Here is a 115,343-nt window from a genome sequence, read left to right as displayed (position 1 = left end):
AAATCACCGTTTACGAAACCCTGCTGACGCCTCAGAAAATAAACGCCAAAGCCGACGGCATACTGTTTTTCAGCCCGTCAGCGGTAGAAAGTTTCCTAAAAGAGAATACCATCAAAAACGAGATCTGCTTCTGCATTGGCAACACCACCGCCGAAGCTTTGGAAACCAATAAAATCAAAAACATAGTAATTGCAAATCAGCCCACGGTTGAAAACACAATTATCCAATGCCTGAACGAATTCAAATAACAACTTTGCAGTTATACTAAAACAAATGATCAAAAACGACCTTTTCTTACGTGCCTTAAATAACGAAACAGTAACCCGGCCACCAGTCTGGATGATGCGCCAGGCGGGACGATACCTACCTGAATTTATCGCTTTACGTGATAAATACGATTTTTTCACCCGTTGCCAGACCCCGGAATTAGCAGCTGAAATTACAGTACAGCCCATCCGCAGGATCGCTCCGGATGCCGCCATCCTGTTCTCGGATATTTTAGTGGTACCGCAAGCGATGGGAATCGAGGTTTTGATGAAAGAAAACATCGGGCCTTTCCTTCCCAACCCTATCAGGACAACACAAGATGTGGAAAAAGTCATTGTACCGGATATCCAGGAAACGTTGGGATATGTTATGGATGCCATCAAATTGACCAAAGAAATGCTCAATGACGAAGTGCCCCTGATTGGTTTTGCAGGTTCTCCCTGGACGATTTTCTGTTATGCTGTGGAAGGAAGAGGTTCAAAAAGTTTCGATACTGCCAAAGGATTCTGTTTTTCCAATCCTGTGGCCGCCCATACCCTATTGCAGAAAATTACCGATACGACGATTTTATACCTGAAAGAAAAAGTGAAAGCCGGTGTCAATGCCGTTCAGATCTTCGATTCATGGGGCGGTATGCTTTCCCCGGTTGATTATCAGGAATTTTCATGGAAATATATCAACCAGATCGTTGAGGCATTGGCCGATGAAACGAAAGTCATTGTTTTTGGAAAAGGATGCTGGTTCGCCCTGGGTGAAATGTCTAAAAGCAAAGCTTCTGCCCTTGGCGTGGATTGGACTTGTTCAGCCAGGAATGCCCGTTACCTGTCCGGTGGGAAAATAACCCTGCAAGGGAATTTTGATCCGTCTAGGTTATTGTCTCCAATCCCGACCATCAAAAAAATGGTCCATGAAATGATTGACGAATTCGGGAAAGACAGTTACATCGTAAACCTGGGCCACGGAATTTTACCGAATATCCCGGTAGATCATGCCAAAGCATTTATCGATGCGGTAAAAGAATACCAACAATAAGAAAACAGTCATGCTCAATAAAGGATTAAAAGACAAGGAAAGCACCCGGATTGACAATGTTTTGAAAACGTTGCTTCCCCTTGTTTTTGTTCCTGAACCCCTGACGGGAAAAAGCCAGTCCGATATCGAAGGCCAATTGGGGCTTTTGGGGCTGACCACCAAGGATATTGCCAATTTCAGTCCTGAAGCGCTGACAGCTCATCTTATCGCATGCCACCTGGATTGGGGCCATTTGGAAAAATTTGCCGATTTCCTGCTCCAGTTTTCCCATAAAACTGCTTTTAACGTATCGGAAAAAGGAATTTACCTTTACCATTACATCCAACGGGAAAGCAAGAGTTTTTCGTTTGAAATTCATCATAAATTAACTGCAGCTACAAAATAAAGACCGCAATGGATTCCATAAATTGGGAAATAAATACGATTGAAAGCATTCTCCCGGAAGAGTTTTACAACCTGGTACAAACCAATAAAAACCATATTGAAAAAACGTTCCCGGTAACCCTTTCAAACTGCCTCGACCTGGAAAAAACAATTGCCTTTATTGAAACGAATATTGAAAAAGAAAAAAACAAGGCCGGCTATTATTTCTATCTCCGGAATTCGGAAACACAACAACTGATGGGATATGTTTGCATCAAGAATATCGATTATGGTATTTCCAAATGCGAACTGGCCTATTTCATCGATAAGCATTTTGAAGGCAAAGGCATTATTTCCAAGGTTGTCGCCCAGACTATCGCTTTCTGTTTTAATGATTTGAAAATGAACAAAGTTTTTATCTGCACTTCCAAAATCAATCAAGCCAGCCAGCAGGTTGCTTTGAAAAACGGTTTCCGGCAAGAAGGTATTTTACGGGAAGAATTCAAAAACGGAGCTGGGATCCTGGAAGACGTTGTTTATTTTGGCCTGCTCAAATCAGATTATGACCGCAATGAAAAATAAATTCTACACATACATACAAAACTTACAAGACACGATAACCTCAGGGCTGGAAGCTGCTGACGGCACCGCCAAATTTAAGGAAGACCTTTGGGAACGTCCGGAAGGCGGCGGCGGAAGGACACGTGTTATGGAAAACGGAGCCGTTTTTGAAAAAGGCGGCGTCAATATTTCAGCCGTACACGGGAAACTGCCCGAAGCGATGCAAGCTTATTTTAATGTAGGCGATGTCGATTTTTTTGCCTGCGGGCTAAGTTTGGTCATCCATCCCAAAAACCCTATGGTGCCTACCGTCCATGCAAACTGGCGTTATTTCGAAATGTATGATGCAGCCGGAAACACCATCAATTCCTGGTTTGGTGGCGGACAGGACCTAACGCCTTATTATCTGTTTGAAGAAGATGCAGTCCATTTCCATCAAACCTGTAAAAAAGCCTGCGACAAGCACGATCCCGAATTCTATCCAAAATTTAAAAAACAATGCGATGCGTATTTCTGGAATGCCCACCGCAATGAAGCAAGAGGTATCGGCGGTTTGTTTTTCGATCATTGCAAAGCAACGGATAGCCACTCTATGGAAAACTGGTTTGGTTTCGTTTCCGAAGTGGGCAATAGTTTCCTGGAAGCGTATGTGCCTATTGTGGAAAAAAGGAAAAACCTTCCTTACACTGCTCAAAACAGGAATTGGCAGGAAATCCGCCGTGGCCGTTATGTAGAATTCAACCTGGTTCATGACAAAGGCACATTATTCGGATTGAAAACCAATGGCCGGATCGAAAGCATATTGATGAGTCTGCCGCCGCATGTGCAATGGATATACGACCATCATCCTGAAAAAGGCAGCGAAGAAGAAAAATTAATTAACGTCCTGGCAAATCCCAAAAACTGGATTTAGGCCGGACAATACTAAAAGATATAGTTATGTTTCCACTACAACGAGGCAGAAGATTAAGAACAAACGAATCAATTAGGAGTTTAGTTCGCGAAACCACATTAAGTCCGAGTGATTTTATGTTCCCGATGTTTATTGCCGAAGGCGAAAATTATAAATCTGAAATCCCTTCAATGCCGGGAATTTTCCGCCGCTCATTAGATTTGACGGTCGAAGAGGTGAAAGAAATTTTTGCTTTGGGAATCCGTGCCGTAAACATTTATGTAAAAGTCGATGAATCCCTAAAGGACAATACCGGGAAAGAAGCCTGGAACCCTAACGGATTGATGCAACAGGCCATCAGGGCCATCAAAGCGGCTTGCCCGGAAATGATCGTCATGCCCGATGTAGCATTGGATCCTTACTCTATTTATGGCCATGACGGTATTATTGAAAATGGGGACATTGCCAATGATGCCACGAATGAAGCTTTGGTAAAAATGGCCGTTTCCCATGCCCAGGCCGGTGCCGATTTTGTAGCGCCAAGCGATATGATGGACGGACGCGTACTGCGTTTGCGCCAGGGGTTGGATGCTGCCGGTTTCCACCAGGTAGGGATTATGAGTTATTCGGCTAAATATGCCTCTGCCTTTTACGGCCCTTTCCGCGATGCTTTGGATAGTGCACCAAGAGAAGCGGATGTTGTGGTGCCAAAAGATAAGAAAACCTATCAGATGGATTATGCCAACCGCATTGAAGCCATCAAAGAAGCCCTTATGGATGTCGAAGAAGGTGCCGACATGGTCATGGTAAAGCCCGGGATTGCTTACCTGGATATTGTCCGGGAAGTGAAAAATGCCGTACCTGTGCCTGTGACGGTTTTCCATGTTTCAGGGGAATATGCCATGATTAAGGCTGCTGCCCAAAGAGGCTGGCTGGACCATGACAAAATCATGATGGAACAGCTGATGTGCATCAAACGTGCCGGTGCCAGCCTTATTTCAACCTATTTCGCTAAAGAAGCGGCTATTTTAATGTCCAAATAAAATGAAAAACACCGTACGCTTTTTCTCTTTGTTGGCTGTTGTTTGTTGTACTTTTTCAGGTCTTGTGTCGTGCAAAAGCGAAGAACAAAAAACCGAGCCTTTGTATCCGGATACCGAAACCGCCCAGACACCTCAACAGCTCGGTCAGGAAATTTTCGATGGGAAAGGTGTTTGCTATTCCTGCCACAAACCTGAAACCAAAACCATCGGCCCAAGCCTGAAAGATATTGCCAAAATTTACAAAGCAAAAGGCGGTAATATCGTCGAATTCCTCAAAGGGAATGCTGAACCTCTGGTAGATCCCAGCCAGTATGAAGTGATGAAAACCAATTTTGCGATTACCAAAAACTTATCCGCAGAAGAACAAAAAGCCTTGGAGGCTTATATCTTCAGCCATTTATAAAAACTACAATTAAGCCTTCCTGAGAAGGCTTTTTTTAGGTAAAATAATTACTTTTATCCTATGGAAACTGTTTTTATAAATTCTCCGTTGGGTATTACCAAAATTGAAGGCGATGAGCATGGCATTGCTGTCATTTCTGTCTTGTCGGAAGGAAAGGTTTCTGCTAAAATCCCGAAGCCTTTACAAGAGGCCGTGTCCCAACTTACCGAATATTTTGAAGGGAAAAGAACCGGTTTCAGCTTCAAACTCAATCCCAAAGGAACCGATTTCCAGCAAAAAGTATGGCAGGAATTACTTAACATCCCTTTCGGGAAAACCATGTCCTACCTGGATTTGTCCAAAAAATTAGGCGATGTGAAAGCCATTAGGGCCGTCGCTTCCGCAAACGGGAAAAATCCTTTGTGGATTGTTGTGCCCTGCCATAGGGTCATTGGTACCGATGGATCGCTTACGGGTTATGCCGGTGGTTTGTGGCGTAAAAAATGGCTATTGGAACACGAAAACCCAAACAAACAGCAAAGTTTGTTTTAAAAATAGTGGCACTTTATGGCTCATACTTTCAATTCAATTTTTTACATTCGTAGCGTAACCGCCAAAATGATAAGAAAATGATAGAGAAAATACCCCTGGAAAATATCTTGTTCCTCGATATAGAAACCGTTCCGGAACACGAAAACTACAACCATCTGGACCAGGACCTGCAATATTTGTGGGAACAAAAAACCCAATACCAGCGCAAAGACGACTATACTCCCGAAGCATTTTATGACCGTGCCGGGATTTGGGCGGAATTTGGCAAAATCATCTGCATCTCAGCCGGGTATTTTACGATAAAAGGGGACATCCGGAATTTCAGGGTCACTTCCTTTTTTGGTACCGAAGAAAAAATACTTAAGGATTTCAGCAATCTGATCAACAATCATTTTAGCCATCCGCAACATATTTTATGCGGGCATAATGCCAAGGAATTTGATTTTCCGTTTATGGCCCGCCGTATGATCATCAACGGAATCCACATTCCTCAAAAATTGAATTTGTTTGGAAAGAAACCATGGGAAGTCCCGCATCTGGATACTATGGAATTATGGAAATTCGGGGATTACAAAACCTTTACTTCCTTAAAATTATTAACCAAGGTACTGGGCATTCCTTCTCCCAAAGACGATATAGACGGCAGCCAGGTCTCCCATACTTTTTATGTGGAAAAAGACATTGACCGGATCATAACATACTGCGAAAAAGATGTCATTGCCGTTGCGCAGGTTTTATTGCGTTTCCGCAGGGAAGACCTCCTGGTCGAAGAGGAAATCATTCATATATAAGCAAATAAAAAGGGCCCTGGTTAGGGCCCTTTTTCAATATTTGTTCAAAAATTATCGGTTTAGGACAATCTTCTTGGTCGCTTTTTTGTTTCCATTTTCAACAGTAAGCATATAAACACCGTTTTGCAGATAATCGATATTTACTTCTCCTGTGGTAGCATTGATTTTTTTGGTAAAAATCTGTCTTCCCTGAATATCATGGAACGATAATGTGGTTACGCTTTCTTCAAGAGTATCCCCCAAATCAATGTTTAGGATTCCTTTGGTAGGGTTAGGATATATTTTAAGCCCTGCAATTTCATTTTCGCCTACACCCAATGATGCAGTCACTTTACAGATGCTCAATCCAAAACCGTTCACAACTCCTCCATCACCGTTATAAGGATCTTCCACATGCAATGTCCAGATTCCGTCAGCTACTAAACCATTAAGGCTGCTCAAAGGCTGGGATGGTGTAACATTACCGGAGATTGCCGGATTGCCGGAACATGCCGGAGCCGATCCTTCATCATCCACAACACAGTTGATATTGTCATTGTCCCCGCAAGCTTCTTCAAAAAGATACACAATCGGGCTGCCAATTGCTGCAGGACCCTGAAGGTAAATTGTCATATCCTGGATATACGTATGCGTAATATTCACGTTCACGTTTATATCCCCGATAGTTAATCCGCCGGTAACCGTAACCGGAACAGTTGCCTCAGCATTAGCCGTAGTGGCAATGGTAGCGTTGCTAAAGTTAGTCGCCGTAAAATTAAACCCGCACGTTAATACTCCAGTCTGGAAATTACGTACCGTTGCTGAAGCTGCAACTCCGTTACCACATCTGTTCGATGGAGTCACTCTCCAGTAATAACGCGTTGACTGAGTCAATCCTGTCAACTGGAATGTATTTTCAGGTTGCGTTGCATTGGCAATGATATTGGTGAAATTTGAATCTGTAGCCACTTGTACATTATAGGATTCTGCATTGGCATCTGCATTCCATTTCAGGATAACGGATGTTGAAACCCCTGTTTGTCCGTTAGCCGGTGTATTTAAAGCAGTAGGCTGGAAAGTCCCGTTGTATACTCTTAAAACTCTGTATCTTGTTTCTGTTTCTGTCCCGTTGTTCCCTAAAATCCCAACATTGTATTCTCCTGGTGCAATACCTGAAAGACCTGAAATAGTCATGGTAACATTCCCATTAGTATTTAAAGACGTTGGGCTGAATACCGCTGTTGCACCTGCAGGCAATCCGGCAGCGCTAAAGTTTGTCGTTCCAACTCCTGTTTGCTTGTAGGCAAATGTATACACCGCATTTTGATTGGCGCACAATGTCAAATCGGAAGAAGTGGAGTTGATGGCAAAATTGGAAGTTATCCCTGTAACTACCAATGCATAATTCTGTTTGGTTCCGCCTTGTAACGTTCCTTTGTGGGTAATGGTGATGGTATAATCTCCTGCAACCGGTGCATCGATTTTAACCTGCTCCACATTATCTACATTATTGTCTCCGGTTCTGATAGCTTCTGCCGTAACATCTGTATCTAATTTCCATGGGAAATAAGTGGTAGCGTTTCTTGTTACCCTGATATCCAAATCATTTACCAAAGCCGGTGTCGCATCATTTATCGGTCTTTCCCCGGCATTGATAGTCCCCGGTACATCCGTCCAGGTAATAGATGCCATTAAAGGATTTACCCCGTCTGATTTAACGGTCATAGTATACGTTTGCCCTTGGTTCAGGACTTCTTCTGAAACCCAGCTTGTCAATCCGTTGTTGGTTAATGTCTGAGCTGCCTTTTTAGCATTTAACAAGCCCCATCCATAAATGGCATCAGGACCGATATTCCCTGCTTCGTCCGCAGTATGGCAAGCCAATCCTTTTAGGGTAGCCGCTCTCATAAAGTTGTTTGTCAGGTTTTTGTAGTGCTGCTGCAATAACATTAAGGTTCCAGCCACATTCGGGCTTGCCATGGAAGTACCTGTCATGGAAATAGTTGCAGTGTTGGTTGTACTGTTACAAGAAATAACATCAGTACCGTTTCCTGTAATGTCCGGTTTGATCCTTCTGTCATCGGCCGGGCCCTGGCTGCTGGAAAGGTTAATTTCCACTGGAGCCGTTAAATTCCCGTTAACATCTACTGAAGCATCTAAAGCGTTCGCCACAACAAGGTTGTTTTTAGAAACTTTATTTCCTGTTAATTTATCATATCCAAAAGCTGCCGGATCTGTATTGTCATCCATACCATTATTCCCTGCAGAAGCAACCATCAGGTAATAAGGAGCCGAATAAGCAACCTGGTCCCATTCGTAGGATTCCGCAGAATAGGTCCCGATGTACCATGGTGAAAGAGGGACATTCGTTGCACTGATAATCGGCACACCATAAGAGTGATTCGAAATCAGCATTCCGCCCTGTACTTCATCCAGGGCCTCAGCACTGTCGTTTGTCCAGTTAAAGGTTCTCGCTTCTGCCTGCCATGCCATCCCTTTTGTTACAGGAGAAGCATTTGAAGCGATCATTGTCCCGGTAACGTGTGTAGAATGCGCTACATAAATTGTTCCTGTAGCATCATCAACAGTAGTGACACGCCCGGTTAGCAAATTATGAGTACGCCTAACTGTTCCCCCGTCCCATACACGGGCAACTAATCCTTGTCCGTTTAGGGTTAAACCTAGTGATCCGCCAGTATTTAAATGATTAGCCCTGGTTGATTTTGCCGCATTGGCATTTTCAGTAGAGTAATACAAAGGGAAACCGTCTGGGGTTAGTTTCATCAATTCCATAAAGTTGCCGTTTTCTCCCTTAAGGGTTATCGGCCAGTTATTGATTTTTGCCTTTTCAATCGCATTCTTTTTGTCCAGTTCTCCCTTTTTGAGGTAAAACTCTTTTAGCGCTTTTATTTTTTTCAGGTCATAATTCTCTGTTATTTTTTTCGCATCTTCCTTGGTTTGAGCGAAAACAGATAATGATGATGCCAGAAAAACAACACTTAAAAAATAATTTTTTTTCATTCTATAAGTCATTATTGTTAGTTAAGTGCGCCAAATATACATTTTTATGACTTCACTAACTGTTAAGACACAAATTAATTTTCAATATGTGTCTGTTTTTTAACGGTTTAAATTCACATTTTACAACAATAATGTTTTTTTTGTTCTGTAATGTAGTAATATTCTGTTTTTTAGGAGGTCCGGGGCTTTTTTTGTTAAATTTTCCTCGGTGGTAATTTGGGAGAAGAAGCATTGGGCTGCAGCCAAAAATTATTTCTTTGCCAATACTATAAAATAGTACATTTACGAAAAAAACAGATTTATGGTACTAAGCAGATTTTGGCTGGCTATTTTTATCTCTTCGATTGTATTTGTGGTTTGCAGCCTTTTTACGGGAAATACGTATACGATTGATTTTATATTAAATGGAAAAAAGGACGACCCGGTTCTCATAGCTGAAAAATACGTACATCAACTCCCTGTTTTCATTAAGGACAGTATTGAAAAAGCTCCCGAGAAAACCATGGTCATCAATACCGAAGTTTCCAATCCTGATACGACCTATGTTTTCAGTAACAAAACCGTAAAAATTTACAGCGGTGTCCAAAAATCGGACGGCCTCTTGCCTACCTGCAAAAACAGCCTCCTGGACCTGATCATCCCATTAATTGCCTACCTGGCTTTTTTCTGCGGGATCATGCAATTATTGATAGATTCCGGGGCATCCGAAAAATTAGCGGAAAAGCTGAGTCCTATGTTTTTGAAAATTTTCCCAACCGTACCCAAAAACCACGAATCCATTTCGTATATGACCCTTAATTTTGCGGCTAATTTTTTAGGTTTGGATTCTGCCGCGACGCCATTCGGGCTCAAGGCGATGCAAAGCCTTCAGGAATTAAACCCGGATAAGGACAGGGCCAGCGATGCCCAGATCATGTTTATGTGTTTGCATGCTGCCGGTTTGACACTGATTCCTACTTCGATCATCGGATACCGTGCCGCTGAAAATGCCAGCAATCCTGCCGATGTGATGCTGCCTTGTATCATCACTTCTTTTGTGGGCACCATTGCCGCTTTCCTGATTGTGGGGATCCGCCAGAAAATCAATTTCAAAAGTGCTTCCCTGGTTGTCGCACTCATCACATTGATTGCCGCAATTGTAGGTTTGCTTTTTTATGTGAATCATTTGGATTTGATTGGCAAGAACTTTTTCACTTCCAACCTTTCCGGTTTGATGCTGGTGGCCATCATTGCTTTTACGTTGGTTTTTTCCTTCTTCCGCGAGAAAAAATTCACAGAAAAGAATACGACTATTTTTGATGCTTTTGTAACAGGCGCCAACAACGGGCTAAAAACCGGTGTGACCATTTTCCCTTATGTTATGGGGATGCTCGTAGCTATTTCCTTTTTCCGTAACAGCGGTTTGTTTGAAATCATCAGCAACGGGATTTCGTTCCTTTTTTCGAATATCGGCGTAAGCAAGGAGATCACTGATTCTTTGCCGGTGGCCATGCTAAGGCCTTTCAGTTCGGGAGGTTCCAGAGGTTTTATGATTGATTCGATGCGCAACTTCGGACCGGATTCCTTTACCGGAAGATTGAGCTGCATTTTCCAGTGCAGCGCCGAAACCACTTTTTATGTGATTGCCGTGTACTTCGGGTCTATCAATGTCAAAAATACCCGTTACACGCTTGCCACTATGCTTTTGGTGGATCTGATCTGTGTGGTTGCAGCCATTTTTGTAGCCAGCTGGTTTTTTTAATTAACGAAATCGTAAACCCTTATTGCAATAGTTTTTTAATTATAATTTCTTTATTTGCGAAAGATTATTATTTTTATCGCCCCAAATAATTACCTATGATTAGCCTACAGAAATTTCTTGTATTGGTGCTTGTAAACTGTGCTTTCCTATCGATGAATGCACAAGAAGCCGAAAGCCGTTCGATGAGCGACATTATGAATTCCCCAAATCCTGAAAAGTACAAGGAACTCAACCTGAACAACAGGAGCCTTACCAAATTACCGGTGGAAATCGGCCGTTTTGTAAATCTTGAAAAGCTTTGGTTAAACTATAACGACCTTCAGTCCTTGCCTATCGAGATCAGCAAACTGACCAAGCTAAAGGAATTGTACCTCAACAATAACCAATTCATCCGTTTCCCGCTGGAGATTACAAAAATCACCAGCCTGGAAAAAATCGAAATACAGAAAAACAAAATTGAAAGCGTAACGATTTCTTTAGGGAAATTAACCAAGCTGAGAAAACTGAATTTAAGCTACAACAAGATCGATATCCTTCCGATGGAAATCGGGAACCTGGTCAGCCTGACCGACCTGGTTTTATTCGACAATAAAATAAAAGAAATCCCGGCCGAAATAGGACAGCTTACCAAAATAAAAGTCCTCAACCTGGAGAAGAATGCTATTGGAGCCTTGCCGATGCAGGTAGGCAACCTGACCAACCTGACGGACCTCAACCTGAAAAACAACCAGCTTCAGGCGATCCCGTCGGAAGTCATGACGCTCACCAACCTGAACAGCCTGGTGTTGGATAAAAACCAGTTGCGGAAACTATCGGCAGATATCGGCAACCTGACCAAACTGACTGTATTGGACCTGGATGAAAACCAGTTCCGGACATTGCCTCAGGAAATTGTCAACCTGGTCAATCTTAAAGAATTATACCTGGGCGCCAACCCATGGACCGGTTTTCCGGAAACCACCCTTCCTTTTATTGAAAAGCTGGAGTTCGGCCAATCTGAAGTAGTTAAGAAACTGATCAAGAAATAAGGTATCTCGTTTGTTTTCAAAACGATAAAAAAGGCAACAAAAGGGCTTTTTCTTATTATTTATTATCTTTGCCAACCAAAATTATTACATCTGATGGATTTTATATACCAAGACCCGTATCCTATTGAAAAAGACGATACACAATACAGGAAAATTTCTTCCGATTTCATAAAAACCCAGCAGCTGGGAGACCGTGAAATCCTGATAGTTGACCCAAAAGCATTGGAACTGCTCTCCCAGGAAGCCATGAAAGACGTTTCCTTTATGCTTCGTACTTCGCACCTGAAAAAACTCAAGGCCATTTTGGACGACCCGGAAGCTACCGATAATGATCGTTTTGTCGCTTACAACCTATTGCAAAACGCTGTTGTAGCTGTAGAAGGCGAATTGCCTTCCTGCCAGGATACCGGAACGGCAATCGTGATGGCGAAAAAAGGAGAAGGGATCTATACCGGAGCCAATGATGCCGAATGGTTGTCCAAAGGAATTTTCAATACGTACCAGGAACGCAATTTACGGTATTCGCAAATTGTCCCGATTTCGATGTTTGAAGAAAAAAACTCCGGGTCTAACCTTCCGGCGCAAATAGATATTTATGCCAAAAAAGGGGACTCTTACGAATTTTTGTTTTTGGCCAAAGGAGGTGGTTCGGCCAACAAAACCTTTTTGTACCAAAAGACAAAATCGCTCCTGAACGAAAAATCCATGGATGAATTTGTCCGTGAAAAAATAAAAGATTTGGGTACTTCGGCTTGTCCGCCGTACCATTTGGCATTAGTCATCGGAGGCACTTCTGCGGAAGCGAACCTGGCAGCCGTAAAAAAAGCTTCAGCCGGGTATTTCGACAACCTGCCAACATCCGGAAACATGGGAGGCCAGGCTTTCCGTGATTTGGAATGGGAAAAACGTGTGCAGGAAATTTGCCAGGAAAGTGCCATCGGAGCGCAATTTGGGGGAAAATATTTCACGCATGATGTCCGTGTCATCCGTTTGCCACGCCATGCTGCTTCCTGCCCGGTCGGATTAGGTGTTTCGTGTTCGGCAGACAGGAATATCAAAGGGAAAATCACCAAGGAAGGGATTTTCGTTGAGCAATTGGAAGAAAACCCGAAACAGTTTTTACCCGAAACCGCTCCGCACCTGGAAGCACCTGTTGAAATTGACCTGAACAGGCCGATGCCGGAAATATTGGCGGAACTATCAAAATACCCAATCAAAACCCGATTGAAATTAAACGGTACACTAATCGTAGCCCGGGATATTGCGCATGCCAAAATAAAAGAATTGCTGGATGCCGGAAAACCGATGCCGGAATACTTTAAGAACCATCCGGTGTATTATGCCGGTCCTGCAAAAACCCCTGAAGGGATGCCTTCCGGAAGTTTCGGGCCAACCACAGCAGGACGTATGGATGTATATGTAAACGAATTCCAGGCAGCTGGCGGAAGTATGGTAATGCTTGCCAAAGGAAACCGTACAGCCGATGTAAAAAATGCCTGTAACAAATACGGCGGCTTTTACCTGGGATCCATCGGCGGGCCTGCGGCGATCTTGGCCAAGGAAAATATCCTTTCGGTGGAAGTAGTCGATTTTGAAGAATTGGGCATGGAAGCCGTCCGTAAGATTACCATCAAGGATTTCCCTGCTTTTATCATTACCGACGATAAAGGAAATGATTTTTTTGAGAATTTATAATTCATCACATTACTGTATAAAAAAGCGCTCATTATGAAGCGCTTTTTTTGTATCCTCCTTTTTGATTTCTATTTTCTTAGCATCCTTGTAAACAACGTTTTCTTGTGATAATTTTTCCATCATTATTTTTTTTACCACAAAATTGTGATAAAATTTTTCTATAAAATTAAATTATCACAAAACTGTGATGGTTTTTACTAAATAATTTTTTTTATCACAGAAGCCTATTTCCCTATAATTGAAAATGCCCTGCTGTAGTAAGCAAGGCATTTCTTTTGTATCAAACCGATACTTATTTTTTGATAAATTTCTTGGCCGCTGTTTTTTGACCGTCCTTCAATTCGAAAATGTAAATCCCTGGCTGAAGGTCAGAAATATTAATTCCGTTTTGGCTTGTCTTTCCGGATTTTACCAGATTGCCTATTAGGTTATAAATCCTGAATGTAGCATTGTTGTTATCGGTCATTGCGACATTTAAGGTTTCTCCGGCAGGATTAGGATATAAAACAAACATTTCTTTTTCATCTTGGGTAAATGACGGAGTGGCCAATGGAGGAGTATCGCCTATCAAACGTAAAAAGTAATTGGATACTGTTGTTTTGTATTGATTAAAAAGTCCTCCTGCCAAAATTTTTCCGTCCTCTTGGACCGCTAATGCAAGGACCGTATTGTCAAATCCTGTAGTGGTACTAAATGTGGCGTCGATAGATCCGCTTGCGCTGATTCTTGCCAATTTTGCTGCAGTGGTGCCATTATAAGTGGTGAAATTTCCACCGGCGATGATTTTTCCGGATTCAATTTCAATAGTATTCACAAAATTATCAAATCCGCTTCCGGAACTAAACAGGATGTCTTTCCCTCCTGAAATGTTCAGCCTCACAATCCTGTTAGCCGTTGCCCCGTTGTATGACGTGAAATTTCCGCCAACCATTATTTTTCCATCCGGTTGCAGGACAATAACCCTGACAATGTTATTGAAGCCGGATCCTATTGTAAAAGAAGTATCCCGGCTACCATCGTCATTTAACCTTACAATCCTGTTAACAGCCGTACCATTATAATTGGTAAAGCTGCCGCCTATGAGCATTTTCCCGTCCGATTGGAGGGCAATAGCATATATGGTATTGTTGAAACCAAGCCCTGCTGCAAACACACTATCGATGCTTCCGTCCGGATTTAAACGGATAATCCTGTTGGCCGCAACTCCGTTGTAAGACGTAAAATCGCCAGCTATTATAATTTTCCCATTATTTTGCAAGGCAATTGCAAGTACTCTGTTGTCAAATCCTGTCCCGGTATTGAAAGAAGTGTCTGCAGTACCGTCCCCAAGCAATCGTATGATCCTGTTGGCTGTGGTTCCGTTGTAAGAGATAAAATCCCCACCTACTAAAATTTTATTGTCGGCCTGTACTTTTATCTTATTAACCCCTGCATCAAAACCTGAACCTGAACTAAATGAGTTATCAAGATTCCCATCGGTATGTATCCTGGCAATCCTCTTTGTGGTAGCACCATTGTAGGCTGTAAATGTTCCTCCTGCCAGGATTTTATGATCTGCCTGCAAGGCTATGGTATTTACAGTATTGTCAAATCCTGCTGTGTTGAACGATAGATCGCGGGTCCCGTCTGTGTTTAATTTTAAAATCCTGTTGACCGCTTTGCCGCTAAAAGTCTTAAAATCCCCGGCCATAATTATTTTACCGTCAGATAACACTCTTACCGATGTGGCTAGATTGTCTTCGATTTTAGCCCCAGTACTAGCACTAAACGTGTTATCATAACTGCCATCTGCATTCATACGGACAGTACCGTAACAACTTACCCCACTGTAATTATACAAATCCCCTACTACAATTATTTTCCCATCCAACTGTGAGGCAATACCTTTTATACCACTAATATGCAAAGACGTATCGAATGTTCCGGTGGAAAAAGTGCTGTCATAGCTACCGTTCGCATTTAATCGTACTATCATATCAGCATTGGAACCATTGTAAGAATTGAAAAACCCTATGCAGAGGACTTTACCGTCCGGCTGTACTAACATTTGATGGACGAACTCCCTTGTTGAAGTAACTGAAGAATTAGCAAAACCCGTACCTGTGTTAAACGATACATCTTTTGTCCCGTCATTGTTTAATCTTATGATTCCTTTTGAAGGACTACCGTTATAAGTGGTAAACAAACCTCCAATCAGGATTTTCCCATCTGGCTGGATTTTTATTGCATAAGTTGTTTTGTTAAACCCTGTTCCCACATTGAATGTTGGATCAATACTACCATCACTATTCAGCCTTACAATGTGGTTGAGTGTTGTCCCATTATAAGAAAGTAAAGCCCCTGCAACAATTATTTTACCATCTGTTTGCACAGCAATATCATTCAAAAACGAAGCTGTGGCAAAACCTGTTCCTACATTGAAAGAAGCATCTACCAATCCGTCCGGATTCAGTCTTATTATCCGATTGCTGTTGGTGGTATTGTATTTTGTAAAAGCACCGCACACTAAAATCTTCCCGTCGGTTTGTGTTATAACCTTAAAAACCCAATCATTAAAACCTATTCCTGAACTGAATGTAGTATCGAGGCTTCCGTTGGCATTCAATCTTGCTACTGTCTTAGCAGTTGTTTTGTTATAACTTCCAAAACTACCGCATACCAAAAGCTTGCCGTCAGGCTGTTCAAAAGTATCTTCTACACTCCCGTCAAATCCGGCTGAAGCGCCAAAAGTTGGATCTACAAACCCGTCAGGATTTATTCTTGCTATATGTTTGTGGGGATAAGAATCGAAGCTAACAAAGTCTCCTCCAATAATTATCTTTCCGTCAGATTGTAATGCCGGTATTTTTTTATCTGCATTCCCTCTATAACTATACGTTAGATCGAAAGAAGGATCTATAGTTCCGTCAGGATTAATCCGAATCATATTCTTTTCGGTAGCAAAATCATTGTAGGAATTAAAATACCCCCCACAAACCACAATTTTACCATTATCTTGTATGATGATCTCATTTACCTTTGGGATTTGGAGAGGGACAGCAGTAAATCCTGTACCACTATTAAACCCCGGATCAAGCGAACCGTCTGCATTCAACCTCGCAATATTATTAACTGCTGTATTGTTGAATGTTGAAAAAGTGCCAACCACCACTATTTTATTGTCTGGTTGTATGGCCAAATTACACACAACGGAGTTGACTATGGCTGTGGGAGTGGAATAAAGAAATCCTGTTCCTATACTAAAAGTTGTATCTCTGGCTCCATTAGCCTCTAACCGGACCAGCTTTACTGCTGAAACCCCGTCATACATGGTAAAAGGACCACAAAGCAACAACTTCCCGTCTGATTGTAAATGTATTTTTTCGACTGTTTGATCAAACCCAGTCCCAACCGTAAAAGAAGTATCGATGCTACCGTCAGCATTTAACCGTATGATTCTATTGGCCGCAACACCATTGTAACTTGTAAAATCCCCACCAACAATTACCTTGCCATCCGCTTGTACTACTATTGTTTTCACAATATCATTGAACCCCATTCCTATTGTAAAAGAATTATCTAAGGATCCGTCAGCATTCAATCTGGCTATCCTGCTTCGGGCGATGGTGGAACTGTAATTTAAAAATCCGCCCCCCACGATGATTTTACCATCATTTTGAACCCCTATAGCATATACAGTACGTAAATAATCATACGGTGTATTGAAAGTGGTGTCCTTACTGCCGTCAGGATTTAACCTGAGTATCCCTGCTGTATTTGTAAGAATTGAATTGTATCTTGAAAAGTTACCTCCAACCAGGATTTTATCGTCTGACAGGACAGATACTGCGAAAACTTCTGAGAAGATACCAATCTCTCTTGAGACACCGAAGACAGGTACGGCTGCCATTGTAGCATTGAAGTTGGGGTCTATCGTACCTGGAACTTGAGCAAGGCCAATGATGGAATAAAATAACACGAAGACAGTAAGTAATCTTTTTTTCATATTTTGCTGTTAATCTTGTAATTGGGTGTAAAAATGCTATGGCGGCAAAGCTATTGATTTTATTATGATTTATATAAAAAAAAAGCGGCTTAAAAAAATAAGCCGCTTTTGGTTTGGTAAACGTTGTTTTGATTATTTTTTGATAAATTTCCTTGTAATCAATTTTTGACCGTCATTCAGTTCAAAAATGTACATACCTGATTTCAATTCAGCAACATTGATTTCATTTGGTGTTGAAACCCCTGATTTTACTTTCTGTCCTACAATATTGAAGATCTGGAATGAGGTTTGCCTTCCGTCGGCCACCGTAATGTTTAGCGTATTTTCAGCAGGGTTTGGATAGAGGCCAAGATCGAATACATTCGTTTCGTTTTCGATGGTATTGGCAGCTGCAATTCCGGCTACTGCCGCACCACCGATATTTACCGTATAATCCTCTACTTCCCCGTAAGAGAATGTTTCGCAGGCGGTTGGCGCTGCATTGTATTTCATGGAAACCCTCATTCTGGTCGTTCCGGCCAAAGCGGTTGTCGGTACTGTAAATGTTCCTGTTAAATTACCGCTGCTGGAAGACGATCCGGCTACTACCTGCTCCGTTGTTTCAAAAGTGCCGTTTTTATTGTAGTCAATCCAGATGCTCCAGAATTCAGTATAAGCTGATCCTGAAAATCCGGTACTAAATGTAATAGTGTTCGACCCGTAAGGTACATTCCCAACCAAATTGGTAAAATTCCCATAACCGGCATTTGGCCCCGTGGTATTGGCAATTCCGCCTAAAGCCACATAATCAATATATTCGTCAGCTACACTATTCCCTTTAGTAGCACAATACGTAACACTAGTAGACGAAGTGGTCACATTTACCGTATTACTTGCCACAGAAACATTGCCGTTGCCGTCTTTCGCCCTCACAGAAAAAGTGTATGCTGTAGCCGCCGTTAAGCCAGTTACGGTATAAGTTGTCCCGGTTACCGAAGCTTTCAATGCTGCTCCCTGGTAAACATCGTAACCTGTTACGGCCACATCATCCGTAGCGGCAGTCCAGGATAAATTTGTAGAAGTGGAAGTTGTTCCCGAAGCTGTTAAATTGGAAGGAGCTGAAGGAGCTGTCGTATCAGGTGTACCGGCTACTAAATTGACAGTATAATCTTCAACTTGCCCGTACTGGAATGCTTCGCAAACGGTTGGGATTCCGTTGTATTTCATAGAAACCCTCATTCTTGTAGCGCCTGCAGCCGCCGTGGCCGCTACTGTAAAACTTCCTGTGGCCGGAGTGGTTGTAGAAGCTGCTTTGCTCCATACCAATTCCCCTGCATCCGCAAAATCCTTGTCGTTATTGTAGTCGATCCATACTGCATAGCCTTCCGCATACGCAGAACCTGTCCATGTCGGGGTTATTGTCACTGTTGTGGAAGCTCCTAAAGTAAGGTTGGTGGAAATAGCAGTAAAATCAGTATATCCTGTTCCTCCGGTTGAAGGATTATTGATCGTACCGATTTGTACTCTTCCTATTAATTCATCGGCTACACTGCCTCCTTGCGAAGCACAATACGAAGCGGTTGCGGCCAGTGTTGTCACATTTACCGCATTACTGCTTGCCGAAAGGTTGCCTGCCGCATCTTTGGCTTTGACCGTAAAAGTATAGGCTGTAGAAGCTGTCAATCCTGAAGCGGTATAAGTGGTCCCGGTAGCAGTCCCTAATAAAGTTGTTCCACTGTACACATTGTATCCGGTAACCGCCACATTATCGGTAGAAGCTGTCCAGGATAAGTTAGTAGAAGAAGAAGTGGTCCCTGAAGCGGTTAAACTTCCCGGAACGGATGGAGCCACAGTATCAGTCGAACCGGAATACGCTGCTCCTACACCTACTGCGTAAAAGGCATTAGTGGTCGCGATAACTTCTGCAGAACCCGCTCCATATAAGTCAGTGGCTGCCTGGATGCCATATGTCCTGGCGTTAGCATATGTAGAATTGGAAGACAAATACACACTTTCCAGGCGATAGGCAATTTTAGCTGCTTTATCGATGGTGATACCTGTTACGTTAAAAACACTTCCGATATCATTCGTCCCGGATTTTCCAACGGACAAAATGTAAAACCAATGGTTCAATACCCCGGAATTATAATGGACACCACAATAATCATTACTGTTTGATGGTGTACAATTTACGTTTTTCCAATAGGTCCCGCCATAAGTATCAGGCTGTCCTTCGGCATTAGGGTTGCTCATCGAACGAAGGCCTGCATGTCCTGATCTTCTTTCGATATCTTCCCCGATCACCCAAGTTGATTTAGTCGGAGCTGCCCTGTATTCGATACAAGCGCCCCAAATGTCGGAGAAAGCTTCATTTAAGGCTCCGGATTCTTTTTGGTAAGCTAAGTTTGCCGTATAGGTACAAACCGCATGGCCTATTTCGTGTCCCGCCACATCCATGGCCGTCAGCACATCGAAAACAGTACCGCTACCGTCGCCGTAGGTCATGACACTTCCATTCCAGAAAGCATTGTTGTTATCCGGATAACCGGCTGCCACAAGGTTATAATGCACATAACTTTTTATTTTGGCCCCTGCATTGTCATAACTGTTCCGGCCATGAACTGAAGACCAGTAATCATAAGTCATTTCGGCGCCCCAGTGTGCATCTAATGCACCATTGTCTTTGTTGGTGTTGTTGAATTCCGCTGCAGTCCAGTTGTTGTCCGCGTCGGTAAAATTAGTGGTCGGGTACGATGCTGTCCTGGCAGAATTGTACGTTTGTACACCATTCCCCCGGCTTGTATCCGATAAGATATAGGAGGAACCGCTTAACGTGGTTTCAATAGTCTGCGTTCCGCTGTAACGGGTAGCCGCATTAGCAGAGACCAATGTTGCGGCCATATCCTGATGGCCAGCGCCTGAATTTTTTTCTGCGGAAGCGCCTGCCGTGCCATGGCTGTGCTCGCCTAAATGTTTGATGGTAGCATTGTAAAATAACGCTTCTCCTGTATTGGCATCGATATATAGGTCACCGCGGCTTAAAGGCTGGGTCGCATAGATATCGAATTTGTACGCCAAACGTACATTGTCAACAGTTCTTTTTTCGCCTTGGTCCTGCATGGAAGGCAGTAATACCAATTCGCCCTGCGGTTTGGTATAATCCATGGCAGCAGCATCGGCCGGGTTTTCCCATAGATAGTGTTTGGCGCCAATCTGGGCCAGTGCCCTGTTAAATGCTTCCTGGCTGGAAATGGCAGGCGATGTGTTTACATTGTTCAAATTGTAGAACTCACCACTCATGGAAGACAGTTTCCCATTTTTAGAGTGCATGGTATAGGTAGCGAATTCTACCTTAATCCCGTTGTGGTATAATTGGAATTTTTCGTGGGTGAAGCCCTGAGGATCGGATTCTGTCTTGATCCTGGAGAAGTTTTGGTTTTGTTTCAATCCTAGCTGGTCCTGAAATACTTTTTGGAAATCGGAACTCTTGTAAGTGGATTCCGCTTTGAATGTAATCAAGCTTGGCGTGCCATTTTCGCCTCTGCTTTTTTGGCTTACATTCTTATCTGTTTCCTGGGCGAAAGCAGACAACGCAAATAAGGACAGCGTAAATGCCGAGGCAAAGCTGCTTAATTTTGTTTTCATAGTAATTGGTTTTTGATTAGTTAATTAATTGTTGCTTAATTGTTAAAAACAAATCTAATTAATTGTAAACTAATATCTTACAAAAACGAAATCCTTAAGTTAACCATAAAATCCCAACCGTTAAAAACCCCATTAAACACTGATTGGAACAAAAAAAAGCATCTTATGCAAGATGCTTTTTTAGCTATACTATTTTATTTTTTAGCGGATGTCCATTTCAGGAATATCTCCTTCGATGATCAGGTCGGCTTCTGTGGCTTTGATGATTTCTTCCACGGAAACCCCTGGTGCCCTTTCCAGAAGTTTGAACCCTTTTGGGGTAATTTCCAGTACGGCCAGTTCGGTTACAACTTTTTTAACACAGCCGACACCGGTTAACGGCAGTGTGCATTTTTTTAGTATTTTCGATTCTCCGGCCTTGTTTACGTGCATCATGGCTACGATGATGTTTTCTGCCGAAGCCACAAGGTCCATGGCGCCTCCCATTCCTTTTACCATTTTACCGGGAATTTTCCAGTTGGCGATATCCCCGTTTTCCGAGACTTCCATAGCACCCAAGATTGTCAGGTCGACATGCTGGCTGCGGATCATCCCGAAACTGAAAGCTGAATCGAAAAAACTGGCTCCGGGCAAGGTTGTAATGGTTTGTTTCCCTGCGTTGATAATATCGGCATCTTCCTCTCCTTCAAAAGGGAAAGGCCCCATGCCCAACACACCGTTTTCACTTTGGAACTCCACCGAAATATCATGACGGACATAATTGGCCACCAATGTCGGGATTCCGATCCCAAGGTTTACATAATAGCGGTCTTTGACCTCTTTTGCTATCCTTCTTGCTATATCTTCTTTACCTAGTGCCATGATTAACTTCTTTGTCTTACTGTACGTTGCTCGATTCTTTTTTCAAATTTTTCTCCCTGGAAAATGCGGTTGACCAAAATCCCCGGAATGTGGATGGCATTAGGATCAAGGGATCCAACCGGAAGCAGTTCCTCAACCTCAGCAATAGTAATTTTCCCGGCACCGGCCATGCAAGCGTTGAAATTACGGGCCGTTCCTTTGAAAATAAGATTTCCGGCTTCGTCCCCTTTCCAGGCTTTGACAATGGCAAAATCAGCTTTGTAAGCCAATTCCATAATGTGCATTTTTCCGTTGAATTCACGGGATTCCTTACCTTCAGCCACTTCCGTGCCGTAACCGGCCGGTGTGAAGAACGCAGGGATACCGGCTTGTGCGGCGCGGCATTTTTCGGCCAAAGTTCCTTGCGGAGTCAATTCTACTTCCAGTTCCCCGGAAAGCATCTGACGTTCGAACTCGGCATTTTCCCCAACATAGGAAGAAATCATTTTTGTAATCTGGCGTTTTTGCAACAGCAATCCCAATCCGAAATCATCCACGCCGGCATTATTGGAAATGCAGGTTAGGTTTTTGACGTCTTTTTTTACCAGTTCGGCAATGCTGTTTTCAGGGATTCCGCAAAGGCCGAAACCACCCAGCATAATGGTTTGCCCGTCTTTAATGTCCTGCAATGCTTCCTGGACATTAGTTACTTTTTTATTGATCATGTTGTATGTGTTTCGTTAGCCCCGGTAGCAGCGGTATCCTTTTTCCCGTTTCTTTAACGGGGAAAAGATAAAGCGGATGACGGGAATAGCTTCTAAAAATTATTATATTCCAAATTCATCTGTGTTTTGTTCCTCTTCGGGTTTGATTGCTGTGGAATCCTTGGCCATGGTATCCCGGATGACCCTTCTTTCGGTGGCGCAGTCTACCTTGATGGAGAGGTTTTCCGGCCTGTCGAATTTTTCCTTGGAAACGTGGAGTTCCTGATCTGCATAGCATTTTTTCATGAACAATCCCCAAATTGGCAATGCCATGGTGGCTCCCTGCCCGTTGGTGATGGTCCTGAAGTGGGCCGAACGGTCTTCGTTTCCTACCCAAACCCCTGTAACAAGGTTCGGTACCATACCGACAAACCAACCATCCGATTGATTTTGTGTGGTCCCGGTCTTACCGGCAATTGGGTTGTCGAACATGTACGGATAACCTGTCCAGCGTTTGTCCCCGGCTCCTCCGCCCTGGGTTCTTAACCTTGATCCGGAACCTGATTCGGTTACGCCTTCCAGCAATTTGATCACTGCGTAGGCAATATCCTTGCTTAATACGTCGCGGGATTCCATTTTAGGTTCGTAGATCACGTTCCCGTTTTTATCTTCAATCCTGGTGATAACTTGTGGTTTTAGGTAAATCCCCTGGTTGGCAAAAGTGCTATACGCCGCGACCATGTCTTTTACCGTAATATCAACGGCTCCCAAAGCAATGGAAGGCTGTGACGGGATTTCGGTATCCACGCCCAATTTCCGTACCAGGGAAATAACGGCGTCCGGACCGGTTTTGTCTATTAATTTGGCCGAAACCGTATTGATGGAGTTGGCCAGCGCTTTCTTGAGCGTTACCATTCCTCTGTATTTTCCGTCCGAATTCCGGGGTTCCCAGTCTTCGGTAACATTATGCCTTCCTTTGTGGATCATAAAAGGACCGTCAATGATCGTATCGCAAGGAGACATCCCCAATTGCTCAATAGCTGTCGCATACACAAACGGCTTGAACGTGGATCCTACCTGACGGGCACCCAAACCTACGTGGTCGTATTGGAAATACCTGTAATCAATACCTCCGACCCATACTTTTACTTTTCCTGTTTGCGGTTCCATAGACATCATCCCCGGCTGCAGGAAATGTTTGTAATAACGGATGGAATCATAAGGTGTCATAGTGGTATCCTTGTCGCCGTTCCAGGTAAAGACCGTCATTTTTGTTTTGATGTGGAACGATTTCCTGATCTCGTCTTCGTCTTTGCCTTCATCGGTCATGATGCGCCAACGTTCAGTATTTTTCATGGAACGTTCCATGATCTTGTCTATTTCAGGTTGTGTCACACGAATGAACGGTGCGAGTTTGTTTTGGGCCGCTTCCAGGAAAAATTCCTGCTGCAGGTTTTTCAGGTGTTCCTTAACCGCTTCTTCCGCATACAATTGCATCCTGGAATCGATGGTGGTATAGATTTTCAATCCGTCTGAATAGATGTTATAATCGGAACCGTCTTCTTTTTTATTTTCCAATACCCATTTTTTCATGTAATCACGAAGGTATTCGCGGAAATACGTAGCTGTTCCTTCGTTATATTTTTCAGGTAAGAACGTTAATTTTAATGGCAGACTAGAATAATGATTTTTTTCAGTTTCTGATAAAAATTTGTTTCTAACCATTTGTCCCAAAACAGTATTTCTACGATTTCTTACTTTTTCAGGCTTTCTAACAGGGTTAAAAGCTGAAGGGTTTTTTAACATTCCGACCAATGTAGCTGATTCTTCGATCGAAAGGTTTTTAGGTTCTTTATTGAAATATACTTTGGATGCTGATCGAATTCCTACGGCAGTATTAATAAAGTCAACTTTATTCAAGTACATTGCGATGATCTCTCCTTTTGTATATTGACGTTCCAAGCGAATGGCAATTATAAGCTCCTTACATTTCTGAATCATTCGCAAAAGCAAAAATTTAGAACCTTCGCCATGAAATAAGTTTTTTGCCAATTGTTGCGTAATCGTACTAGCTCCACCGCTTCTTCCTAAACTCAATATAGCCCTCATGGTTCCTCTTCCGTCAATACCCGAATGTTCGTAATAACGTTCGTCTTCTGTGGCAACCAGGGCTTTTACCAAATGTTGCGGCAGGTCTCCGTATTTTACCGGTGTCCTGTTTTCGTTGAAGAATTTCCCAATGGTAACGCCGTCTGAAGAAATAATTTCAGTGGCCAGGTTGGATTCCGGGTTTTCCAATTCCGAAAAAGATGGCATCGGGCCAAAAAGCCCCCAGGAGGCAAACAGGAAAAACAAAAGAACTCCTCCAAAAGCAATGAAGAAGTATTTCCAAAACTTTTTCACATAAGGTGAATAATCCGGTTTTTTAGTGTTCAGTTTTTGCGCCATTTTATTTTTCTTCTAATGATTCTATTCGTAAGCCTATTTCCGTAACTCCTTTGAGCTTTTCAACCCCTTTGACTTTTCCGGTTTGCCGGACCGCTTGCTGGATGGATACTTTGTATTTCCCTTTTTCCGGGAACAATACGTTTTCCTTATACCACAGCTTGCTTTCTTTAATATCTGAGAATCCTTCTCCTAAAAGTGTCCCGTCAGGATTGGCCATCTGGTATTCAAGCGTGTCTACTTTAATGTTCCCTTTGGGCTGTTCCAATTTTACAATCAGGAACAGGTTGCTGAACTCATAATCATCGTTGTTGCGGATATTGATGAACATATTCGCCGGTTTTTTGGTTATCTCTTCCTCAAAGGCAAAGGTTACGATACTATCTTTGTGCCATCCGTCATTGAAGGTCTTGTATTCGTCAAAAATCCTGGTTTTATCGCACGACACTAAAGCCGAAGCAAGAAATAACAGTACGGTGCTATTTAGTAGAATCTTTTTTCTCATTTCTGATTTTTGGTCCGTTTGGATTCGGTTTGTTTTTATTTGGCTTTGGCTTCTGATTCGGGTTCGATTTCTGATTTTGGTTAGAGTTCGGGCTCGAATTTGATTTCTGATTCGGGTTCGGTTTCTGGCCTGAGTTCGATTTCTGATTCGGCTTCTGGTTCGAATTAGGCTCACCCTGTCCTTGCGGACGACGGTTCCTGCTGGATTTGTTTTTCTTTTTCGGTTGGTCAAAACGGGTAAGGCTGTCTTGTCCCATCGCGTTCTGGAATGTTTTTTCCACCTCCGGTTTTTCGACCTCGATAGCGAAATCTTCCAGTGAAGCCACTTTTTTCTTTTGTTTGTTCTGCTCTATGATTTCCTTGACTTCAGCAACTTTCAGAATATGCCATTGCGCAAAATTACCGATATAGGCAAACCACATCAGTCCTTTGAAAATATCGATCTTTTGGCAAACCGCATCTCCTTTTTCGGTAGAAAGCTTGGTTTCCATATCCGGAATACCTTTCAGGGCATCCATGTAAGTGTCTAATTCATAATTTAGGCAGCATTTCAGTTTTCCGCATTGCCCGGCCAATTTCTGCGGGTTTAACGACAGTTGCTGGTAACGTGCCGCAGAGGTGTTTACGCTCCTGAAATCTGTCAGCCAGGTAGAACAGCATAATTCCCTTCCGCAGGAACCTATTCCTCCCAAACGGGCCGCTTCCTGACGGAAACCTACTTGTTTCATCTCGATCCTGGTACTGAAAGCGCTGGCAAATTCCTTGATCAGCTGCCTGAAATCAACCCTGTCATTCGCGGTATAGTAAAATGTTGCTTTTGATCCGTCTCCCTGGAACTCAATGTCCGAGATTTTCATTTCCAGCTGCAGCCTGATGGCAATTTCGCGGGCACGGACTTTCATCGGGTCTTCCTTGTCACGCGCCGTGCTCCAGATATCAATATCCTTTTGCGACGCTTTGCGGTATATTTTGAGGATGTCCCCTTCCGGGTTGATCCCTTTTTTCTTCATTTGTACTTTAACCAGTTCCCCGGTCAACGTGACAATTCCCACATCATGCCCCGGAGAAGCTTCTGTAGCTACGATATCTCCAATGCTGAGTGTTAATTTTTCGGTATTGCGGTAAAATTCCTTCCGCCCGTTCTTGAACCGTACTTCGACACAGTCAAAAGGAGCCTGGCCGCCTGGTAAGCTCATGTTTGAAAGCCAATCGAAAACAGTTAATTTGTTGCAGCTATCGGTGCCGCAAGTCCCATTATTTTTACACCCCTTTGGCGCACCGCCATCGGAAGTTGAACAACTTGTACATGCCATAATTCTGAATATATATTGGTCATTCCGGCATAGGACCGGAACTACTTTTAGTAATAACGTTTTGAGTGTAAAGATAGTATTTTTTACTCTCAATGTTGCAAAGTCGGAAAGTTGTAAGGTTAATTTTATTCTAAATGTAAAAACCTATCAAATCAGCGACTTAATAGGTTTTAAAATATTCTTCTTTTCCTTTTTTATTCCGAGAGCCTGAATAATTTATCCGACAACCGGACCCTGAAAGGCACCCCTAAGGTAACTTTTTCTCCTTTCCCGGCCACTGGAGCACTGCTGCCGTTTACAAACATTTCAGTAATGGTGATTTCTTCATTTCCGGTAGTCGGCCCTGAGATCAGGACTTTATCCCCGGCTTTTAGTTCCTGGTTAAGGACCAAAAACTGGGCAATCTGCGATTTGGCATAATAATGTTCCGCCTGCGCAATGAGTACTTTTTTTATTTTTATCTTCTGACGGATGGCTGTGGTTTTGTGCCTTGACGGAAGGCCCTCATTCGAATCGGCTTTCGCCAAAGCAATCCCGGACAATTCACCCGAATGCTTGAATTTCAGTTTTTCCGATTTTCCTTTTCTGAAAATCATGTTGCCGTTTTTGACGCCTCGACGCAGTTTAACCTGTTCCACCAAAGGCATATGGATGATTTCCTGGCATTCGGAAGAACAGCAGTTTTCCATCGCCGCCTGGCATTCATCACATTGGATAAACAGCAAATGGCAACCTTCATTTTCGCAATTTGTATGGTTGTCGCAAGGCTTTCCGCACTGATGGCACTGCGAAACGATATCGTCTGTGATCCTTTCGCCCAGACGGTGGTCAAAAACGAAATTTTTCCCGATGAATTTGCTTTCCAATCCTTCTTCCTTGATTTGCTTGGCGTAATTGATGATGCCGCCTTCGAGCTGGTATACGTTTTTAAAACCCTGGTGCTTGAAGTAAGCCGACGCTTTTTCGCAGCGGATTCCCCCGGTACAATACATGACCAGGTTTTTATCTTCTTTATGGTCTTTAAGCTGGTCGTTGATGATTGGCAAACTTTCCCTGAATGTTTCCACATCCGGAGTGATCGCACCTTTAAAATGGCCGATTTCACTTTCGTAATGGTTCCTGAAATCGACTACAATCGTATTGGGATCGTCTAAAATAGCATTGAATTCCTTCGCTTTCAAATGCACACCGATATTGGTCACATCAAAGGTTTCGTCGTTTAGCCCGTCTGCCACGATTTTATCACGGACTTTCACCGTGAGTTTCAGGAACGAATGATCGTCATGTTCGACAGCAACATTGAGCCGGATGTCTTTCATGAAATCATACGCTTCCAGGGTTTGCCTGAAGGCTTCAAAATTTTCGGCCGGAACACTCATTTGGGCATTGATCCCTTCTTTGGCTACATAAGTGCGGCCAAGCGCATCGAGCTTGTTCCATTCGATAAATAAATTGTCGCGAAATTCCTGTGGGTTTTCAATTTTGGCATACGCATAAAAAGACAAAGTAAGCCTTTGTTTTCCGGCCTGATCGATCAGTTCGGCTCTTTCTTCTGCGCTTAAAGTGTTGTACAGTTGCATGCTATAAACGTTTAAGTGAGAAATGATTACGGATCCTAAATGGAAGAATCCGCTGCAAATTTAAGGTTTTTTATATTATTTCAAACATTTTCCCCGGCAAAGGCCTGATGATTCCTTTCAATTCCATGTTTAGCAGTAAGGAAGACAGTTTGAAAACCGGCAATCCGCAGTGCACCGCCATCAGGTCCATTTGTTCTTTGCCGTTCTTTTGCAGGAAATCAAAAACTAGTTGTTCTTCCGGTTCCAGGGTTACAAACAATTGTTTCTGGATCTGTTTTTCTTTCTTTTCCATATCCCAATTGAGCATGTACACCAAATCGGCGGCACTGGTTAGCAAATGTGCGCGCTGTGTTTTGATCAGGTTGTTGCATCCCTGGCTGTATTTATCCGAAGTCCTGCCCGGCACGGCAAAAACGTCCCTGTTGTAATCGTTGGCCATATTGGCCGTGATGAGTGATCCTCCTTTATCAGCACTTTCGATAACAATGGTTGCTTCCGAAATTCCGGCCACGATCCTATTCCTTTTGATGAAATTTTCCCGGTCGGGATGGGAAGTGCTCCAAAAATCAGTCATAAAGCCGCCATTGCCTTCCATTTGGGGCTTATATTTTTTATGGGATTTTGGATAAATCTGATTGAGCCCGTGCGCTAACACACCAATGGTCTGCAGGTTATTTTCCATGGCTGACTGATGCGCCAAAATATCAACCCCATAGGCAAACCCACTGACAATGACCGGATCCAGCGGTGCCAAATCTGCAATAAGTTTCCGGCAGAAATCCATTCCGTAAGGCGTAACCTGGCGAGTGCCTACGATGCTGATGATCCGTTTTTGCTTTAGGTTGATATTTCCACTGGTGAAGAGTAAAATGGGGCTGTCGGTGCAATGTTTCAAGCCTTCCGGATAACTTTCTTCCCTGAAAAAAGAAACCGTAATGTTATTGTCCCGGATAAACCGGAGTTCTTTTTCGGCCTGGGAAAAAATATCCGGATTTGCCAAACGCTTCAATAAAACCTTGCCAATGCCGTCAATCGCTGCTAATTGTGTTGTTTTTGCTTTGAAGATTCCTTCTGCCGAACCGCAATGGTTCAATAATTTTTTGGCAATGATATCACCTACTCTGTCTACTTTCTGTAAGGCTAATAAATAATGTAACTCGTTTTCTGTCATGTAATTATAAATTTTTGGCGTATATTTATACAAGCTAAAATCAAATTGTTAATAACATTTGTTGATAAAATTTTGATTGTGTCTTGTATTCTTTAATTTTGTTTCTATGAATGTAGCCCAGTATATCTCTCAGCTTTTATATCGTTACCAATGTGTAACTGTACCTGGTTTTGGTGCTTTTTTAACCGAAACGGTTTCTGCAAACATACAAGAAAGTAACCATACTTTTTATGCGCCAAAGAAAGAAATTTCCTTCAATTCTTATTTGAAGAACAACGATGGTTTATTGGCCAATCATATTGCCGTAGCCGAAAAGATGAGCTATGACAATGTTGTTTCTTCCATCGAGAAAGAAGTGGCTTCCTGGAAAACCCTTTTGCAGGATAAGGAAACCATTGCGCTGAAAAATATTGGCGAATTCAGGCTCAACAGTGAAAACAACCTGGTCTTCGTGCCTTCGAACCAAATGAATTACCTAACCGGTTCTTTCGGTTTCAGTTCTTTTGTATCGCCAGCCGTAAAACGGGAAGAGCTGAAAAAACAAGTAGAAATCCTTGAGGAGAAAATCCCGATCCAGTTTACACCTGAAAAACGCATCAGTGCCCGTTCGGTTTTAAAATATGCAGCCGTTTTGGTTATGTCTGTAGGTGGTGCCGGTTTTGGCTATGCCACTTATGTTTCACAACAGGAACAATCGGAAACAATCCTGGTACAATCTGAAGTACAGAAAGAAGTTGATAACAAGATTCAGGAGGCTACCTTTTTTATAGACAATCCTGTCAATCCGGTAGTGATGAACGTAAAGGAAAGCAATACTTTGCCTTTTCATATTGTAGCCGGCGCTTTCAGGAACGAAGGCAATGCCCAACAAATTTTAGACAAATTGAACGCTCAAGGTTTCAAAGCCAGGATTTTGGCCAAAAACAAACACGGGCTATATCCTGTATTGTACGGAAGTTTCGCGACATACACCGAAGCCCAATATAAAATGACCCAGATACAGCAAACGGTAAACCAGGATGCCTGGTTGCTTATTGAAGATCTATAAATCCTTTGCCTTTCAAAATTTGAAAGGCATTTTTTTTAATATCATTCGCATTCCTTATATCTTTGCAAAAAAATCTCATGCAAGCAAAATTTCCTTCAGAATCCTTAACCATCCTAACCGATATGGTTTTGCCAGGTGAAACCAATCCTTTGAACAATTTATTTGGAGGCGAATTATTGGCCCGTATGGACCGTGCCGCAAGTATCGCTGCAAGGCGTCATTCGCGCAGGATTACCGTTACGGCATCTGTAAACCACGTGGCTTTCAACAGGGCGATTCCTTTAGGAAGTGTTGTTACGGTCGAAGCCAAAGTATCCCGCAGCTTTAAATCTTCCATGGAAATTTATATTGATGTTTGGGTGGAAGACCGGGAATCGGGAACACGTGCCAAAGCCAACGAAGCCATTTATACTTTTGTAGCGGTTGACGATACCGGACGCCCGGTGGAAGTGCCTGCCATCACTCCGCAAACCAATGAAGAAAAAGAGCGTTATGATGCCGCTTTGCGAAGAAAACAATTGAGCTTGGTGCTTGCCGGTAAAATGAAACCTGAAGAAGCAACCGAATTAAAAGCTTTGTTTATATAAAAAAAGGCTCCGTTTAGCGGAGCCTTTTTTATTACATATTGATAATCCAGGATTGTGGATTAAGTTTTGTCGTATTCTGGAAGATCAGGAATTTTAAAATCGCCTTCCCGGTAAAACTATTAAAATGGACTTCTCCCAATACTTCTTTGGTCGAAATCTTATCGCCTTTTTTAACAAAGACTTTTTCAATATTGGAATACGTTGTGGTGTAATCCCCATGGCGGATAATGATTGTTGCCGTTCCATTCGATGCCATCTGGACGTCGCTCACTTCACCGGTAAATATCGAACGGGCTTTGGCTCCTCTTTCGGAAGAAATTTCAATACCGCTGCTTTCAATAATAATCGATGGTTCCAACGGGTGTGGCTGCCTTCCGAATTTCTTGGTCAACAATCCTTTTTCAACCGGCCATGGCAGGCGGCCTTTGTTGGATTTGAAATCATTGGCCAGTTCTTTGGCTTCCGGTGTCAGGACAAACGTGGTTGTATTGGTCGTGTTCCCGACTTTTTTATTGGCGGCGGCAATCGCTTCACGGATCAACCTGTCGATCTGCCTTTCTATCGCTTTAGATTCTTTTTGCTTCTTCTTGATCTCGGCAATGATCTTGTTCTTGTCTTTTTTGATGGAATTCAAAAGCCTTTGCTGCTCTTGCTTTTGTTTTTCAAGTTCCTGTTTTTCCTTTTCGCTTTCGGCAATCAGTTTTACCTTTTCCTGCTTTTGCACCTGAAGTTTATTGTGAAACACTTCCAATTGCTGTGTTTTGCTCTTTATTTCTTCGCCCTGCATCCTGCGGAAGTTGGAATATTGCTTCATGTATTGCGCCCGTTTGTAGGCTTGCAGGAAATTTTCAGACGATAATAAAAACATGGCTTTGCTTTGTTCCGAACGGCTTTTGTATGATTTTACGATCATATCGGCATAATCGAGTTTGAGTGCTTCCAGGTCTTTCTTCAGCCGGTTAACATTTACTTGATTGATATACATGCTGTTCCCCAACACTTTGGCTTGTTTTGCCGTAGTATTGATCAGCTTTTGCTGTAGGTTGATTTTTGCCATTTGCTGTACCACAACAGTCGTAGCGGATTTTTCCTTACTCTTTTCTTTTTTGAGCTGTTGCTCCTGCTGCCTGATTTCTTCCTGCAAACGGGCTTTTTCAGCTTCTAATTTTCGCTGCCTGTCTTCTTCCTGGCCCCATGTAAGGGAAGTGGACAACATTAAAAAACATAGGAAGTATTTAAACATTCTCGGTATTTTTCTAATTTATATTAATTCGCTCATAACCACTCGGAACGCTGTACGGAAAAGACATCTCTTCGTTGAACGCTGCATTTTTATACGATATGGCAATGGATGTTGTTTCGTTGTTCTGAAGTGCAAAAATAATGAGTTGCATTGGTAAAACACACTCGGAATAGGATTTATAATCGGAATAGTTGACCAAAAGTTTCCTTTCCGGGGATTGTTGCCTTATTTCCTGGCGTTGGAGTGAAAAAGAATTGGGGTCAAAGACAAAAGCCTTGGCAAAATTACCGTTTGAAAGCTCTTCCAGTTTTGGCGAATTCTCTTCGGTTACCACCGAATATTTCCCTTTGCTTAAATCATCCATAGCCTGGCCGATAAGCATATTCTGCACTTTTTTGAAATCCAGTTCGGTACCGAGCCAATCGCTTAATGTTTTGTAATCTCCTTCGAAGAATTTACTGTTCATTTTTTCATAATATCGGACCTGCGTAGGAGTGATTATTGCTTTGGCCATAGTAATCCCGAGCATTTTTACACTCACCAGGATAATCTCATCTTTCTTGATCCTGATATCTGCCGAAAGGCCTAAAGACTGTTTCGGGTCTGTATAATCAACATCGGCTTTAAAAAAAGCGGTTTTAAAATCCCGTTTTATCGCATAATGATTCGAAACGATATTGGAAACGGTTTCGTTTGAAACAGTCGTGGCAACGGTCTGGGGAGCGGCAACTTTCTGCCTCGCTTTACAGGAAACCACCAGGACCAGTAACAACAATGGGATTATTTTGCGCATTTTTATTTTTTACTTTTAAGGTTATTGGCTTTTGCCAGGTATTCACTGCTTTTTTTGGCGTTGCCGAGTGCTGTGGAAACTTCCGCCAGCAAGTTTAGGAAATCGATTTCCAGCTCTTTGTTTTCTACCACAAAATCCAGGCCGGTTTCTAGGATTTCATTTGCTTTTTTGAAATTTTTCAGCTGGCTGGCCGCTTTACCTGCAAAAAAATAATACTCCGGCTGGTTGGGGAAGGTATCGATTAGTTCGCTGGCGACTTTTACAATCCCTTCATAATTATTGGTTTCTTCGTAAGAAGCTAACAGGAAAATATTGGTCTCCAGGTCCGTATTCTTGTTTTTGAATGATTTTTCCAGGTTTTTAACCGCCAAATCCCAGCTTTTCTTTTTGTAATAGAACTTTCCTATTTCCTTGTGGACATCAAATTCGGGATCGTTTTCAAAATAGGCCGTCACTTTGTTGAGCTGCGATTCGAAAGCCGGGTTTTTCAGAGCAAAGATCAGGAATTCATTGTACATCCGGTATTTGATTTTCTTATCGATTTTTGAACCGTTGAAAACCCTTTCGATAGATTTGGCCGCTCCGTTGCCATCATTTTCATTGATATGGTATTTGAACAGGAAAACCTGCGCCCACTCTGATTCCGGGATATTTTTTTCCAGCTTTTGGGCTACCTGGAACGCTTTGTCTTCCTGGTTGTTGTCGGTATACAAATAAATCAGAGAGATATAGTTTTCTTCGTTTTTAGGCGAATTTTCTATCGCTTTTTCCAATTCGCCCTTATTTGAAACGTTGTTTTTGGTTTGCGAATTGATCTCAAGCCTGTAATTGTCCCTGAGTTCGGTTTTCCCGACGGTTTCATCGAGTTCGTTCATCAGTACCAAAGCCTTATCGAACTGTTGCGTGTACATGTAAAGCGACACCAGGTCTTCTTTGTATTTTTTGTCAAATGGGACTATTTTCTGTACGACCAAGAGCGCTTCGTTATAATTTTTGGTCTCATAATACACCTCATACAAATCGATAAGATACCATTTGTTTTTAGAATCTAGCTGTGTGGCTTTTATATAGGCTTTTTCGGCATTGGGATAATCCTTCTGAAAGAAATAATTCTTGCCCAGTTCATGATAAACCACCGGGTTTTCGGGTTGGATTTTCAGGCATTTTTCTAATGAAACAATTGCTTTGTCGTAATTTTCCATCCCTTTTTGCATCAGGGATTCGTAATACGATTCCTGGAAATCATCCGAAACCAAAGCGACATCTTCCGGTTGGGTTTGTGCCAAAAGTGCCGTGGAAATGAAAAACATTCCTATTGCATATCCTTTTATTTTTGACACTTTTCCTATCATCACCTTTATTCTAAAACCGAATAATCCCCTATACTGATCTGGGTGAAATTACCATCGAACGTGGCATGGTTCCCAATCATGGCATTGTCCAAATGCGCATTTTTGATGTGCGCATGCGTTTGCACCAAGCTGTTTTTAATCGTACTGTCAATTATATGTGTCCCTCTTCCCAACGAAACGTTCGGGCCTACGGTAGCATTGATCAAAATAACATCGTCAGCAATAAAACACGGTGGGATTATCGTTGCGTTTTCCAGCTTTACATGTTCGGAAACCAAATTTACACCGTCCTGGTGCAAAAAGCCCAGCATCCTGGAATTGGTCTCAACGGTTACATTTTTGTTGCCGCAGTCCATCCATTCCTCTACTTTACCAGGCACAAATTTCATGCCTTTTTGTTTCATGTTTTCCAATCCGTCCGTTAATTGGTATTCGCCGCCTTTGACAATATTGTTATCCAAAAGGTATTGGAGTTCTTCGCGCAAGCTTTCCCCGGATTTAAAATAATAAATCCCGATGATTGCCAAATCGGATACGAATTCTTTTGGTTTTTCGACAAAATCCACAATCTGGTTGCTTTCGTTGAGCTGTACTACGCCAAAAGCACTTGGATCTTCCACTTGTTTAACCCAAATCACACTGTCCGCTGTAGTATCTAACGTAAAATCGGCCCGGAAAAGTGTGTCGGCATAGGCAACAACGATTGGCCCGGTCATACTTTCTTTGGCACACATAATGGCATGTGCCGTCCCCAAAGCCTCGTTTTGATAATAAATGGTGCCTTTGGAACCTAGTTTTTCAGCAATGGCAATTAAATCCTCTTCTACTTTTTTACCGAAATCCTTATGGATGATAAAAGCGATTTCATCGATTTCCTGGTTGATGACCCCTGCGATATCTTCGACCAAACGGTGTACGATCGGTTTTCCGGCTATAGGGATTAACGGTTTTGGAATGGTTAACGTGTGTGGGCGTAAGCGTGAGCCACGGCCTGCCATTGGTACTATTATCTTCATGTTGTATTTATTTTTTTAAAGAGGAAAACACATTATTTCCCTCACTCCTGATGTTGTATCTTATTTTACACCTGTGCTGCCAAAACCGCCTTCACCGCGGGAAGTTTCAGAAAGTCCGTCTACTTCCTGCCATTGGGCACGTTCGTGTTTGGCTATGATTAATTGGGCGATGCGCTCGCCGTTTTCGATGACAAATGCTTCATTGGATAAATTTACTAAAATTACGCCAATTTCGCCACGATAATCGGCATCGACTGTCCCGGGCGAGTTCAAGACGGTAATCCCTTTCTTGAAAGCCAGGCCGCTCCTGGGCCTTACCTGTGCTTCGTAACCGATAGGCAGCTCTATGAAAAGCCCTGTTTTTACCAACGCACGCCCCAAAGGTTGTAAGGTAATAGGTTCTGAAATATTCGCGCGAAGGTCCATGCCGGCTGAAGCCATAGTTTCATAACTTGGTAATGGATGCCCTGATGTATTGATAATTTTTATTGTCATTTTTTGTTTTTTTAGCCCTGATGGCAGCGGCATCCTTTTGTCCCGTTTGTAAGAACGGGAGAAAAGATATAGCGGACAGCAGGAAATAGCTCCTCAAAAATATTAATTTCGTTTTAAAATCCGTTGGAATGTTTCTTTTTCGTTGCGGTAAATATAGTATCCGAAGAAGACAATGGCAAATATCCCGAAAATATAGCTTTCGCGGAATACCGGAACATAAAACGAAAGCCCGGAAAGCAACACCGAAATCCCCAAATAACGCATAATCCTGTTGATATCATAAGGTATCGGGTACTTTTTTTGACCGAGGTAGAAGGAAATGAACATCATGCTCCCATACGCGAAAATGGTCGCAATGGCAGAACCGTAATAACTCAAGGGTTTGATGAGCAGCACATTGAGTGCCAAAGTGACCACTGCACCCACAATGGAAATGTAAGCCCCGATTTTAGTTTTATCGATGAGTTTGTACCACACCGAGAGATTGGTGTAAATCCCCAGGAAAAAATTGGCCAGGACAATGAGCGGGACAACTTTCATGGCTTCCCAATAGGTAGGGTTCGGGACCAGGAATATTTTGAGCACATCGGCAAAAACGATAACGAATAAAGTGATAAACGAACCGAAGATCACAAAATATTTGGTGACGGTGGCATAGGTTTGCTGCGCATTTTCTTTGTCCGCATGGCTGAAGAAAAAAGGCTCGATCCCCAGTGTATAGGCCGTCCTGAAAAGGACCATGAACAGCCCTAACTTATAACAGGCGGAATAGGCTCCGATGTCCGATTTGCTGACACCGCACCATTCCAGGAGGATTTTATCGAAATGTTCGTTAATGGCAAACGCTATCCCGGCGACCAGGATAGGCAAGGAATACCGCATCATCCTTTTCCAGAGTTCCTGGTTGAAATGCCAGTGTATTTTAAAATAATTCGGCGAAAGCACTATAAAAGTCAGAAGGCTGGCAATTAAGTTTGAAACGAAAATGTAGCCCACTTCAAAGTTTTCAAAGTAAATCGTACTCAGCGGGTTGTCGCTTCCGATTTTAGGCAATACCAGCAAAAAGAAAACATTGCATAATAAATTAACCCCGACGTTGCCTATTTTAATAACAGCATAGCGCATGGGCCTTTTCTCGGCACGTATTTTTGAAAAAGGAATAATAACCAATGCGTCAAGCACTAAAATCCAAATGGTGTAGGATACATATTGTGTCTTGATCCCAAGCCAGCCGGAAATGGTTTCACGGAACAAAAGCGAACCAAACAAAAACCCGATGGAAGTCCAGAAAATGGAAATGGTAGAAGTCGAAATAACATCTTTCTTATCGGTTTCGATATTGTAAAACCTGAAAAAAGCGGTTTCCATTCCGTAGGACAGGATCACATTAAAGAACACAAGCCAGGCGAAAACAATGGAAACTTCCCCAAATTCCCCTTTTGGCAATACATGAACGTATAACGGATTGAGTAGGAAACTTATCATTCGTGGCAAGACTGTTGCCAAACCGTAGATGAGTGTTTGCTTGAAAAGATTTTTATATAAACTCAAAATGATTTTGGTTTTGTTGCTACGCAAAAATAGGTATTTCTGTTATTCCAGTTTTTATTCGGATGGATTATTTACGGCAAAATAAACCTGTTCCTGCGTTTCTTTTGGTTCAGGGATGTCCTCTTCGCAAATGGTTTTCAATATTTCCTGATTGATTTTGGTTAACTTGACAATCCTATTGGCTTGGTTTTGCACGCATTTTTCAAAAAGGTTCCGGATAACCCGGGCATTACCAAATCCTTCGTCTTTTTTGGAATACAGCAATTCGAAGGTGTCATGCAGTTTTTCCTTTGCTTCTTCGGTCAAAATAAAATCTGATTTTTTGCAAAATGTCTCGAAAATCAGGAACAATTCCGAAGGTTTGAAATGCTCGAAGATGAAATACCTGCTGAATCTTGAGCGCAGGCCGGGATTGGTTTCGACGAAAAATTTCATGGGTTCGGTGTAACCCGCCACAACAACAGCCAGATCGTCCCTGTGATCTTCCATCCTTTTCAGCATCGTGTTTACCGCTTCGGCTCCATAATCATTCCCAAGATTGTTTTGGGTAAGCGAATAGGCTTCATCGATAAACAAAACCCCGCCAAGGCTTTCCTGGACGGCTTTGTCTACTTTAGTGGCTGTTTGCCCTACAAAACCTGCCACCATTCCTTCCCTGTCGGTTTCGTACATTTGTCCTTTGGAGAGAAACCCAAGGTGCTTGAATATCCTGCTGAGCAATCTCGCTACTGATGTTTTCCCTGTTCCGGGTGGCCCCAAAAAAACAGTATGCAATGCGATTTCTATGTTTTTCAATCCTTCTGCCGAACGCTTTTTCTGGATTTCCAAAAGGTTTATCAGTTCCGATATGTCTTTTTTTACGGCTTCCAGCCCAACCAGCCCGTGGAGTTCTTCCAATACTTTCTCCAGGGTGTCATCCTCCGGCGGATAGCTTACCTGGCTGTTTACGGATTGATGCAAGGTTTTGTTTTCTTCAGATATCGCTTTGACAATATTTTGGCTGGCTGCATCCAAAGAATATGAAAACTGCAGGAATCTCTCGAAATGCATTTTCATTTCTGAAAGCCTGGCGTGAGCCGTTTCTGATAACGCCGGAATCAAAAAATTGGTCTGTTGGCTGTTTGCCGGGACAATGACAGATTGTTTTTTGATGTTCTTGAGGTTTTCATGGAATTCTGTTGAAGCCACTAATTTGTTGAGTGTGCTGATGGCTTTTTCATCGGCAAAATGCCGGTTGCGCAAGGCATCATAATAATACGCATACACAAACCGCGACTTTTCGTTTTCCCCTAATGTTTTCCTTTCGCAAATGGAAACGATGTCGGAAAGGAAAAAATGTTCTGCCTTAAACAAAAAACTATTGGCCCGGTTTGGGTTTACCCAATCGTTTATGGTTTTGACAAACTTTTCATCCTGGTTCAGGAGTTCGCATAACTGGATCAGCAAAAGGGTTTCCTTTTTCAATTGCTGCACAAAAGCCTGATCGAAAAAAGTCTTTTCATTATTCATTTCCCCTTCAATATATTCTTTTATTGACAGGAAAGAATCTTCAAGGATGGTTATGGGATTCCGTTTTTTCAATGGCATTGTTTTATGAAATCATCATTTGATGCGTTATTTCCTTGTACAGTTTTATATGGTCTTCGCAGTGGTCTTTCCAGGCCAGTTCCATTTCCCGCAAGTCATATTTTGCTACAATTGTCCCGTAATTTTTCTTTTCGCCATTGATTGTCGGATAACCGATGACATAGATTACCTGGGCCAGTTCGATAGCCAGTTCTATATCATGTGTGGAAAAAAGGACCGTATTGAATTCGGACATATCGCTTAAAAGATCGAATGATTTTTTTACTTCTTCGATATTCCCGACATCCAATCCTGAAAAAGGCTCATCCATCACAATAAATTTATCCGATGAAAACAATTGTTCTATAATGGCTGTACGCTGTCTTTGTCCTCCGGAGAGTTCATTCGGATATTTGTCGATACATTTGTCCAATCCCCATTTGTTGGTGTATTCCTTTATTTTTGCTTCTTTCTCCGTTTCGGAAATAGTGGTTTTCCGCAAGGCAAATTTTAATGTCTGGTACACCGTTTTATGCCTGAACAAAGTATATTTCTGGTCTACAAAACCAATATCGCCTTCCTTAACAGGTTTTGCCGCATTTGCTTCCTGGCTTGCAAAATCCTTGATCAGGATTTTTCCGGTATTGGGTTGGACCAATCCGGTCAGGGCCTTGAAAAAAGTAGATTTCCCCCTTCCCGACCTTCCTACAAAAGCAATAATCTGGCCCGTATTTTCTTTGGCAGTCCGTACAACATCTTTTTCAGTTAAACTGATATCCTTGATTATTACAGTATCATCATAAGCTACGCTTAGGTTTTCTACGTATAATAATGTTTCTTTAAATTGATAGGTCATGAATTATATTTTTGAGTATCTGAAAACCGCTTTTCGAAGGAAATTAATAGCCCAGTCCAAGGTAAGCCCGATGAGCAGGATGATAATCTGCAAGGCAATGATTCTTCCGTGGTTCATGAATTTATCCGAATTCTTGATTAGGAATCCCAAACCGCCGGAAGCCACAACAATCGATTCAACCGTTACGAGCATCATCCAGGTAATGGCCAGGTTTTGACGGATGACATCAATTACATAATCGATCCTGCCTAAAATGATTACCTGCCATAGTATTTCGAAACGGCTGCATTTGAGTGTTTTGGCATGATCGAACTCTTCTTGGGGAATATCTTTAATAATAGCTATTAATGATGTGGTTAAGAAAGTCGTCAGGAATATTACCATAATCCAGATTTGCATGTTCCTGGCTTCATGGACTACCAATGTGATATAGAATGACAGTCCGGTAAAAGGCAAAAACCTGAATTTGGTCACAAATTCCGAAACAGGCTTCAATAATGGGATTGGCCAGGTATAGGCGAATAGCATGGAAATCACGACTGCCATAAAAATGGAGAGGAAACACAGCTGCAATGAATTGAAAATATGCACGACCAAACCTTCATTGTACAAATCACCAAATCCCTGCAGCACTTGTTGCGGAGAAGGAAAAAGATGCTTTACGCTTGAGGTTCCTACAAACCAAAAAAGCAGCAACAGCGCAACCCAGCCCAAAAGGATCATTGTTTTTTTGGATTTGGATATGCTTTCGAAAGGTGTTAAAAATTTCATCATAATATAAAAAGGCTACCAAATAATTGATAGCCTTTGTGCTTTTAAATTATTATTTCAAGAATGTGATTACAACACGTCTGTTTTTAGCTTTTCCAGATTCTGAGTTATTGTCGGCAACCGGTTCGTTTGAACCTTTTCCGTCAATCATTTGGAACCTGTTTTCAGGGATTCCTTTGTTTTTTAAGTAGTTGACAATAGCCTGTGCTCTGTTTTTGGACAGTTGCAGGTTAGCGTCGCTGTTTCCAACATTGTCCGTATGTCCTACAATGGTCAGTTTGGAATTTTCTGCCTGGATCAAGAGGTTGTATATTTTCTCCAGATCTTTCGAGGAATTGTTTTGGATGGCCGCACTACCGGAATTGAAATTGATTTTCCATTCGCCCGATGCCATAATTTCAGTAGCCTGTACGGTATAATCTGCCTTGTCCGCTGAAGTAGACTCGATGTCATTGATGTTTTTCAGGTAAAATAAATTTACCGCTTCTTCGTAAGGCACTACTTTTCCAACATTTTCATTAAATCCAAACGGATTCAGTTCGGTCAGGTAACCCGACACCTGGTTGTACACCGATTTGTATCTGTTTACACCATCGGTCATACCGAAATATTGCATTCCGTCAGCATAATTGAATACTTTGGAACCTCCCATATTATAGGTCAATCCGTTTTTGGTCCCTTGCTGTCCTTTGAACATTTTGTACCAGTATTCCGGTGTTTCCATTTTATAGGTATCGGCAATTGCTTCGGAAGCCCTTACTTTCCAATCTTCGTAATTTTTCATTTGGTTGGATGCCGTCAATGCTGATTTGAGGATGTTGGAAACAATTTCAGGGTTTTTCGCAGCCCATTCTTTAACCCCGATTAAAACCGTTGGCATCTGGTTGTTGAATTCTTTCGTGGAAACGATGTCTACAAATCCTGATAATTTGTCGAAAACCAGTTTGTCACCAGGTGTCCAGGTAGCGCAACCGTCTATTTTACGGCTTACCGTTTTCCCGGTCAGTTTTCCGTTGCTTACTTCTTTTAACGAAACTGTCCAGCCTGTCGTTTGTGATTTGATCAATTCTTCCGCTGATTTGATGTAATCATCATTTTCAGAAGGATAGATATTTACCGCGTCAGCATCATACGTTGCCGGGTCAGGATTCACTTTAAGACCGTTCGCAAAGCAATAGTTTACCGTAGTTACCCAGTCACCATCTCCCAATACTGCAGAAATAACGCTTCCTTTCATTGATTTCGGATCTGATTTCCAGCTTGGCGGCCCAATTAGTTTGTCTTCGCCATAACTCATACCTACAGCTCCAAGAACCTGTAAATGGTATTTGTCATTACCGTATTTCTCATTTAACGCTTTTTGCACAGAGCTGATATAAAACGGCGCTCCGTCACCCATGATCATTACGGCAAAAGCACTTTTATCGGAAGTTGGGAAAGCAGCGCCTCCGTCAAATTCCTCAATAAATTTCATTTGCATGTTACGGAGTTCCGACAACCAGTCCTGACGGATGATTTCAAGATTGACACCGTTTTTTTCCATTAAAGATCCTTTGGTCGTTTTTGGCCCACCATTGGAAACAATAATCCCTGATTGGGCATTCCAGGCGTAACCTGCAATTCTTACCAGTGGTTTATCGCTTACTGCAGCAGAAACTTCTTTGGAAGGAAGTGCGATTTTTTCTGCATTAGTTACATTATTTACATCTGTATTGTTTAATTCAATTCCTGTCAATTGTTTGGAAACAGCTGTTTTAATTCCCGGAGAAATGAAATAAATCGCTCCTAAAATCCCCCCAACTCCTGCAATGACAATAAGCAATTCAGATAGTGTTGTTAATTTTGCTGTTCTTAAAATTTTTCCCATTTATATAAAAATTAATTTGTTTTTGTTAAAATATATCTCCGAAACCACCACTGGATTGTTTGTCTTCTTTAGACATCTTGTAATTTGGACTGGAGTATTTGGTCGAATCCGGAATGGTGTTTTCCCCTGTCTTGATTTGATCGGCCAAAGAATCCAGGCGTGTGTACAACTCATCGTTATCTACTGAATATTGAGAGGTCAGGGAATCAATATCAATTAGGTTTTCAGATGTTCTGGCAATATCCTGGGCGATGGTTGATGTCACTACTTCCAAGGCATATTCCAATTCCCAGTCTTTGGTAAACATCATGGCGCTTTTGGCACTTTCGGTCGCTGCCTTTGCGTTTCTGGCAAACTCATATTCTTTCCTTAACATGGTCACCGTGGCATCAAAATCGGCAATTTTAATATCGATGGCAGTTCCGGCCAATGTTAGTTTCCTGTCCATTTTCCCCAAAACATTAGCTCTGACTCCATATTTTTGGATGAAGCTTTTGCTTTGCTCGTATTGGTTTGAAATTCTTTGGGAATCACTTAGTTTTTTAGCGAGTTCACTTTGCAATGCCACATATTCGTCTGTATCTTTTGCTCCTACACCATTGATTTTGACCATTTCATCCATGGCAGATTTTAATCTTTCCGATTGGCGTTGCAAACTCAGGACATCCTCCTGGAATGATTTTGCTTCTTTTTCAGATTTGGCCGCTTCAATTTCCATTTCGTTTTTCAGCCCTTTAAGCTTTGCTTTAGTGTTTTTGAAAACTTCCCGGTTTTTGATCATTTTCTGCTTTTGCTCGTCCAATTCGTTAAATGGATTGCTTTGGATGAGTGCCTTATGGATGTTTTTTGTGGCAAAACGAAGTCCTTTCATAATTACAGGAAACATCATAACCAGGAAAACCAGGAAAACCCCTGTTGCCGATAAGGCAATAGCCTGGCCAAGCATGGTGAATAATGGTGGGATGATATAAGTCCAAACCAGGTAGCCGCCTATTCCCAACAAGCCTAAAGCCAATGCCCAGAATAATGATTTCTCCCCTTTTTTTAAGACATCCGTTTTTAGTGCTATTTCCCCTTTTGATTCGTCAAAGTGTTTTAATATCGGCAGTTCCAGTAACGTGCTTTTTTCCTGTTCGAATTTATTCATTTTATAAATATTGATTGATTCCTGTAATAACAGTATTGATTGATTCTAAAATTCTTTGCTTTGCAATATTGTTGGCTTCGATTTTGAGCTGGATTTCGGCAAACATTTCCTTATTATCCAAATCGATCCTGGCCAAATCCGCTTTTTTCTTTTCCAATTCTATCTGGAGTTTTGCTATTTGGCTCTCCAGGTCTGTAATCTCTTTGGACAGGTTTTGCTTTTGGGATGTAATGGTATTGTTTAACTCTTTGTTTTTAGAATTTCCCGTTGCATCATATTTGGCATACACCTTTTCGATTTCAACTATATAGAACTTTGACTTTTCAAGAAGGAAATCTTTGGATAAATCTGATTTTATCGTTTTCCCCATGGCAAAGGCCATCTGATAACTTTGGGGATTGGTCACTCCAACCGCATATACTGATTTGTACAGTTCGAAAAAGTCAAAACCTTCATTGTTAAGCCCGTCAAAACCCTTTTGGTATACTTCGATTATTTCGTTAAGAAATGGATTGTTATTGGTCTCCGTCAAAATATTCGTAGTGGATGTTTCGGGGAACTTGTTTTCGGTTTTGGAAAAAGTAACCGGATTTTGATTTTCTGTTTTTGCAGCATCGTTTTGCTCTTCATTCACAAAAAGACTCTTCCAATTAAAACTTTGCATGGCCATTTGTTTTATTTTAGTGGTTTACTTCTGTTATACGTACTAAATAGTAAAAAGTTACTATTATTAAAAATAAAAAGATAAAAATACATCTTTTATAAAAACAAAGTATATTTTACTGTTTATGTCAGTCCTTCTTCATTTAAAATTTTCACAAAATGAAAGCCTTTGGGACCATAACCCTGATTGTAATAAAACCGGTGAGCCGCAAAATTGGTCGTAAAAGCATCCAAAACAATATTGGTACAGCCTATTTCTTCGGCTTTATCATTAATATAATCGGTGATGATTTTTCCGATCCCTTTTGACCTATGGTCGGGTGAAACAATAAAATTATCCAGTTCGATATACTTTCCGCACCATAATTTCGTACCGGTCCAATAGCCGGAAATACCCACACAAACCTCCTTTTCAAAAATGGCTACTTGCTTGTAATTGTGCGGTACCATATCCTGAAGGTATAATTGGTATTTCGCCAAGGTCAGTTTCGGATACAAATGTTTCATGACCTGTATTTGGGCCAGCATTTCCTCGACGGTAACAAGTTCTTTGATTTCCAATGCAACGGTTTCTTAAATGTTGTATAAAATTAACAAAAAAAGAGCTGACAAAAATGCCAGCTCTTCAATATCTTGAATAAATAAGTGATTATCCTTTCAATGCTTCTGCTCCACCAACAATCTCCAAGATTTCATTGGTAATTGCTGCCTGACGCGCTTTGTTGTACGTTAATTTCAATTGGTTTCTCAATTCGGTTGCGTTGTCAGTTGCTTTATGCATGGCTGTCATACGCGCTCCGTGCTCGGAAGCAAAAGAATCCCTGATGGATTTGTACAATTGTGTTTTCAATGATTTCGGGATCAAAGTCAACACGATTTCTTCTTTCGATGGTTCAAAAATATAGTCGCCGGTTGTAGCTGTTTTAGCTGTGGCATCTGATTTTATCGGTGCCAACGGTAAGAATTGTTCTGCTTTAACAACTTGGGTCGCCGCATTTTTAAATTGGTTGTAAACTATTTCGATTCTGTCGTATTCCCCTGAAATAAATTTTTGGGTCAAATCTTCAGCAATAGCAGCTACATTGTCAAAAGTCAGGTTGTCAAAAACCGAACTTTGATTGTCAATTACAGTATGCGTTTTCTTTAAAGCATCGTTTCCTTTTTTACCAATAGCAAAAACATCCACCTGTACTCCTGCATACTTATCGGTAATGTTCTTAACCTCTTTGATGGCATTCGAATTAAACGCACCGGCTAGACCTCTGTTTGAGGTAATTACCACAACCAATACTTTTTTAACTTCTCTTTGTGTCGTAAAGCTTCCGCCCACTTCACCTTCAAGGGTTGATGAAAGGTTTTGTAATAATTCCGTTAATTTTTCGGCATAAGGGCGCATAGCTGTAATTGCATCCTGTGCTTTTTTCAGCTTTGCAGCAGAAACCATTTTCATTGCCGATGTGATTTGCATCGTAGATGAAACGGAAGTAATTCTATTACGGATTTCCTTTAAATTTGCCATTTTTTTCTACTTTAGAAAATATGCCTATTGGCGGAATTAGCGAATGTTGCCATCCGCTAGCCCGCTAATTTGCTAATTAATTATATTTTGCTGAAACTTCTTTCGCTACTTTTTCGATAACATCAGTAATGTTGTCATCTAATTTACCAGCTTTTAAAGCATCAAGCGTATCTCTGTGTTTGTTGTTCAGGAATTCCAAGAAATCTTTCTCGAATTCTTTTACTTTATCAACAGGAACGTTTCTCAATAAGTTTTTAGAACCAGCATAAATAATTGCTACCTGGTCTTCTACTGTAAAAGGAGAGTTCAAACCTTGCTTTAAGATCTCAACGTTTCTTTTACCTTTTTCGATTACGTTTAAAGTAACAGCATCCAAATCAGATCCGAATTTCGCGAAAGCTTCCAATTCACGGAATTGAGCCTGGTCTAATTTTAAGGTACCAGACACTTTTTTCATGGATTTGATCTGTGCATTACCTCCAACACGTGATACCGAAATACCTACGTTGATCGCCGGGCGAACTCCTGAGTTGAATAAATCAGACTCCAAGAAAATTTGTCCGTCAGTAATCGAAATTACGTTTGTTGGGATATACGCAGATACGTCACCCGCTTGTGTTTCGATAATTGGCAATGCAGTCAATGAACCGCCACCTTTAACGATCGGACGTAAAGAATCCGGCAAGTCGTTCATGTTTTTAGCGATATCATCATCTGCAATTACTTTTGCAGCTCTTTCCAATAATCTTGAGTGAAGGTAGAAAACGTCTCCAGGGTAAGCCTCACGTCCCGGTGGTCTTCTTAATAAAAGAGATACCTCACGGTAAGCCACCGCTTGTTTTGACAAATCATCATACACGATTAATGCAGGACGACCCGTATCACGGAAATATTCTCCGATTGCTGCACCTGCGAATGGTGCGTATACTTGCATAGGAGCTGGATCAGAAGCATTAGCAGCAACGATAACCGTATATGCCATAGCGCCTTTTTCTTCCAATGTTTTTGCAATTGCCGCTACTGTAGAGGCTTTTTGCCCGATAGCTACATAAATACAAAATACCGGTTTTCCAGCATCGAAAAATTCTTTTTGATTTAGGATGGTATCCAAACAAACTGTTGATTTACCAGTCTGACGGTCACCAATAACCAACTCACGTTGCCCACGACCTACCGGGATCATCGCATCAACTGCTTTGATACCTGTTTGCAATGGCTCAGTAACTGGCTGACGGAAAATAACTCCAGGTGCTTTACGCTCTAAAGGCATTTCGTATAAGTCTCCACCGATTGGCCCTTTTCCATCAATTGGAAAACCAAGTGTGTTTACTACACGCCCAACCATTTGTTCTCCAACTTTAAGAGAGGCAATACGTTGTGTTCTTTTAGCAGTAGAACCTTCTTTCAAACCTGTAGATGGCCCTAAAAGTACCACACCCACATTGTCTTCCTCAAGATTCAATACGATACCTTCCATACCGTTATCAAATTCTACCAACTCACCGTATTGAACATTTGAAAGCCCGTAAACACGCGCAATACCATCTCCAACTTGAAGTATCGTTCCTACTTCTTCTAGCGTAGCACCAGATTCAAAACCTGATAATTGCTTTTTTAATATTGCTGATATTTCAGCAGGTTTAATTTCCGCCATAATTATATAAATAACTAATTACTTAATTCTCTTTTTAAAACTTGCAATCTATTGGCAACAGAAGCATTGTACTGTTTGTCGCCTATTCTTAAAATAAATCCTCCAATGATAGAAGGGTCTACTATGTTTTCTATCGTCACTTTTTTGTTTGAAAACTCATTGATCTTAGCCATAACCTTAGCTTCCAATTCCGGAGTGATCGCAATGGCTGTCGTTACTTTTGCAACTTCGATCCCATTGGCCTGATCAAACAGTTTATTGTATTCAATGGCAATCGGCTCGAGTATCTCGAATCTTTTGTTTTCCAACAACAAATGAAATAACCCTTTAGTGACATTATTTACAGAAGCGAAAACTTCCAATAAGGCACTTTCCTTAACTTCAACTTTAATGGTTGGGTTCTGGATAAAAGTATCCAATTCCGCATTCCCTTTAATAGTAGTTGCAATCAAAGTCATGTCCTGGCTCACCTCATTAGCTGCGCTTTTGGAGGTCGCCATGTCTAAAATTGCTTTCGCATAGCGAATTGCTGCTCTTGTACTTGACATGATACGGGATTAGTTTAATTTTACGTCACCTAACATTTTCTCCACCAATTTCATTTGGGCATCTTTGTTAGATAATTCGTCTTTTAATAATTTTTCTGCAATATCCAATGACAATGATGATACATGAGATTTTAATTCTGCCATAGCAGCGTTTTTCTCACTTTCGATAGAAGCTTTAGCTTGCTCAATCATTCTCAATCCTTGAGTTTGCGCTTCTTCTTTTGCATCAGCAATCATTTTTTCCTTGATTTCTCTGGCTTCTTTAAGCAACGTGTCACGCTCTAAACGCGCTTCTTGCAAAATACGCTCGTTGCTCGCTTGCAGGTTCTGCATTTCTTTTTTTGCGTTTTCAGCAGAAAGCAATGCATTCTTAATTCCTTCCTCTCTGTCATTTACCGCATCAAGAATAGGTTTCCATGCGAATTTTTTCAATAAAAAGATCAATCCGACAAATATTACAACCTGCCAAATAAACAATCCGAACGAAAAATCATTGATTAACTTTTCCATAGTATATAAAATCTTTTTTTAATAATTAATAAAACAATAGTTACAACCAACCGTTGCAACTATTGTCTTTGAATTTTAATTACGCTGCGAATAACGCTGCGAAACCAATACCTTCAATAAGTGCAGCTGCGATAAGCATTGCAGTTTGAATTTTTCCTGAAGCTTCTGGCTGACGAGCGATAGCGTCCATTGCTGAACCACCAATTCTACCAATACCTAAACCAGCTCCGATTACGATTAAACCTGCTCCTACAATAGTTGGAATTTGCATAATATATATATTAAAAATTAAACATTCTTTTTTAAGGTATCCGGCCTGGGCCAAAAACCATTTTTATTCTTAATGATGAGCCTCGTCGTGGTGATGCTCTTCATTACCCATACCAAAATAAAGGGCAGATAACATAGTGAAAATATACGCCTGTAAAAAGGCAACCAATATTTCAAGCAATGATAATGCAAATGCCAATCCGAAAGATAAGGTACTTCCTATCCAGCTTTTGAATATGAACATCAATGCAATAATACTCATTAAAACCACGTGGCCTGCTAAAATATTAGCATACAAACGAATCATTAATGAAAATGGCTTAATGAACGTACCCAATAATTCAATCGGAGCCAAAATAAATTTCATCGGTGTTGGTACACCCGGCATCCAGAAAATGTGCCCCCAGTAATTTTTATTAGCGGTAAGCGTGGTAATCAAATAGGTTAAGATTGCCAAAGAAGCTGTGATGGCGATATTTCCTGTAATGTTGAATCCTAGTGGCGTTAACCCTAATATGTTTAGGAATAAGATGAAGAAGAATATCGTTAACAGGTAACTCATGTACTTCTTGTATTTTTTCTCACCAATGTTTGGAATGGCAATTTCGTCACGTACAAATAAAACCAACGGTTCGAAGATCCTTCCCGGCCCTTTTGAAATCCCTCCGTTTTTAGCGAACGATTTCCCTAGGCTTGTGAAAAGTAAAAACATCAAAAGGGCAATTCCCAAAATACCTACCACACTCTTTGTGATGGAAAGGTCAAGCGGCTTTACGTTTTCAGGGTGCCCACCGTGTCCTTCTTTTAAAGTACCGGCAGCATCTGTTTTGTATATTTTTTCATGGTGCAGGACATAATAGTTCCCGTTGTTTTCCGCTACGGATTCCCCGTGGTTGAATTTTGAAGAAGAGAAAACCTGCAATCCGCCATCCCAAAGGATGATTGGTAAAGAGAAACCATAGTGTTCCCCTGTCTCTTCATTTGCGGAAAACACAAAATCATGAGAGTCCAGAAGGTGGTGGTTGATAAACGCCTTGATTTTAGATTTGGCATCTGTAGGTTCTGCATGTGCTTCATGGGAAGCCTCAGCCACTGCGTGAGTGGTATCAGCCACAGCATGAGATACTTCAGTTTGTACTTTTGTAGTATCTGAAACCGGATTTGCAAAACTAAATAAAGGAAGACCTGCAATAAATACTGCAATTGTAAATCTAAGGGTTCGCGTTGAAATTACCATATATAAAAACTATAATTCTACGTTTGTAAATTTGGCGCAAAGGTACATTTTTTATTAATATTTAAAACCATATAATTTATTTTTTTCTTAACGTGTGTTTTTTACCCCTTAAACCGTCTTGTAAAAGTTATTAACAAACTGTTTTTTTGCAGGTTGAATTTTTTAAAATTTAATCTAAATACAAGGCTTTTCGCATATTCTTTGTTTAAAAAATTGTTAACAAATATTTTTTTTATACATTCGTTGAAATATTCGGGAACAAATTAAACTATATGAGAAAAAAACTACTCCTTTTATTTATTCCTTTATTTACGATAAATCTCACGGCACAATGCTGGCAATCTGTCTCAGCAGGCGGTGCGCATACGATTGGGATCAGGACAGGCGGTACTTTATGGGCATGGGGAAGAAACAATGTGGGACAGCTCGGAAATGGTACAGCTACAAACTCAAACCTTCCTATTGAAATAAGCACCGATACGAACTGGCAAAGCGTTTCGTCAGGAAATTCGCATTGTGTGGCATTAAAAAACAATGGCACGTTATGGACCTGGGGAAGAAATTTAGCTGGACAGCTCGGAAATGGTACACTTGTAAATTCTAATGTACCCATCCAGATCGGAACTGATACGGATTGGCTCTATATTGCTGCGGGTGATGAATACACACTGGCTCTCAAAACCGACGGAACCCTTTGGGCATGGGGTGAAAATACCTATGGGCAATTAGGAGACGGGACTGTTGTCAATAAAGATGTCCCTACAAAAATAGGAACGGACACGAATTGGCAGTCGCTGGCCGGAGGATCTACCCATACTTTAGCTATCAAAACCACCGGGGAATTATACGCCTGGGGAAGGAATAATACCGGACAATTAGGTGATGGTACTACCACAAATGCAAATACACCTGTCAAAATAGGCACTGACAACGACTGGAATGCGGTAAGCGCAGGAAACGGGCATAGTGCTGCTTCTAAAAACGACGGGACTTTATGGATGTGGGGCGCTAACTCAAACGGGCAGTTAGGAGACGGAACCACGACAGACAGGCCTTCTCCGACCAATATCTCGGTGATTTCCAATTGCACCAGTATGGCCAAAGGCACCCAGCATAGCATCGTCCGGAAAACAGACGGGACTTTATGGGCATGGGGCAGTAATGCTTCAGGGCAGTTGGGCGATAACACCAATACGCAACGAAACAATCCGGTGCAGGTTTTCGGGAATTTTACAGACTGGCAATCGGTGACTTCGAGAGTTTCCCATACCCTTTCGATTAAAAACGACGGAACCTTATGGGCTTGGGGAGCGAATCTTTATGGCCAGCTTGGAGACGGGACAAATGCTGCAAAAAACATCCCGGTTGCCATTGGCTGCCCAACATTGGACGCTGATGAAAATTATATGGCTAAAATCAGTGTTTTTCCTAATCCGGCAACGTCTTTTATTACTATCCGTTTAACGGAAAATATACTTCTAGAAAGACTAATAATTGTTGATATTTATGGAAAAACTGTTTTTGATAGAAAAGGCAATACCTCAGAAATCAATACCGAGGGCTTTGCTTCAGGAATGTATATCGTGAAGGCGTTTTCCGAAGGAAGGGCTTTCCAGTCAAAATTCGTCAAAAACTAATTTCCCTTTTTATTTAATATCACAATTGTAGCTACCGTTTCCAACAAAAGGAAAAGCATAAAAAGAAAGAAGAAATTCCATTTTTCAAGCGGGTTTCCTTGTGTTATGTTTGTAAGGATAGGCCTTGCAACAAGATAACAGGCTACCATTTTTATGGTGGTGGCCAATAAAAATGTATTGCCCACTATGTCCAGGTTTTTTTGCCTTATCACCAAAAGAAGCGCAATTATCACTATGGAAAAAAGACCAAAAAACAAGTATAGTTGTAAAAGTGAGTATTTGAACTGCGTTGTATCCAACTCAAAAACAGAAAAGAAAACCCTGTGCATACCGTATAATAAGGCAATAACCATAGTGAGTTTGCCTATCAATTTCAAACCTTCTTTCTTCATTTTCAGGAATTTTTGCCAATTTCGTTTACCTGGCGGTATACATTGTACAGTGCTATAAAAACACCCAGTATCGTTAATAATTTGTAGTAATATACTTTTTCGCTGGGGTATTTTCCGTCCAGCCAAAAACCGATTTTATAAAACACAAAAATAATTGCTCCCATCTGGATAGGGATGTTGATGAGCGACAGCCATTTGTTGTAGTTCTTCTTTTGCTGATTATTGTTCTCCATGTGATGGTGGCGGCAGCAATGGTTTTGAAACGGTTTTCATGATACATGTCGCACTGAAATCTGCTCCGGGTTCAACCGAAAGTTTCCCGCAGGTCACTTCCCCGTGGATGCTTGCCTTTGATTTTACATTTAAGATTTCCTGAACGACGATCTTCCCGTTTACCGTTCCTTCCACATCTACATTTTTGCATGAAATATCTCCGGTAACGCTTCCGGCCGGCCCGATGACAAGCTTGCCTTTGGAAGAAAAGTTCCCCACCAGATGGCCATCCAACCTAAAATCGGCCAGGGAATCTATATCCCCTTTAATGCTGGTGCCTTCCACAATCCTATTCGTTTTACCTAGCAGGTCAGTATATGATTTTGTGCTTTTTTCAAACATTCCCTTTTATTTAAGTTCCAGAAATTCGTTGTAATTTTTCTTGACTTGTATAACCGCATAATTCCCGCTGGAAATAACATTTGCCGGGGTTGTAATCTTGTAATCCTTGGCTTCTTTCAAAGCATCGATCAGGTATTTCGAAAACTCTTTGGAAGAAACCCCATGCAGCACTATGAAATTTTCATTCTCCGAATAGACATCATAGGAAACCGAGAATTTATCAAATTGTTTTTCAGCAATGTATTTGTTTAATTTCTCCATTAGTTTTGTAGTCTCCACATCATCGCGCTTGCCGGCTTTGTAAATGATTTTCCAGTTTTTGGCCAGGCTGTCCTGTTTTAAGGCCATTTTTTCCAAACCGGGCACACTCATCCTAAGGATATCTTCCGCCTGTTTGCCTTCTTTGCTGTTTGGATATGTCAGGGCCACATAATTTACCGCTTTCTTATATTCCTCAACACCTTTGAGCTTGCCTATCGCGCTTGCTTTCAATAATTCATATTTTGGGATCAGGTCGTCTCCGGCAAATTGCGTCAGGCTTTTTTCAATAGTTGCCAAAACGGCTGCATATTCCTGGTTGCCAAATTGTTTGTATAATCCTTTGTAAACCTCATCCGGCGTTTGGGTTATGATATTTTCTTCCGAAAGGGTACCGCTCAAGATCTGGGCATACCTTGTATTTGGGTAATTGCTGATGATCTGGCTTTTAATCGCTTCGGCTTTCGCTTTATCCGATATTTCATAAAGTTTGTACAAGTTATACATTGATGGCAAAATCAATCTTTCTTCCGGAGTGCTTTTCAGTACTGTTTCAAACTTGTTTACCGCCAGTTTGTTTTCTTTGAATTTTTCTTTGTAAATAACCCCTAATTGGTAATTGGCAAAATTCCTTTCTTTGGCCAAACTGTCAATTACAACTTGTGATGTTGGGAGTTGTTTTACATAAAATTCCGTGTTGTATTTTTCGGAAACGGCAGCAGAATCTTTTTTGATGCCCTGCTCCGCCAGCGGCTGATCATTGTTGTCTTTAATATCTTCCGATTGCACGGACCAGCGCCAATTGTCTTTTAGGGCGCGTTTGCCCCATCTTTTTTGGAACTCGATTTTTCCGTAGGCTACCGTCGCAGGGGTGTAAAAATAAAAAGCACCTCCGTTTTTAGGATCGTCGGAAGTTAGTTTTGGCAATTGGTTGGTTACGATTGCTTTTGCTTTTCCGGGTGCCACTTCAATATCCTTAATGCCTGCATTTGCTTTTTCGGCGGCTTCTTTTTGTTTTTCTTCCAAAACTCTTTTGGCTTCATCCTTTGCTTTGAGTTTTAAAATATAATCGTCAAAGTAGGCCTTTTTGTCATTGTCTGAAAGGGCTACCAGTTTCAAGATACTGTCATTATGCTGCACTATTCCTTCATAACGGATAACGTCTACCAAGTTCTCGCGTTTTTTTACAATTGCGAAATATTCGCGGTCTTTTTTAACCAATTTGGTCAGTGTACTGTCATAATATTGCCCCGCGGTAAGGTATTTTGCTTTGTCAAAATAGATTGTCGCCAGGTTTTTATAGGTCGTGGCCTGAAGATATGCGTCTTCAGAAGGGGATCGTAACGATTTGTTATAGAATTTTACAGCTTGTTCTTTTTGATTGAGTTTATCGTAAAAAGATGCTACCTGGTAATTCAGCACATCCAGGTATGGCCTGTTTTCACGGTCTTTTAAGAGCTTGGCGTATTTTTCAAGGAAAGCCACGGTGTCGGTTGTCGGATCTATCAGCTGAGCTTGTTGGGCATGGGCGCGGATCACATAATGCCTTGGTGATTTGCGCTTCATATCGATGATTTGCTGGAATTCAGCATACGCACTGTCTTTGTAATTGGCTTTTTCGTAGAGTTGCCCCAGAATAAAATGATACCTTGCTCTTTCTTCTTTAAACTTTGTGGCGCCTAATGCCATTTTCAGAGGTGCGATGGCGCTGTCCTGCTGTTCCAAATTAATATAGGCCTGGGACAAGGTGGCATTCGCATCGGCAAAAACCTGTGGTTTGAGGTCTTTGTTCTTAATAAGTTTTTTTAGGTTTTTAATGGCCAAAGCATCGTTTTCCAATCTAAGGTTGGTTTTTTCCCGCCATACTTTCGCCTCATAAATTTTATCCGAATCGGAATATTTATACAAAATGTAATTGAAGGCTTCTAACGCAGGAATGAACCGCTGGTCATAATACCTGGATTTTCCCAACAGTAGGTGCGCTTCGTCCATCTGCATGTTTTTTTCCTTCCCTTCAATGTTCATGGAATGTTTTTGGATGGCCTTGGTCGCTTTGGTTTCCGCACGGTCAAAATTTTGGTTTTTCCCTTTTTGCCCGGGCAACATGGCTTCTTCGGCGACCTGCATTCTTTCTACAGGCAATATTTCCCAAAAATTATCCTTATAGCCTGTTTTGAGTTCGTTTATTCCTGCCTCTAATGCAATATCCCCGTTGTATAACGTGTTATATTCTGTATTTACAGCATGCCAGTTCCTGTTTACAAAAGAATTCCTTTTGGTTGAGCAAGCCACCAGAAAAAGAATTAAAAAAGATCCGGAAATATATTTTAATCTGTTAATTTTCAACATAAAATGGTTTTATATGTAAACTGCCAAATAGTATTTTTAGTATTATAACTCGTAAAAGTACGTTTCTTTTTGAAATTCCTGAAAAGAAAGTATTTTTTAATTTTAAATATGTCACCCTCGTTTGTTAATTTTGCTGAAAAGAATAATATATGTCAACATTCTATAAATTATCCATAAAAGAAATCAAAAGGGAAACACCGCAAGCCGTTTCCGTTGTTTTTAATATCCCAGACGAATTTAAAGATTTTTACAAATTTACGGCCGGACAATATGTGAATTTGAAACTTACCCTGGACGGTGAAGAAATCCGCCGGGCATATTCCATATGTTCCGCTCCTAACAGCGATGAATTAAGAGTTGCCATTAAAGCTGTAAAATATGGGAATTTTTCAAAATTTGCCAACGAAAAACTGGCAGTCGGCAATGTTATCGAAGTAGGTGTGCCGGAAGGCAAATTTACTTTTGAACCGCATCCTGAAAAACAGAAAAATTACATGGCGTTTGCCGCAGGCAGCGGGATTACCCCTATCATGTCTATACTGCAATCGGTTTTGAAACAAGAACCAAACAGTTCGTTTGTATTGTGTTTTGGGAATAAATCTCCTGAGGAAACCATCTTCCACGATCAATTGATCCATTTGCAGCAACAATACCTGGGCCGTTTTTTTGTGCATTTCGTATACAGCCAGTCCAAAGCCGATGAGGCGCTTTTTGGCAGGATTGACAAATCTGTGGTTAATTTTGTTTTAAACAACAAACATGCCGAGAAGGAATTTTCGAAATTCTATTTGTGCGGTCCGGAAGAAATGATCAATACAGTAAGCGATGTGCTGAAAGAAAAAAATATTGCTGAAAAAGACATCAAATTCGAATTGTTTTCTGCTTCCAAAACAGAAAAACCGATCGATACCAGCAAAGCGGAACATGCCAAAATAACGGTGATGGTTGATGGTGATGAAGCGACTTTTGAAATGTCTTCCAAACAAACATTACTGGAAGCAGCTCTTAAACAAGGACTTGACGCACCGTATTCCTGCCAGGGAGGAATTTGCAGCAGTTGCCTGGCCCGTGTCACCAAAGGTACGGCCGAAATGAGAAAGAATTCCATCCTATCCGATGATGAAATTGCCGAAGGATTGATTTTAACTTGTCAGGCGCATCCGACTTCCGCCGAAATTTATGTCGATTATGATGATGTATAATATACAGAAAAGGAGCTACTGAAGCTCCTTTTTTATTGTATCCAAAATGCTTTGCGGCAAGATTGTCCGCATGGCATCCTGGTAGCCTTCGACCTTTTTGTTGCCGTAAACCGAGGTTGGCAGTTTTGGGTATTTTATTCTATCGGATGTGATGCAGTTTTCCAAAGGCTGGAAAAAAGGAGCAAATCCGGCAAACGGATGAGTGGCTCCCCAAAGCGTAATCACATTGACTCCCAGCATGGCGGCAATATGCGCGTTCCCGGAATCCATGCTTAGCATAAGGTCCAGGTTGGAAATCAAATCCAGTTCTTCCCGGAATTTTAGTTTCCCGGCCATTACCACGACATTTTCATGAGAACCTTTGAATTGGTTTAACTGTTGGATCTCCTTTTCCCCGCCTCCAAAGAGAAAAATCCTGGCATTTGTTTCTGACAGCCCATCAATGACTTCCTGCATCAAATCTTTCGGGTATACTTTGCTTTCATATTGGGCAAAAGGGGCAATTCCGATCCATTTTTCATCTTTTTGCCCGGTAAATGCCTTGATTGCTTCCGACAGGATTGCTTTTTCAGGGAAAACCGGATGGGAAAATTCTATCGGGAAACCTAACGAAGCAAAAGTGTCACAATGCCTTTCAAACATTGTTTTTACCGGTTTGAAAATTTTGTTGTTCTCTCTGGTCAGTGCTTTTTTACCTGCGCGGCCTTTATCTGTAAAAGCAGTTTTTTTTCCGCTCAAGGCGAAAAGGTTCCGGACTATTTTAGAACGCAGCACGTTATGCAGGTCTGCAATGGCATCGATGCCCAGCTTGCGCAAATCCGAAAATAACCGGACCAGGCCTACGAAACCTTTGTGTCGTTTGGTAAGATCTACCGCAAAAAAATGCAGGTTCGGGATCCCATCAAAAAAAGGTCGGAAAAAAGGCCTTGAAACGACTGTGATTTTCGTTTGGGGATAACGCAAAGAAAAAGCTCTCAGTACGGGAACCGTCATTGCGACATCTCCCATGGCTGAAAGCCTTATAACGCCAATATGTTGTATTGCTGACATCTAAAAAGAAGCCTATTTTTTATTTTGGTACAACACCGGGTTTAAATCGTCATCGTTGTACATTTTCATCTGTTTGTATACTTTCATGTATTTGTCACCGTTTTCGATATCGGTCAGTAAATCACTGATAGAGGTAAACATATCGCTTTTCTGGTCTAACAGGACGTTTAGTTTTTCCTGGCATTTTGCCCTGTGCTCCGCGGTGGCTTCGGCTCTGTTTGCCTCTTCGCTCATGTGGTATATTTTCAGTGCCAAAATAGACAAACGGTCAATGGCCCAAGCCGGGCTTTCGGTATTGATCTTTGCATTTGGCTTCACTTGTACATCTTTGTGTTTTTGAAGGAAATAACTATCGATAAATTCCACCATATCCGTACGGACCTGGTTTGAAGCATCGATTTTTCGTTTTAAATCCAAGGCAGCAACCGGATCGATTTGCGGGTCACGGATGATATCCTCATAATGCCATTGAACCGTATCTACCCAGTTTTTGGCGTATAATAAATATTCTATGGAACCTTTTTCGTAAGGATTTAAGGTCGGTTGGTATACATCATCAATGATATGATAGTCAGCAATGCTTCGTTCAAAAATGGGAAATGCAAATTCTGCAAACATAGTTTCGTGTATTTTATTTCTACAAAAATAGCGTTTTTTTGTACTTTTAGCCTGAAATTCTAAATATTAATTCTGATGCATATCCACTACATTTCTGAGCAAAACAGTATCCTGAACCATTTTTTAGCACAGATCCGCGATATAAATATCCAGAAAGACAGCATGCGTTTTCGCAAAAACATTGAGCGTATTGGTGAAATCATGGCCTATGAATTGAGCAAAACACTCGAATATAAAGCCATTGAAGTCCAGACTCCTATAGGAATAAAACACACCACCACGGTTGCGGACAATGTTGTTTTGTGCTCTATTTTAAGGGCCGGCCTGGCCTTGCACCAGGGTTTTATGAATTTTTTTGACGACGCTGAAAACGGTTTTGTTTCCGCTTACCGGCACCATTACAATAACGACGATGCCTTTGATATTTTGGTCGAATACCAGGCGGCTCCTTCCTTTGAAGGCAAAAACCTCATCCTGATCGACCCCATGTTAGCTACCGGGCAATCGCTTGTGGCTGTTTTTAACAAACTGCATACCGAAGAAACCCCTAAAGAAATCCATATTGCCGTTGTGATTGCTGCACCGGAAGGAATTGCCTTCCTTGAAAAAAACCTGCCGGACAATTGTCATTTATGGGTCGCTGCCCTGGATGAAAAACTCAACGAGAAAAACTACATCGTCCCGGGATTGGGCGATGCCGGAGATTTGGCATATGGCAGCAAATTATAGCAGCTGAAGGATGTAAGTAATAAAACTTGCCAGGATGATTATGCCTAAAATACTTTCTTTAATCCAGTATTTATCAATGGTTTCCAGGTAATTGGTCAGCATGATGGAGACCGGTACGAAAGTAAAAATAAGGTAACTGTTGTCCTTATTGGGCGAAATAAAGAAAATCACCAATCCGATGATAAACGCAAAAATGATCTTCTTGTAGGACGACTGCAGGTTCAGGGATTTATTGGTCAAGATCAGGAGCATTGTTACAAAAGCCACCAAAGCCGTAATAATATAAATGGTCAAGGCAATATTCTGAAAGATGTTTTCTATGTACTTCAGGTCAAAATCGATGGCGATCTGATTGATGTAATTCGGGATAAAACCAGGATCGAACATCAACGAAAACAAAAGCGTAATGATGATGATTGCAAAAAAAGCGATAAAAGGTATTATCCAATTCCTGTAATCCCTCGATACATGGAAAATAATCGATACAAATACCAACACTATAAACAGGATACTCCAAAAATGAAATAAGGCCGCCATAAAAATCCAGAGGGAAGCATCAAAAATCTTTTCTTTCGGGGTAATGAGCGACTGCATCGAAATAAGCCTTCTCAAAGCCAATAAAATAAAAACATTGGATAAGATAAGCCCTCCGTTGGACAACGTTTTGGGAAACAGTATGAAAAAAACGAAAAACAGCAAAAAGGTATAACTGTTGTCCTTGCTCAATCCGTTTTTCTTGGTAATAAAATTCGTAATGAACAAAGAACCGATAAGCAAGAACAGCAAGACCACCTTTTTGCCTATTTCCAATGGGGTTATCGTGTTGAAATTAGACTGAAACTGGTAAAGCATAAAGCAAACCACCAGCAATGAGGTTATCAAAATATAATTTATTGGCCTAGATTTACTAAAAACGCTTGTTATCATGAGTATATTTTATATTTTTGTCCTGTAAATATAATACATATAAAAGATGAAATCATTTTTTGAAGGAATACAGTGGCTTTTTGAAAATATTCTTTTTGCTCTCCACGATGTTTTACGTTCTGAAGAACTGGTTAACTGGTGGATCGCCAATATTATCTCATGGGGCTTTATGGCAATTTGTTGTTACTATACCTGGTACTGGATCAAACAACTAAAACTTCATAAAGACAACGACGACGAATATCAGGATACGACAGCTCACTCTTTTTTAAAGTAAGTCGAAACCGATATCTTTTCTAAAATACATCTTATCAAAATGTAACTTGTTTATGTTTTGATAAGATTTTTTTATGGCTTCCTGGAAATCATTCCCATATGAAGTCACCGCCAGCACCCTTCCACCGTTCGTCACAACACTTCCGTCCTGCAGTTTTGTCCCAGCATGGAAAACAATAGAATCCTGGACGTTTTCCAATCCTGTAATTACTTTCCCTTTTTCATATTCTTCCGGATACCCGCCGGAAACAACCATAATCGTAGTAGCGCTTCTTGGATCGATTTCCAACTGGAATCCATCCAGTTTCTGATCGGCTACAGCCTGGAACATGGCTACCAGGTCTGATGTTATCCTTGGCATGACCACTTCTGTTTCGGGATCGCCCATTCGGACATTGTACTCAATGACCATCGGCTCCCCTTTTACATTAATAAGCCCTATGAAAACGAATCCTTTGTATTCTATATTGTCTTTTTGCAAACCGTCAATAGTTGGTTTTACAATCCTGGTTTCGATTTTTTCCATCAAAACGGTATCCGCAAACGGAACCGGGGAAACCGCTCCCATCCCACCGGTATTCAAACCGGTATCTCCTTCGCCAATGCGTTTGTAATCTTTGGCCGTTGGCAGGATTTTATAATTTTTCCCGTCGGTCAAAACAAAACAGCTCAGCTCGATTCCGTCCAAAAACTCCTCGATCACTACTTTTGAAGAAGCATCGCCAAATTTAGCATCCACCAGCATGTTGCGCAATTCCTGTTGAGCTTCGGCCAAATCCTGCAAAATCAGGACGCCTTTTCCGGCAGCCAGGCCGTCCGCTTTCAATACATAAGGTGCCTCAAGCGTGGTCAAGAATTCGCAACCGGCCTCCACCGTGTCTTTGGTAAAACTCTGGTAACGGGCTGTTGGTATTGCATGCCTTACCAGGAATTCTTTGGCAAATTCTTTGCTTCCTTCCAATTGGGCACCGGTTTTCGATGGCCCGATTACAGGAATATGCTGTATTTGGGAATCATTTTTGAAGAAATCGTAAATCCCGAGTACCAAAGGATCTTCAGGACCTACCACAACCATGTTTACCTGGTTCTGCAGGACGAATGTTTTCACGGCTTCAAAATCTGTAGGGTTTACCGAAACGTTAGTCGCTATTTCGGCCGTTCCTGCATTTCCGGGTGCTACAAAAAGTGTTTCGCATTGTGGGCTTTGAAGCATTTTCCAAGCTAAAGCATGTTCTCTTCCGCCTGAACCAAGTAATAAGATTGTCATTGTGTAGTTGTGTTTGTTTTGAGTTGCAAAAATAGTTCGTTTAAATCTATTAGGGAAATTTTTATACAGAATGTGCGGCTGGTTTTTCTTATTTTTGAATAAATTTTTATCCCGTGTTCCGATTATTTGATTTATCGCTAAAATTAAATGGTTTCCAGATGAAGGAAGCTACCAGGATTTTTGATTCGATCCTGGCTGTTCCTGAAGGAGGTTACCAGGAATTTACCGAATCCTGCCGGGGAAAAATTGTGGCTTTCCACCTGAAAAACAATCCGTTTTACCAGTCATTGGTCCTTGCCAAAAACCTGGACCTGAACTCGGATGGCGACTTCACGAAGCACTGGAACGATTTACCGGTCCTCACTAAAAAAGATTTGCAGAAACCCCTGGCAGAAAGGCTTTCCAAAGGATATACTCCTAAAACGGTCTTTGTAAACAAAACCTCCGGTTCCAGCGGCGATCCGTTTATTTTTGCCAAGGACAAAGAAGCTCATGCCCTGACCTGGGCTTCGATAATTTATCGTTTCGGCTGGTACGGGATTGATTTTAACCGCTCGTACCAAGCCCGTTTTTATGGCATACCGCTCGATTTTTTAGGATACCAAAAAGAACGTTTGAAGGATTTTTTAGGGCAGCGTTTCCGTTTCCCGATTTTTGACCTCTCCGATTTTTTCCTGGAAAAAGTATTAAAACACTTCCGGGCCAAAAAGTTTGACTACATTAATGGTTATACGAGCTCTATCGTTTTGTTTGCCAAATTTTTACAGTCGAAAAACATTATTTTAAAAGACATTTGCCCATCGCTTAAAGTATGTATGGTCACTTCCGAAATGCTTTTCGAGGAAGACAAAATCCTGATGGAAAAACAATTCGGTATTCCGGTTGTGAATGAATATGGAGCATCCGAATTGGATTTGATCGCTTTCCAAAACACTAAAAACGAATGGCTTGTCAATGCTGAAACCCTGTTTGTAGAAATCCTAGACGAAAACAACCAACCTGTTCCCCACGGAAAAGAAGGCCGTGTGGTCATCACTTCCTTGTACAACAAAGCGCATCCTTTTATCCGGTACGATATTGGCGATATTGGGGTTTTGGACGAAAAAAGCACCTGGAAAAAACCAATCCTGAAACAACTTTTGGGCCGCACCAATGATATTGCCGTATTGCCAAGCGGGAAAAAATCGCCGGGGCTTACTTTTTATTATGTGACCAAAAGCATTATTGAAGATGACGGGAATGTAAAGGAATTTATCATCCGGCAGGTAAAAACGGATACTTTTGAGATCGATTATGTCAGCGAAATAGAACTGACCGCACCTCAGATACAAAAAATCCAGGAAGCAATTGACAAATACCTGGAACCAGGGCTTCATTTTACCTACCACCGTAAAGAAATCCTGGAAAGGACCTTACGGGGAAAATTAAAACAATTCCAATCGTCTCTTTAGTTCCGGTATTTCATAAATCCGCGGTACATCCAGTGTGCCATGTAATATATTGACTGTACTATAGTTAACTTTTCAACCTCGCGGTAAAACTGCCATTGGTATTTCAAGAGTTTGGATTTATTCCTGGACAATGAATTTTCCCGGATGCGGTAAATTGCCTTCGGTTCCTGAATACCGTAAGCAAATGGTATTTCCTTGAGGTATTTCAGCCACAATCCCATATCCTGCCTTTTGAATATTTCCGGCATGGTCTTTTTCCCCAAAGTCCTGATATCGACAAAAGCCGTTAGACAACTTATGGAATTTGTTTTTAAAATATCGGTATAGGTAACTTTTTGCGGAACGATGAAATCGGAATACACAAATTCCAGGTTTTCGTTGGAACGCTTATAGGAGGAAAACACAAAATGGATCCCTGTTTGCCGGATAGCCTGGATACTGCTTGCGATAAAATCCGGAAACCAGATGTCGTCAGCATCGAGGAAAGTCATGTAATCCCCTTGCGCTTTTTCGATTCCTTCATTCCTTGCTTTGGCCGGCCCCGAATTTTTATGGAGCTGGATTAAATGGATCCTGTGGTCGTCTTCCATGAAATTCTGGATGATCCCGACAGTGGTATCTTTGGAACCATCGTCCACAATAATCATTTCCCAGTTGGAATAGGTTTGCTTCTGGACGGATTGTATGGTTTCGGCGATGTATTTTGCCGAATTAAAAGTAGGCGTGATAATGGAAACCGTTTCGCTCATTAATAGGCTTTTTCTTGTCCTTTAAAAATGTTGATGACTGTAAGGACGATAATTTTGATGTCTAAAAGCAATGACCAGTTCTCGATGTAAAACAAGTCGTATTTTATCCTGTGGAACATTTCGTCATCGGATTCGATTTCTCCCCGAAACCCTTTAACCTGTGCCAATCCTGTAATTCCGGGCTTTATGTGCAGCCTGAAGTTGTATTTTTTTATTTTGCTTCTGTACTCATTGTTGTGCGCCCATAAATGTGGCCTTGGCCCCACGATAGACATATCTCCGATGAATACATTAAAAAATTGCGGCATTTCATCAAAACTTGTTTTTCTGAGAAAAGTCCCAATTTTAGTGACTCTCGGATCGTTTTTTACAACAGATTCTTCCGTTTTGTTGTTAATCCTCATCGAACGGAATTTATAGCAATAAAACTCATTCTCGTCTAGTCCGGGCCTTCCCTGTTTGAAAAAAACCGGGCCTTTGGATTCGAGCTTAATTAAGATAGCGATGATCGGGATGAGCCAGGAAAGGATGAAAAGGATGATGAACAAAGAGAATAAAATGTCGAACAACCGCTTGACAAATTTGAGCAGCGGCTCGTTTAACGGTGTTCTTTTTAAGGATAAAATCGGGAAGAATTCGTAATAATCGATCTTTAGGTTTTTGGCGTAAATCTCATTGGCTTCCGGAATAAACTTGATCGTTTTTTTATGGTAATCGGTAAATTCGACCAATTCTTTCAGCTGGTCTCCGGACAATTCCTCCAAAGCGCAGTAGATATCATCGATCTTGTTTTCCAAAACAAATTTCTGGATTTCGGAAATCCCTCCTTTTATTTCTTCATTGGAAATTTTATCCGAGAAAAAACCTTTGAAATGATAGCCGTAATCCGGCCTGGTCTGAAACAAATGCCTCAGGTTCTGCGAGCTTTCGGTATAACCGATAATGATCGCGTTCCTGTAATTTCCGCCCAGGACAATCCGGTATTTTTTCAGGTAATAAAATAACAATCCTTTAAAAAGCGTAATGTATATGAACGAAAACCCGAAATAATACAATAACAGTTTGAAACTCAAGATAATTTCCCGTGTTATGGAGAAAAAAGCCATAACAATCAGCATGAATAAAAACAGCTGCCGGAAGAGCATCGTCATAATCTCGACCGGTTTTGTAAAGCGGTATACTTCGTAAAAGTTCGTAAAATAGGCCAAAACGCACCAGGAGACAATTTGGTACACCATAAAATACAGCAAATGTGAAGCAAATCCTTTTAGAAAAAAATTGGCTAAAATCAGCAGTAAAACACAATCGATTGTGATACTTATGGGGCGTAAGTATTTTGAATACCTTCCTTTGGTCATGTTCTGTTAATGGATAAACCCTGAAAAATCCTTATGTTCTTCCTTTAAAAGTTCTTCCTGTGGCAATGATTTGAAATATTCGTAGGTAATTTTCATACCTTCCGAACGGGAAACTTTGGCCTCCCACCCTAATAGTTCTTTTGCTCTTGTGGTATCCGGCTGGCGTTGCAACGGATCGTTTTCCGGCAAAGGATGGTAGACAATTTTTTGGTTGGTACCTGTTAGTTTTATAATTTCTTCTGCAAAATCCTTTATCGTAATTTCATCCGGATTACCAATGTTTACCGGACCTGAATAATCGGAATGCAACAATCTGAAGATGCCTTCCACCTGATCGTCTACATAACAGAACGATCGGGTTTGCATCCCGTCCCCGAAGATAGTCAAATCCTCGCCTCGCAGCGCCTGGCCAATAAAAGCAGGAATTACGCGGCCGTCATTGAGCCTCATCCTTGGCCCGTACGTGTTGAAAATCCTCACGATGCGGGTCTCCAAACCATGGAAACGGTGATAGGCCATTGTGATGGATTCCTGAAAACGTTTTGCTTCATCATAAACCCCGCGAGGGCCTATGGTATTTACGTTCCCGAAATAATCTTCCGTTTGCGGATGCACCAATGGATCACCATATACTTCAGACGTGGAAGCAATCAAAATCCTTGCTTTTTTAACCCTTGCCAGACCCAACAGGTTGTGCGTCCCTAAAGAACCTACCTTAAGAGTTTGGATTGGAATTTTTAAATAATCGATAGGGCTTGCAGGCGAAGCAAAATGCAATATGTAATCCAGATGTCCCGGAACATGGACGAATTTTGAAATATCGTGGTTATAAAATTCGAAATTAGCCAACTTGAAAAGATGCTCAATATTCTTCAAATCGCCGGTAATCAGGTTATCCATCCCAATTACATGGTATCCTTCTTTGATAAACCTATCGCATAAATGAGATCCCAAAAATCCCGCAGCTCCTGTTATTAATATTCTTTTCATTCCTTATATTGTTTGTTGTAAAGCCGTTTCCCAGCTTTTTATTGCTATTTTAAAACTGTTTTTTATTTTCGATTTGTCCAGGACGCTATATTTGGGCCTTTTTGCCGGTGTGGGAAAAGCCTCGGTCGGAATTGGATTGACTTCGATACTAATTCCGTTCTGGCGGAAGATTTCCCTGGCAAAATCATACCAGCTTGCCGTTCCTTCATTACTGAAATTGTAAATCCCGAAATCATGGCTGCCACTTGTCACGACAGACAACAGTGCTTCAGCTAAATCCACGGCATTTGTGGGCGTTCCTATTTGGTCCGATACCACATTCAGGCTATCCCTTTCTGAAGCAAGCCGTAGCATTGTTTTCATGAAATTATTCCCAAATTGAGAATACACCCATGAAGTCCTGATGATAAAGAACTTCTCACAATTAGCGGCCACCGCCTGTTCTCCTTCCAGTTTTGTTTTGCCGTATACTCCAATCGGATTGGTTGGATCCGTTTCGGAATAGGGTTTTACCGCTGATCCGTCAAAAACAAAATCAGTCGAGATATGGATCAATGTCACATCGTGCTTCCTGCAGGCAACCGCCAGGTTTTTCGGGCCGGAAACATTAACGGCCTGAGCCTTTTCAATTTCCGTTTCTGCCTTGTCCACTGCCGTATAGGCCGCCGTATTAATGCAAAAATCTATTTTCTGATTTTCAAAAAAATGAGCCACCTTGTCCTGGTTGGTAATATCCAAATCCTCCGAAGAAGCAAAAACAAACTGCAAGCCATCATAATTAGGGGCTATGTGCCGTAAAGCCTGGCCTAATTGCCCTGATGCTCCTGTTACTAAGATTACCATACCTTTTTAGCGTTTTCCAATGTGGGCAAAACAGCATCTTTTTCGGAAATGATCAATTCTTTTTCAGAAAACTGCCAGTCAATATGTAAAGCCGGGTCGTTGTAAATCACACCACCTTCCGACTCTTTATTGTAAAAATTATCGCATTTGTAAAAGAAAACCGCTTTTTCACTCATCACTAAAAACCCATGGGCAAACCCTCTCGGGATGAACAGCTGCTTTTGGTTTTCCCCGGTTAAAAGTATCGAAAACGACTGCCCGTATGTAGGCGATTCCGGCCTCATATCGACAGCAACATCCAATACTTCGCCGCTAAGCACCCTTACCAATTTCGCCTGGGCGTGTTCCCCGGTTTGATAATGTAAGCCACGCAAAACGCCTTTGGATGAAAAGGACTGGTTGTCCTGGACGAAATGAACCTTTTGGCCCACTCCTTTCTCAAAGGTATTTTCGTTAAAACTTTCCATAAAAAACCCTCGGTCATCATGGAAAAGCTTCGGTTCTAAAATAAAGCAGCCTTTTAAATTGGTTTCAGTAAAATGCATTGAAAATAATTATGCGTTGAAAATTTGTTCTAATATTTTTATGGTAATCAAATAAGTTGGCTTAACCCCTGTCGTGCCCAAACCTCCAGATGCCAGTGTGCTTCCTGTTTCCAAAGGGTTATCAGAAGCATAATACGCATAGCGGACTTTTACATCCGGATTGATGCTTTTCCTGATCCTAGATGCCGATTGGATGGCTTTTTGATAATACGCGCCTTCCATTTCCAGGCCGATAGCTTCCCATGTGGATTCGTGGAAAAATTTCAGCAGCTCCCTGTTTTGAAGCGATGTCCCCAAAACGGTAATCATAGGCCCTGCATAAACCGGGATGCCGTTTCCTTCAAACATGGCGGCAGACAACTCGTTATGGAAAGGGTAATTATCAGCGGTTCCTTCATTGACGTGGGCATTCGGGATCATGATATCCCCTTTCCCGCCTTCAAGGATTCCGGCTTTCCCCATAATGGAAACCGATTCAACATTCAATAATGTTTTGGTTTTGTTTACTTTATAAGGTTTCAATAATTCGTCAATGGTTTCAAAAGCCTGTTCCCCGAATGCATAATCCATAACGATTAAAACCGGTGCGGAAGAATCGATTTTAGCCTTTGGAAACGCTGATTTTGCCCAATCGATTTTAGCTGTATCGAAAATCTGGACATCAATATTGGTCCCGGAAGTATCCGGCAATGAAATCATACCGTGGTTTACCGCAAAAGCTGAAACTTTATCACGGAGATCATTCGCTCCGGACTTACTCAATTCTTCGTAAATGACAAAATCCGATTTGTCTTTGAATTTCGTTTTTAAGACATGGGTCGCAAAAATGGAATTCATCACACTGTGCATATTGGCACTGATAATGTGGATTGGCCTGGACAGTAAGTCGTTTTTCTTTAAAACTTCCTTGATGTCGTTTGCCCACATTTCGCCATGGATGTGATGCCCGAGGCGCTCTCTTAAAATAGGGCTGAAGGTAATGGTACGCTTGTTGTTTTCGACCACTTCCTCAATGGCGAGTTTTCCTAACCAATATACGATATGCAGGAAACGGTCCGGTGCCGAAGCATTGCCGAAATCCTCATAAATATCTTTAACCTCAGCAAAAGTCCTTCCTAAAATATTTGCCGCATGTGAAATGGCTATTTCCCTGTCTACCAGGCTTAATTTTTTACTTTGAAGTGCTGCCTGCTCCAGTTTCTGCCAATCGCGGGAAACCGATCCTTCATCATCGATCAGTACCCTGTTCTTGATTTTGTGCGATTCGATGAAAATAAAGGTCAGGTGCGTCAATATATCGTAAATGTCCGAACGCCCGCGGGTAATCTCGACATTCATCTGTTCATCATCAATGCGGTAACAGTTCCTTCTTCTTTTTGGCGGGACAATCGCCTGGAAATGTGAATTTGAATACCCTTCATCTGAAGTAAGGTTGATGTAACGGCATTCTTCAATCCCGACAGGTAAACGCTCGATAACGTACAGCAACCCGTTCAATTCTACTTTTTCATCGGCAATGGAACCATAAATTTCTGGTCGCAATGCCAATAAGGCTTCTCTTAAAGTTTCACCCGAAACACCCATCGGTTTGTAAAAACCTCTGTTGAATAAATGCCTCATGGTAATGTACAATCGTTCGATAGCTGCCGACGATTCTTGCGCTCTTGAGCGCGAAATGTTTTTAATTTCCTTCATTAAATTTTATTTTATAACCCACAAAGGTAAGGTTTTTATTTTTTAGTTGGTGTGGATTATCCCTTTGGCAGGTTTAAAAATTGTTATATTATGCATGTGTTTTTATGGTTTTTGTTCCAATTTGTTTGAAATGAACACATCCGCCTATAAAAAAAGCTGTCGGTAATGACAGCTTTAAAATGTATTGATTCGTTCTTTACTATAAAGAATATGGGTTTTCCTAGTTGGTAAGTACCAGGTTTATGGCTGGTTCCGATATCTTTATCCTCTGTTGGGGATCTTCCGTATCCGATTTTGTTTTCTTGATCCATTTGCCGCCGGAAAACGTGAATAAAAACGTTCTTTCCGTCCTTCCGTACAAAACAAATGGAGCATAGGCTTTTTGTATTTGTGTTTTATTGGTATTGAGGTCGGTGACTGTTTTTTCGGTTTTGTTTCTCTCGATTATCAGTTTTTCAAACCCTACAAACAACCCTTTTTTAGGTATTGTCAAGTTCAGTTCCGTAACATCGAAGGTGTTTTTCCTCACGCCTTTTTTTACCGTCACGATAAAATCCTTGTCTAACAATTCTTCTCCCGGGTAACCATTCGGATCAACACCGTAAAAATGGATTTTAAGGATCGCATCCGTTATTTTGCTGTCGGTTTGGATCGAAACCTGCTTGATGAACCTTGTTTTGCGGTACGTGCTATTGTACGGGAAATATTTCGTGTCAATCCTGGGACCGTTGTCAAAAGCCTGGTAGATTTTATTTTCCGTTTGCCCGATTTCCTGTTCTTTGGTTTCGAGCCTTTGCGGGGCGACCACAACCTCATCCAACTGATAGGCAATTGGTTTGAGGGCCACTTTCATCTCCTGGGAAGCTTTGATGGTTTTCTTTTCAAATCCTAAAGCCGAAAAAAGAAGCGTTTTATCCTTATCGGTTACATTGAGGGTAAATTCCCCGTTTTCTTCCGATGTGGTGCCTATATTCTCATTCACCACCCAAATATTTACATACGGTATCGGTTTGCCCGAAAGGCTGTCTTTTATGGTTCCTTTTATTTGGGCCGTCATTGAAAAACCCGCTAAAAACAACAGTAGCGTACTCTTTTGTATCATTCTCATTTGTTATCTTTTTGCAATACGTCTGCAATTTCCCGATCGTTTGACAAACGCGGCAGCTTGTTTTGCCCGCCCAGTTTCCCGATCGATTTCATATACTCCTGAAACCCGTTTGCAGCCACTTTCGAAACCACCACTGTTTGCAACACACGACCTGCAATCAAGTCATCGTAATACACATTTTGCTTGCGCATGGCGTTGTCAATCGCTAAAGCGAAAGTTTCCAGATGTTCCGGTTCGTTTTCAAATTCGATAAACCATTCGTGGTACGGCAGTCCTTCGGTTGGATTGATTTGCGGTGCTACGGTAAATTCGTTTATCCGGACCTGGGTTCCTTCCATGGCCTGCTGCAAAGCCGCTTCGACTTCTTTCCCGATAACATGCTCGCCAAAGGCCGAAATATAATGTTTGATCCGTCCGGAAACAATTATCCTGTATGGTTTTACGCTGGTAAACTGGATGGTGTCGCCAATATTATAGGCCCAGAGCCCGGCATTGGTGGAAATGATCAAAACATAGTTTACGCCCAATTCCACTTCTCCAATAGTGTGCCTTTTTGGGTTTTGGCCAAAGAACTCCTCGGCTTTGATAAATTCATAGAAAATCCCGGAATTCAACAATAACAGCATTCCTTTTTCTTTTTGGGAATCCTGATAGGCGAAAAACCCTTCCGAGGCCGGAAACAATTCGATGGAATCTACTTTCCTACCGATCAGGTTTTCAAATTTGGCCCGGTACGGTTCATAATTGACACCGCCGTAAATGAATAAATTGAATTTTTTAAAAATGTCCCCAACCGGTTTATTGGCTTTCTCCTTGAGTTTTTCAAAATACATCTGCACCCAGGAAGGAATTCCCGAAATCACGGTCATGTTTTCATGGAATGTTTCTTCCACTATGGCATTCACTTTGGTTTCCCAATCTTCAATACAATTGGTTTCCCAGGAAGGCATGCGGTTTTTTTGCAGGTATTTAGGAACAAAATGAGCCACAATCCCGGAAAGACGGCCTAGTTTGATCCCGTTTTTTTCTTCCAAAACCGGGCTTCCCTGCAGGAATATCATTTTTCCGTTTACAAAATCAGCATTGCCGGTTTCGTGTATATATCCCAAAATGGCGTTGCGGGCTGCTTCTATGTGGAAAGGCATCGATTCTTTCGTTAAAGGGATGTATTTGGCGCCCGAAGTTGTCCCTGAAGTTTTGGCAAAATACAACGGCTTCCCTTTCCAGAGAATATCTCCTTCCCCTTTTACAACTTTATCTACATACGGTTTTAAAGCTTCGTAATCCCGCACCGGAACATTAGCGGTAAAATCCTCATGGGTTTTGATGCTGTCAAAATGGTGGTCTTTCCCAAACTGGGTGTCTTTTGCCTGATGGAGTAATTCGCGGAATATTTTTTGCTGCGTTTCAATAGGGTTTTGGGCCCATTTTTGCGTTTTATGATGCATCCGGGAAGCAAACTGTTTGGCTAAAAATGCTTTTAAGGACATTCTGGATCAGGTGTTTTTTGAAATTTATTTTAGATTGAACTAAGAAAAGGACTATTTCTTTTTGTTTTTCTGGGCTTCTTCCTCAACCTGTTTGCGCAATTCCAATTCTTCTTTCGAAGCTTCGAAATTATATTCGGAAGGATCTACATATTCAGAAGCCATGATGGAATCCTTGTTGACTTTCGCATATTCCAGATCGCCGGTAAGCACTTTTTTAACAGACTGGATATAGGCATCGTTCTTTTTCAGGGCAAATTCGAGCGAATCGGATTTCAGGCCCAAAACGATGGCATCCTTTTTCAATTTTGTGGAAGCATATCCCGGAATATATTCCCGCAGCGGCGTAAAGGCAATAATGTAACTCGTAACCGAAATCAGGAAAATAGCGCCAATGGTCGCAGCAATAAAAACGTTGATAATGTTGAGTTTGAAAGAAAAAATTTCTTCAAAAGTATCTTCATTTAAAATAACCAGCCTGTTTTTGGCGGTAATTTTATTTAGGAACGCTTTTCGTTTTAATCTTTTTTCTGACATAAATACTAAACTATCCCACAAAGATAAGAATTAGAAGGGCTTATTAGTTTGCTACTAATAATAAATCGTTAAAAAATAATGGTTTGTTAAATTCTTTGGTATATTTGCTTAATATTTTTTAAACACTTGCGCGAGCAGAATTTATAAGTTATGGGAAGATTAGGAGCTACAGAGATTATTGTTATACTGGTTATTGTTTTATTGCTTTTTGGAGGTAAGAAAATTCCGGAATTGATGAAAGGTCTAGGAACCGGAATCAAAGAATTTAAAGACGCTGCAAAAGGCGAAGACAAACCTGCAGATTCAAAAAAGGAAGAAACTAAGGAATAAATTTCTCTTTCCCGTTTTCGGGTAAAAATACAAATCCCAAATGTTACCGGTAACGTTTGGGATTTTTTAATTTAGAGGATCATGCTCAATTGGATGCGTTTGCGGTCTTCGTCAACTTCGGTTACCTTGACCTGGACGTGCTGGTGGAGCTTTACCACTTCATTCACATCCGAAACAAAACCGGCCTTGAGCTGCGAAATGTGCACCAGCCCGCTTTCCTTGATCCCGATATCGACAAAACAGCCGAAATTTGTAATGTTATTGACAATACCTGGTAATATCATGCCCGAACGCACATCTTTTATGGTAGTCACATTCGGGTCAAACTCAAACACTTTTGCAGCTTTCCTCGGATCCAGGCCTGGTTTTTCCAATTCCTTGAGAATGTCTTTCAAACCTAAAATCCCAATATCGCCCGTGGTGTAATTTTCCGGTTTTACCAATGAAATTTTGGACGGATTGGCAATAAGTTCGTTTACTTTTATACCTAAATCTTTGGCCATTTTTTCAACTATGCCATACGCTTCGGGATGCACAGCCGAATTGTCCAGCGGGTTTTTGGCGTCGCGTATCCGGATAAAAGCTGCCGCTTGCTGAAAGGCTTTCTCGCCCAGCCTTGGTACTTTTTTTAATTGTTTACGGTCTTCGAACGGGCCGTTTTCGCTTCGGAAAGCCACGATATTTTCCGCCATTTTTTCACCGATTCCGGAAACATAGCTCAATAACGATTTACTGGCTGTGTTGATATTGACCCCTACCGAGTTTACGCAGCGGATAACCGTATTGTCCAGCTCTTCCTTTAATTTGGTCTGGTCCACATCGTGCTGGTATTGTCCTACACCGATCGATTTTGGATCTATTTTTACCAATTCGGCCAACGGGTCGGACAATCGCCTTCCGATAGAAACCGAACCGCGGACAGTGACATCGTAATTCGGGAATTCTTCCCTGGCGATTTTGGAGGCGGAATACACTGATGCTCCGGCTTCGGAAACCACAAAAACCTGGACAGGCTTATCAAAAGCTATTTTTTTGATGAAAAATTCCGTCTCTCTTGAAGCGGTCCCGTTTCCAATTGAAATGGCTTCTATATTATATGCGTTTACCATGGAACGGATTTTTTTCATCGCCATCGTTGTCTCGTTCTGCGGGGCGTGCGGAAAAATCGTTTCGTTATACAGCAAATCTCCTTTTTCATCCAGGCACACCACTTTGCAGCCTGTCCTGAAACCAGGATCCAGAGCCAGGATTCTTTTTTCCCCCAATGGCGAAGCCAAAAGCAGCTGGCTTAAATTGGCCGCAAAAACCTGGATCGAATTGATATCCGCTTTTTCCTTGGCTTCCTGGAGCGTTTCATTGGAAATTGCCGGTTCCAGCAACCGTTTGTAACTGTCTTTTATGGCTAGCTGAAGGTGTTCTGTCGTATCGTTGTTCGATTTGATAATATTCTCTTCGATAAAATCGATGGCCTCTTCTTTTTCAACATCTACCGAAAGTTTGATAAATCCTTCGTTTTCGGCACGGAGCATCGCCAATAACCGATGCGAAGGTGTTTTGGACAATGGCTCGGACCAGTCAAAATACTGCGAGAATTTTTGCGCCGCTTCATCGTCTTTCTTGGTTTTTACCACTTTGGCAGCAATGACCGCCTTGCGTTGGAAAACCCTTCTGAGTGTTTTCCTGATGTAGATGTTTTCATTGATCCATTCAGCGATAATGTCGCGTGCTCCTTGCAGGGCATCGTCTTCGTTGACTACTTTATCGTTCAGGTATTGGGACGCCAGGTATTCGATATCATCGTTGCGCTGGCCCATGATTATTTTGGCCAAAGGCTCCAATCCGTTTTCACGGGCAACGTCCGCTTTGGTTTTTTTCTTCTTTTTATACGGCAGGTAGAAGTCTTCCAGCTCCTGCAAATCGAAACTGTTCCTGATTTTTTGCCCTAATTCGGGCGTGAGCGCATTTTGCTCCTCGATTGATTTGAGGATGCTTTCTTTTCGTTTTACAATGTCATCAAACTGCTTTTTGGATTTGGCAATCTGCTCGATCTGAACCTCATCAAGGTTTCCGGTCTTATCTTTCCGGTAACGAGCGATGAAAGGGATCGTGCAATCTTCTGACAATAATTGAAGCGTGGCTTCTATGTTTTTGGAAGCCGTGGCAACAGACTTCAGGATGTATTCTATACTGGTCATTAGAAATGGTTTGTTTGACTTATGGGGTTTTAGCTTTGGTTGCCTGAAAATTACCGGCAGGCAATTTTATCAACCCTGGTAGCGTGGCGCCCGCCTTCAAAATCTGTGGTGAGGAATGTTTCGACCATTTCCACAGCTTGCTTGATATTGGTATACCGTGCCGGGATGCTAATAATATTGGCATCATTATGCTGGCGTGCCAAAGCGGCAATTTCATTGATCCAGCAAAGTGCCGCCCGGACACCCTGATGCTTATTTGCCGTAATGGCAATCCCGTTCCCGGAACCGCAAATCACAATACCGAAATCCGCTTTTTGATTTTCTACATCTGAGGCAACAGCATGGCCGAAATCTGGATAATCAACACTTTCAAAAGTATCGGTCCCGTGGTTGATAACCGTATGTCCCTGATTTTCCAAATGTTCGATAATCGCTTTTTTATATTCCGGTCCGGCGTGGTCATTTCCAATGGATATTTTCATAAGAGTGTGCTATTAGTTTGTGCAAATTTACCAAAAGATATTGTGAATTGTTCGTAGCCCGATTTGTTTCTGCAACGGAAATTTACTTTAAGCATAAGTTGCTGAAAATCAATGCGGTTTTTGTATCAAAATTGTTAAATTATTGTAATGTTAACATTAAATTGTAACTAACTGATAATCAGTTAATATTAAATTAACACCAAATGTTAACAACTTTAAATAGAAAATTAGAACTATTTCTTGGTCGTATCGATTAAAATCGTAATCCAAAACCGGAATGGAAAAACCAAATAAAGTTTCGGGAATTTTTAGATTATTTATCAGTGTGGAAAAGAGGGGTTGTTAACAAAATCAACACTAAAACTTATTTACAAAAAAAGCGTTTTCCAGATTGTTAACAGTTGTTGATAGCTTTTCAGAAAGCCTTTAAAATGAAGTCTTTAAACTATTAATATTATGTTAATAAACCAAGATAAAAATGTATAACTCAAGAATCGTATTGCTTTTTGAAAAGTTATTGCCATTATCAACACCCTATCATAACCACCAAAATTTTAAATTTTAAAAAATTCTTTTTTTCTTCTTTTAGATGTATGTTGAAAACTTTGAGTTTTTAAAAAATTTTTATTTTTAAAAAGTTATATTTTATTTAAATGTAGCTGGCATTTACCGAATACTGGATAGTATTTTGTAATTTTCAGGAATATTAGAAAATGACTATGAGTAAAAAACCAAAAAAGTTTGGTTCCAAGCCAAAAGATTTCTCTTCAAAGATTTTAAAAATACTTTCACAAAACGCAAACAAAGCTTTTAATTACAAACAAATTGCTGCTATTTTAGATGTTGACGATACCAAAAGTAGAAATGAAATTATCAGAGATTTAAAATTGCTGGAATCGAAAAAACAGATTATCGAATCCGAACCCGGGAAATACCTGGTAAAAGCCATGAGCCAGGATTATTACGAAGGGACAATCGATATGACTTCCCGCAAAACCGCTTATTTTATTTCGGAAGATTTTGAGGATGATGTTTTTATCCCGACCAATAATTTAAACCATGCCTTGGATAATGATAAAGTCAAAGTGTATGTGTATAACCGCCGCAAAGGAAAACGCCCGGAAGCGGAAGTGATTGAAGTGATCGAAAGGGCCAAAACGGAATTTGTAGGTGTTATAGACATCCAGAAGAATTTCGCTTTTGTGTCTACGGCCAATGCCAAAATGTATACCGATATTTTTATCCCTAAAGATAAAATAGGCGATGCACAAAATGGAGATGTGGTAATTGCCAAAATTGAAGATTGGCCCAAAAAAGCCGATTCTCCCTTTGGTACCATTCTGAAAGTACTGGGAAAACCAGGAGAGCACGATACCGAAATCCATGCCATTCTTGCCGAATATGGTTTGCCTTATGACTTTCCTGTAGAGGTAGAAGTATATGCCCAAAAATTGGACACTTCCATTGAAGAAAGCGAAATTGCAAAGCGCCGTGATATGAGGCAAACCCTTACCTATACGATCGACCCGAAAGATGCCAAGGATTTTGACGATGCCTTATCTTTCAAAAAACTGGAGAACGGACACTACGAAATTGGTATCCATATTGCCGATGTTTCATACTATCTGCAGGAAGGGACTATTTTAGATGACGAAGCGTACCAGCGTGGGACTTCGGTTTATTTGGTAGACCGTGTGGTTCCGATGTTGCCTGAAGTATTGTCAAATTTTGCCTGCTCACTGCGTCCGAACGAAGAAAAATATACGTTTTCGGCTATTTTCGAAATCAATGAAAAAGCACAGGTGATGAACCAATGGTTTGGAAGGACGGTTATCTATTCCGATCAAAGGTTTGCCTATGAAGAGGCCCAGCATATTATCGAAACAAAATCCAATACCATCCCGGCAGAAATTTCCTTAACCGGAAGTGATTATATTGTTTCGGATGATTTGGTGGAAGCTACTTTAAAATTAGACGAACTGGCCAAGATTTTAAGAAGGAACCGTATGAACAACGGTGCAATTTCTTTTGATAAAGTGGAAGTGAAATTCAACCTGAATGAAAATGCGGAACCTATCGGTGTGTATTTCAAACAAAGCAAAGATGCCAATCATCTTATCGAAGAATTCATGCTTTTGGCCAACCGGAAAGTAGCAGAATATATCGGGAAACAAAAGAAAACATTTGTGTACAGGATCCATGACGAACCTAACGAAGACAAGCTTTTTGCGATGCAAGGTGTTATCTCCAAGTTTGGTTACAAGCTCGATTTGCGCGATACCAAAAATATCTCCAAATCTTTAAACCAATTGATGGAAGATGTCAATGGAAAAAAAGAGCAAAACCTGATTGATACCTTGGCTATCAGGACCATGAGCAAAGCGGCTTATTCTACGGAGAACATTGGCCATTATGGTTTGGCATTTGAGTATTACTCGCATTTTACTTCTCCCATCAGGCGTTATCCTGACGTTATGGTGCACCGCTTGCTGCAGTATTACCTGGACGGAGGAAAATCAGTAGACCAGGATCTTTACGAAGAAAAATGTGCCCATTCATCCAATATGGAAAGTTTAGCGACCAATGCAGAACGTGATTCTATCAAATATATGCAAGTCAAATACATGCAGGACCATAAGGACCAAGAGTTTTTAGGTGTGATTTCCGGTGTGACCGAATGGGGGATTTATGTTGAAATCATTGAAAACAAGTGCGAAGGAATGGTCCGTATCCGGGAAATAAAAGACGATTATTATACTTTTGATGAAAAGCAATATGCCTTGGTTGGAGAAATTTCAAAGAAACTTTTGCAATTAGGCGACGAAGTTTACGTTACAGTTAAAAATGCTGATTTAGTAAAAAAACAACTAGATTTTCATTTTTTAAGAAAAAAAGAATAATGTAAAATCCCTTTTTATGAAAAAACTATTGATCCTTTCGTTTGTATCGGTTACTACTTTTGTTTCCGCCCAGGTTACCAAGAATTTAGGTGATTTTGATAAAGTTACCGCTTTCGATAAAATATCGGTGCAGCTGATTGCTTCCACAGAAAACAAAATTGAAATTACCGGTAAATTATCCGATGAAGTAGAAATTGTCAATGCCAACAGTGAATTGAAAATCAGGATGCCTTTGGGTAAATTGCTCAAAGGAGAAGATATCGTGGCCAAGGTTTATTTTAAGAAAATAGAAGGGCTTGAAGCTAACGAAGGTTCTTATATTTCTTGTGAAACTCCTTTGGAATCCATTAATTTTAATTTGATTGCCAAGGAAGGATCGCAGATAAAAGTTACTGTGCAGGCGAAGAAAATTTCGGTAAAATCGTCCAATGGAGCCGTTGTCAAACTAACCGGAAGTACTGAAAACCTGGCTGTTGTAATTAATTCGGGTGGTATTTTAGAAGCGAAGGAATGCAAGGCTTCACAAGCTACCGTATCTGTAAATGCCGGCGGAAGTGCAGATGTTACCGCTGCAGACCTGGTCGATGCCAAAGTACGGGCCGGCGGAAGCATTACCATTTACGGCAATCCGAAACAAGTCAACCAGAAAACAATTTTGGGTGGAAATATCATTTTGAGCAAAAGATAGTTTAATTTTTGAATTATAAACTTTAACTTGCCGATTCACTAAATACAGTCTATGATACAATACATTTTAAGCAACGGAATCCCATTAGGAATATTTTTAAGTTTCATGATCGGACCTGTTTTTTTTGTACTGTTGGAAACCAGTATTACCAAAGGCTTCCGCGCGGCTTTCTTCTTTGATATTGGAGTGGTCCTGGCCGATGTTTTTTTTATCGGTGTGGCGTATTTGGGAAGTTACCGTTTAATCCAAAGTTTAAAAGACGATCCTGCCTTGTTTATTTTCGGTGGGATCATTATGCTTACCTATGGGCTTATTTCTTTTTTTAAGCTGCGTAAGGCAAGAAAAAACATTGATGAGGATGCCGAAGTAGTCGAATTGATAAAAAAGGATTATTTCAGCTTATTTATCAAAGGATTTTTGCTCAATTTCATCAATATCGGTGTTTTGGGTTTTTGGCTGCTGATCATCATTACTTTTGTCCCGAAATTACAAATGGACGTAACTAATGTTGTTTGGTTTTTCACCACAGTCATCCTTTCTTACCTGGCTACAGACGTGGGAAAGATCCTTTTAGCCAAACAGTTACGGAACAAACTAACCCCTTCAAACATCATCAAAATCAAAAAGGCAAGCAGTATCTTGTTGGTTGTTTTCGGTGTTGTTTTATTGGTTCAGGGCTGGTTTCCAAGCGATAAGCAATTTGTAAAAGACACTATTGAGAAGATAGAGAAGAAATAAATTTTATATTTTTTATCAAATCAAACCTCTCCTAATTGAGAGGTTTTTTTATGCCTTCTTACAAATTAAATACCCGTACAATTGAAAAAATAACTATAAAATCTAGTTTAATTTTCAATTATCAAAATATGGCTAATTTGTAATTAACTATAAAAAAAAGAGACACTTTCGTATCTTTTCTTGAGGCACCGTCCGGATTCGAACTTCCTATTTAACTTATTTTCCTAAAAATAAGACATAAAAAAAAGAGACATTTTCACATCTCTCCTCATGTATCGTCCGGATTCGAACTTCCTATTTAAATTATTTTTCCTAAAAATAAAACATAAAAAAAAGAGACATTTTCACATCTCTCCTCATGTATCGTCCGGATTCGAACTTTCCATTTAATTTATTTTTTAAAAAAATAAAACATAAAAAAAAGAGACACTTTCGTATCTCTTTCCTTGAGGCATCGTCCGGATTCGAACCGGAGTAGGAGCTTTTGCAGAGCCCAGCCTAGCCGCTCGGCCACGACGCCCTTTATTTACTGGATTGCAAATATAAGAAAAAAGTTAAAAGCCAAAAGCCAAAAATCAAAAACTTTGAATAAAATTGTCTTTTGCCAGGAATTAATTTCTATATTCTTCCATTTCAATGGTAACTGCTTCAACATCACCACCAATAGGCGGATTTAGTTTTGAAACTGCCACAAGAATCCTTGAAACCGCAGGTATTTCCTTAAAGATACGTTCCATGATCCGTTGTGCCACACGTTCCAAAAGTTCTGAACGAATGGCCATTTCTTCCACTACAATCCTGTTCAAAAGTACATAATCCACGGTATCTGCCAAGGCATCGCTTTGTGCCGATTTGCGCAGGTCGGTTTTGATTTCCAGGTCAACGGTATAATCAGAACCGATCTTTCCTTCCTCGATAAGGCATCCGTGAAATGAAAAAGTCCGTATATTTTTAAGTTTTATTGTTCCCATTGTAAGTGTATTCGAAGATTTGGTTAGTCATTTATCGGATAAAATTACAACTTTTTCTGTAAGAAACGGTAAATAAGAAAATCAACCAATGCCCAAATAACCAACATTTTTGGTAACTTTGCCTTTTCAATTTAAGAATATGTCAACTAAAGAAAAATCACTGAATTTTATAGAGCAAATCATAGAGGAAGATTTAAAAAATGGTTTGTCTCCTGCTAAATTACGCTTTCGTTTTCCACCGGAACCTAACGGTTATTTACATGTTGGCCATGCGAGTGCCATTTGTTTGAATTTTGGTTTAGGTATTGATTATCAGTCACCTGTAAATTTACGGTTTGACGATACCAATCCAGCCAAGGAAGAACAGGAATATGTAGATGCCATCAAAAGGGATGTGGAATGGCTTGGTTATAAATGGGCCGAAGAGCGTTATGCTTCTGATTATTTTCAGGAACTTTACGATTGGACGGTCGAATTGATCAAAAAAGGGAAAGCCTACGTAGATAGCCAGTCTTCTGAAGAAATGGCAAAACAAAAAGGAACCCCTACGCAAGCTGGTGTTGACAGCCCTTTCAGGAATCGTTCTGTGGAAGAAAACCTGGATTTATTCTTGCGAATGAAAAACGGTGAATTTGAAAAAGGGGCTCATATTTTACGGGCCAAAATTGATATGGCTTCTCCTAATATGTTAATGCGAGATCCTATTATGTACAGGATTTTACATGAAAAACACCACAGGACAGGCAACAAATGGTGCATTTATCCTATGTACGACTGGGCTCATGGCGAAAGCGATTACCTGGAACAAATTTCGCATTCTTTTTGTACGTTGGAGTTTTTGCCGCACAGAGAATTGTACGATTGGTTTTTAGACCAGATTTATGACACTGAAAAAGTAAGGCCAAAGCAAAGGGAATTTGCCAGAAGGAATTTGTCACATACAGTGGTTTCCAAACGGAAATTATTGCAATTAGTTGAAGAAAAGCATGTTACCGGTTGGGACGATCCGCGTATGTCAACCATTTCCGGGATGAGAAGACGCGGTTATACACCAGCTTCCATTCGGAATTTTGCCGATACCATTGGCATTGCCAAGCGTGAAAATTTAATAGATGTTTCTTTGTTGGAATTCTGCGTACGCGAAGATTTAAACAAAATAACACCAAGGGTTATGGCCGTTCTTGACCCGGTAAAATTAGTCATTACGAATTATCCTGATGGAAATGAAGAATGGCTGGAAGCCGAAAACAATCCGGAAGAAGAAACCATGACCTTCAGAAAAGTACCTTTTTCCAAAGAAATTTACATCGAAAGAGAAGACTTTTTAAGTTTCAATGACGATTTTGTTTCCAAAGAAGTACGTTTAAAAAATGCGTATATCATACAATTTGAAGCGGTTACAAAAGATACCAACGGTGTCATTACCGAAATAAAAGCAACCTATGATACTGACAGTAAGAGTGGTAGCGGTTCTGAAGCCAGTAACCGAAAAGTATCCAAAACCATCCATTGGGTTTCGGTTCCTCATGCTGTAAATGCGGAAATCAGGTTGTACGATCGTTTGTTTACTGAAGAATCACCAGATACACAAGAAAAGAGTTTCCTTGAATTTGTGAACCCGAATTCCTTGAAAACCGTGAAAGGCGTTGTTGAAAACAGTTTGAAAGAAGCTAAAGAAGGCGATAAATTCCAGTTCCAGCGCACCGGGTATTTCTGCGTAGACAGGGATTCTACATCAGAAACCTTAGTTTTCAACAAAACCGTTGATTTGAAAGTAACAGTTGTCAATAACGATAAAAAAGAAGAAAACTTACTTAAATTATCGATTCCGAAAAATATAAACAGTTACTTCAAAAACAATGATTTAGATAAAAAATCTGAGTTTGAGGCTGCTTTTAAGAACGATATCTCAGCCATTCAAAATACAAACTTATTATTGAATGCTTTTAATACCAACATGAATAGCGTTAATGACAAAAAGTCTCTTCTTTTTGCCAATATGATCCTTAATTATTCCAATAACCTGGATGTCGAGGAAATAGAAAGAGACAAAATTGACAAATTATTCAATTTTTCAGGAGCAAGTCAATCAAATATCGTTAGAGCAGAAATGGTTGAAGTTTTTAATAATAATAATTATCTTTTTAATTCATACAGAGAACAACTTTTAGATTTAAGAGAAAAAGAAACTGATCCAATGGTTTTGGAAAAATTTACAAAATTCTAAAAACTGAGATATAAATTTTAACTATTAAAAACCCGCCCATCAGCGGGTTTTTATATTATAGATATTTTTTATTGAATTTCATAAATAATAGTTTTTATGAATTAAAAGTGACCTTCATATTTTAATTGTAAACCATCAAAAAAAAGAGGCAAGGTGTTTTATTGTTTTATATTTCGAAAATGGCTTAAATCGCATTATTTTAATTTTAAGGTTTAAAAAGCGTAAAATTCGTTTTTTTGGACCAAAAAATGGAATAAAAAAAAGAGCCCATTTTTTGATGGACTCTTTTCAACTATTTTTTTTAAAAATGTTACGATGCAGCATTCGGATCAGAAGTATCCGAAGGATTATAATCGGTTGAAGTATGATCTTTCGATTTTACTCTTTTCGGTTGGTTTTTCATTTGCTCTCCAATAATGTTGGAAGCTGAAAAACTTGTCACCATACTATTCAACATATCACTTGCCGCTTGTGGAGAATTTGGAAGCAAAATTAAATTCGAGTTGGTATCGGCACCAATAGCTTGCAGCGTATCGTAATGTTGCGTAATCACAATAAGAGCAGATGCTTCCTGTGAATTGATTCCCACTTCGTTTAACACTTCCACACTTTCTACCAATCCTCGTGCAATTTCACGACGCTGATCTGCAATACCTTGTCCTTGTAATTTTTTGCTTTCCGCTTCTGCTTTGGCTTTGGCTACAATTCGGATACGTTGTGCTTCCGATTCAAACATAGCTGCTGTTTTTTCTCTTTCTGCAGCATTGATACGGTTCATGGCGTTTTTCACCTGGATATCCGGATCTATATCTGTGACCAAGGTATTGATGATATCATAACCATACGCCAGCATGGCTTCGTTTAATTCTCGTTTTACAGCGATGGCAATATCGTCTTTACGGACAAATACATCGTCCAGGATCAGTTTTGGCACTTCCGCACGAACTACGTCAAATACATACGCAGTAATCTGATCGTGAGGATATTCCAATTTGTAGAAAGCCTCGTAAACGTGTTCCTGGATTACCCTGAATTGTACTGAAACTTTCATTTTGACAAACACATTGTCTTTGGTTTGTGTTTCGATGATAACATCTAATTGTTGGATTCGCAAGTTGACACGGCCGGCAATTCTGTCAAAAACAGGAATCTTTAGTTGTAAACCTGAATTCCTGATGCTTAAAAATTTACCAAAGCGCTCAATAACAACTGCTGTCTGTTGCTTTACGGTAAAAAAGGAAGCCATTAAGAGAAAAAAGCCGATAAATAAAATAGCAAGAAAAGAAATTCCCATAGTTTTTATTTTTAAGTTATTTGATTAATGGTAGTTATACGTGAGTTTATTTTAAAAGTTACAACTCTTTTTGGTAATAATAGCTACTTTTGCAAAAAACAGGTTTATGAAAAAGATATTTATTTGGGTTTTTGTGTTGTTTTCCGTTTCATTATCAGCACAATACGGACGCCGTGATGGCAACAGGATCGGGATTTCGGGCGGGATTACCCAAACGTCGCTTATGACTTCTAATTTTGACGCAAATCCAGAATCAGGATGGATCGGAGGATTCTCAGTTAGGGGAAATTATTATAACAACTTCAGTATGGTGTTTGGGATGCAGTTTACTGAAAGCCGTTTTTCCGTAGCAAGCACCACTCTTTTGGCACAAAATAAAGATGTCGATTATAAATTCCTGGCCGCCCAGATTAGGTTACTATTGAGTTATAATATTGTGGAAGACCATCTTTCAATAGAATTGGGACCTGTCCTCCAGGTAAATGACAAACTGAAATTTAACCGCGACGATGCCAAGAATACCATTGCAGGAACGGCTTTGACTGTTGCTGATATTGAAGATGTGACTAAAATAAACGGGAATCTTTACATGGGTATTTCTGCCGGGTCCAAACAAGTGAAGGCAGTTTTGTCCTATCAGTACGGAGTGAATAATTTCCTGAACAACCTGAATAAAAGTGAGGAATTGACAACCAAAAACAATGGGGATTTCAAAGGCCATTTAGGGATTTTAAGCGGCCAGTTGCTTATTAATTTATAAAATTACCTTATTTCAACACTGAAGCCCCGCATTGCGGGGCTTTTTTATTACAATTTATTTATTTGTTAATAATGGTTTAATTTGAATGGCTGGAATGTGTTTTATTTTTGCGAATTAACACCAACCTACTATGAAAAAACTTTACCTTCTGTTGTTTTTATGTATTTCACAAATCGCTTTTCCGGATTCTTTTATCGTTAAAAAAGACGGTTCCAAGACAGAAATAAAAAAAAACTCGTTCCGGATTGATGCCTCTGAAAAAACGATCTATTACAAATTGGCAAACAGCGAGAAGGAGTTCAAGGCAAATTTCAGGGATTTTGATTATGTAATTTTTGGTGTGAATAAATTTAAAACCTTCAAACTCGATAAATCCAATGAAATAAGCGGTTTTTTTGTTTTGGCTGAAACCCCGGAAAGGACTTTGGTTAGTATTTCGATGCCCGAAGAAGAAGGAAGCAGTACTGTTTTCTACGTGTTCCATGTGCTTGATAAAGAAGATATGATTATAGAAACACATGAATTCAGCAATTCCAGGAACCAAAAAAACGTCAATTTAAGAGGAGAGATCTATTCCAAGATCAAGTTTTATTTTCCTAACTGTGAATTGCTGCTGAACAGGCTTGCCAACTCAGAGCGAAATATACAGGATACCAGCAATATGGCTGTTTTGGGTTTTTTCAACACACCGGTTTACATTAGTTGTTTACAATAAAAAAGCTCCCGTAAGGAGCTTTTATTTTTATAACGTGTCAATAGCTTTTTGGATCCGCCTGGTGGTTTCCTCCTTGCCTAACATCTCTACGATATCAAACAAATGCGGCCCCATCATCTTTCCTACCAAACTCAATCGGAAAGGTTGCATCACCTTGCCCATTCCTATTTCGTTTGCAGTCAGCCATTCTTTTACCGTTGTTTCAATAGTCACAGAAGTAAAATCCTGAATGTTTTCCAATACTGAAATCAACTGTTTCATAAGTTCAGGGGTTTCTTCCTTCCAGTTTTTGGCCGCTTTTTCATCATACGATGCTGGTGCGGTAAAGAAATAATCGGATAAGTCCCAAAGTTCATTTACAAAATGCGCTCTTTCTTTTACAGAAGCCACCACTTTTGTTGCATAACCAAGATTTGTTTCAATGCCTTTTGATTGTACTATCGGTAAAAACAACGCTGCTAAAAAAGCATCGTCTTTCTTTACCAGGTATTGGTGGTTGAACCATTTGTTCTTTTCAGGATCGAATTTCGCACCCGCTTTATTAACCCTGTTCAGGTCAAATTTCCGGATTAATTCTTCCAAAGAAAACAACTCCTGCTCTGTTCCGTCATTCCATCCCAATAAAGCTAAAAAGTTAACTACTGCTTCCGGGAAGAACCCGTTTTCCCTGTATCCGGAGGAAACACCTTCTTCTGTTTTCCATTCCAGTGGAAATACCGGGAAGCCCATTTTGTCTCCATCCCTTTTGGATAATTTTCCATTTCCTATAGGTTTTAGGATTAATGGCAAATGGGCAAATTCTGGCGCTTCCCAATTGAAAGCCCTGTACAATAAAACGTGCAGCGGCATCGATGGAAGCCATTCTTCACCACGGATAACATGAGAGGTTTCCATCAAATGGTCATCAACGATGTTCGCCAAATGATACGTTGGCATTCCGTCGCTCTTAAAAAGTACCTTATCATCCAGCAAATTGGTTTCAAATTTTATATCCCCACGGATGATGTCTTTCAAATGCAATGTCTCATCAACCGGAGTTTTAAAACGGATGACATATTCTTCGCCTGAAGCAATCCTTTTGGCTGTTTCTTCTTGAGAAAGAACCAAAGAAGTATCTAATTTTTCACGATTGTGATGGTTGTAAATAAATGTTTTGCCTTGCTCCTCGTGTTCTTTTCGATGTTTATCCAAAGCTTCAGCGGTATCAAAAGCATAATATGCCCAGCCGGATGCTATAAGCTGGTCTGCGTATTGTTTGTATAGCGGCTTTCTTTCGCTCTGGCGGTACGGGCCAAACTTCTCATTTTTCCCAACCGTTTCATCCGGGGCAATTCCCAGCCATTCCAAAGCTTCCATTATATAGGCTTCGGCTCCGGGTACGAATCGGTTCTGATCGGTATCTTCCACCCGCAAAAAGAAAATACCATCGTTCTTTTTGGCAAATAGATAATTAAACAAAGCGGTTCTGACTCCGCCAATATGTAAGGGTCCGGTTGGACTTGGTGCAAAACGCACACGCACTTGCTTTGACATTTTCGTAAAATTTGGTACAAAGATACGGTTTCAAAAGATCAATTTAAAAATTTGAAAATGAGAATTGTAATTCGCTTTTTTTTAATGTTGATGCAATTGAAAAATTTGTACTTTTATTGGTTATAAAAGGATGAAATTATTACTGTGGAAAACTCAAAACTCATATTTCAGAAATTAGAAGGATTTATCAGGAAATTCTATACCAATGAATTGCTCAGGGGAAGCATTTTCTTTGTCGGTTTGGGGCTGATATATTTGCTGGCCACCAGTTTTATCGAATATTTCCTTTGGTTGAAACCCATTGGGAGAACGTTCCTTTTCTGGCTTTTCCTTATCGTGGAAATTTTCCTGCTCGTGCGGTTTATTGCCTTTCCGTTGTTCAAGCTTTTCAAGTTGCAAAAAGGGATCGGTTTTAACGAAGCCTCGAAAATCATAGGAAACCATTTTTCTGAAGTCAACGACAAGCTGACCAATTTCCTGCAGCTTTCACAAGACGGCAATCATTCCGAACTGCTCCTGGCTTCGATAGAACAGAAAGCAAATTCCCTTCAGCCGATTCCGTTTACCAATGCGGTAGATTTCAATAAAAACAAGAAGTTTTTACCGCTGGCTATCATCCCGATATTAGTGCTGTTGTTCCTGATGCTTTCCGGAAAAGAACAACTCATCACAGAAAGCATGAACCGAGTCGTGCATTACAAAGAGCAATTCCTGCCTCCTGCCCCATTTCGTTTTGTTATCGGCAACGACCTGAAAACCGAACAAGGAAAAGATTTTACCTTGACTGTAAAAACCGTTGGAAATGTAGTACCCGAAAAGGCCATGATTTTTATTGGTGATGAAAGTTATTTTATGGAAAACACGCAGCAAGGAATGTTCCGGTTTGTATTCGAAAAACCTCTGGAGAATGTAGATTTCCATATCGAAGCCAATGAGGTTGTTTCAAAAGAATATGCTTTGGATGTGGTAGCTGTTCCGGCGATTTCCAATTTTGAAATGCTCCTGAATTTCCCTAATTACCTCAATAGAAAACCCGAAATTATCAAAGGAACCGGAAATGCGATCGTACCGGAAGGCACAAAAGTAACCTGGAAAATCAGCACAATTGCCACGTCAGGCATCCATCTGATCCAGGACAATTCTTCTTTTTCTTTCAATCATGACGGAAACGAGTTCAAATTGTCTAAAAATATCATTCAAAACACAGATTATCAAATATTTACTTCTAATAAATCAGTCGAAAACTACGAAAAACTGAATTATGCCATCAATATCATAAAAGACCAATACCCAACGGTCAAAGCAACGATGGCTCCGGACAGTTTAAAAGGAACCAAAAACTATGTATTGGGCCAGATTTCGGATGATTATGGTTTTTCAAAACTGCAGGTTGTGTATTATCCAAAGAATAAACCTACCGATGTGAAACGTGGAACCATTGCGATCAAGAACGATGTATACGATCAGTTTGTTTTTGCTTTCCCAAGTAATTTGAATATTGATGCGGGCGTATCGTATGAGTATTATTTTGAAGTATTCGACAATGACGCATTGCATCATTTCAAGAGCACCAAATCAGAGGCCTTCTCCCATCGTGAATCTACAGCTGAAGAAAAACAGGAAGAAAACCTGCAACAGCAAAACGACAACATCAACAGTTTAGAGAAATCGCTTAACGCGCAAGACAAGCAAATGTCTGATCTCGAAAAGCTAAAAAACAGCAATAAGGAAAAGAACAGCCTAGACTATAAAGAGCAGCAAAAAATCAATGATTTTATCAAAAGGCAAAAGCAGCAGGATGAAATGATGAAAGAGTTTTCAGAGAAAATAAAAGACAACCTGGAGCAATTCAAGTCTAATGAAAAGGATCCAGAGAAAGAATTACTGAAAGAAAGATTGGAAAAATCAGAGAAAGAATTGGAAAAAAACAAAAAACTTTTGGATGAACTTAAAGAGCTCAACGATAAACTAAGCCAGGAAGAATTGTTTGAGAAGATTGAAAAATTCCAACAGAAAAGCAAAAACCAAAGCAAGAACCTTGAACAGCTTGTGGAGTTGACCAAACGGTATTATGTTGAGAAAAAGGCAGAACAGATTGCAGACAAATTAGACAAACTTTCTGATAAGCAAGAGGCTCTTTCTGATGATAAAAAGGAAAATTCAGCTGAAAAACAAAACGAAATCAACAAAGAATTTGATAAGATACAGGAAGATCTTAAAGAGTTGAATAAGGAAAATAAGGAATTGAAATCACCGTTGGATATTCCCCAGGATAAAGAAAAAGAAGAAAGCATTGAAAAAGACATGCAAAATGCCACTGATGATTTGAAGAAAAACCAACAGGACAAAGCTTCTCCTAAACAAAAAAATGCAGCCAAGAAAATGAAACAAATGGGACAGGCTATGCAGGCGGAAATGGAAGGCGGTGAACAAGAACAAATGGAGGAAGATGTGAAAATGCTCCGTCAGATTTTGGATAATTTACTTGAATTTTCGTTTTCTCAAGAAGTCCTGATTAAGAATTTCAAATCTACTTCCAGTGTTTCTTCGGCTTCCTTTACCAAATATTTGAAAGCACAGCAGGATTTGAAAACACAGTTCAAGCATGTTGATGACAGCCTTTTTGCCATGTCCTTGAGGAATCCGAAAATCAGCGAACCGGTTACCAATGAGATTGGAAAAGTTTATTACAACATTGACAAGAGTATTGAGAATTTCACAGACAATCAAATAGGACGCGGAACAGCCAACCAACAATTCACGTTAACCAGCGCTAATAATTTGGCTAATTTATTAAGTGATATCCTCAACGGAATGCAAATGTCGCTTGCTGGCATGTCCGGAGGCAAACCCAAACCAGGGCAAGGACAGGGAATGCAGTTGCCGGATATCATCAAAAAGCAAGAAGGCCTGGCCAAGAAAATGGGAGAAGGAAAACCCAAATCTGGTAACGAAGGAAAACCTGGAGCAAAAGGAGACAAACCCGGACAGTCAAAAGGTGACAAACCGGGATCTTCTGGTGAAGGAAATGATGGCGAAGGGGATGCCAAACAAGTCCTGGATATCTTAAAAGAGCAGCAGCAATTGCGTGATGCTTTGGAAAAAGAATTGCAAAAAAACGGTATGGGTGGTTCTGGACAGAATGCATTGGACCAAATGAAACAGATCGAAAAGCAGTTAATCAATAAAGGTTTCTCGAATGATGTTATTCAAAAAGCTTTAAATCTTAAGTACGAATTGCTGAAATTAGAGAAAGCAATGCAGGAACAAAACCAGGATACAAAGCGCCAATCGAATACGAATAAGGCACAGTTTACAAACGGCGCTCCTCCTCTACCTCAAAAATTGCAAGATTATTTAAACAGCATTGAGATTTTAAACAGACAAACACTACCTTTGCGCTCCAATTTTAACCGCAAGGTTCAAGAATATTTTAAAGGAAATGATAAGCTTTAATTATGAATTAGATTTTGAGATCCAAAACGAGCAGCTGTATTTCGACTGGATTTCAAATGTGATTGCTTCCGAAAACAAAACCGAAGGAGAAATCAATTATATTTTCTGTGATGATGATTACTTAATTGAAATCAATCGTCAGTATTTAGACCACGATACATTGACCGATATTATTAGTTTTGATTACTCTGTTGGTAACACTATAAGCGGCGATATTTATATTTCTGTTGAAAGAGTTAAGGATAACGCCATAGATTTCAACGTAAGTTTTGAAGAGGAATTGAAACGCGTTCTCGTTCACGGTGTTCTTCATTATTGCGGTTACAAAGACAAATCGGAAGCTGATGAAGTGCTAATGCGCTCAAAAGAAGATGAAAAAATCAAGCTGTTCCACGTGGAACAGTAGTTTAAAATTATTTATTTTTTAACGTTCCACGTGGAACAAATGCTTTAAAAAAATAATATAGAAGTTTTACGTTCCACGTGGAACATTAAAATTCAGGCCTGATTTTCGGATCAGGCCACAAACAAAGAATAAAATGTTTTTAGAAAAATATGATGTAATTGTGGTAGGTGCCGGGCACGCAGGATGTGAAGCCGCCGCCGCCGCTGCGAATTTAGGATGCAAAACGTTGCTTGTTACGATGAGCTTGCAGAATATTGCCCAGATGTCCTGCAATCCTGCTATGGGAGGAATTGCCAAAGGACAGATTGTTCGAGAAATTGATGCTATTGGTGGGTACTCCGGAATTGTTTCCGACAAGACGGCCATTCAATTCAAGATGCTGAACAAATCCAAAGGGCCCGCTATGTGGTCGCCAAGGGTTCAAAGTGACCGTATGCGTTTTTCTGAAGAATGGCGATTGATGCTCGAGCAAACCCCCAACCTTGATTTTTATCAGGAAATGGCCTCTGGTGTAATTGTAGAAAACAATAAGATTGTCGGAATCAAAACGGCTTTGGGATTATCCATTTATGGAAAATCAGTAGTATTGACCAACGGGACTTTCCTAAACGGACTGATCCATATTGGTGACAAACAATTTGGAGGAGGACGTGCTGGAGAAAGTGCTTCTTTCGGTATTACCGAAGAATTGGTCAAAATCGGGTTTGAAGCCGGCAGGATGAAAACCGGAACGCCGCCACGGGTTGACGGTCGATCTTTGGATTATTCTAAAATGAGTGTTGAAGGTGGCGATATCAATCCTTCAAAATTTTCATATTCCGACATTACATCACCACTAACTGTTCAAAGAGATTGCCACATGACGTATACGTCGCCTTTAGTGCACAATTTGCTGCGCGAAGGTTTTGAGCGTTCTCCGATGTTCAATGGCAGAATTAAAAGTTTAGGACCAAGATACTGCCCTTCTATTGAAGATAAAATCAATCGTTTTGCCGATAAAGACAGGCACCAATTGTTTGTGGAACCAGAAGGTTGGAATACGGTTGAAGTATACGTTAACGGGTTTTCGACATCGTTGCCGGAAGATGTCCAGTTTAAAGCGCTTCGTTCCGTTGCAGGTTTCGAAAACGTAAAATTCTTCCGTGCCGGTTACGCAATCGAATACGACTACTTCCCTCCTACGCAGCTCAAACATACTTTAGAAACGAAATTAGTTGACGGTTTGTATTTCGCCGGGCAAATTAACGGAACAACAGGTTATGAAGAAGCAGCTTCCCAAGGATTGATAGCAGGAATTAATGCTGCGCTGAAAGTAAAGGAACAAGAACCTTTTATTCTAAAACGGGATGAAGCCTACATCGGAGTGCTTATTGATGATTTGATTACCAAAGGCACCGAAGAACCGTATCGCATGTTTACTTCACGGGCCGAATACAGGACTTTGCTTCGTCAGGATAATGCTGATTTCAGGCTGACACCAAAATCGTTTGAAATCGGATTGGCCTCTGAAGCACGTATGCGCCGCATGGAAGAGAAATTCTCAAAATCCGGAGCAATGGTTGATTTTGTCAAAGAAACAAGTGTTACTATAGCAGAAGCAAATCCGGTACTCCGAGCCAAAGAAACGTCAGAAGTGACACAATCGGATAAAATGTTCAAGATTTTTTCCCGTCCTCAAATTGACATGCAGGATATGATGCAGTTTGATAAAATCCGTGAATATGTTTCAACACACGAACTGGACCAGGAAATTTTGGAACAAACAGAAATCCAGGTCAAGTATTCCGGATATATTGAAAAGGAACGAAACAATGCCGAAAAATTGCATAGGCTCGAAGACATCCATATTCCTGAAAATTTCGATTATGACAAATTAAAATCATTGTCTTACGAAGCCAAGGAAAAACTGAAAAAAATCAGGCCGGTCACCATTTCGCAGGCGTCAAGAATTAGTGGTGTGTCGCCTAATGATATTTCCGTATTGTTGGTTTTTATGGGAAGATAAAAGAAGGGAAATTATTTGATCTTTTTTCCGAATTGAAATGTTCCACGTGAAACGGCTTCGGAAATTAACAAACAAAAAAGTTATTATATTTTAATCCAATACATGAATTTTTCAAATCAATCCGTTTTCATCCAGGTGAAAGACCATTCCGTCTCGAAAGAAAATTTCGAACTGCTGATAGATGAAAACCTGCAATTATTAAAAACACATCCACAGCCTTCGCCGGATGCTTTGCCGGGATATTACGAAAGTGACGATTATATTTCGCATACTGATGGAAAACGATCCCTGTTTGAAAAAATATACCAGTCCGTCAAAACGTATTCTTTACAAAAGAAAGTTTCGCTCATTACTTCCTTTCATCCTGAAAAAGGAAGCCTTTTGGATATTGGAGCGGGAACCGGGGATTTTTTGACCGTGGCCAAAGCGAAAGGTTGGCAGACAACAGGCCTCGAACCTAGTGAAAAAGCCAAAAATATGGCGATTTCCAAAGGAGTTTCCTTTAAAAATGACCTAAAAAGCATTGAAAACCAGTCATTTGATGTGATCACTATGTGGCATGTATTGGAGCACGTACCCGATATTGAAGAACAAATCAAGGAATTAAAGCGGTTGGTAAAGCCAAACGGTACCATTTTTATCGCGGTTCCCAATTTTAAATCGTTTGACGCAAAATATTACGGGCCCTTTTGGGCTGCTTACGATGTGCCGAGGCATTTGTGGCATTTTTCCAAAATTTCGATTGAAAAATTATTTGCCAAAGAAAATATGAAACTGATCAAAATCCTTCCAATGGTTTTTGACAGTTTTTACGTTTCCCTTTTGTCGGAAAAATATAAAAACGGCAAAATGAATTTTTTCAAGGCTTTTTGGATTGGATTCCGCTCGAACAGCAAAGCAAAAAAGACTTTGGAGTTTTCATCGCACATTTACGTGCTTAAAAACACCTAAAATCAATTTTAAAGCGTTTTGAAGCCTTTTCATTGTCGTCAATAAGTGTTTTTATGTCCAAAAACCAAAAACCGCTCAAAACCGCTTAAAACAAGCCTGTTTCCATAGCAAAAAACTATATAAACCAGATTCGGATAATAATTTTTTATGATGGCTTTTTCAGGTTAAATTCGCAAAAAAGCACATTTCAAAAATGGAATAATCCAACATTCTAAAAAATGATTACTTTTACCAAAATTTCAAAAAAATAAATTAAAAATATAAAATGAAAAAAATCGTATTATTTGCAGCATTGGCATTTTCAATGATTGCCTGTGACAAAACCCCAAGTGCTAAAGAATTCAAAACAGCTTATATCGATACTTCAAAATTAATGGAGGACTATAACGAAGCGAAGGAATTGAACGAAAAGTACAAAACCAAAGGAGAAGTCATGGACCGTGAGCTCGAAGTGACCGCAAAGAACCTTAAAGCGGAAATGAACAGTTTCCAGCAAAACGCAATGGCAAAAGGACAGGCGTGGGCACAGCAAAAAGGCGCCGAATTGCAGCAAAGGCAGCAGCAATTGCAATACACTCAACAAGGAATGTTGCAGCAATTGCAACAGGAAAGTGGTAAAGAAACCGATAGCCTTGTTAAAAAAGTGAAGCAATTCATCAAAGATTACGGTAAGGAAAAAGGGTACGATTACATCTACGGAACCGGTGATGCAGCAACCGTTTTATATGCAAAAGAAGCGTATGACATTACAGGAGAAATGACAAAAGTCTTGAACGAAAAATACGCCGGAAAGGCCAAAACAGAAGAAAAAACAGAAGAAAAGAAATAATTTTCGGGAAAATAAGCAAAAACCTTCATCAATTCTGGTGGAGGTTTTTTTTTGGAGCTTATTCCCGCTTTCCACAGTATCTTTTCTGCTGTTCAAGACTCTTTTTCAAATTACGAAAACAGACTTGGAACAGCAGCAAAAGGATACTTGCTCCAATCGGGGCTATAAAAGGCATTTTGGCTTTAAAAACGGCCGGATTTTCATCATTTCCGATCGAATTCGAGGCTGCGTAAATTTCATTTGAAAAATTTCAATATTTTAGCCGGATATTTACAAGCCAAATGGAAAACCTCTCTCAAGACGCCCGATACACCCTTCAATTCATCAATCAGACCAAACGCAACATATTCCTGACCGGGAAAGCCGGAACCGGGAAAACCACACTGTTGAAAGAAATCATCAGCACCACCCACAAAAATGTCGTGGTGGTGGCTCCAACCGGAATTGCCGCGCTAAATGCCGGTGGCGTAACGATACATTCCATGTTCCAGCTGCCGTTTGCCGGATTCATACCCGAGAATGTGGCGCCTCAATTTTCCGGATCGGTTGCCTTTGAAACCAAACAGACACTTTCCAGGCATTTTAGGATGAGCGGCATTAAAAAGGCAGTCATCCGCAATATGGAACTGCTGATTATTGATGAAGTGAGCATGCTTCGGGCCGATTTGCTGGATGCCATCGATTTTATGCTGCAGTCCGTCCGCAAAAAGAAAAGCCCATTCGGCGGTGTGCAGGTGTTGTTCATTGGCGATTTGATGCAGCTCCCGCCGGTCATCCGTGACGAGGAATGGAAAACATTGCGCCAGTATTACAAAGGGAAATTTTTTTTCCATTCGCATGTTATCCAGCTGAATCCTCCGCTATATATTGAACTTTCAAAGATTTTCCGCCAAACAGACGATATTTTCATATCCGTTTTGAATAACCTGCGGAACAACAGGATTTCACAGGAAGATATCGGTGTTTTAAACCAGTATGTGAAAAAAGACTTTGACTTCAAAAAAAACAAAGGCTTCATCACTTTAACCACGCATAATACCAAAGCTGACGCTATGAATACCAAAGCGTTAGAAGAATTGGAAGGCAAATTGTTTACCTTTTCGCCGGAAATTACCGGGGATTTTCCCGAAAAAATCTTTCCCATAGAAGAGCGTTTGCAACTCAAGGAAGGAGCGCAGGTCATATTTGTGAAAAACGACTTGTCAGCGGACAAGCATTTTTTCAATGGGAAAATGGGCATTGTCAAATCCCTTTCAGGAGAAGAAATCATGGTGCATTTTCCGGAAGAAAACAAAACAATCGAGGTCGAGAAATACGAATGGGAAAACATCCGTTATTTGGTAAACCCTGATACTAAAGAAATCGAGGAAGAAGTTTTGGGTACTTTCGTCCACTACCCTATCAAACTTGCCTGGGCCATAACGGTCCATAAAAGCCAGGGATTAACGTTTGACAAAGCTGCGCTTGATGTATCGCAGGTTTTCCTTCCCGGACAAGCCTATGTGGCTTTATCGAGATTACGCTCCTTAGAAGGCCTTATTTTGCTTTCTCCGCTTCAAATGAACGGTATTTCGAACGACCTGGACGTGATGGATTATGCCGGCAATAAGGCAAACGAAACCATCTTGGCCAATTCCCTGGAACAGGAAACAAGGAAATTTTTGCTGGAATACCTGCAATCGGCTTTTGACTGGCAGGATTTGGCCCAGGAATGGAGGAACCACCAGTTCAGCTATACTGAAAAATCGGAGAATTCTGAAAAATCAAAGCACGCTGCCTGGGCGAAAAAACAGGCCGGGATCCTTTGGCAGATACAAGAACCGGCGCGCAAGTTCATGAGCCAGCTGCATGCGCTTTTTTCACGTGAAACAACTGATTATCAATTTATTGAAGAAAGAATAAATGCCGCGTATGCTTATTTTTTCAGTACCATGGACCAAATGGTTTACGACATTTTATGGAAACTGGAAGAAGTCAAACGGATTAAAAAAGTAAAAGCGTTTTACGAAGAATTATCCGTCCTGGAAGAACTTCAGGTTAAAGCTGTCCTGCGGTTGATGAAGGCCCGGTTGCTGGTAAAAACAATCGCTTCACGTGAAACAATTTCGAAAGAAGCCCTGACTTCCCATGAAATTAAAAATTACAAAAGCAATGCGTTGGAAAAAATCCGCGTAGAATTCAAAAGCAAAAACAGCACCTTGATTGATGATAATGCTGATGCTGAACGATATACGAAGAAGGAAAAGGTACCAAAAGAACTTAAAAAAAGCACTGTCCAGGAAACGTATGAGTTGTGGCTCGAGAAAAATTCCGTCAAGGAAATAGCAGCCATCCGAAAGCTGACGGTACAAACCATTGGTGGTCATATCGCCAAATTGATCGAAGCCGGCAAAATAGCGATTGCAGATGTTTTACCGGAAGATAAAATCATCGAATTAAGAAATGTTTTCAACAATTATACGGAAGAAACCCTTAATCCTCTTAAAGAAAAATACGGTGACAAATTTACCTGGGACGAACTGAAAATGTTTCGGGCAAGCCTGAATTTAGCTTAGCCAATACACCACTAAAACAGCAGGAATAAAATAAATGGCAATGGTCCTGGCCCCGTCGTAATCTTTTGCGATCCTTTGCCCGAAAAGCAGCATCAGCAAAACGATACAGGATACCGAAGCTCCGTATTTCCCAAAAAGGGTCCCTCCGCTTATGGAGAGTTCGAGTACTCCGGCAAGGCATAAAATCCCGGCGATAATTTCCAAAGCCAGTAGTGTTTTTAAGGCCGGAGCCACTTTACCGTCAAGGAATGTCCCTGAAAAATGCTCGGTCAGCCAGGATAAATTCCCGTTGAAATCGGTGTATTTATCATAGCCGGACTGCAGAAAAGTAATGGCTAAAAAAATCAGGATGAAAACGGCGGCTAAATTTTCCATAAGTTTATTTTTTGTGAATTAAACGGGTTAATTTTATTGATAGGTCGGTTAAAATAATTTTGGCATTCCCGTTGCGTTCGATGTGGTAAATAGCATCGGAAAGTTCGTTAAAAATATCATTTATATTGTTTCCGTTGACAAAAGGTGCGAATTTTTCGAAATTGAAGTTGGCAACAGAAGGCTCCAGGTAGACCAATTTTTCACTTTGATAATTCAAAAGTAAGGCCTGTCGGAACATTTCAACACAAAAATGAAGGAATTTTTTTTGGGTTTCACGGCCCAGGCCGGCAATTTGTTCGCTCCAGCTGATCAGGTCCTGGATGGCAGCAGCATTTCCCTTGGCCCTAAAAGCGGCCCGAACCCAGGTAACAAACCATTCTTCAAAAGGCTGGTCATCGTTCACTTCGTTGCAAAATTGCAATGCTTTGTTGTAATTTCCCTGTGATTTCCGCGCGATTTTCTGTGCTTTTTTAGGATCGATACCTTGGTTGTTCACCAGTGATTCGGCTATGGCACTTTCGCTTAAGCCCGAAAAATGAAGCACTTGGCAACGGGAACGGATCGTTTGGATGATGTCTTCCTCATGTTCCGTAATCAGGATGAAAAGGGTTTTATCAGTAGGTTCTTCCAGCAGTTTCAACAATTTATTGGATGCAGCGATATTTATTTTATCGGCCATCCAGACAATCATGATTTTATAACCGCCTTCATATGCTTTTAAAGAAAGCACTTTTACGATTTCCTGCGCATCCTCTACCCTTATTTCCCCTTGTTTGTTCTGGACGCCGAGCATATTGTACCAATCGAACAGGCTTCCATAGGGCTTTTCTGTTAGGAATTGGCGCCAGTCGGATAAAAAATCAAAGCTTTTGGGTTTCGATTTTACTTCTTCAGTGGTTACCGTCGGATAGATAAAATGCAGGTCCGGATGAGAAAAATGCTCGAATTTTAAGTTACAGGATTCGTTTCCCCCGGAATTTTCCGCTCCCGAATTCCGGCACAGCACATATTGCGCATAAGCAATAGCCATAGGCAAAACTCCCGATCCTTCCGGGCCTACAAACAATTGTGCGTGAGGAATCCTGCCTGAGGAAGCACTCTGCGTGAGATGATTTTTTAAATGTTCGTGGCCTACTATCTTGTTAAATTGCATATTGCAAATATAAATGAATGCTTTAATTTTAACAAAAAAGCCTTTTTTTTTACGATGTTGATAAAAATCTGTATTAAAATTCCTAAAAAACATAAAAACTCTGCAGATTAAATAAAAAACCGTTAGAAATTCAATAAAAAGAGCTAATAATTAGGAAGTTATAAAATATTAATGATACATTTGCGCCCGATTAAGAGAAAAAAGAATCGACAAAATGCACGATTATAAGTTTTTTTGCATATTTTTAACAAAGTAAAATTTTTTGGCACGCTTTTAGCTTGTTAGTTTAAAAAATACAAATGCATTTATTTTTTTGTTGTTACAACATTTAAGTTTTATTTACAAGCGATTTTAAAAATAATTACAAAAAAGTTATTAAAAACTTGTAAATTCAATTTAAAGGTATATTTTTGAACTATTAGAATTTTATTAATTGAAAATTAAACAAATTACCATGAAGAAAATTATCTTTTTAAGTCTATTTCTGATTTTTGCTGTAGGAGGAAATGCAGAGGCACAAAGTAAGAACAAACCTAAAAGCATCATAAGCACAGGCGCATCTATGAGGAAATATCATGAGAAAAGTGAGCTTGAGACTATGCAAAAAGGTGCATTACTGGAATTATATATTGAAAGAATAAAAGTGCTTATCAACACTTTACCTTACATCGCTTTGACTACAAAGCCTGGAGTTACCATGCAGGATGTTGGTATTCCTGACAACTCTGAAAACAATAAAGCGTTGGATTCACAAAGAGAAAATACTACTAATTTTCTTAACGCTACTGTTGAATTCCAAAGAACGATGATGCCATATTCCGATAAAGGAAACCTGATTTCATCGATATTGTATTACGAATCCATGTTAAAAGAATTAAATCAGCTTAACGAATAAGCAAAAAGTATTAATCTAAATATTGTTATTTTGAAATAATTTTAGTTATTAACGTTCTAAATCTACCCCCATGAGAAACTTACTAAAAATTAAATGGCTGGCTCTATTTGTGGTTTGCTCGGCAAGCGCGCAACAGGAAAAAGGAATTATTGGTGCTAGTAACTGGTTAAACAACTGGACGGAGTTTAAACCTGCCAAAACTGAATACAATGAGACAAATCAGATTTTGTATGGTAAAATAACAACAAACACGACCCTTTACAAAAAGAACACCTACCTTTTGCAAGGGCCAGTATATGTTACTAATAATGCGGTACTTACCATTGAAGCCGGAACGGTTATCAAAGGAGACTATGAAACCAGCGGTGCTTTGGTTATTGCCAAAGGTTCTCAGCTAGTGGCAAACGGAACGGAAACCGATCCTATCGTTTTTACATCAAACAGACCGTCTAAAAAAGAAGGTGATTGGGGTGGAATCGTTATTTTAGGAGATGCTCCGATCAATAAATTCGGAGGGACTTCGTCCATTAATTTCGAACTGGACCCAACCCAAACAATCTACGGTGGGACCAATCCGCAAAGTACTTCAGGGGTAATCCGTTTCTTAAGAGTAGAATTTGCAGGTAAAAAAATCAAAGGGTATAAAGATTACAATGCCATTTCCTTAGCAGGAGTTGGAAACAAAACGGTAATCGAAAACGTAATGTGTAGTTTTGCCGCAGGGAATGCTTTTGAAATTTTAGGTGGAGATTTATCATTGAAAAACATGGTAACACTTCGTTCTAAAGGGGATGACATCAGAATCACCCAGGGAGCGCAATGCAAAATCGACAATTCATTAACGGTGAGACACTCTTACTATTCTTCTTCTACAAGAGCAAGATGTATGAATGTTTCTTCCTATGACAAAAAAGAAGAGGCGGACTTCTCTAAAAACCTAACGAACGTTGTAGCTACTAACTGTACTTTGGTTAACAGCACAACGGACCTGGCTGCTGATTTAGCAAGCGGACTGGTTAAAGAATGTATATTTGTTGCCGACAATACTTCCTTCAGTTTAAAAAAGAGTGTAATTTCAGGATTTAGCCCTGCGGTTATCCTTGATGACGACATTAAACCTGAAGCCGGAGGATTGAAGAAAATCAAATTTGAAGAGATGTATTTCAATAATTGCAAAGGAAACATTTTTGTTGAAAACACAACAAACAATGAAGATCTTGAGGATTATTATGGAAACAGCGCTTTCTACAATTTATATGAAAACACACCTAACGCTGAAATGTTTATTGATAGCAATAAAGCAACTGGAACTCCAGATTTCAGAGTAAAAATAGGTAAAATCACCGCTTCAAAATAATAGAACAAAGAACCTTTTTAGATCCATTAAGAGCTAAGCTTTTAATGGATTTATTGGGTTATGTTTCATATTGGGTGGTTTGATGTAAATGTGATTGGATTTTCTGTTTTGAGTAATAAATATAAATTGAGTGGTTATGGAGATTAAAATTAAAACGGTTCTTAATAAATACATTCTTTCATTAGCTTTAGTAGTCTTTTTTTGCCAGACAAAAACATTTTCACAAATTGGTACGCCAACGTACGCTTTTACTCAGATTTGTGCCAGTCCAAGCTTTAATTCCTATACCGTAAACTTTACTTTTAGCGGGGCGAATACCTTCGTTTTGGAAATGTCAGATGCCAACGGATCTTTTTTAAGCCTAACACCTATTACTATTCTTTCGTCACAATTGGCAACCAGTCCTGGGAACTTCGTTTTTAAAGTCCCAACTACAACGGCTGGAGCAGGGTATAAATTAAGGGTAAGAGGGACATCTCCTGCTATTACAGGTTCGAGTTCGGCTGCATTTGCCGCTTATTTCCAAGCATTTAACCAGTCATTTTACATAAATAATAAAATTTCAACAGCGAGTATCTGTTCCGGCGGAAGTTATACACTTTCCATCGACAGCCCTACTCCTTCCGATCCCTCACCTATCTCCTTTCCCAGCCTGAAATACAAATGGTACAAAGGCACAACGGCGATTCCCGGAGAGATTGGGACTTCCATAAACATAACAACTTCAGGGATTTACCATGTAGAAATTGATTACGGTTCCTGTACTACAGCAAGTTCTATTACCAAGTCACAGGACGTTACCGTAAATATTGTAACTGCAGGATCGAGTTTTACCATTACATCTAGCGGAGGCACGACTATCTGCCCATCGACACCAACAACATTAAGTACGGCTCCAGGCTATTCTTACCAATGGTTCAAAGACAACGCCATTGTCCCGGGAGCGACTTCAAATACTTATACAACCGGCCTGGCAGGGATTTATTATGTGATGGTTGGACAAGGAAGCTGTTCTTCCACCTCCAATACCATTACATTGACTGCTACGAGTTTCAATGCGTCTATTGATGTTCTTGAGCTGCCACAGGAAAATATGATGCAAGTGGGGGAAACCAAAACTGTCACAGTCACCACAAATGCTTCGAATCCTTCGTACCAGTGGTATTCAGGAGCTACTGCTATTACTGGAGAAACGAACAGTTCTTTCAGCACATCCACTGCGGGAACTTATAAAGTGGCTGTAACACAAACAACGGGTTGCGTGCTCACTAAAGAACTTTTCTTCAAATTCAAGGAAGGTGTCAATGCGGTGAATATCCCAAATGTGATCAGCCCGAACGATGATGGTATCAATGATCTTTGGATTATCCCGCAGGAATATATTTCTGCGAACACTGAAGTATTGCTAATCAATTCTTTAGGAGAAATTGCATTAAAAACAAAAAATTATCAAAATAATTGGCCTGAAAGTGCGTTAGAGTTCAAGTCTGTTAATCCGGTATACTATTATATCATAACAAAAGAAGGTGGTGAAGTTAAAAAAGGATCTATAACAATTGTAAAGTAGTATGAAAAAAGGATTACTAAGTATTTTATTATTATGTTGTTTTATTGATAGGAACTATGCACAAACAGACGGCGTAGTTTCATTTGATGTACCTGCAAAAAATTCTTTAAAGTTTAATAAATTCTTACTAAATCCTACGTTCAGTTTTGTCAGAGAAGACGAATCGTTCATCACGCTGCACAATAAAACCCAATGGTCCGAATTTGAAAACGCCCCTAAGGCTTATTTTATCAGTTATTCAGGTAAATTCCGGGAAGATAACGGTATCGCTTTTGGTGCTTTTAAACGGAATTACGGAATTTTATCCTCTTTTGGTGCAGTAGCCAATTTTGCTAGGAATGTTGCCATTTCAAACGATAATAACTTCACTTTCGGAGTAAACCTGGCCTACCTGAGCAGCGGATTAAATTCAGGCGATATCATAACAAACGACCTTTCAGACCCTTCCCTTCAAAATATTCCTAAAAATTCTTTGGTTACCATCAATCCGGGAATTAATTATAGTACGGCAGTTATGGATTTCGGTCTTTCCGCCAACAATCTTTTCACCTACAATTTCAGCGATTCCGGACTTATAAGCGATGACCCTGCAAAAGGCGTTGCGGCACATATCATGTACACGGGTTATATGTATAATTCAGGATTCTTCGAGAATGCCAAATTCTCTACCATGATTAGAGGCGAACTAAACAAAGACAAAACCATTTTCTCTGGTGCTTTGTTGTTCAATGCTCCAAGAGGAGGTTGGGTTCAGGCCGGTTATAACAGCCTTTATGGAGTTTCCGGAGGATTAGGACTTATCCTTGCCAAAAAAATATCCATAGGATACAGCATTGAAAAAGGAATGGGGAATTTTTCCAATTTCGGAATGTCGCATGAAATCACCCTTGCCTATAAAATAAGAGGATATGGTGATTATGAAGATTACAAACCAATTGTAAAAGCAAGCAAAAAAACAAACCCGGGAGCTGCTGACAAAAAAGTGGCCGTGAAGAAAAAATCACCTGCAGAACTTAAAAAAGAGCGTGATGAGCAATTAGCGCTTAAAGCAGAACAGGAAAAAGCAAGATTAGAGGCAGAACGCCTTCGTAAAGAAAAAGAATTGGCAGATGCACGTGCGAAAGCCGAAGCGGAAGCCAGAGAGAGAGCCGAAGCAGAAAAATTACTGGCATTACAAGGTAAAGAAGCTGCGGAAGCTAAAGCCAAAGCAGAAGAAGCCGCAAGGATAAAAGCCGAACAAGACAAAGCCAAAGCTATTGCTGAAGCCGAACGTTTGCGCCGCGAAAAAGAAGCAGCTGATGCCAAAGCAAAATTAGACGCAGCAGCCAGAGCCAAAGCAGATGCAGACGCTGAAAAAGCCCGTTTATTGAAAGAAGCGGCAGATGCGAAAGCCAAAGCGGCAGCCGATGCCAAAGCAAAATTAGACGCAGCAGCGAAAGCCAAAGCGGATGCAGATGCTGAAAAAGCCCGTCTGGCTAAAGAAGCGGCAGATGCTAAAGCCAAAGCGGATGCGGATGCCAAAGCTAAAGCCGATGCCGAAAAAGCCCGTTTAGCAAAAGAAGCCGCGGACGCTAAAGCACAAGCAGATGCAGCGGCCAAAGCCAAAGCGGATGCAGATGCAGAGAAAGCACGTCTGGCTAAAGAAGCAGCAGACGCGAAAGCGAAAGCCGATGCGGAAGCCAAGGCACAATCTGATGCAGAGAAAGCCCGTCTGGCAAAAGAAGCAGCGGATGCTAAAGCGAAAGAAGATGCAGAGAAAGCCCGTTTAGCAAAAGAAGCGGCAGACGCGAAAGCCAAAGCCGATGCAGAAGCTAAAGCACAAGCCGACGCTGAAAAAGCCCGTCTGGCAAAAGAAGCAGCAGATGCTAAAGCGAAAGCCGATGCGGAAGCCAAGGCACAAGCAGATGCAGCGGCCAAAGCCAAAGCGGATGCAGATGCAGAGAAAGCCCGTTTAGCAAAAGAAGCTGCGGATGCTAAAGCGAAAGCCGATGCGGAAGCCAAAGCGCAAGCCGACGCCGAGAAAGCACGTCTGGCAAAAGAAGCAGCAGATGCTAAAGCGAAAGCCGATGCGGAAGCCAAAGCTAAAGCGGATGCTGATGCGAAAGCCAAAGCGGATGCGGAAGCTGAAAAAATACGTTTAGCAAAAGAAGCTGCTGATGCGAAAGCTAAAGCGGATGCTGATGCGAAAGCCAAAGCCGATGCAGAAAAAGCACGACTAGAGAAAGAGGCTGCAGATGCGAAAGCTAAAGCTGATGCGGAAGCCAAAGCCAAAGCCGATGCGGAAGCAGAGAGGTTACGTCTTGAAGAAGAAGCCAAAAAGAAACTGGATGCCAATAAAACAGCCGAAGACAAGCAATTGGATTACTTAAGCCAAGTAATTGATGATTCGAAGAAAAATCAAAGCGAATCGTTAGCCAGACTTGACTCTATCGCCAAAGCGAAAGAAAACGAGCTTTTGGAATTGAGAAGAGTGAACGACTTGTCTGAGCAGGGAATCGTTTCGGAAGTGAAAGAGTACCAAAGTACAACAGCTGCCAACAGAGCCCTGGAAGCCTTGAAAGCGGAAATTGCTGAAAACAACAAAAACACGGACAATTTCATTAACGAATACGAAAAACTGTATAAGGAAAGAATCACGAAAGTGCCGAATAAAAACGATGCTGTCAATCAGAATTACCTGAAAACAATCAACCAGTTGAAAGCTGAAAAGATTACTACAGATAAACGAAATGCAGATTTATTGGCCAAATTGGAGAGAATTAAAACCGAGACAGATATCGAGAAAAAACGTCGAATCAAGCAGGCTAAATTTGACAACAATCAAACGAAATACCTGAAAGACAGAGAAACGTTGAAACAACTTAAATTGACAACTACTCCGAACAGTAAAGTGTACAAACCGGAAGATTTCGATTATGGAGAAGAAGATTTGTCAAACATGCAGATTGTGAAAAACATCGAGAATATCGACAAAGGATTCTATTTGGTTGTCGCTGCCCATAAGGATGAAGCTAAACGTGATGCGTTCATCAAAAAAGCAATCGAATCCGGACAAACGAATATTGATTTCTTCTATAATGTGAGTACAAGTACCTATTATATTTATTATCAAAAATTCAGTGATATCCAAGATGCAACAAGGGCTAACGAGCTTAAAGGCAACAAGCCTTATAACGGAAAAATGGTTATCGTAAAAGTAGAATAGTGTTAAAAAAGGATTAACATTTTTTTAGAGAGAAAAAAAACCCTAAAAAAATGTTAATTCAAATAAAAATATAAATAACTTTAGTCCCCATTTAAAAATCAAAATCATGGAGAAAAAGGTTTAAAAAAGGGTTACGGCTTACAGAATAAACGAGAATAACAGGGCGGGAAACCCAACCGGTTATTTGACAAATAATTTATTATTGAAAAAATGGAAAAATTGCCCCAATCAATTACTACTAAATTCAATTTCACAAGCATTTTCAGAAATGGAGATTGTTTAAATATGCTACTACTATGAGAAAAATTACGTTCATCAAGAAGAGTTTAGTTGCTATAATGTTTTTGTCAAGCATTATCTCTTACTCCCAAAATCTTAAGCCGTTTACGCCTCGATACGACCAGGATGTCAGAGGTGATATGTTGCTCATTGGAAATAACATTTTAAATAGGGATACTAATAATTCTGATCCGGAAGACTCTTACAATGGAGGTGGTTACAACTCGGATTTTAGTATGGAGTATATCGATATTGACAGCGATCCGAGTACTTTCAGCTCCAGTAGCGCCAATTTGGTTAGCCCAAGGCCAGGTGGGGACAATTGTTATAAAATCGTTTATGCCGGTTTGTATTGGGGAGCCATCCTTCAATCAGGCAGCCGGACAGATATCAATAAAGTCAAATTCAAGCTGCCTACCGGCAACTATATCGATATAACTGGACAGATTGTTTACGATGCAGACACGACTCCTATCGGAAGTGACAGCAATAAACCCTATGCCTGTTATGCAGACGTTACCAGTTTGATCACGCCTTTGGCAAATCCTGTCGGGACTTATACAGTAGCAAATGTCCTGTCAAGTGAAGGAGGAAACGGCGGAACCGGTTTAAGTGCCGGTTGGTCATTGATTATCGTATACGAAGACCCGACGCTAACCAGTAAATCGATCGTTACCTTTGATGGTTTCAGTGGTATTGGTGGAGCAACAACATTAGACATCCCGATCTCAGGATTTAGAACCATTCCTGTAGGACCGGTTCGTGCCAAGTTCGCCATGACTGCATTGGAAGGTGACCAGCCTATTTCCGGTGATTACTTAAGAATTAACGGAACCACGATATCCACTACAGAAAGAGCAACCAATAACTTCTTCAACAGTAGTATAACCACAACAGCCGGGTATTTTACCAATAGGACACCTAGCAGTAGCAACACCTTAGGATACGATGCGGGGATTCTCAGTGTCAATAACCCCGGGAATGCCGTCATAGGGAATAACGTCACATCGGCCACGATACGTCTGGGAAGTACCCAAGACGTATATTTCTATTTTTTCAATGCCTTTGCGGTAGATATTATTGCGCCTGAAATTCAATTGACAAAAGATGTTAAAGACGTCTTGGGTACGCCAATCGGAGGTACGAATGTCAACTTAGGCCAACAACTTAATTATGAAATCGGATTCCAGAACATCGGAAACGATAATGCGACATCATTTACCATTCGTGATGTTTTGCCGGTTAATATCATTTTCAATCCTGCAGACCTGGCCTTGCCGGGCGCTTTGCCTCCGGGAGTAACTTTTACATACAACGCCGGAACAAGAACCTTGGTATTTACCATTCCTAACGGTTTAGTGGAAGTAGGCGATCCGCGTTTTGTCATAAAAATCAAAGTGAATGTGGTGTCCACCTGTATGGAAATGGATGACGCTTGTTCGAATTTGATCCAGAACCAGGCCTTTGCCACTTATTCCGGAACATACAATACAGCTATCTTTTCGGATGAAGGAAGTATCGCTTCGTTCGGTGCCTGTGGTTTTGGAGTACCGGGATCTACAAACTTCCTGGTAGGACTTGATAATTGTGATTTTACCAGAAATGAAGTATTATGTGGTTCCAGTTTAACCTTAACGGCTGCACCTGGATACCAAAGTTACGTATGGTCAGGACCTGGTACAATAACACCGGTTGCGGGAACGAACAACCAATCTGTTGTTATTACCGTGCCTGGAACGTATACGGTTCATGATAATATCAACACTTCACCATGTAAGTCTATTGTTGAAACCATCAACGTAATCGATTATGGTCCTGGGGTTACCAATCCAGTATTGCCTTATTCGGATAACACGGTAATCTGTCCTAATGACGGTAAGGAATTGCCAAACATATTCTTATGTGGAACAACGGGTGCGAATGCACATCAGTTAATCCAGACAAACATTGCGGCTGCGATTTCGATTTCCTGGGAGAAATTGGATACGGCAAGTTGCGCTGCTGTTGCGAACCCAAATTGTGCCAATGAAAATCCTGCATGTACTTGGAACCAGGTAGGAACAGGACCGAATTACGATGTTACATCAGCGGGACAATACAGGATTGTAATCAACTTCCAAGGAGGTTGCCAGCGTATTTTCTATTTCAATGTTTTCCAAAATCTTTTAAGCCCTACTGTTGTCACAAAAGATATCATTTGTACAACAGCCGGACAGATTACGGTAAATAATGTCCCTGCCGGATATGAATACAGTTTAAGCCCAACCGGACCTTGGCAGGCATCTAACATATTTACTATAAATACAGCAGGAGCCTATACAGTATATATCAGACAAATCGGGGTTACCGGCGGATGTGTATTCGATGTTCAGGCGATCATCAGGACAAGGAACTTTACTGTTACCGCTACCGTAACGCAACCGTTATGTTTTGGAGAGAAAGGAAGTATAAGCCTTGTTGCCAATGATGTAGAGCCTCAATATACTTTCAGTATCCATCAAGGAGCAACTTTAATAAACAGTGTTGGTCCTATTGCTGCCAATAACTATACTTTCCCGAACCTTAATCCTGGAAATTACAGCTATACGGTTTCAACACAAGACGGTTGTACCGCAACAGCAAACTTTACCATAAATAATCCTCCTTTGCTAACCGTTACGGCTGCATTGACAAAACCATTAACTTGTGTGGATGGAGAGATTACGATATATCCTGTAGGTGGAACACCACCTTATTCTTACTTTATAAACAGTACGACCGTATTCCAGTCTTCACCAGTTTATACTGTTACGACTGCAGGTACTTACAATATACAAGTTGTAGATGCTAACAACTGTAGCGCTACTACTTCTATCGTTGTGGCAAACAACCCGCCACCTGTATTTACCGTAACCCCAACCAATATTTTATGTTACGGAAGTACAACGGGAGCTATCAATTTCAATGTTACCAATCCAAACGGGTATACATTAGGATATAGTATTACCGGTGCGGCACCATTCACAACGAATCCTAACTTTACGAATTTAGCTGCAGGAACTTATTCGGCAGTTATTCAATATACTATGGCCGGAGTGCCTTGTACTACACCGCCACAAACCATAACAATTACCGAACCAGCCACTGCATTGACTGCTTCCGGAGGTGTTGCAGCAGTTGCCTGTGCGTCTAACGGAGGAAATGGTATTGTAAGAATCACGAATGTTCAGGGTGGTACCCCTTATCCGGCACCGAACCCTTATCAGTATAATTTCGGATCAGGTTGGCAGAATTCAAACCAGGCCAATTTACCACCGGGAACCTATACGATCTATGTAAGAGACGCTAATTTATGCGTGTTCGCTATGACGGTTACTTTGGACCCAATCCCACCAGACCCGACAATCAGCTTGAGTGCACCGACCTTTAATTGTAACGGGACGGCAACCAGTACGGTTACCGTAAACAATGGGGCAAGCAGTTATACGTATACGTATTCTATCAACCCGCCGTTGGTTCCTCCTCATGATCCGGCTTCAAATGTATTTACGAATGTACCTTGTGGAAATTCAGTAGTTACGGTAAACTATACTTTGGTTTCCCCTCCTACTTTCAGTAATTTGCTATTTGAAGATTTCGGAACTGGAAACGACACGACATCACCAGGTATTAACCCTGGCTATTGCTTCGAAAGACAAGTAAACAATGCAGCCATGTATTGTAATGGTAGTGCACAAATCAATGATGGTGATTATAGTGTAACCAAGAAAATCTTATTCCCGTTTGGTGCTTGGTATCCATTTTTGGACCACACTACAAACGGAGCGAATCCTAACGCGAGATTCCTGGCGATTAACATTGGAGGTGTTGCAGGTGTAGGTGGAATATTATACAGCAAACCGATTGTTGATATTATCCCAAACCAGGATATTAAAGTATCCTTATGGGCGGCGAACTTATTGAAAATCGATCCTTCCAATACGCAAAGCCCACCTGATTTGACAATTCAATTGGTGAAAGACCTTGGATTGCCTTCACAAACGATTATTGCAACGAGCAACACAGGCAATATCCCTAAATCTAATGCATGGATCAACTATCAATTGACATTAAACCCTGGGCCAAATACTAATTTAAGCTTTGTAATCCGTTCCAATATAGCGGTTACGAGCGGAAATGATGTGGTAATCGATGATATCAATGTTTTCCAATTACCGGTTTCTTGTTTATCGGTGCGAAACTTCCCTATCAATATTCCATGTAACCAGGCCTTTACAGCTCAGGTGACAGGACATAAAGATGTAAGTTGTGCAGGAGCTAATGATGCTACTGTAACTATTGCCGCTCAAAACTTTAATGCTACAAATGGTTTCCAGGCCTCTATGGACAACGGAGCTACTTGGAATACATATTTTACTTCTCCGGTGACTATTGCGGTTCCGGTGGGTTATCCTGGTTTTGTTTTGGTTCGATACGATTCAACTCCAACGAATTCTGCTTGTAGTTTTAATTTGCCACAGCCAATTATTACACCTACGGCATTGACAGCTTCAGCTACTGCTACGACTGTAACGTGTTTGACAAATGCTACGATTACGGCATCTGCAACAGGCGGAACACCAGCGTACCAATACCAATTGGCTAATTCTGGAGGAACAATTATCGCAGCTTACCAAGCCAGCCCGATCTTCAATAATATCCCTCCGGGAAGTTATATTGTAACCATCAGGGATACTAAATTATGTACGGCTAGTTCAACAACCCTTACGATTGTTGCACCGGTAAGGCCTACATTGACTTTATCAGCATCTTCGGATTTCTGTTATGACACAACCAACGGAGCGACACTGGTAGTTACGGCTGCCGGAGGAGTGGCTCCTTATCAATATTCTATAAACGGTGGGCCAAATCAGTCCAGCAATACATTTGCCAACCTGACTCCGGGAACCTATACCATTGTGGTTACCGATGCTTATGGTTGTACGAATGCGGCTCCTTTTACACAAACAATCAATCCTCAGCTTACAGCTTCAGCGGTACTTACTAAGGATTTGGATTGTACGGCATCTCCTAATGCTGTTATTACAGTATCGATTGCCGGCGGTTATCCTGGATATACTTACCAGGTGAACACAGGAAGCGGTTTCGGAGCTTCTAACCCAGTGGTTGGATCTTCATTTACCTATAGTGCTTCAACTGCCGGAACCTATGTATTCCAGATTACAGATACCAGAGGTTGTACTGCCCAAACGAGTAGTGTTACTATTAATGCCATTGTAAACCCAACAGCAACAGCTGTTGCAACAGCTGTAACATGTAACGGATTGAGCAACGGTAGCGTGATCATTACGCCAAGTTCAGGAACGGCTCCTTATACTATTAGTTTTAACGGAAGTACGTTTACCACAACAACGACATATTCCAATTTAGCGGCCGGAACTTATAATTACCAGGTGAGAGACAGCAAAAGTTGTCTTTTCAACGGAACAGTGACTATTGGTTCTCCAGCAACTATTTCCGCAACTGCGACCTTAACGACACAATTTACCTGTACAGCTAACGGTGTTATTACAGTGGGTACGGTTACAGGCGGAACAGCTCCATATACTTACAGTATTAATGGTGGTGCGTTTGTGGCGGGTAATACATTTACCATCACTGCGGCCGGAACCTATACTATCGTTGTGAAAGATGCAAACGGTTGTACATTTACGTGTGCCCCGGTTACGGTTCCTGCATTGAATCCTCCTACGGATTTAGTGATTTTAATACACGATATCATTACTTGTCCTTCAGGAACAGGTACATTGAATGCGCAATTGCCTAATACAGGAGGAGGATTGCCTCCAATCGAATTTAGTATTGTTTCACCAGCACTATATGCTACAGGATGGACTTCCAGCGGATTGTTCCATAACCTACCAGGTGGTGTTACCTATGTTTTTGCCGTAAGGGACAGAAATGGTTGCGTGTACCAGGAGAGTTATTATTTCCCACCACTTCCACCATTTACAGTTGCAGGCCAGTTGGTGAGCAATGTTAAATGTAGAGGTGGATCTACTGGAAGTGTTCAGTTTACAGTTTCAGGAATTCCTAACGGTACAAATTATTCATACACTATAAACGGAAACAACCCTGCTACAAACGGGACAACTCCGGCGACCGGATCTACAACATTTGTAGTTACATTGCCAAATTTACCGGCAGGATCTTATACTATTAATGTCCATAATGAAGCCAATGACTGTTTTGCAACAGCAACAGTAGTAGTTACACAACCGGCGACAGCTTTAGCAGCTCCGGTGGTTACAAGCCCGATTACATGTACTACAAACGGCCAGGCTGTTGTGAATGCGACAGGTGGCTGGGGCGGATATACTTATGTTATCAACCCAACAGCAGGAACGCAATCCGGTAATACTTTTTCAAATTTACCGGTAGGAACGTATACTATAACCACTACCGATTCAGGAGGTTGTTCGGTTACGTCCCCACCATTTACTTTAGTTACACCTACTGCTCCAACAGCTTCGATCAATGTTGCTGCGTCTGACTTCTGTTATGACGGAACCAATGGCGCTACTCTTGTGGTAACGGCTTCAGGTGGAACAGCTCCATATGTTTTTAATATCAATGGAGGCGCTTTCCAGTCAAGTAATTCTTTCGGACCATTAACACCGGGGACTTATACGATCATTGTTAGGGATGCTTTCGGATGTACGGTTACTTTACCGGTTCAGACAATCAACCCGCAATTAACATTAAGTACTGTTTTAACTAAAGACTTGGATTGTACTGCTTCGCCAAATGCAGTAATTACAGGAACTATAGCAGGCGGTTACCCAGGTTATACATACCAGGTAAGCTTTAACGGTGGTGCTTTTGGAGCTCCTGTTACGGTTGTAGGATCTACTTTTACGTATTCGACAGCAACAGCAGGAAACTACCAATTCCAGGTAAGGGATACCAGAGGTTGTTTGGTTCAGGCTGCAACGATTACGATCAATCCGTTATCATTGCCGCAAATTGCTTCAGTAACGCAAACCCAGCAGATATTATGCTCTGGTGATGCTACCGCGGCAATCAATATTGTGATCAATACAACTGTAGGAACAGCTCCATACCTTATCAATGTATTCAATAATACCACAGGAACAAATTACGGGACACAAACCACCGGATTGGCTGCGGGTAATTATACGATAACAATTACAGATGCAAAATCATGTACCGATACGGAAGTAATCGTAATTGGCCAACCGGATCCAATTGCTTTCACTGCTATTATAAACCCTATTACTTGTACAGGAGCGGGAACATCATTAGGTTCTATCTGCGTTAACGGTTTGGCGGGCGGAACAGCTCCGTTTACTTACACGCTGATAGATTTAACAGGAGGAAACCCTAACCAGACTTTCAATTCTCCAGCTGGAGCAGATTATTGCTTCACCAGTTTGGATTTTGGATTATACAATTTACAGGTTACAGATGCGAATAACTGTACCTTGATAAAATCTAACCTGGTTTTATCTTCTCCTCCGAATGATTTGACCTTTATTATCAATCCAAGTGTTCCTTCGTGTGCCGCTGGAGCTACAGTAACAGTTACTGTGGTGCCTTTAGTGCCAGGAGGACCATATGAGTTCGGAATCGTTAATTTACCGAATTTACCTTGGTCATCTTCTTTCTCTCCTGCAAATCCAGGACCGATGACTCATATTTTCACAGGATTGACTCCGGGTGCTATATATACTTTTGTTGTTCATGATTTAACGACAAACTGTTATTATTTCGAACAAATGACTGCGCCAACCCCTACAAATTCTACATTATCTGTTAGCTCTTTAGTGCCACATAATGTAACTTGTACCGGAAGTGCAGATGGTTCAGTATCTTTCAGCTTAAGTGGTTTTGCTGCTGGGGCCACGGCAATCAACTATACAGTGATCAATGCGGCTAATAATTTACCTACAGGAATTTCAGGTACTGTTACGGCACCGTTTGTGTTCCCGGTAACAGCAGGACCGCTTCCTATAGGAATATACAACATACAGTTTACCGAAGTAGGAGGTTCTGCTTCAGGTTGTGGAATTACCTCTACTACTTTCACAATTTCTGAATCGGCTACGATGTTGACATTAACGGCTTCGGTTACTAAAAATGACAACTGTAATACAAATGCAGGTCAGATTACAGCTGTAGCCAATGGTGGAACAGCTCCATATACCTATCAATTCCTGACATCCGGAAGCCCTGCACCAACTGCAGCATCCGCAGGATGGAATGCGTCAAGCACTTTTAATGCTGAAGCCGGAAGTTACGATGTATATGTTTTGGATGCCAACGGTTGTATCAAAACAACTACTGTAGTATTAGGATCTGATCCAACTCCGGTTATTGCAGCGGTGGTTGCCAATGCTTGTGTGGCTGAAGGAAGTTTTGCCATCAATGTAACCATGACGACTCCAGGAATTGCTCCGTATACGGTTAGTGTAGACGGTGGTGCTTATGTGGCACAAACGTTCCCATTCACCATTTCAGGATTGTCATCTGGATCACACAATGTTCAGGTTAAAGATTTCAACGGTTGTGGAAATTTAGTAAATGTTATTATTTTGACGCCGGTTACCGTATCTGCGGCCTTTACAACACAACCAACTTGTTTAAACAATGACGGAACCATTACTGTAACAGCTACAGGAGGTTCAGGAAATTATACTTATACTTTATTGACTAGTGCTTCTGTAGTGATTACAGGGCCTCAGCCAAGTAATGTTTTTGCTGGCCAGCCGGCTGGAAATTACATTATCAGGGTAACTGATACGACTACGGGATGTAATACCAATATTCCATTCAGTCTTGCGGCACCTACGGCGGTTACGTTTACAACAGCTACAGAACCGGTTACTTGTATTGGAGATTCTGATGGTACGATTACCGTTACTTTAAATGCAGGTAATGACAATCCTCCTTATACTTATGCGATCACGGCACCAGCGGTTTACGCAACAGGTCCTCAATCGTCTAATATATTTACAGGATTACCTGCTGGAACGTATACCATAGTGGTAACTTCAGGCAGAGGTTGTACAGCAACTGATACCAATGTGATTATCACAACACCAACAGCGGTAGTCGCTTCAGGAAGCGCCACTCCGTTTACGTGTGCGGCTGATAATTCAGTGAATGTTTCTGTTATTACTGTAAAT

90 protein-coding genes and 1 tRNA gene (2 of these 91 cut by a window edge) are annotated in these 115,343 nt (G+C 40.8%); 37 read left to right on the top strand and 54 right to left on the bottom strand.

Annotated features, from left to right (window positions below; translation table 11 throughout):
• The 9 genes from E4635_RS07305 to E4635_RS07265 form a co-directional block, all read left to right on the top strand.
• A protein-coding gene (locus E4635_RS07305; RefSeq protein ID WP_135525973.1) for a uroporphyrinogen-III synthase crosses the window boundary here: on the top strand, positions 1-248 show its final stretch. It extends 421 nt beyond the left edge of the window; the window shows 248 of its 669 coding nt (coding positions 422-669); its start codon lies off the left edge, out of view; it ends in the stop codon at positions 246-248.
• A 25-nt stretch (positions 249-273) separates the two neighbouring features.
• Positions 274-1,299 carry a uroporphyrinogen decarboxylase gene (gene hemE / locus E4635_RS07300; protein ID WP_135525972.1) on the top strand — a complete coding sequence of 342 codons (1,026 nt, stop codon included), beginning with the start codon at positions 274-276 and terminating at the stop codon, positions 1,297-1,299.
• 10 nt (positions 1,300-1,309) lie between these two features.
• Positions 1,310-1,684 carry a hypothetical protein gene (locus tag E4635_RS07295; RefSeq protein ID WP_135525971.1) on the top strand — a complete coding sequence of 125 codons (375 nt, stop codon included), beginning with the start codon at positions 1,310-1,312 and terminating at the stop codon, positions 1,682-1,684.
• A gap of 8 nt (positions 1,685-1,692) precedes the next feature.
• Positions 1,693-2,244 (top strand): GNAT family N-acetyltransferase, encoded by a 552-nt coding sequence (locus tag E4635_RS07290; protein WP_135525970.1) that lies wholly within the window; start codon positions 1,693-1,695, stop codon positions 2,242-2,244.
• Positions 2,234-3,136: an oxygen-dependent coproporphyrinogen oxidase gene (gene hemF / locus E4635_RS07285; protein WP_135525969.1), complete on the top strand. Its 903-nt coding sequence runs from the start codon at positions 2,234-2,236 to the stop codon at positions 3,134-3,136. The genes E4635_RS07290 and hemF overlap by 11 nt, the downstream gene beginning before the upstream one ends.
• Before the next feature lie 26 nt (positions 3,137-3,162).
• Positions 3,163-4,158, top strand: a complete 996-nt coding sequence (gene hemB / locus E4635_RS07280; RefSeq protein ID WP_135525968.1) for a porphobilinogen synthase — start codon at positions 3,163-3,165, stop codon at positions 4,156-4,158.
• 1 nt (position 4,159) lies between these two features.
• A complete protein-coding gene (locus E4635_RS07275) occupies positions 4,160-4,561 on the top strand; it encodes a c-type cytochrome (protein ID WP_135525967.1) in 402 nt (133 codons plus the stop codon).
• A 60-nt stretch (positions 4,562-4,621) separates the two neighbouring features.
• Complete coding sequence (locus E4635_RS07270) at positions 4,622-5,092, top strand: methylated-DNA--[protein]-cysteine S-methyltransferase (RefSeq protein ID WP_135525966.1); 471 nt, start codon at positions 4,622-4,624, stop codon at positions 5,090-5,092.
• Between the two features lie 77 nt (positions 5,093-5,169).
• On the top strand, positions 5,170-5,883 hold the full coding sequence (locus E4635_RS07265) for a 3'-5' exonuclease (RefSeq protein WP_135525965.1): 714 nt from the start codon (positions 5,170-5,172) through the stop codon (positions 5,881-5,883).
• Between the two features lie 51 nt (positions 5,884-5,934).
• Here the strand turns inward: E4635_RS07265 and E4635_RS07260 are convergent, their stop codons facing one another.
• Positions 5,935-8,883: a S8 family serine peptidase gene (locus E4635_RS07260; RefSeq protein WP_169630215.1), complete on the bottom strand. Its 2,949-nt coding sequence runs from the start codon at positions 8,881-8,883 to the stop codon at positions 5,935-5,937.
• 301 nt (positions 8,884-9,184) lie between these two features.
• On the opposite strand from E4635_RS07260, the gene E4635_RS07255 reads away from it, so the two are divergent.
• The 3 genes from E4635_RS07255 to E4635_RS07245 all read left to right on the top strand — a co-directional run bounded on the left by E4635_RS07255 (position 9,185) and on the right by E4635_RS07245 (position 13,347).
• Positions 9,185-10,624 carry a nucleoside recognition domain-containing protein gene (locus E4635_RS07255; RefSeq protein WP_135525963.1) on the top strand — a complete coding sequence of 480 codons (1,440 nt, stop codon included), beginning with the start codon at positions 9,185-9,187 and terminating at the stop codon, positions 10,622-10,624.
• A gap of 95 nt (positions 10,625-10,719) precedes the next feature.
• Positions 10,720-11,652, top strand: a complete 933-nt coding sequence (locus E4635_RS07250) for a leucine-rich repeat domain-containing protein (RefSeq protein ID WP_135525962.1) — start codon at positions 10,720-10,722, stop codon at positions 11,650-11,652.
• Positions 11,653-11,745: 93 nt separating this feature from the next.
• Entirely contained in the window at positions 11,746-13,347 is a 1,602-nt protein-coding gene (locus tag E4635_RS07245; protein ID WP_135525961.1) for a fumarate hydratase, read from the top strand.
• Between the two features lie 292 nt (positions 13,348-13,639).
• Here the strand turns inward: E4635_RS07245 and E4635_RS07240 are convergent, their stop codons facing one another.
• From E4635_RS07240 to dprA, 9 genes are all read right to left on the bottom strand, one after another.
• Positions 13,640-17,332, bottom strand: coding sequence for a T9SS type A sorting domain-containing protein (locus E4635_RS07240; protein WP_135525960.1), 3,693 nt, complete (start codon positions 17,330-17,332; stop codon positions 13,640-13,642).
• Between the two features lie 132 nt (positions 17,333-17,464).
• A complete protein-coding gene (locus E4635_RS07235; protein WP_135525959.1) occupies positions 17,465-20,956 on the bottom strand; it encodes a M4 family metallopeptidase in 3,492 nt (1,163 codons plus the stop codon).
• Positions 20,957-21,157: 201 nt separating this feature from the next.
• Positions 21,158-21,817 (bottom strand): CoA transferase subunit B, encoded by a 660-nt coding sequence (locus tag E4635_RS07230; RefSeq protein ID WP_135525958.1) that lies wholly within the window; start codon positions 21,815-21,817, stop codon positions 21,158-21,160.
• Positions 21,818-21,819: 2 nt separating this feature from the next.
• Positions 21,820-22,521, bottom strand: a complete 702-nt coding sequence (locus tag E4635_RS07225; RefSeq protein ID WP_135525957.1) for a CoA transferase subunit A — start codon at positions 22,519-22,521, stop codon at positions 21,820-21,822.
• 102 nt (positions 22,522-22,623) lie between these two features.
• Positions 22,624-24,948 carry a penicillin-binding protein 1A gene (locus tag E4635_RS07220; protein WP_135525956.1) on the bottom strand — a complete coding sequence of 775 codons (2,325 nt, stop codon included), beginning with the start codon at positions 24,946-24,948 and terminating at the stop codon, positions 22,624-22,626.
• 1 nt (position 24,949) lies between these two features.
• Positions 24,950-25,450 (bottom strand): gliding motility lipoprotein GldH, encoded by a 501-nt coding sequence (locus tag E4635_RS07215; RefSeq protein WP_135525955.1) that lies wholly within the window; start codon positions 25,448-25,450, stop codon positions 24,950-24,952.
• Entirely contained in the window at positions 25,425-26,762 is a 1,338-nt protein-coding gene (locus E4635_RS07210; protein WP_135525954.1) for a PSP1 domain-containing protein, read from the bottom strand. The genes E4635_RS07215 and E4635_RS07210 overlap by 26 nt, the downstream gene beginning before the upstream one ends.
• Before the next feature lie 194 nt (positions 26,763-26,956).
• The gene (gene trhO / locus E4635_RS07205; RefSeq protein WP_135525953.1) at positions 26,957-28,342 is read right to left on the bottom strand and encodes an oxygen-dependent tRNA uridine(34) hydroxylase TrhO; all 1,386 of its coding nucleotides are present in this window, start codon (positions 28,340-28,342) and stop codon (positions 26,957-26,959) included.
• A gap of 70 nt (positions 28,343-28,412) precedes the next feature.
• On the bottom strand, positions 28,413-29,513 hold the full coding sequence (gene dprA / locus E4635_RS07200; protein ID WP_135525952.1) for a DNA-processing protein DprA: 1,101 nt from the start codon (positions 29,511-29,513) through the stop codon (positions 28,413-28,415).
• A gap of 106 nt (positions 29,514-29,619) precedes the next feature.
• On the opposite strand from dprA, the gene E4635_RS07195 reads away from it, so the two are divergent.
• Both E4635_RS07195 and E4635_RS07190 read left to right on the top strand, forming a co-directional pair.
• Positions 29,620-30,561, top strand: coding sequence for an HU domain-containing protein (locus tag E4635_RS07195; RefSeq protein WP_135525951.1), 942 nt, complete (start codon positions 29,620-29,622; stop codon positions 30,559-30,561).
• Positions 30,562-30,638: 77 nt separating this feature from the next.
• Positions 30,639-31,148: an acyl-CoA thioesterase gene (locus tag E4635_RS07190; protein ID WP_135525950.1), complete on the top strand. Its 510-nt coding sequence runs from the start codon at positions 30,639-30,641 to the stop codon at positions 31,146-31,148.
• 31 nt (positions 31,149-31,179) lie between these two features.
• Here the strand turns inward: E4635_RS07190 and E4635_RS07185 are convergent, their stop codons facing one another.
• From E4635_RS07185 to atpB, 19 genes are all read right to left on the bottom strand, one after another.
• Entirely contained in the window at positions 31,180-32,391 is a 1,212-nt protein-coding gene (locus E4635_RS07185) for a murein hydrolase activator EnvC family protein (protein WP_135525949.1), read from the bottom strand.
• A gap of 13 nt (positions 32,392-32,404) precedes the next feature.
• On the bottom strand, positions 32,405-33,184 hold the full coding sequence (locus E4635_RS07180) for a DUF4292 domain-containing protein (RefSeq protein ID WP_135525948.1): 780 nt from the start codon (positions 33,182-33,184) through the stop codon (positions 32,405-32,407).
• A gap of 2 nt (positions 33,185-33,186) precedes the next feature.
• Positions 33,187-34,494: a tetratricopeptide repeat protein gene (locus tag E4635_RS07175; protein ID WP_246020717.1), complete on the bottom strand. Its 1,308-nt coding sequence runs from the start codon at positions 34,492-34,494 to the stop codon at positions 33,187-33,189.
• A 47-nt stretch (positions 34,495-34,541) separates the two neighbouring features.
• Positions 34,542-35,552, bottom strand: a complete 1,011-nt coding sequence (locus E4635_RS07170; RefSeq protein ID WP_135525946.1) for a sugar nucleotidyltransferase — start codon at positions 35,550-35,552, stop codon at positions 34,542-34,544.
• Positions 35,553-35,612: 60 nt separating this feature from the next.
• Positions 35,613-36,047: a dUTP diphosphatase gene (dut, locus tag E4635_RS07165; RefSeq protein WP_135525945.1), complete on the bottom strand. Its 435-nt coding sequence runs from the start codon at positions 36,045-36,047 to the stop codon at positions 35,613-35,615.
• 102 nt (positions 36,048-36,149) lie between these two features.
• The gene (locus E4635_RS07160) at positions 36,150-37,598 is read right to left on the bottom strand and encodes a lipopolysaccharide biosynthesis protein (RefSeq protein WP_135525944.1); all 1,449 of its coding nucleotides are present in this window, start codon (positions 37,596-37,598) and stop codon (positions 36,150-36,152) included.
• Positions 37,599-37,652: 54 nt separating this feature from the next.
• Positions 37,653-39,179, bottom strand: coding sequence for an AAA family ATPase (locus E4635_RS07155; RefSeq protein ID WP_211518741.1), 1,527 nt, complete (start codon positions 39,177-39,179; stop codon positions 37,653-37,655).
• A gap of 10 nt (positions 39,180-39,189) precedes the next feature.
• Complete coding sequence (locus E4635_RS07150; protein WP_135525942.1) at positions 39,190-40,020, bottom strand: ATP-binding cassette domain-containing protein; 831 nt, start codon at positions 40,018-40,020, stop codon at positions 39,190-39,192.
• A gap of 3 nt (positions 40,021-40,023) precedes the next feature.
• A complete protein-coding gene (locus tag E4635_RS07145; RefSeq protein WP_135525941.1) occupies positions 40,024-40,794 on the bottom strand; it encodes an ABC transporter permease in 771 nt (256 codons plus the stop codon).
• Between the two features lie 49 nt (positions 40,795-40,843).
• Positions 40,844-42,658 carry an OmpA family protein gene (locus E4635_RS07140; RefSeq protein ID WP_135525940.1) on the bottom strand — a complete coding sequence of 605 codons (1,815 nt, stop codon included), beginning with the start codon at positions 42,656-42,658 and terminating at the stop codon, positions 40,844-40,846.
• A 25-nt stretch (positions 42,659-42,683) separates the two neighbouring features.
• Positions 42,684-43,805: a hypothetical protein gene (locus E4635_RS07135; protein WP_135525939.1), complete on the bottom strand. Its 1,122-nt coding sequence runs from the start codon at positions 43,803-43,805 to the stop codon at positions 42,684-42,686.
• A 1-nt stretch (position 43,806) separates the two neighbouring features.
• On the bottom strand, positions 43,807-44,469 hold the full coding sequence (locus E4635_RS07130; RefSeq protein WP_135525938.1) for a hypothetical protein: 663 nt from the start codon (positions 44,467-44,469) through the stop codon (positions 43,807-43,809).
• Between the two features lie 122 nt (positions 44,470-44,591).
• The gene (locus E4635_RS07125; RefSeq protein WP_246020716.1) at positions 44,592-45,029 is read right to left on the bottom strand and encodes a GNAT family N-acetyltransferase; all 438 of its coding nucleotides are present in this window, start codon (positions 45,027-45,029) and stop codon (positions 44,592-44,594) included.
• A gap of 88 nt (positions 45,030-45,117) precedes the next feature.
• Entirely contained in the window at positions 45,118-45,987 is an 870-nt protein-coding gene (gene atpG / locus E4635_RS07120) for an ATP synthase F1 subunit gamma (protein WP_135525937.1), read from the bottom strand.
• A 76-nt stretch (positions 45,988-46,063) separates the two neighbouring features.
• Positions 46,064-47,641 carry a F0F1 ATP synthase subunit alpha gene (gene atpA / locus E4635_RS07115; RefSeq protein WP_135525936.1) on the bottom strand — a complete coding sequence of 526 codons (1,578 nt, stop codon included), beginning with the start codon at positions 47,639-47,641 and terminating at the stop codon, positions 46,064-46,066.
• Positions 47,642-47,655: 14 nt separating this feature from the next.
• Complete coding sequence (gene atpH / locus E4635_RS07110; protein ID WP_135525935.1) at positions 47,656-48,189, bottom strand: ATP synthase F1 subunit delta; 534 nt, start codon at positions 48,187-48,189, stop codon at positions 47,656-47,658.
• Positions 48,190-48,198: 9 nt separating this feature from the next.
• Complete coding sequence (locus E4635_RS07105) at positions 48,199-48,699, bottom strand: F0F1 ATP synthase subunit B (RefSeq protein WP_135525934.1); 501 nt, start codon at positions 48,697-48,699, stop codon at positions 48,199-48,201.
• Positions 48,700-48,778: 79 nt separating this feature from the next.
• Positions 48,779-48,970, bottom strand: a complete 192-nt coding sequence (gene atpE, locus E4635_RS07100; protein WP_077374818.1) for an ATP synthase F0 subunit C — start codon at positions 48,968-48,970, stop codon at positions 48,779-48,781.
• A 69-nt stretch (positions 48,971-49,039) separates the two neighbouring features.
• Positions 49,040-50,206, bottom strand: coding sequence for a F0F1 ATP synthase subunit A (atpB, locus tag E4635_RS07095; protein ID WP_135525933.1), 1,167 nt, complete (start codon positions 50,204-50,206; stop codon positions 49,040-49,042).
• A 272-nt stretch (positions 50,207-50,478) separates the two neighbouring features.
• On the opposite strand from atpB, the gene E4635_RS07090 reads away from it, so the two are divergent.
• Positions 50,479-51,843: a T9SS type A sorting domain-containing protein gene (locus tag E4635_RS07090; protein ID WP_135525932.1), complete on the top strand. Its 1,365-nt coding sequence runs from the start codon at positions 50,479-50,481 to the stop codon at positions 51,841-51,843.
• Here the strand turns inward: E4635_RS07090 and E4635_RS07085 are convergent.
• From E4635_RS07085 to porW, 4 genes are read right to left on the bottom strand one after another with little or no spacing between them, the layout of a single operon-like run.
• The gene (locus tag E4635_RS07085; protein WP_135525931.1) at positions 51,840-52,235 is read right to left on the bottom strand and encodes a hypothetical protein; all 396 of its coding nucleotides are present in this window, start codon (positions 52,233-52,235) and stop codon (positions 51,840-51,842) included. The genes E4635_RS07090 and E4635_RS07085 overlap by 4 nt on opposite strands.
• A 2-nt stretch (positions 52,236-52,237) precedes the next feature.
• On the bottom strand, positions 52,238-52,468 hold the full coding sequence (locus E4635_RS07080) for an AtpZ/AtpI family protein (RefSeq protein WP_135525930.1): 231 nt from the start codon (positions 52,466-52,468) through the stop codon (positions 52,238-52,240).
• Complete coding sequence (locus E4635_RS07075; protein WP_135525929.1) at positions 52,455-52,850, bottom strand: bactofilin family protein; 396 nt, start codon at positions 52,848-52,850, stop codon at positions 52,455-52,457. The genes E4635_RS07080 and E4635_RS07075 overlap by 14 nt, the downstream gene beginning before the upstream one ends.
• Before the next feature lie 6 nt (positions 52,851-52,856).
• Positions 52,857-55,457, bottom strand: a complete 2,601-nt coding sequence (gene porW / locus E4635_RS07070) for a type IX secretion system periplasmic lipoprotein PorW/SprE (RefSeq protein WP_169630214.1) — start codon at positions 55,455-55,457, stop codon at positions 52,857-52,859.
• A gap of 149 nt (positions 55,458-55,606) precedes the next feature.
• On the opposite strand from porW, the gene E4635_RS07065 reads away from it, so the two are divergent.
• Entirely contained in the window at positions 55,607-56,659 is a 1,053-nt protein-coding gene (locus tag E4635_RS07065) for a ferredoxin--NADP reductase (protein ID WP_135525928.1), read from the top strand.
• Positions 56,660-56,674: 15 nt separating this feature from the next.
• Here E4635_RS07065 and E4635_RS07060 read toward each other — a convergent pair whose 3' ends face one another.
• Together E4635_RS07060 and E4635_RS07055 are read right to left on the bottom strand one after the other, a co-directional pair.
• Complete coding sequence (locus E4635_RS07060) at positions 56,675-57,709, bottom strand: glycosyltransferase family 9 protein (RefSeq protein WP_135525927.1); 1,035 nt, start codon at positions 57,707-57,709, stop codon at positions 56,675-56,677.
• Positions 57,710-57,721: 12 nt separating this feature from the next.
• Positions 57,722-58,327 (bottom strand): DUF4254 domain-containing protein, encoded by a 606-nt coding sequence (locus tag E4635_RS07055; RefSeq protein WP_135525926.1) that lies wholly within the window; start codon positions 58,325-58,327, stop codon positions 57,722-57,724.
• A gap of 75 nt (positions 58,328-58,402) precedes the next feature.
• Here E4635_RS07055 and upp point away from each other — a divergent pair, with 75 nt between their 5' ends.
• Positions 58,403-59,056: a uracil phosphoribosyltransferase gene (gene upp, locus E4635_RS07050; RefSeq protein ID WP_135525925.1), complete on the top strand. Its 654-nt coding sequence runs from the start codon at positions 58,403-58,405 to the stop codon at positions 59,054-59,056.
• Here the strand turns inward: upp and E4635_RS07045 are convergent.
• Positions 59,051-59,983 (bottom strand): DUF6427 family protein, encoded by a 933-nt coding sequence (locus tag E4635_RS07045; protein WP_135525924.1) that lies wholly within the window; start codon positions 59,981-59,983, stop codon positions 59,051-59,053. The genes upp and E4635_RS07045 overlap by 6 nt on opposite strands.
• A gap of 46 nt (positions 59,984-60,029) precedes the next feature.
• Between E4635_RS07045 and E4635_RS07040 the strand changes: the two genes are divergently transcribed.
• On the top strand, positions 60,030-60,260 hold the full coding sequence (locus E4635_RS07040; protein WP_135525923.1) for a DUF6341 family protein: 231 nt from the start codon (positions 60,030-60,032) through the stop codon (positions 60,258-60,260).
• On the opposite strand, the gene purD is transcribed toward E4635_RS07040, so the two are convergent.
• Positions 60,252-61,526: a phosphoribosylamine--glycine ligase gene (gene purD / locus E4635_RS07035; protein WP_135525922.1), complete on the bottom strand. Its 1,275-nt coding sequence runs from the start codon at positions 61,524-61,526 to the stop codon at positions 60,252-60,254. The genes E4635_RS07040 and purD overlap by 9 nt on opposite strands.
• A gap of 113 nt (positions 61,527-61,639) precedes the next feature.
• On the opposite strand from purD, the gene E4635_RS07030 reads away from it, so the two are divergent.
• Complete coding sequence (locus tag E4635_RS07030; protein ID WP_135525921.1) at positions 61,640-62,977, top strand: phenylacetate--CoA ligase family protein; 1,338 nt, start codon at positions 61,640-61,642, stop codon at positions 62,975-62,977.
• Here the strand turns inward: E4635_RS07030 and E4635_RS07025 are convergent.
• The 9 genes from E4635_RS07025 to E4635_RS06985 form a co-directional block, all read right to left on the bottom strand.
• Positions 62,974-63,726, bottom strand: coding sequence for a glycosyltransferase family 2 protein (locus tag E4635_RS07025; protein ID WP_135525920.1), 753 nt, complete (start codon positions 63,724-63,726; stop codon positions 62,974-62,976). The genes E4635_RS07030 and E4635_RS07025 overlap by 4 nt on opposite strands.
• Positions 63,726-65,084 carry an undecaprenyl-phosphate glucose phosphotransferase gene (locus E4635_RS07020; RefSeq protein ID WP_135525919.1) on the bottom strand — a complete coding sequence of 453 codons (1,359 nt, stop codon included), beginning with the start codon at positions 65,082-65,084 and terminating at the stop codon, positions 63,726-63,728. The genes E4635_RS07025 and E4635_RS07020 overlap by 1 nt, the downstream gene beginning before the upstream one ends.
• Before the next feature lie 6 nt (positions 65,085-65,090).
• Positions 65,091-66,074, bottom strand: coding sequence for a UDP-glucuronic acid decarboxylase family protein (locus E4635_RS07015; RefSeq protein ID WP_135525918.1), 984 nt, complete (start codon positions 66,072-66,074; stop codon positions 65,091-65,093).
• 3 nt (positions 66,075-66,077) lie between these two features.
• Positions 66,078-66,917 carry a dTDP-4-dehydrorhamnose reductase gene (rfbD, locus tag E4635_RS07010; protein WP_135525917.1) on the bottom strand — a complete coding sequence of 280 codons (840 nt, stop codon included), beginning with the start codon at positions 66,915-66,917 and terminating at the stop codon, positions 66,078-66,080.
• On the bottom strand, positions 66,911-67,462 hold the full coding sequence (gene rfbC, locus E4635_RS07005; protein WP_135525916.1) for a dTDP-4-dehydrorhamnose 3,5-epimerase: 552 nt from the start codon (positions 67,460-67,462) through the stop codon (positions 66,911-66,913). Before rfbC ends, rfbD begins: the two co-directional genes overlap by 7 nt.
• 9 nt (positions 67,463-67,471) lie before the next feature.
• Positions 67,472-69,157: a DUF6909 family protein gene (locus E4635_RS07000; RefSeq protein ID WP_135525915.1), complete on the bottom strand. Its 1,686-nt coding sequence runs from the start codon at positions 69,155-69,157 to the stop codon at positions 67,472-67,474.
• Between the two features lie 220 nt (positions 69,158-69,377).
• Positions 69,378-70,265: a carboxypeptidase-like regulatory domain-containing protein gene (locus E4635_RS06995; RefSeq protein ID WP_246020714.1), complete on the bottom strand. Its 888-nt coding sequence runs from the start codon at positions 70,263-70,265 to the stop codon at positions 69,378-69,380.
• Positions 70,262-71,755, bottom strand: coding sequence for a GH3 auxin-responsive promoter family protein (locus tag E4635_RS06990; protein ID WP_135525914.1), 1,494 nt, complete (start codon positions 71,753-71,755; stop codon positions 70,262-70,264). Before E4635_RS06990 ends, E4635_RS06995 begins: the two co-directional genes overlap by 4 nt.
• A 51-nt stretch (positions 71,756-71,806) precedes the next feature.
• Positions 71,807-72,289 (bottom strand): peptidase, encoded by a 483-nt coding sequence (locus E4635_RS06985; RefSeq protein WP_135525913.1) that lies wholly within the window; start codon positions 72,287-72,289, stop codon positions 71,807-71,809.
• A 150-nt stretch (positions 72,290-72,439) separates the two neighbouring features.
• Here E4635_RS06985 and tatA point away from each other — a divergent pair, with 150 nt between their 5' ends.
• Positions 72,440-72,619 (top strand): twin-arginine translocase TatA/TatE family subunit, encoded by a 180-nt coding sequence (gene tatA, locus E4635_RS06980; RefSeq protein ID WP_135525912.1) that lies wholly within the window; start codon positions 72,440-72,442, stop codon positions 72,617-72,619.
• Positions 72,620-72,690: 71 nt separating this feature from the next.
• On the opposite strand, the gene E4635_RS06975 is transcribed toward tatA, so the two are convergent.
• Both E4635_RS06975 and rpiB read right to left on the bottom strand, forming a co-directional pair.
• Entirely contained in the window at positions 72,691-74,814 is a 2,124-nt protein-coding gene (locus E4635_RS06975; RefSeq protein WP_135525911.1) for a Tex family protein, read from the bottom strand.
• A 50-nt stretch (positions 74,815-74,864) separates the two neighbouring features.
• Positions 74,865-75,296 carry a ribose 5-phosphate isomerase B gene (gene rpiB, locus E4635_RS06970; protein WP_135525910.1) on the bottom strand — a complete coding sequence of 144 codons (432 nt, stop codon included), beginning with the start codon at positions 75,294-75,296 and terminating at the stop codon, positions 74,865-74,867.
• A 719-nt stretch (positions 75,297-76,015) separates the two neighbouring features.
• Here rpiB and rnr point away from each other — a divergent pair.
• From rnr to E4635_RS06955, 3 genes are read left to right on the top strand one after another with little or no spacing between them, the layout of a single operon-like run.
• Positions 76,016-78,196, top strand: coding sequence for a ribonuclease R (rnr, locus tag E4635_RS06965; protein ID WP_135525909.1), 2,181 nt, complete (start codon positions 76,016-76,018; stop codon positions 78,194-78,196).
• Between the two features lie 16 nt (positions 78,197-78,212).
• Entirely contained in the window at positions 78,213-78,884 is a 672-nt protein-coding gene (locus E4635_RS06960; RefSeq protein ID WP_135525908.1) for a head GIN domain-containing protein, read from the top strand.
• A gap of 51 nt (positions 78,885-78,935) precedes the next feature.
• A complete protein-coding gene (locus E4635_RS06955) occupies positions 78,936-79,622 on the top strand; it encodes a LysE family translocator (RefSeq protein WP_135525907.1) in 687 nt (228 codons plus the stop codon).
• A gap of 449 nt (positions 79,623-80,071) precedes the next feature.
• Here E4635_RS06955 and E4635_RS15720 read toward each other — a convergent pair.
• Positions 80,072-80,142 (bottom strand) — tRNA-Cys (locus tag E4635_RS15720).
• A 91-nt stretch (positions 80,143-80,233) separates the two neighbouring features.
• The gene (folB, locus tag E4635_RS06950; protein WP_135525906.1) at positions 80,234-80,593 is read right to left on the bottom strand and encodes a dihydroneopterin aldolase; all 360 of its coding nucleotides are present in this window, start codon (positions 80,591-80,593) and stop codon (positions 80,234-80,236) included.
• 139 nt (positions 80,594-80,732) lie between these two features.
• On the opposite strand from folB, the gene E4635_RS06945 reads away from it, so the two are divergent.
• Entirely contained in the window at positions 80,733-82,820 is a 2,088-nt protein-coding gene (locus tag E4635_RS06945; RefSeq protein ID WP_135525905.1) for a glutamine--tRNA ligase/YqeY domain fusion protein, read from the top strand.
• A 310-nt stretch (positions 82,821-83,130) separates the two neighbouring features.
• On the opposite strand, the gene E4635_RS06940 is transcribed toward E4635_RS06945, so the two are convergent.
• Positions 83,131-84,114: an SPFH domain-containing protein gene (locus E4635_RS06940; RefSeq protein WP_135525904.1), complete on the bottom strand. Its 984-nt coding sequence runs from the start codon at positions 84,112-84,114 to the stop codon at positions 83,131-83,133.
• A gap of 106 nt (positions 84,115-84,220) precedes the next feature.
• Between E4635_RS06940 and E4635_RS06935 the strand changes: the two genes are divergently transcribed.
• Positions 84,221-84,874, top strand: coding sequence for a PorT family protein (locus E4635_RS06935; RefSeq protein WP_135525903.1), 654 nt, complete (start codon positions 84,221-84,223; stop codon positions 84,872-84,874).
• A gap of 130 nt (positions 84,875-85,004) precedes the next feature.
• Positions 85,005-85,589, top strand: a complete 585-nt coding sequence (locus E4635_RS06930) for a hypothetical protein (protein ID WP_135525902.1) — start codon at positions 85,005-85,007, stop codon at positions 85,587-85,589.
• Between the two features lie 27 nt (positions 85,590-85,616).
• Here the strand turns inward: E4635_RS06930 and gltX are convergent, their stop codons facing one another.
• The gene (gene gltX, locus E4635_RS06925; protein WP_135525901.1) at positions 85,617-87,122 is read right to left on the bottom strand and encodes a glutamate--tRNA ligase; all 1,506 of its coding nucleotides are present in this window, start codon (positions 87,120-87,122) and stop codon (positions 85,617-85,619) included.
• Between the two features lie 144 nt (positions 87,123-87,266).
• Here gltX and E4635_RS06920 point away from each other — a divergent pair, with 144 nt between their 5' ends.
• From E4635_RS06920 to E4635_RS06895, 6 genes are all read left to right on the top strand, one after another.
• Positions 87,267-90,578 (top strand): DUF4175 family protein, encoded by a 3,312-nt coding sequence (locus tag E4635_RS06920; protein WP_135525900.1) that lies wholly within the window; start codon positions 87,267-87,269, stop codon positions 90,576-90,578.
• Positions 90,565-90,984 carry an rRNA maturation RNase YbeY gene (ybeY, locus tag E4635_RS06915; protein WP_135525899.1) on the top strand — a complete coding sequence of 140 codons (420 nt, stop codon included), beginning with the start codon at positions 90,565-90,567 and terminating at the stop codon, positions 90,982-90,984. Before E4635_RS06920 ends, ybeY begins: the two co-directional genes overlap by 14 nt.
• Positions 90,985-91,117: 133 nt before the next feature.
• On the top strand, positions 91,118-92,989 hold the full coding sequence (gene mnmG, locus E4635_RS06910) for a tRNA uridine-5-carboxymethylaminomethyl(34) synthesis enzyme MnmG (RefSeq protein ID WP_135525898.1): 1,872 nt from the start codon (positions 91,118-91,120) through the stop codon (positions 92,987-92,989).
• A 102-nt stretch (positions 92,990-93,091) separates the two neighbouring features.
• Positions 93,092-93,940, top strand: coding sequence for a class I SAM-dependent methyltransferase (locus tag E4635_RS06905; protein ID WP_135525897.1), 849 nt, complete (start codon positions 93,092-93,094; stop codon positions 93,938-93,940).
• A 265-nt stretch (positions 93,941-94,205) separates the two neighbouring features.
• Positions 94,206-94,769: an OmpH family outer membrane protein gene (locus E4635_RS06900; protein WP_135525896.1), complete on the top strand. Its 564-nt coding sequence runs from the start codon at positions 94,206-94,208 to the stop codon at positions 94,767-94,769.
• A 281-nt stretch (positions 94,770-95,050) separates the two neighbouring features.
• Positions 95,051-97,324, top strand: coding sequence for a helix-turn-helix domain-containing protein (locus tag E4635_RS06895; RefSeq protein ID WP_135525895.1), 2,274 nt, complete (start codon positions 95,051-95,053; stop codon positions 97,322-97,324).
• Here the strand turns inward: E4635_RS06895 and E4635_RS06890 are convergent.
• Together E4635_RS06890 and E4635_RS06885 are read right to left on the bottom strand one after the other, a co-directional pair.
• On the bottom strand, positions 97,316-97,699 hold the full coding sequence (locus E4635_RS06890; RefSeq protein WP_135525894.1) for a DoxX family protein: 384 nt from the start codon (positions 97,697-97,699) through the stop codon (positions 97,316-97,318). The genes E4635_RS06895 and E4635_RS06890 overlap by 9 nt on opposite strands.
• 4 nt (positions 97,700-97,703) lie before the next feature.
• Positions 97,704-98,852: a DNA polymerase III subunit gene (locus E4635_RS06885; RefSeq protein WP_135525893.1), complete on the bottom strand. Its 1,149-nt coding sequence runs from the start codon at positions 98,850-98,852 to the stop codon at positions 97,704-97,706.
• Between the two features lie 454 nt (positions 98,853-99,306).
• Between E4635_RS06885 and E4635_RS06880 the strand changes: the two genes are divergently transcribed.
• The 5 genes from E4635_RS06880 to E4635_RS06860 all read left to right on the top strand — a co-directional run.
• The gene (locus E4635_RS06880) at positions 99,307-99,747 is read left to right on the top strand and encodes a hypothetical protein (protein ID WP_135525892.1); all 441 of its coding nucleotides are present in this window, start codon (positions 99,307-99,309) and stop codon (positions 99,745-99,747) included.
• Between the two features lie 70 nt (positions 99,748-99,817).
• Positions 99,818-101,104, top strand: a complete 1,287-nt coding sequence (locus E4635_RS06875; RefSeq protein ID WP_135525891.1) for a hypothetical protein — start codon at positions 99,818-99,820, stop codon at positions 101,102-101,104.
• Between the two features lie 136 nt (positions 101,105-101,240).
• Positions 101,241-102,671 (top strand): T9SS type B sorting domain-containing protein, encoded by a 1,431-nt coding sequence (locus tag E4635_RS06870; protein WP_135525890.1) that lies wholly within the window; start codon positions 101,241-101,243, stop codon positions 102,669-102,671.
• A 1-nt stretch (position 102,672) separates the two neighbouring features.
• Entirely contained in the window at positions 102,673-105,876 is a 3,204-nt protein-coding gene (locus tag E4635_RS06865) for a PorP/SprF family type IX secretion system membrane protein (RefSeq protein WP_135525889.1), read from the top strand.
• 296 nt (positions 105,877-106,172) lie between these two features.
• Positions 106,173-115,343: the 5' portion of a T9SS type B sorting domain-containing protein gene (locus E4635_RS06860; protein WP_135525888.1), read on the top strand. Its footprint extends 4,818 nt past the window's final position; 9,171 of the gene's 13,989 nt are visible here — the first part of the coding sequence; it begins with the start codon at positions 106,173-106,175; its stop codon lies beyond the right edge, outside the window.

This window comes from Flavobacterium humi (assembly GCF_004745595.1).
Classification (GTDB): domain Bacteria; phylum Bacteroidota; class Bacteroidia; order Flavobacteriales; family Flavobacteriaceae; genus Flavobacterium; species Flavobacterium humi.
This window is presented reverse-complemented; position numbering and strand designations above follow the sequence as displayed.

Coding starts and splice junctions, on each gene's coding strand:
- hemE (WP_135525972.1), top strand. CDS start 274: ATGATCAAAAACGACCTTTTCTTACGTGCCTTAAATAACGAAACAGTA.
- E4635_RS07295 (WP_135525971.1), top strand. CDS start 1,310: ATGCTCAATAAAGGATTAAAAGACAAGGAAAGCACCCGGATTGACAAT.
- E4635_RS07290 (WP_135525970.1), top strand. CDS start 1,693: ATGGATTCCATAAATTGGGAAATAAATACGATTGAAAGCATTCTCCCG.
- hemF (WP_135525969.1), top strand. CDS start 2,234: ATGAAAAATAAATTCTACACATACATACAAAACTTACAAGACACGATA.
- hemB (WP_135525968.1), top strand. CDS start 3,163: ATGTTTCCACTACAACGAGGCAGAAGATTAAGAACAAACGAATCAATT.
- E4635_RS07275 (WP_135525967.1), top strand. CDS start 4,160: ATGAAAAACACCGTACGCTTTTTCTCTTTGTTGGCTGTTGTTTGTTGT.
- E4635_RS07270 (WP_135525966.1), top strand. CDS start 4,622: ATGGAAACTGTTTTTATAAATTCTCCGTTGGGTATTACCAAAATTGAA.
- E4635_RS07265 (WP_135525965.1), top strand. CDS start 5,170: ATGATAGAGAAAATACCCCTGGAAAATATCTTGTTCCTCGATATAGAA.
- E4635_RS07260 (WP_169630215.1), bottom strand. CDS start 8,883: ATGAAAAAAAATTATTTTTTAAGTGTTGTTTTTCTGGCATCATCATTA.
- E4635_RS07255 (WP_135525963.1), top strand. CDS start 9,185: ATGGTACTAAGCAGATTTTGGCTGGCTATTTTTATCTCTTCGATTGTA.
- E4635_RS07250 (WP_135525962.1), top strand. CDS start 10,720: ATGATTAGCCTACAGAAATTTCTTGTATTGGTGCTTGTAAACTGTGCT.
- E4635_RS07245 (WP_135525961.1), top strand. CDS start 11,746: ATGGATTTTATATACCAAGACCCGTATCCTATTGAAAAAGACGATACA.
- E4635_RS07240 (WP_135525960.1), bottom strand. CDS start 17,332: ATGAAAAAAAGATTACTTACTGTCTTCGTGTTATTTTATTCCATCATT.
- E4635_RS07235 (WP_135525959.1), bottom strand. CDS start 20,956: ATGAAAACAAAATTAAGCAGCTTTGCCTCGGCATTTACGCTGTCCTTA.
- E4635_RS07230 (WP_135525958.1), bottom strand. CDS start 21,817: ATGGCACTAGGTAAAGAAGATATAGCAAGAAGGATAGCAAAAGAGGTC.
- E4635_RS07225 (WP_135525957.1), bottom strand. CDS start 22,521: ATGATCAATAAAAAAGTAACTAATGTCCAGGAAGCATTGCAGGACATT.
- E4635_RS07220 (WP_135525956.1), bottom strand. CDS start 24,948: ATGGCGCAAAAACTGAACACTAAAAAACCGGATTATTCACCTTATGTG.
- E4635_RS07215 (WP_135525955.1), bottom strand. CDS start 25,450: ATGAGAAAAAAGATTCTACTAAATAGCACCGTACTGTTATTTCTTGCT.
- E4635_RS07210 (WP_135525954.1), bottom strand. CDS start 26,762: ATGGCATGTACAAGTTGTTCAACTTCCGATGGCGGTGCGCCAAAGGGG.
- trhO (WP_135525953.1), bottom strand. CDS start 28,342: ATGCAACTGTACAACACTTTAAGCGCAGAAGAAAGAGCCGAACTGATC.
- dprA (WP_135525952.1), bottom strand. CDS start 29,513: ATGACAGAAAACGAGTTACATTATTTATTAGCCTTACAGAAAGTAGAC.
- E4635_RS07195 (WP_135525951.1), top strand. CDS start 29,620: ATGAATGTAGCCCAGTATATCTCTCAGCTTTTATATCGTTACCAATGT.
- E4635_RS07190 (WP_135525950.1), top strand. CDS start 30,639: ATGCAAGCAAAATTTCCTTCAGAATCCTTAACCATCCTAACCGATATG.
- E4635_RS07185 (WP_135525949.1), bottom strand. CDS start 32,391: ATGTTTAAATACTTCCTATGTTTTTTAATGTTGTCCACTTCCCTTACA.
- E4635_RS07180 (WP_135525948.1), bottom strand. CDS start 33,184: ATGCGCAAAATAATCCCATTGTTGTTACTGGTCCTGGTGGTTTCCTGT.
- E4635_RS07175 (WP_246020717.1), bottom strand. CDS start 34,494: ATGTTTTTCATTTCCACGGCACTTTTGGCACAAACCCAACCGGAAGAT.
- E4635_RS07170 (WP_135525946.1), bottom strand. CDS start 35,552: ATGAAGATAATAGTACCAATGGCAGGCCGTGGCTCACGCTTACGCCCA.
- dut (WP_135525945.1), bottom strand. CDS start 36,047: ATGACAATAAAAATTATCAATACATCAGGGCATCCATTACCAAGTTAT.
- E4635_RS07150 (WP_135525942.1), bottom strand. CDS start 40,020: ATGACCTATCAATTTAAAGAAACATTATTATACGTAGAAAACCTAAGC.
- E4635_RS07145 (WP_135525941.1), bottom strand. CDS start 40,794: ATGATGAAATTTTTAACACCTTTCGAAAGCATATCCAAATCCAAAAAA.
- E4635_RS07140 (WP_135525940.1), bottom strand. CDS start 42,658: ATGGGAAAAATTTTAAGAACAGCAAAATTAACAACACTATCTGAATTG.
- E4635_RS07135 (WP_135525939.1), bottom strand. CDS start 43,805: ATGAATAAATTCGAACAGGAAAAAAGCACGTTACTGGAACTGCCGATA.
- E4635_RS07130 (WP_135525938.1), bottom strand. CDS start 44,469: ATGCAAAGTTTTAATTGGAAGAGTCTTTTTGTGAATGAAGAGCAAAAC.
- atpG (WP_135525937.1), bottom strand. CDS start 45,987: ATGGCAAATTTAAAGGAAATCCGTAATAGAATTACTTCCGTTTCATCT.
- atpA (WP_135525936.1), bottom strand. CDS start 47,641: ATGGCGGAAATTAAACCTGCTGAAATATCAGCAATATTAAAAAAGCAA.
- atpH (WP_135525935.1), bottom strand. CDS start 48,189: ATGTCAAGTACAAGAGCAGCAATTCGCTATGCGAAAGCAATTTTAGAC.
- E4635_RS07105 (WP_135525934.1), bottom strand. CDS start 48,699: ATGGAAAAGTTAATCAATGATTTTTCGTTCGGATTGTTTATTTGGCAG.
- atpE (WP_077374818.1), bottom strand. CDS start 48,970: ATGCAAATTCCAACTATTGTAGGAGCAGGTTTAATCGTAATCGGAGCT.
- atpB (WP_135525933.1), bottom strand. CDS start 50,206: ATGGTAATTTCAACGCGAACCCTTAGATTTACAATTGCAGTATTTATT.
- E4635_RS07090 (WP_135525932.1), top strand. CDS start 50,479: ATGAGAAAAAAACTACTCCTTTTATTTATTCCTTTATTTACGATAAAT.
- E4635_RS07085 (WP_135525931.1), bottom strand. CDS start 52,235: ATGAAGAAAGAAGGTTTGAAATTGATAGGCAAACTCACTATGGTTATT.
- E4635_RS07080 (WP_135525930.1), bottom strand. CDS start 52,468: ATGGAGAACAATAATCAGCAAAAGAAGAACTACAACAAATGGCTGTCG.
- E4635_RS07075 (WP_135525929.1), bottom strand. CDS start 52,850: ATGTTTGAAAAAAGCACAAAATCATATACTGACCTGCTAGGTAAAACG.
- porW (WP_169630214.1), bottom strand. CDS start 55,457: ATGTTGAAAATTAACAGATTAAAATATATTTCCGGATCTTTTTTAATT.
- E4635_RS07065 (WP_135525928.1), top strand. CDS start 55,607: ATGTCAACATTCTATAAATTATCCATAAAAGAAATCAAAAGGGAAACA.
- E4635_RS07060 (WP_135525927.1), bottom strand. CDS start 57,709: ATGTCAGCAATACAACATATTGGCGTTATAAGGCTTTCAGCCATGGGA.
- E4635_RS07055 (WP_135525926.1), bottom strand. CDS start 58,327: ATGTTTGCAGAATTTGCATTTCCCATTTTTGAACGAAGCATTGCTGAC.
- upp (WP_135525925.1), top strand. CDS start 58,403: ATGCATATCCACTACATTTCTGAGCAAAACAGTATCCTGAACCATTTT.
- E4635_RS07045 (WP_135525924.1), bottom strand. CDS start 59,983: ATGATAACAAGCGTTTTTAGTAAATCTAGGCCAATAAATTATATTTTG.
- E4635_RS07040 (WP_135525923.1), top strand. CDS start 60,030: ATGAAATCATTTTTTGAAGGAATACAGTGGCTTTTTGAAAATATTCTT.
- purD (WP_135525922.1), bottom strand. CDS start 61,526: ATGACAATCTTATTACTTGGTTCAGGCGGAAGAGAACATGCTTTAGCT.
- E4635_RS07025 (WP_135525920.1), bottom strand. CDS start 63,726: ATGAGCGAAACGGTTTCCATTATCACGCCTACTTTTAATTCGGCAAAA.
- E4635_RS07020 (WP_135525919.1), bottom strand. CDS start 65,084: ATGACCAAAGGAAGGTATTCAAAATACTTACGCCCCATAAGTATCACA.
- E4635_RS07015 (WP_135525918.1), bottom strand. CDS start 66,074: ATGAAAAGAATATTAATAACAGGAGCTGCGGGATTTTTGGGATCTCAT.
- rfbD (WP_135525917.1), bottom strand. CDS start 66,917: ATGGTAATCTTAGTAACAGGAGCATCAGGGCAATTAGGCCAGGCTTTA.
- rfbC (WP_135525916.1), bottom strand. CDS start 67,462: ATGCATTTTACTGAAACCAATTTAAAAGGCTGCTTTATTTTAGAACCG.
- E4635_RS07000 (WP_135525915.1), bottom strand. CDS start 69,157: ATGAAGGAAATTAAAAACATTTCGCGCTCAAGAGCGCAAGAATCGTCG.
- E4635_RS06995 (WP_246020714.1), bottom strand. CDS start 70,265: ATGAGAATGATACAAAAGAGTACGCTACTGTTGTTTTTAGCGGGTTTT.
- E4635_RS06990 (WP_135525914.1), bottom strand. CDS start 71,755: ATGTCCTTAAAAGCATTTTTAGCCAAACAGTTTGCTTCCCGGATGCAT.
- E4635_RS06985 (WP_135525913.1), bottom strand. CDS start 72,289: ATGTCAGAAAAAAGATTAAAACGAAAAGCGTTCCTAAATAAAATTACC.
- tatA (WP_135525912.1), top strand. CDS start 72,440: ATGGGAAGATTAGGAGCTACAGAGATTATTGTTATACTGGTTATTGTT.
- E4635_RS06975 (WP_135525911.1), bottom strand. CDS start 74,814: ATGACCAGTATAGAATACATCCTGAAGTCTGTTGCCACGGCTTCCAAA.
- rpiB (WP_135525910.1), bottom strand. CDS start 75,296: ATGAAAATATCCATTGGAAATGACCACGCCGGACCGGAATATAAAAAA.
- rnr (WP_135525909.1), top strand. CDS start 76,016: ATGAGTAAAAAACCAAAAAAGTTTGGTTCCAAGCCAAAAGATTTCTCT.
- E4635_RS06960 (WP_135525908.1), top strand. CDS start 78,213: ATGAAAAAACTATTGATCCTTTCGTTTGTATCGGTTACTACTTTTGTT.
- E4635_RS06955 (WP_135525907.1), top strand. CDS start 78,936: ATGATACAATACATTTTAAGCAACGGAATCCCATTAGGAATATTTTTA.
- folB (WP_135525906.1), bottom strand. CDS start 80,593: ATGGGAACAATAAAACTTAAAAATATACGGACTTTTTCATTTCACGGA.
- E4635_RS06945 (WP_135525905.1), top strand. CDS start 80,733: ATGTCAACTAAAGAAAAATCACTGAATTTTATAGAGCAAATCATAGAG.
- E4635_RS06940 (WP_135525904.1), bottom strand. CDS start 84,114: ATGGGAATTTCTTTTCTTGCTATTTTATTTATCGGCTTTTTTCTCTTA.
- E4635_RS06935 (WP_135525903.1), top strand. CDS start 84,221: ATGAAAAAGATATTTATTTGGGTTTTTGTGTTGTTTTCCGTTTCATTA.
- E4635_RS06930 (WP_135525902.1), top strand. CDS start 85,005: ATGAAAAAACTTTACCTTCTGTTGTTTTTATGTATTTCACAAATCGCT.
- gltX (WP_135525901.1), bottom strand. CDS start 87,122: ATGTCAAAGCAAGTGCGTGTGCGTTTTGCACCAAGTCCAACCGGACCC.
- ybeY (WP_135525899.1), top strand. CDS start 90,565: ATGATAAGCTTTAATTATGAATTAGATTTTGAGATCCAAAACGAGCAG.
- mnmG (WP_135525898.1), top strand. CDS start 91,118: ATGTTTTTAGAAAAATATGATGTAATTGTGGTAGGTGCCGGGCACGCA.
- E4635_RS06905 (WP_135525897.1), top strand. CDS start 93,092: ATGAATTTTTCAAATCAATCCGTTTTCATCCAGGTGAAAGACCATTCC.
- E4635_RS06900 (WP_135525896.1), top strand. CDS start 94,206: ATGAAAAAAATCGTATTATTTGCAGCATTGGCATTTTCAATGATTGCC.
- E4635_RS06895 (WP_135525895.1), top strand. CDS start 95,051: ATGGAAAACCTCTCTCAAGACGCCCGATACACCCTTCAATTCATCAAT.
- E4635_RS06890 (WP_135525894.1), bottom strand. CDS start 97,699: ATGGAAAATTTAGCCGCCGTTTTCATCCTGATTTTTTTAGCCATTACT.
- E4635_RS06885 (WP_135525893.1), bottom strand. CDS start 98,852: ATGCAATTTAACAAGATAGTAGGCCACGAACATTTAAAAAATCATCTC.
- E4635_RS06880 (WP_135525892.1), top strand. CDS start 99,307: ATGAAGAAAATTATCTTTTTAAGTCTATTTCTGATTTTTGCTGTAGGA.
- E4635_RS06875 (WP_135525891.1), top strand. CDS start 99,818: ATGAGAAACTTACTAAAAATTAAATGGCTGGCTCTATTTGTGGTTTGC.
- E4635_RS06870 (WP_135525890.1), top strand. CDS start 101,241: ATGGAGATTAAAATTAAAACGGTTCTTAATAAATACATTCTTTCATTA.
- E4635_RS06865 (WP_135525889.1), top strand. CDS start 102,673: ATGAAAAAAGGATTACTAAGTATTTTATTATTATGTTGTTTTATTGAT.